The sequence below is a fragment of the Actinomyces oris genome (genome assembly GCF_006546825.1).
In the GTDB taxonomy this organism is placed as follows: domain Bacteria; phylum Actinomycetota; class Actinomycetes; order Actinomycetales; family Actinomycetaceae; genus Actinomyces; species Actinomyces oris.
This window is the reverse complement of sequence record NZ_VICC01000008.1, coordinates 1-114,849: the sequence shown is the minus strand read 5'-3', so window position 1 is coordinate 114,849 and position 114,849 is coordinate 1. Positions and strand designations below refer to the sequence as shown.

Annotated in this window: 103 protein-coding genes, 2 pseudogenes and 1 riboswitch (1 of these 106 only partly in view); of the genes and pseudogenes, 51 read left to right on the top strand and 54 right to left on the bottom strand. The window is 68.5% G+C overall.

Going from position 1 to position 114,849, the window contains the following annotated elements:
• A protein-coding gene (locus FK267_RS12315) for a YihY/virulence factor BrkB family protein (RefSeq protein ID WP_075377767.1) crosses the window boundary here: on the bottom strand, positions 1–464 show its 5' end (the start). The gene continues 559 nt to the left of window position 1, outside the view; the window shows 464 of its 1,023 coding nt (coding positions 1–464); its start codon is at positions 462–464; its stop codon lies beyond the left edge, outside the window.
• Positions 461–1,123 carry a 2'-5' RNA ligase family protein gene (locus FK267_RS12310; protein ID WP_141407368.1) on the bottom strand — a complete coding sequence of 221 codons (663 nt, stop codon included), beginning with the start codon at positions 1,121–1,123 and terminating at the stop codon, positions 461–463. The genes FK267_RS12315 and FK267_RS12310 overlap by 4 nt, the downstream gene beginning before the upstream one ends.
• Positions 1,124–1,440: 317 nt before the next feature.
• On the opposite strand from FK267_RS12310, the gene FK267_RS12305 reads away from it, so the two are divergent.
• The 5 genes from FK267_RS12305 (at position 1,441) to FK267_RS12285 (ending at position 7,040) form a co-directional block, all read left to right on the top strand.
• Complete coding sequence (locus FK267_RS12305) at positions 1,441–2,238, top strand: DeoR/GlpR family DNA-binding transcription regulator (protein WP_141407417.1); 798 nt, start codon at positions 1,441–1,443, stop codon at positions 2,236–2,238.
• Between the two features lie 71 nt (positions 2,239–2,309).
• The gene (galK, locus tag FK267_RS12300) at positions 2,310–3,587 is read left to right on the top strand and encodes a galactokinase (protein ID WP_141407367.1); all 1,278 of its coding nucleotides are present in this window, start codon (positions 2,310–2,312) and stop codon (positions 3,585–3,587) included.
• Between the two features lie 179 nt (positions 3,588–3,766).
• Positions 3,767–4,834: a permuted SH3 domain-containing protein gene (locus FK267_RS12295; RefSeq protein WP_141407366.1), complete on the top strand. Its 1,068-nt coding sequence runs from the start codon at positions 3,767–3,769 to the stop codon at positions 4,832–4,834.
• Complete coding sequence (locus FK267_RS12290) at positions 4,831–5,622, top strand: ABC transporter ATP-binding protein (RefSeq protein ID WP_141407365.1); 792 nt, start codon at positions 4,831–4,833, stop codon at positions 5,620–5,622. The genes FK267_RS12295 and FK267_RS12290 overlap by 4 nt, the downstream gene beginning before the upstream one ends.
• Positions 5,619–7,040 (top strand): ABC transporter permease, encoded by a 1,422-nt coding sequence (locus FK267_RS12285; protein ID WP_141407364.1) that lies wholly within the window; start codon positions 5,619–5,621, stop codon positions 7,038–7,040. Before FK267_RS12290 ends, FK267_RS12285 begins: the two co-directional genes overlap by 4 nt.
• A gap of 69 nt (positions 7,041–7,109) precedes the next feature.
• On the opposite strand, the gene FK267_RS12280 is transcribed toward FK267_RS12285, so the two are convergent.
• The gene (locus tag FK267_RS12280; RefSeq protein WP_075377773.1) at positions 7,110–7,943 is read right to left on the bottom strand and encodes an exodeoxyribonuclease III; all 834 of its coding nucleotides are present in this window, start codon (positions 7,941–7,943) and stop codon (positions 7,110–7,112) included.
• A 46-nt stretch (positions 7,944–7,989) separates the two neighbouring features.
• On the opposite strand from FK267_RS12280, the gene FK267_RS12275 reads away from it, so the two are divergent.
• The gene (locus FK267_RS12275) at positions 7,990–8,295 is read left to right on the top strand and encodes an acylphosphatase (protein WP_075377774.1); all 306 of its coding nucleotides are present in this window, start codon (positions 7,990–7,992) and stop codon (positions 8,293–8,295) included.
• 12 nt (positions 8,296–8,307) lie between these two features.
• Complete coding sequence (locus tag FK267_RS12270) at positions 8,308–8,532, top strand: hypothetical protein (RefSeq protein WP_075377775.1); 225 nt, start codon at positions 8,308–8,310, stop codon at positions 8,530–8,532.
• A gap of 94 nt (positions 8,533–8,626) precedes the next feature.
• Here the strand turns inward: FK267_RS12270 and FK267_RS12265 are convergent, their stop codons facing one another.
• A complete protein-coding gene (locus FK267_RS12265; RefSeq protein ID WP_075377776.1) occupies positions 8,627–9,835 on the bottom strand; it encodes a choice-of-anchor L domain-containing protein in 1,209 nt (402 codons plus the stop codon).
• Between the two features lie 335 nt (positions 9,836–10,170).
• On the opposite strand from FK267_RS12265, the gene FK267_RS12260 reads away from it, so the two are divergent.
• Positions 10,171–12,081 (top strand): glycoside hydrolase family 68 protein, encoded by a 1,911-nt coding sequence (locus FK267_RS12260; RefSeq protein ID WP_075377777.1) that lies wholly within the window; start codon positions 10,171–10,173, stop codon positions 12,079–12,081.
• A gap of 96 nt (positions 12,082–12,177) precedes the next feature.
• Here FK267_RS12260 and FK267_RS12255 read toward each other — a convergent pair whose 3' ends face one another.
• The 4 genes from FK267_RS12255 to FK267_RS12240 all read right to left on the bottom strand — a co-directional run bounded on the left by FK267_RS12255 (position 12,178) and on the right by FK267_RS12240 (position 17,627).
• Positions 12,178–13,920: a glycoside hydrolase family 32 protein gene (locus FK267_RS12255; RefSeq protein ID WP_141407363.1), complete on the bottom strand. Its 1,743-nt coding sequence runs from the start codon at positions 13,918–13,920 to the stop codon at positions 12,178–12,180.
• A 42-nt stretch (positions 13,921–13,962) separates the two neighbouring features.
• On the bottom strand, positions 13,963–14,859 hold the full coding sequence (locus FK267_RS12250; protein WP_003789598.1) for a bifunctional methylenetetrahydrofolate dehydrogenase/methenyltetrahydrofolate cyclohydrolase: 897 nt from the start codon (positions 14,857–14,859) through the stop codon (positions 13,963–13,965).
• Entirely contained in the window at positions 14,856–16,166 is a 1,311-nt protein-coding gene (gene glyA / locus FK267_RS12245) for a serine hydroxymethyltransferase (protein WP_141407362.1), read from the bottom strand. Before glyA ends, FK267_RS12250 begins: the two co-directional genes overlap by 4 nt.
• 64 nt (positions 16,167–16,230) lie before the next feature.
• Positions 16,231–16,316: riboswitch (ZMP/ZTP riboswitch) on the bottom strand.
• Positions 16,317–16,430: 114 nt separating this feature from the next.
• Positions 16,431–17,627 carry a CobW family GTP-binding protein gene (locus tag FK267_RS12240; RefSeq protein ID WP_141407361.1) on the bottom strand — a complete coding sequence of 399 codons (1,197 nt, stop codon included), beginning with the start codon at positions 17,625–17,627 and terminating at the stop codon, positions 16,431–16,433.
• Positions 17,628–17,682: 55 nt separating this feature from the next.
• Between FK267_RS12240 and rpmB the strand changes: the two genes are divergently transcribed.
• The 6 genes from rpmB (at position 17,683) to purU (ending at position 19,954) form a co-directional block, all read left to right on the top strand.
• Complete coding sequence (gene rpmB, locus FK267_RS12235) at positions 17,683–17,922, top strand: 50S ribosomal protein L28 (protein ID WP_003789593.1); 240 nt, start codon at positions 17,683–17,685, stop codon at positions 17,920–17,922.
• The gene (gene rpmG / locus FK267_RS12230; protein ID WP_003789591.1) at positions 17,919–18,092 is read left to right on the top strand and encodes a 50S ribosomal protein L33; all 174 of its coding nucleotides are present in this window, start codon (positions 17,919–17,921) and stop codon (positions 18,090–18,092) included. Before rpmB ends, rpmG begins: the two co-directional genes overlap by 4 nt.
• Positions 18,092–18,397: a 30S ribosomal protein S14 gene (gene rpsN, locus FK267_RS12225; protein WP_141407360.1), complete on the top strand. Its 306-nt coding sequence runs from the start codon at positions 18,092–18,094 to the stop codon at positions 18,395–18,397. Before rpmG ends, rpsN begins: the two co-directional genes overlap by 1 nt.
• A 147-nt stretch (positions 18,398–18,544) precedes the next feature.
• Positions 18,545–18,796, top strand: a complete 252-nt coding sequence (locus tag FK267_RS12220; RefSeq protein WP_141407359.1) for a type B 50S ribosomal protein L31 — start codon at positions 18,545–18,547, stop codon at positions 18,794–18,796.
• Positions 18,797–18,876: 80 nt separating this feature from the next.
• A complete protein-coding gene (gene ykgO / locus FK267_RS12215) occupies positions 18,877–18,999 on the top strand; it encodes a type B 50S ribosomal protein L36 (RefSeq protein WP_003782012.1) in 123 nt (40 codons plus the stop codon).
• Between the two features lie 82 nt (positions 19,000–19,081).
• Entirely contained in the window at positions 19,082–19,954 is an 873-nt protein-coding gene (gene purU, locus FK267_RS12210; RefSeq protein ID WP_141407358.1) for a formyltetrahydrofolate deformylase, read from the top strand.
• Positions 19,955–20,059: 105 nt separating this feature from the next.
• Here purU and FK267_RS12205 read toward each other — a convergent pair whose 3' ends face one another.
• Positions 20,060–21,253 (bottom strand): alcohol dehydrogenase catalytic domain-containing protein, encoded by a 1,194-nt coding sequence (locus FK267_RS12205; protein WP_075377785.1) that lies wholly within the window; start codon positions 21,251–21,253, stop codon positions 20,060–20,062.
• 773 nt (positions 21,254–22,026) lie between these two features.
• Between FK267_RS12205 and FK267_RS13865 the strand changes: the two are divergent.
• The 3 genes and pseudogenes from FK267_RS13865 (at position 22,027) to FK267_RS12190 (ending at position 24,641) form a co-directional block, all read left to right on the top strand.
• Positions 22,027–22,671, top strand: a pseudogene (locus FK267_RS13865) (DUF6318 family protein).
• A gap of 92 nt (positions 22,672–22,763) precedes the next feature.
• Positions 22,764–23,504, top strand: a complete 741-nt coding sequence (locus FK267_RS12195; RefSeq protein WP_232622408.1) for a zinc transporter — start codon at positions 22,764–22,766, stop codon at positions 23,502–23,504.
• Positions 23,505–24,116: 612 nt separating this feature from the next.
• Positions 24,117–24,641, top strand: coding sequence for a mycothiol transferase (locus FK267_RS12190; protein ID WP_141407357.1), 525 nt, complete (start codon positions 24,117–24,119; stop codon positions 24,639–24,641).
• Between the two features lie 119 nt (positions 24,642–24,760).
• On the opposite strand, the gene FK267_RS12185 is transcribed toward FK267_RS12190, so the two are convergent.
• From FK267_RS12185 to FK267_RS12105, 17 genes are all read right to left on the bottom strand, one after another.
• Positions 24,761–25,996, bottom strand: a complete 1,236-nt coding sequence (locus FK267_RS12185; protein WP_198498174.1) for an N-acetylglucosamine-6-phosphate deacetylase — start codon at positions 25,994–25,996, stop codon at positions 24,761–24,763.
• Between the two features lie 109 nt (positions 25,997–26,105).
• Entirely contained in the window at positions 26,106–27,362 is a 1,257-nt protein-coding gene (locus tag FK267_RS12180; protein WP_141407355.1) for a DNA glycosylase AlkZ-like family protein, read from the bottom strand.
• A gap of 10 nt (positions 27,363–27,372) precedes the next feature.
• A complete protein-coding gene (nucS, locus tag FK267_RS12175; protein ID WP_009405946.1) occupies positions 27,373–28,068 on the bottom strand; it encodes an endonuclease NucS in 696 nt (231 codons plus the stop codon).
• A 413-nt stretch (positions 28,069–28,481) separates the two neighbouring features.
• Positions 28,482–28,898 carry a DUF2550 family protein gene (locus FK267_RS12170; protein WP_141407354.1) on the bottom strand — a complete coding sequence of 139 codons (417 nt, stop codon included), beginning with the start codon at positions 28,896–28,898 and terminating at the stop codon, positions 28,482–28,484.
• 3 nt (positions 28,899–28,901) lie between these two features.
• Entirely contained in the window at positions 28,902–29,168 is a 267-nt protein-coding gene (locus FK267_RS12165; protein ID WP_141407353.1) for a F0F1 ATP synthase subunit epsilon, read from the bottom strand.
• A gap of 45 nt (positions 29,169–29,213) precedes the next feature.
• Positions 29,214–30,650 carry a F0F1 ATP synthase subunit beta gene (gene atpD, locus FK267_RS12160; RefSeq protein ID WP_141407352.1) on the bottom strand — a complete coding sequence of 479 codons (1,437 nt, stop codon included), beginning with the start codon at positions 30,648–30,650 and terminating at the stop codon, positions 29,214–29,216.
• 93 nt (positions 30,651–30,743) lie between these two features.
• Entirely contained in the window at positions 30,744–31,691 is a 948-nt protein-coding gene (locus tag FK267_RS12155; RefSeq protein ID WP_070661188.1) for a F0F1 ATP synthase subunit gamma, read from the bottom strand.
• Position 31,692: 1 nt separating this feature from the next.
• Positions 31,693–33,324, bottom strand: coding sequence for a F0F1 ATP synthase subunit alpha (gene atpA / locus FK267_RS12150; RefSeq protein WP_003789538.1), 1,632 nt, complete (start codon positions 33,322–33,324; stop codon positions 31,693–31,695).
• Positions 33,325–33,428: 104 nt separating this feature from the next.
• Positions 33,429–34,244, bottom strand: a complete 816-nt coding sequence (locus FK267_RS12145) for a F0F1 ATP synthase subunit delta (protein ID WP_003789535.1) — start codon at positions 34,242–34,244, stop codon at positions 33,429–33,431.
• Complete coding sequence (locus FK267_RS12140) at positions 34,241–34,822, bottom strand: F0F1 ATP synthase subunit B (RefSeq protein WP_020991854.1); 582 nt, start codon at positions 34,820–34,822, stop codon at positions 34,241–34,243. Before FK267_RS12140 ends, FK267_RS12145 begins: the two co-directional genes overlap by 4 nt.
• The gene (atpE, locus tag FK267_RS12135) at positions 34,822–35,031 is read right to left on the bottom strand and encodes an ATP synthase F0 subunit C (protein ID WP_003785325.1); all 210 of its coding nucleotides are present in this window, start codon (positions 35,029–35,031) and stop codon (positions 34,822–34,824) included. Before atpE ends, FK267_RS12140 begins: the two co-directional genes overlap by 1 nt.
• Positions 35,032–35,110: 79 nt before the next feature.
• Positions 35,111–35,980: a F0F1 ATP synthase subunit A gene (atpB, locus tag FK267_RS12130; RefSeq protein WP_003789532.1), complete on the bottom strand. Its 870-nt coding sequence runs from the start codon at positions 35,978–35,980 to the stop codon at positions 35,111–35,113.
• A 217-nt stretch (positions 35,981–36,197) separates the two neighbouring features.
• Entirely contained in the window at positions 36,198–36,719 is a 522-nt protein-coding gene (locus tag FK267_RS12125) for a hypothetical protein (protein ID WP_003789530.1), read from the bottom strand.
• Complete coding sequence (locus tag FK267_RS12120) at positions 36,716–37,981, bottom strand: MraY family glycosyltransferase (RefSeq protein ID WP_003789528.1); 1,266 nt, start codon at positions 37,979–37,981, stop codon at positions 36,716–36,718. The genes FK267_RS12125 and FK267_RS12120 overlap by 4 nt, the downstream gene beginning before the upstream one ends.
• The gene (locus tag FK267_RS12115; RefSeq protein ID WP_040321533.1) at positions 37,978–38,748 is read right to left on the bottom strand and encodes an L-threonylcarbamoyladenylate synthase; all 771 of its coding nucleotides are present in this window, start codon (positions 38,746–38,748) and stop codon (positions 37,978–37,980) included. Before FK267_RS12115 ends, FK267_RS12120 begins: the two co-directional genes overlap by 4 nt.
• A gap of 137 nt (positions 38,749–38,885) precedes the next feature.
• Positions 38,886–39,599: a response regulator gene (locus FK267_RS12110; protein WP_003789524.1), complete on the bottom strand. Its 714-nt coding sequence runs from the start codon at positions 39,597–39,599 to the stop codon at positions 38,886–38,888.
• 83 nt (positions 39,600–39,682) lie between these two features.
• The gene (locus FK267_RS12105) at positions 39,683–41,050 is read right to left on the bottom strand and encodes an ATP-binding protein (RefSeq protein ID WP_373693218.1); all 1,368 of its coding nucleotides are present in this window, start codon (positions 41,048–41,050) and stop codon (positions 39,683–39,685) included.
• Between the two features lie 125 nt (positions 41,051–41,175).
• On the opposite strand from FK267_RS12105, the gene FK267_RS12100 reads away from it, so the two are divergent.
• The 3 genes from FK267_RS12100 to FK267_RS12090 all read left to right on the top strand — a co-directional run bounded on the left by FK267_RS12100 (position 41,176) and on the right by FK267_RS12090 (position 44,353).
• Complete coding sequence (locus FK267_RS12100; RefSeq protein ID WP_141407351.1) at positions 41,176–43,248, top strand: PspC domain-containing protein; 2,073 nt, start codon at positions 41,176–41,178, stop codon at positions 43,246–43,248.
• A 74-nt stretch (positions 43,249–43,322) separates the two neighbouring features.
• Positions 43,323–43,805 (top strand): hypothetical protein, encoded by a 483-nt coding sequence (locus FK267_RS12095; RefSeq protein WP_075377803.1) that lies wholly within the window; start codon positions 43,323–43,325, stop codon positions 43,803–43,805.
• A gap of 176 nt (positions 43,806–43,981) precedes the next feature.
• Positions 43,982–44,353, top strand: a complete 372-nt coding sequence (locus FK267_RS12090) for an SdpI family protein (protein WP_075377804.1) — start codon at positions 43,982–43,984, stop codon at positions 44,351–44,353.
• 79 nt (positions 44,354–44,432) lie between these two features.
• Here FK267_RS12090 and FK267_RS12085 read toward each other — a convergent pair whose 3' ends face one another.
• Positions 44,433–45,026: a DJ-1 family glyoxalase III gene (locus tag FK267_RS12085; RefSeq protein ID WP_075377805.1), complete on the bottom strand. Its 594-nt coding sequence runs from the start codon at positions 45,024–45,026 to the stop codon at positions 44,433–44,435.
• A 324-nt stretch (positions 45,027–45,350) separates the two neighbouring features.
• On the opposite strand from FK267_RS12085, the gene FK267_RS12080 reads away from it, so the two are divergent.
• The 5 genes from FK267_RS12080 (at position 45,351) to FK267_RS12060 (ending at position 51,028) form a co-directional block, all read left to right on the top strand.
• On the top strand, positions 45,351–46,043 hold the full coding sequence (locus FK267_RS12080) for a sensor histidine kinase (protein ID WP_232622409.1): 693 nt from the start codon (positions 45,351–45,353) through the stop codon (positions 46,041–46,043).
• A complete protein-coding gene (locus FK267_RS12075; protein WP_075377807.1) occupies positions 46,036–46,803 on the top strand; it encodes a response regulator transcription factor in 768 nt (255 codons plus the stop codon). The genes FK267_RS12080 and FK267_RS12075 overlap by 8 nt, the downstream gene beginning before the upstream one ends.
• Before the next feature lie 135 nt (positions 46,804–46,938).
• The gene (locus FK267_RS12070; protein ID WP_141407350.1) at positions 46,939–47,973 is read left to right on the top strand and encodes an ABC transporter substrate-binding protein; all 1,035 of its coding nucleotides are present in this window, start codon (positions 46,939–46,941) and stop codon (positions 47,971–47,973) included.
• A 106-nt stretch (positions 47,974–48,079) separates the two neighbouring features.
• The gene (locus FK267_RS12065; protein WP_141407349.1) at positions 48,080–49,831 is read left to right on the top strand and encodes an ABC transporter permease; all 1,752 of its coding nucleotides are present in this window, start codon (positions 48,080–48,082) and stop codon (positions 49,829–49,831) included.
• Between the two features lie 24 nt (positions 49,832–49,855).
• The gene (locus tag FK267_RS12060) at positions 49,856–51,028 is read left to right on the top strand and encodes an ABC transporter ATP-binding protein (RefSeq protein ID WP_075377809.1); all 1,173 of its coding nucleotides are present in this window, start codon (positions 49,856–49,858) and stop codon (positions 51,026–51,028) included.
• Between the two features lie 61 nt (positions 51,029–51,089).
• On the opposite strand, the gene FK267_RS12055 is transcribed toward FK267_RS12060, so the two are convergent.
• From FK267_RS12055 to FK267_RS12045, 3 genes are all read right to left on the bottom strand, one after another.
• The gene (locus tag FK267_RS12055; protein WP_141407348.1) at positions 51,090–52,622 is read right to left on the bottom strand and encodes an alpha-amylase; all 1,533 of its coding nucleotides are present in this window, start codon (positions 52,620–52,622) and stop codon (positions 51,090–51,092) included.
• 825 nt (positions 52,623–53,447) lie between these two features.
• The gene (locus FK267_RS12050; RefSeq protein WP_141407347.1) at positions 53,448–54,563 is read right to left on the bottom strand and encodes a 5-methylcytosine restriction system specificity protein McrC; all 1,116 of its coding nucleotides are present in this window, start codon (positions 54,561–54,563) and stop codon (positions 53,448–53,450) included.
• Positions 54,560–56,539: an McrB family protein gene (locus FK267_RS12045; protein WP_141407346.1), complete on the bottom strand. Its 1,980-nt coding sequence runs from the start codon at positions 56,537–56,539 to the stop codon at positions 54,560–54,562. The genes FK267_RS12050 and FK267_RS12045 overlap by 4 nt, the downstream gene beginning before the upstream one ends.
• A 375-nt stretch (positions 56,540–56,914) precedes the next feature.
• Here FK267_RS12045 and FK267_RS12040 point away from each other — a divergent pair, with 375 nt between their 5' ends.
• Both FK267_RS12040 and FK267_RS12035 read left to right on the top strand, forming a co-directional pair.
• Positions 56,915–57,118 (top strand): CopG family transcriptional regulator, encoded by a 204-nt coding sequence (locus FK267_RS12040; RefSeq protein WP_075377812.1) that lies wholly within the window; start codon positions 56,915–56,917, stop codon positions 57,116–57,118.
• On the top strand, positions 57,087–57,506 hold the full coding sequence (locus tag FK267_RS12035) for a type II toxin-antitoxin system death-on-curing family toxin (RefSeq protein WP_141407345.1): 420 nt from the start codon (positions 57,087–57,089) through the stop codon (positions 57,504–57,506). The genes FK267_RS12040 and FK267_RS12035 overlap by 32 nt, the downstream gene beginning before the upstream one ends.
• Before the next feature lie 305 nt (positions 57,507–57,811).
• On the opposite strand, the gene FK267_RS12030 is transcribed toward FK267_RS12035, so the two are convergent.
• The 6 genes from FK267_RS12030 to FK267_RS12005 all read right to left on the bottom strand — a co-directional run bounded on the left by FK267_RS12030 (position 57,812) and on the right by FK267_RS12005 (position 63,603).
• Positions 57,812–58,621, bottom strand: a complete 810-nt coding sequence (locus tag FK267_RS12030) for a class I SAM-dependent methyltransferase (RefSeq protein ID WP_141407344.1) — start codon at positions 58,619–58,621, stop codon at positions 57,812–57,814.
• Between the two features lie 89 nt (positions 58,622–58,710).
• The gene (locus FK267_RS12025; protein WP_075379450.1) at positions 58,711–59,550 is read right to left on the bottom strand and encodes an alpha/beta hydrolase family protein; all 840 of its coding nucleotides are present in this window, start codon (positions 59,548–59,550) and stop codon (positions 58,711–58,713) included.
• 37 nt (positions 59,551–59,587) lie between these two features.
• On the bottom strand, positions 59,588–60,367 hold the full coding sequence (locus FK267_RS12020) for a carboxymuconolactone decarboxylase family protein (protein WP_141407343.1): 780 nt from the start codon (positions 60,365–60,367) through the stop codon (positions 59,588–59,590).
• Between the two features lie 97 nt (positions 60,368–60,464).
• Positions 60,465–60,782 carry a type II toxin-antitoxin system RelE/ParE family toxin gene (locus FK267_RS12015; RefSeq protein ID WP_075379452.1) on the bottom strand — a complete coding sequence of 106 codons (318 nt, stop codon included), beginning with the start codon at positions 60,780–60,782 and terminating at the stop codon, positions 60,465–60,467.
• On the bottom strand, positions 60,772–61,041 hold the full coding sequence (locus tag FK267_RS12010; RefSeq protein WP_075374854.1) for a type II toxin-antitoxin system prevent-host-death family antitoxin: 270 nt from the start codon (positions 61,039–61,041) through the stop codon (positions 60,772–60,774). Before FK267_RS12010 ends, FK267_RS12015 begins: the two co-directional genes overlap by 11 nt.
• A 48-nt stretch (positions 61,042–61,089) precedes the next feature.
• Positions 61,090–63,603, bottom strand: coding sequence for a glycoside hydrolase family 3 protein (locus FK267_RS12005; protein ID WP_198498097.1), 2,514 nt, complete (start codon positions 63,601–63,603; stop codon positions 61,090–61,092).
• 175 nt (positions 63,604–63,778) lie between these two features.
• Between FK267_RS12005 and FK267_RS12000 the strand changes: the two are divergent.
• Positions 63,779–64,782: pseudogene (locus FK267_RS12000) on the top strand (alpha/beta hydrolase).
• 66 nt (positions 64,783–64,848) lie between these two features.
• Here FK267_RS12000 and FK267_RS11995 read toward each other — a convergent pair.
• The 3 genes from FK267_RS11995 to FK267_RS11985 all read right to left on the bottom strand — a co-directional run bounded on the left by FK267_RS11995 (position 64,849) and on the right by FK267_RS11985 (position 68,142).
• Positions 64,849–66,165: an ATP-binding protein gene (locus FK267_RS11995; RefSeq protein ID WP_282958440.1), complete on the bottom strand. Its 1,317-nt coding sequence runs from the start codon at positions 66,163–66,165 to the stop codon at positions 64,849–64,851.
• Between the two features lie 163 nt (positions 66,166–66,328).
• Entirely contained in the window at positions 66,329–67,009 is a 681-nt protein-coding gene (locus FK267_RS11990) for a response regulator transcription factor (protein WP_075379455.1), read from the bottom strand.
• Positions 67,006–68,142, bottom strand: coding sequence for a sensor histidine kinase (locus FK267_RS11985; protein WP_141407341.1), 1,137 nt, complete (start codon positions 68,140–68,142; stop codon positions 67,006–67,008). The genes FK267_RS11990 and FK267_RS11985 overlap by 4 nt, the downstream gene beginning before the upstream one ends.
• A gap of 193 nt (positions 68,143–68,335) precedes the next feature.
• On the opposite strand from FK267_RS11985, the gene FK267_RS11980 reads away from it, so the two are divergent.
• Genes FK267_RS11980 through FK267_RS11970 form a run of 3 tightly spaced genes read left to right on the top strand, consistent with a single transcriptional unit; the run spans position 68,336 to position 71,634 of the window.
• Positions 68,336–69,319 (top strand): ABC transporter ATP-binding protein, encoded by a 984-nt coding sequence (locus FK267_RS11980; RefSeq protein ID WP_075379457.1) that lies wholly within the window; start codon positions 68,336–68,338, stop codon positions 69,317–69,319.
• 1 nt (position 69,320) lies between these two features.
• Positions 69,321–70,463, top strand: a complete 1,143-nt coding sequence (locus tag FK267_RS11975; protein ID WP_141407340.1) for an ABC transporter permease — start codon at positions 69,321–69,323, stop codon at positions 70,461–70,463.
• Entirely contained in the window at positions 70,450–71,634 is a 1,185-nt protein-coding gene (locus tag FK267_RS11970; protein ID WP_232622414.1) for an ABC transporter permease, read from the top strand. The genes FK267_RS11975 and FK267_RS11970 overlap by 14 nt, the downstream gene beginning before the upstream one ends.
• A gap of 100 nt (positions 71,635–71,734) precedes the next feature.
• On the opposite strand, the gene FK267_RS11965 is transcribed toward FK267_RS11970, so the two are convergent.
• The 3 genes from FK267_RS11965 to guaA form a co-directional block, all read right to left on the bottom strand.
• Positions 71,735–72,601, bottom strand: coding sequence for a hypothetical protein (locus FK267_RS11965; protein WP_075379460.1), 867 nt, complete (start codon positions 72,599–72,601; stop codon positions 71,735–71,737).
• A gap of 450 nt (positions 72,602–73,051) precedes the next feature.
• Positions 73,052–73,897 carry an SHOCT domain-containing protein gene (locus FK267_RS11960; RefSeq protein ID WP_232622415.1) on the bottom strand — a complete coding sequence of 282 codons (846 nt, stop codon included), beginning with the start codon at positions 73,895–73,897 and terminating at the stop codon, positions 73,052–73,054.
• A 691-nt stretch (positions 73,898–74,588) separates the two neighbouring features.
• Positions 74,589–76,175, bottom strand: a complete 1,587-nt coding sequence (gene guaA, locus FK267_RS11955) for a glutamine-hydrolyzing GMP synthase (protein ID WP_075379461.1) — start codon at positions 76,173–76,175, stop codon at positions 74,589–74,591.
• 449 nt (positions 76,176–76,624) lie between these two features.
• On the opposite strand from guaA, the gene FK267_RS11950 reads away from it, so the two are divergent.
• Positions 76,625–76,897 carry a hypothetical protein gene (locus FK267_RS11950; protein ID WP_075379462.1) on the top strand — a complete coding sequence of 91 codons (273 nt, stop codon included), beginning with the start codon at positions 76,625–76,627 and terminating at the stop codon, positions 76,895–76,897.
• 548 nt (positions 76,898–77,445) lie between these two features.
• Here FK267_RS11950 and FK267_RS11945 read toward each other — a convergent pair.
• The 8 genes from FK267_RS11945 to iolC form a co-directional block, all read right to left on the bottom strand.
• Positions 77,446–78,612, bottom strand: coding sequence for a zinc-binding dehydrogenase (locus tag FK267_RS11945; protein ID WP_075379463.1), 1,167 nt, complete (start codon positions 78,610–78,612; stop codon positions 77,446–77,448).
• Positions 78,613–78,768: 156 nt separating this feature from the next.
• Positions 78,769–80,049: an MFS transporter gene (locus tag FK267_RS11940; protein ID WP_141407339.1), complete on the bottom strand. Its 1,281-nt coding sequence runs from the start codon at positions 80,047–80,049 to the stop codon at positions 78,769–78,771.
• A 186-nt stretch (positions 80,050–80,235) separates the two neighbouring features.
• Entirely contained in the window at positions 80,236–81,852 is a 1,617-nt protein-coding gene (locus FK267_RS11935; protein WP_141407338.1) for an MFS transporter, read from the bottom strand.
• Positions 81,853–82,373: 521 nt separating this feature from the next.
• Positions 82,374–83,867: a CoA-acylating methylmalonate-semialdehyde dehydrogenase gene (locus FK267_RS11930; RefSeq protein ID WP_075379466.1), complete on the bottom strand. Its 1,494-nt coding sequence runs from the start codon at positions 83,865–83,867 to the stop codon at positions 82,374–82,376.
• A 369-nt stretch (positions 83,868–84,236) separates the two neighbouring features.
• Complete coding sequence (iolD, locus tag FK267_RS11925; RefSeq protein WP_141407337.1) at positions 84,237–86,144, bottom strand: 3D-(3,5/4)-trihydroxycyclohexane-1,2-dione acylhydrolase (decyclizing); 1,908 nt, start codon at positions 86,142–86,144, stop codon at positions 84,237–84,239.
• Between the two features lie 54 nt (positions 86,145–86,198).
• Entirely contained in the window at positions 86,199–87,113 is a 915-nt protein-coding gene (gene iolB / locus FK267_RS11920) for a 5-deoxy-glucuronate isomerase (protein ID WP_141407336.1), read from the bottom strand.
• Between the two features lie 144 nt (positions 87,114–87,257).
• Positions 87,258–88,172, bottom strand: coding sequence for a Cgl0159 family (beta/alpha)8-fold protein (locus FK267_RS11915; protein WP_141407335.1), 915 nt, complete (start codon positions 88,170–88,172; stop codon positions 87,258–87,260).
• 10 nt (positions 88,173–88,182) lie between these two features.
• Positions 88,183–89,235, bottom strand: coding sequence for a 5-dehydro-2-deoxygluconokinase (gene iolC, locus FK267_RS11910; protein WP_075379470.1), 1,053 nt, complete (start codon positions 89,233–89,235; stop codon positions 88,183–88,185).
• Positions 89,236–89,462: 227 nt separating this feature from the next.
• Between iolC and FK267_RS11905 the strand changes: the two genes are divergently transcribed.
• From FK267_RS11905 to iolG, 3 genes are all read left to right on the top strand, one after another.
• Positions 89,463–90,215: a GntR family transcriptional regulator gene (locus FK267_RS11905; RefSeq protein ID WP_075379471.1), complete on the top strand. Its 753-nt coding sequence runs from the start codon at positions 89,463–89,465 to the stop codon at positions 90,213–90,215.
• Positions 90,216–90,368: 153 nt separating this feature from the next.
• The gene (locus tag FK267_RS11900; RefSeq protein ID WP_070512168.1) at positions 90,369–91,445 is read left to right on the top strand and encodes a transaldolase family protein; all 1,077 of its coding nucleotides are present in this window, start codon (positions 90,369–90,371) and stop codon (positions 91,443–91,445) included.
• Positions 91,446–91,635: 190 nt separating this feature from the next.
• A complete protein-coding gene (iolG, locus tag FK267_RS11895; RefSeq protein WP_070512171.1) occupies positions 91,636–92,625 on the top strand; it encodes an inositol 2-dehydrogenase in 990 nt (329 codons plus the stop codon).
• Between the two features lie 114 nt (positions 92,626–92,739).
• Here iolG and FK267_RS11890 read toward each other — a convergent pair whose 3' ends face one another.
• A complete protein-coding gene (locus FK267_RS11890) occupies positions 92,740–93,702 on the bottom strand; it encodes an aldose-1-epimerase (protein WP_075379473.1) in 963 nt (320 codons plus the stop codon).
• A 79-nt stretch (positions 93,703–93,781) separates the two neighbouring features.
• A complete protein-coding gene (locus tag FK267_RS11885) occupies positions 93,782–94,861 on the bottom strand; it encodes a LacI family DNA-binding transcriptional regulator (RefSeq protein ID WP_141407334.1) in 1,080 nt (359 codons plus the stop codon).
• A gap of 280 nt (positions 94,862–95,141) precedes the next feature.
• Here FK267_RS11885 and FK267_RS11880 point away from each other — a divergent pair, with 280 nt between their 5' ends.
• The 14 genes from FK267_RS11880 to FK267_RS11815 all read left to right on the top strand — a co-directional run bounded on the left by FK267_RS11880 (position 95,142) and on the right by FK267_RS11815 (position 111,221).
• Positions 95,142–96,338: a Gfo/Idh/MocA family protein gene (locus FK267_RS11880; RefSeq protein ID WP_075379474.1), complete on the top strand. Its 1,197-nt coding sequence runs from the start codon at positions 95,142–95,144 to the stop codon at positions 96,336–96,338.
• 94 nt (positions 96,339–96,432) lie between these two features.
• Positions 96,433–98,088, top strand: coding sequence for an MFS transporter (locus tag FK267_RS11875; protein WP_070512177.1), 1,656 nt, complete (start codon positions 96,433–96,435; stop codon positions 98,086–98,088).
• Between the two features lie 233 nt (positions 98,089–98,321).
• Positions 98,322–99,248: a myo-inosose-2 dehydratase gene (gene iolE / locus FK267_RS11870; RefSeq protein WP_075379475.1), complete on the top strand. Its 927-nt coding sequence runs from the start codon at positions 98,322–98,324 to the stop codon at positions 99,246–99,248.
• Positions 99,249–99,488: 240 nt separating this feature from the next.
• Positions 99,489–99,962: a pre-mRNA-splicing factor gene (locus tag FK267_RS11865; protein WP_141407333.1), complete on the top strand. Its 474-nt coding sequence runs from the start codon at positions 99,489–99,491 to the stop codon at positions 99,960–99,962.
• 132 nt (positions 99,963–100,094) lie between these two features.
• Positions 100,095–100,868 (top strand): sulfite exporter TauE/SafE family protein, encoded by a 774-nt coding sequence (locus tag FK267_RS11860; RefSeq protein ID WP_075379477.1) that lies wholly within the window; start codon positions 100,095–100,097, stop codon positions 100,866–100,868.
• Between the two features lie 178 nt (positions 100,869–101,046).
• Positions 101,047–101,448, top strand: a complete 402-nt coding sequence (locus FK267_RS11855) for a hypothetical protein (RefSeq protein ID WP_075379478.1) — start codon at positions 101,047–101,049, stop codon at positions 101,446–101,448.
• A gap of 21 nt (positions 101,449–101,469) precedes the next feature.
• Complete coding sequence (locus tag FK267_RS11850) at positions 101,470–102,516, top strand: PepSY-associated TM helix domain-containing protein (protein WP_141407411.1); 1,047 nt, start codon at positions 101,470–101,472, stop codon at positions 102,514–102,516.
• Between the two features lie 173 nt (positions 102,517–102,689).
• Positions 102,690–104,744, top strand: a complete 2,055-nt coding sequence (pta, locus tag FK267_RS11845; protein ID WP_009405611.1) for a phosphate acetyltransferase — start codon at positions 102,690–102,692, stop codon at positions 104,742–104,744.
• Positions 104,745–104,861: 117 nt separating this feature from the next.
• On the top strand, positions 104,862–106,046 hold the full coding sequence (locus FK267_RS11840; RefSeq protein WP_141407332.1) for an acetate/propionate family kinase: 1,185 nt from the start codon (positions 104,862–104,864) through the stop codon (positions 106,044–106,046).
• Positions 106,047–106,452: 406 nt separating this feature from the next.
• On the top strand, positions 106,453–107,382 hold the full coding sequence (locus FK267_RS11835; RefSeq protein ID WP_141407410.1) for an ABC transporter ATP-binding protein: 930 nt from the start codon (positions 106,453–106,455) through the stop codon (positions 107,380–107,382).
• Entirely contained in the window at positions 107,379–108,290 is a 912-nt protein-coding gene (locus FK267_RS11830) for an ABC transporter permease (RefSeq protein WP_141407331.1), read from the top strand. Before FK267_RS11835 ends, FK267_RS11830 begins: the two co-directional genes overlap by 4 nt.
• Positions 108,287–109,180, top strand: a complete 894-nt coding sequence (locus tag FK267_RS11825) for an ABC transporter permease (protein WP_141407330.1) — start codon at positions 108,287–108,289, stop codon at positions 109,178–109,180. The genes FK267_RS11830 and FK267_RS11825 overlap by 4 nt, the downstream gene beginning before the upstream one ends.
• The gene (locus FK267_RS11820; RefSeq protein WP_141407329.1) at positions 109,177–110,499 is read left to right on the top strand and encodes a sensor histidine kinase; all 1,323 of its coding nucleotides are present in this window, start codon (positions 109,177–109,179) and stop codon (positions 110,497–110,499) included. The genes FK267_RS11825 and FK267_RS11820 overlap by 4 nt, the downstream gene beginning before the upstream one ends.
• On the top strand, positions 110,496–111,221 hold the full coding sequence (locus FK267_RS11815) for a response regulator transcription factor (protein WP_198498098.1): 726 nt from the start codon (positions 110,496–110,498) through the stop codon (positions 111,219–111,221). The genes FK267_RS11820 and FK267_RS11815 overlap by 4 nt, the downstream gene beginning before the upstream one ends.
• A gap of 17 nt (positions 111,222–111,238) precedes the next feature.
• Here FK267_RS11815 and FK267_RS11810 read toward each other — a convergent pair whose 3' ends face one another.
• A complete protein-coding gene (locus FK267_RS11810; protein ID WP_141407328.1) occupies positions 111,239–111,721 on the bottom strand; it encodes a GtrA family protein in 483 nt (160 codons plus the stop codon).
• A 110-nt stretch (positions 111,722–111,831) separates the two neighbouring features.
• A complete protein-coding gene (locus tag FK267_RS11805) occupies positions 111,832–112,398 on the bottom strand; it encodes a ribonuclease H family protein (protein WP_141407327.1) in 567 nt (188 codons plus the stop codon).
• A gap of 230 nt (positions 112,399–112,628) precedes the next feature.
• On the opposite strand from FK267_RS11805, the gene FK267_RS11800 reads away from it, so the two are divergent.
• Together FK267_RS11800 and FK267_RS11795 are read left to right on the top strand one after the other, a co-directional pair.
• Positions 112,629–114,371, top strand: a complete 1,743-nt coding sequence (locus tag FK267_RS11800; RefSeq protein ID WP_141407326.1) for a sodium:solute symporter family protein — start codon at positions 112,629–112,631, stop codon at positions 114,369–114,371.
• A gap of 30 nt (positions 114,372–114,401) precedes the next feature.
• Entirely contained in the window at positions 114,402–114,626 is a 225-nt protein-coding gene (locus tag FK267_RS11795; protein WP_141407325.1) for a hypothetical protein, read from the top strand.
• Positions 114,627–114,849: the final 223 nt, after the last annotated feature.

Genomic DNA, 114,849 nt, shown 5'->3' with positions numbered 1-114,849 from the left:
ACGATGACGAGGAAGCCCGCGAGATTCGCCAGCTGCCCGACCACCGGTCTCATGACGGGATTGACCAGTCCGAACATGGCTCTCAAGGCGATCTTGAGGGTACCCATGAGGCTGATGACCGAATAGAGGAAGGCCCCGGCCGCCAGCACCGATCCCAGGTTGAGCGCCGAGGAGAGCGTCAGCTGCTCGACCGAGACCAGCCCCTTGCCGTTGCCGGTGTCGATGACACCGGGCAGCAGGGAGTTGATGGAGTCCACGACGGCCCCCCGGATGGTGGGGTACCGACCGAGCATCGCCATGAGTATGCTCACGCCGATGACGAGCACGGCGAAGACCGAGAACATGCCCGTGTAGGCGATCCCTCCGGCCATGAGCGCGCCACGCGCCGTGCCGTAGCGGATCAGGGCCCGGCCGATCCGCGTGCGCCGCCCGGCCTCCAGCAGCTCCTTGACGCGCTCGATCACAGCGAGACCACCGGAGTCGTCGGGACCATCGGCGCCTCGGGCAGCTCAGTGCCGGCGGAGACGTCCGCGGCGAGGGAGCCTCCGAAGGCGAAGGCGGCCACCACGTCCCAGCCACCCTCCGAAGCCGGGCACCGGCCACCGCCGTGGCTGGCGGGCCGGCTGCGGTGGCGGTAGAGGTGAAGCTCGGTGACGGTGAAGTCCATGGTGAGGTCAGCTCCCTTTCTGGCTGCGGTGTCGAGGCCGTCCTCGGCGATCTCGTGGGCCAGGGTCACGTGCGGGTGGAAGGGGAAGCTGAGCGAACGAGCCAGGGGTCCCCGGCGGTCGCGCACCCGCACCTGAAGACGGTCACACTCCTCGGCGCCGCTGCGCAGACCGAGGTAGACCACGGGGCTGACGGGCCGGAAGGTGCCGACCTCGTCCAGCCGCACCTCGAAGGGGCTCGTCCCGGCAGCCACGTTGCGCAGGTGCCGCTTGACCTCGTCGAGGGAGTCGACGTCGACGGCCGTGGGCGGCAGCAGCGTGATGTGGGGCGGCACGACCTCGGCCAGAGGATCCCCCGCGGCCTCCCGCACCGCCCTCACCTGGGCGGCGTAGTGGGAGGGCAGGGCGATGGCCACACCGATGACGCACTGGTGCGCGTCTGGTGCGGGGATCTGCATGGCTCCTGGACTCCTACGGGATGACTGGTTGATCGGGCTGATGTGAGTTCCTGCGTCCGGAGAACGCATGACCACGAGGGTGACCCGGACACATTACCGTGTCACGCCCCTGTTATCCCAGCCGGGGGCGCGGCACGAGCGGGATAAGTGTGCCATGACCGACCGAACGGGTGGAACGGACGCCAGCACCGCCACCGTCTGTGCGACTCTGTGCGGGAACGTGCGGACATGGCGTTTTCGACGTCGAGGTCTGGCAGACTGTCCCCATGCAACCCGGCCCCTCAGCCTCCGCCGTCGGATCGCCCCGCCCGGCCCCGATGCTCGCCCGTCAGCGCCAGGAGCACATCCTGGAACGGGTCGCGGCCACCGGCGGGGTCCGGGTGGCCGACGTCGTCGAGGAGCTGGGCATCTCGGAGATGACCGTGCGCCGTGACATCACCGAGCTGGTCACCCAGGGGCTGGTCGAGCGCGTCCACGGCGGGGCGGTGGCCGCCGGCCCCACCACCCTCGAGCCGCGATTCACCGCCAAGTCGACCCTCAACCTGGAGGCCAAGCGCCGCATCGGTCAGGCCGCGGCCGCCATGGTCCGCCCGGGGGACTCCCTGGCGCTGTCGGCCGGGACCACCACGCTGGCGCTCGCCCAGGCCCTGACCGAGCTGGAGCACTTCCCCACCCTGACCGTCATCACGAACTCGCTGCCCGCCGCGCAGGTGCTCTTCGACGCCGCCGACGCCGCCCGCGCCGAGAACCGCGACGCCCCGACGGTGGTCATCACCGGCGGCGAGCGCACGCCGTCGAACGCCCTGGTGGGGCTGGTGGCCATCGACGCACTGAGCACGATGCGTGTGGAGTGGGTCTTCCTGGGCGCCCACGGCTTCACTCCCGAGGCCGGGCTCATGACCCCCAACCTGCAGGAGGCCTCCGCCAACCAGGCGCTGGTCGCCGCCGGGCGCACGGTGGTGGCCACGCTGGACTCCTCCAAGTGGGGGGTCCTGGGGCTGCGATCCTTCTGCGCCACCCGCGACATCGGGGTCCTGGTGACCGAGGCCGAGCCCGACACCGACGTCGTCGACGCGCTCAAGCAGGCCGGCACCCGCCTGACCATCGCCTCCTGACCCCGTCCCACCGGCCTTTCCCTTCCACAGCCTGTCCGCTCACCCACAACAACCCACCACAGGAGACCACGATGACCAACGATGCTCCCGTCTTCGCCCCTGCACTGAGCCCCCAAGAGGGCGCCGAGGCCGCCACCGCCCTGTTCCGGGAGGTCTTCGAGGCCGAGCCCGACGGCGTCTGGTACGCCCCCGGACGCGTCAACATCATTGGCGAGCACACCGACTACAACGGCGGCCTGGCCCTGCCCATCGCCCTGCCCCACCGGGCGCACCTGGCACTGCGGCGCCGCGAGGACCGCGTCGTGCGCCTGGTCTCCCCCCAGACCCGGGAGAAGGCCGACGTCATGGACCTCGACACGATCGGCCCGAAGGGAACCCCCGGGGAGGTGGAGCACTGGGCCTCCTACATCGCCGGCGTCGCCTGGTCCCTGGAGCGCGACGGCTTCGAGAACCTGCCCGGCTTCGACGCCGCCCTCGTCTCCTGCGTGCCCCTGGGAGGCGGACTGTCCTCCTCAGCGGCCCTGGAGTGCTCGGCCGCCGTCGCCATCGACGAGGTCGCGCACCTGGGCCTGGCCGGGACTGCACAGGAGCCCGACGACGCCGGGCGCGCCCGCCTGGTGACCAACTGCGTGCGCACGGAGAACGAGATGGCCGGGGCCCCCACCGGCGGCATGGACCAGTCGGCCTCCCTGCGCTGCCGCGAGGGCCACGCCCTGGAGCTGGACTGCCGCGACGGCTCGGTGACCCACGTGCCCTTCGACCTGGCCGCCGAGGGCCTGGCCCTCCTGGTCATCGACACCAAGGCCAAGCACTCCCTGGATGACGGCCAGTACGGGGCCAGGCGAGCCGCCTGTGAGCGCGCCGCCGAGCTCCTCGGGGTGGAACTCCTGGCGGACATCGCGATCGAGGACCTGCCCGGCGCCCTGGAGCGCCTCGCGGCCGCCGACGGCGACGACACCGACGAGCTGGTCAAGCGCACCCGCCACGTCGTCACCGAGATCGACCGCACCCGCCGGCTCGTGGCGCTCCTGCAGGACGGACGCCCCCTGCGCGGCGAGAAGCTCGCCGAGGCAGGCAGGCTCATGGATGCCTCGCACGAGTCACTGCGCGTGGACTACGAGTGCACCTGCCCCGAGCTGGACGTCGCCGTGGAGGCGGCCCGCGCCGCCGGCGCCCACGGGGCGCGTATGACTGGCGGCGGGTTCGGCGGCTCGGCGATCGCCCTGGTGGAGGCCGACGCCGTCCACGACGTGGCCCGCGCCGTGGCCGACGCCTACCAGCGCGAGGGCTTCAACCCGCCGGCCTTCCTCGACGCGGTTCCCGCCGCCCCGGCCGGGAGGCTCGCCTGAGCGGCCCGAAGCACCACTGAGCCCCGCACCTGACGCTGACGGTTCTCTCCAACCATGGTCGGAGAGAGCCATCAGCGTTCCTCCTTCAGGATGAGGTCAGACAACCGCTCTTGCCGTAGTCTCTGCGCGTATTAATCAGAAGCCCGGGCCCCTACCCGGTTCTGATCCCGTTGCCTTCCATGGAGGACGCCGTGAAGCGCTTCGTCTGGCCCGCCCTCAAGACTCTCATCGCGGTGATTGTCGCCGTCGCCCTGGTGAAGATCGCTTTCTTCCCCTCGCAGAGCGACGGTACGACCGCTGATATCTCCCCGGGTTACGCCGCCGACGTCAAGACCGTCCCCGTGACCAAAGGCAACATCTCCAACACGGTCTCGGTCAAGGGGCACATCGTTCAGGACGCCACGGTCGAGGTCCAGGCCGACCTGGCCGGCGTCGTGGACTCGGTCGCCGTGGAGAAGGACAGCCAGGTCAGCGCCGGCGACCCGCTGCTCTACATCAAGCACTCCGAGTCCCAGCCCCCGGTGACCAAGACCGACGAGAGTGGCAACGTCACCCAGACCCCGACCGAGGACAAGGTCACCTGGTCCACGATCTACGCCCCCGTCAGCGGCACCGTGACCCCCAAGGTCCTCAAGCAGCAGGAGACCGGCGTCGGCGTCGTCGTGGCCACCATCACCCCCGCGACCTACTCGGCCACTGGGACCGTCAGCGCCGCGCAGCAGTACCGGCTCACCAACGCTCCCACTGCCGCGACCCTGACCCTGGAGGGAGGCCCAGCGCCCTTCCAGTGCAACAACCTCAAGGTCGGTACCAAGGCCTCCACCTCCACGACCACCGGTGGGGACGGCTCGACGACGACCACCTCCGGTGACGGCACCAGCGTGGAGATGCGCTGCGCGGTTCCCGGCGACCAGAAGGTCTTCGCCGGTATGCCGGTGACCATCAGCGTTGACGCCGGCAGCGCCTCAGAGGCCCTGATGGTTCCGGTCACCGCCGTGGAGGGCAAGGTCGGCTCGGGCTTCGTGTGGCTGGTGCCCGAGTCCGGGGACGCCTCCAAGGCGGTCAAGACCGCTGTGAAGCTGGGGATCACGGACGGTACGAACATCCAGATCACCGCCGGCCTCAAGGCCGACCAGCAGGTCCTGCAGTTCGTCCCCAACAAGGACACGCGCCGCACCGGGACGCCGGACACCTGCGAGCCGGACAACTCCGCCTGCTACGACTCCGAAGGCAAGGAAATCCTGTGAGCGAGCTGCTGGAGCTGCGGGAGATCACCCGCACCTTCACCGTTCCCGACTCCGAGCCCCTGCAGATCCTCACGGGAGTCAACCTGAGCGTCTCCCCCGGTGAGCACGTGTCCATCGTGGGACGCTCAGGAACGGGAAAGTCCACCCTGCTCAACATCCTGGGACTCATCGACAAACCGACGTCGGGGCACTACACGCTCTCGGGCACCGACACCTCCCGGCTCGGGGAGAGTCGCCGCGCCCACCTGCGGGGGCAGACCTTCGGCTTCGTCTTCCAGTCCTTCAACCTCATCCCGGGACTGACCACCACCGAGAACGTGGCAGCGCCCCTCCTGTACGACACCGGCAGGGCCTTCTGGACCCGCAGCGCACGGGCCGCCGAACTGCTGGAGGCCGTGGGCCTGGGAGACAAGGTGGGCTCACCCATCTCACGTCTGTCGGGAGGCGAGCAGCAGCGGGTGGCCATCGCCAGGGCGCTGTCGCGCCGCCCCAGCGTCATCCTGGCTGACGAGCCCACCGGCGCCCTCGACGTCGACACCGGCAACTCGGTCATGACGCTCCTGGAGCGTCAGTGCGCCGAGAACGGTGCCGCCCTCATCATCATCACGCACGACCTGGCCGTGGCCGGCCGCGCCCACACCCAGTACCGGCTCGATCACGGCACCCTCACCCCGATCTCCGTCATGCGTCGCAAGGTCGGCAGCCTGGAGGAGTTCGGTGAGGTCGTCACCACCCCTCCGGCATCCCCCTACCCGTCGGCGCCCACCAGCCAAGAAGGAGCCTCATGAACGGCATTCTCACCGGATTCTTCGGCGCCATCGTCGAGGCCTGGGCCCAGCTGCGCATCGGCAAGCTGAGGGTCCTGCTGTCGCTGGTGGGCGTGGCGGCGGCGGTGGCGGCCATGACCTTCGTCATCGCCCTGGGGCAGGTCTCCGTCGACGCCATCAACAAGGTCAGCGAGAAGTACACCGGCCGCCCGGGCACGGTGACGATCAACGTCAGCCCCACCGGCAAGGGCCTGGACCAGGCCCTCCAGGCCGACGACGTCCCCGAGTCGAGCGCCGCAGACTCAGGTGCCAGCGGCGGCAGCAGCGACGGTGCGGGCGGTACCGGCGGCGCAGGTCGTGCGGGCGCTGCAGGGGGCGCTGGTAGCGGGGGTGGAGGCTCCACGACCAGCGCTGCGACAGCGGCGAAGATCTCGGGAGCGATGAACAGCTTCGTCGAGCGCTACGAGGTCAAGTCCTGGGCGACGACCTACACCTCCAACGTGCGCTTCTCCTTCCCCGACGGCGCTCGGAGCGTGCCCACCCAGACCGTGAGCCTGAGCTACGGGCTCCTGCACCACAAGACCGTCTCCCAGGGGCGCTGGTTCACCGCGCAGGACGAGGACGACCTCTCCCCGAGCATGGTCGTCACCCAGGGCTTCCTCGACGCGCTGGGGATCCAGCAGCTCACCGAGCCGGTCACCATCACCTCCTTCTCCCCGGTGCAGACCTCCTTCACGATCGTCGGCGTCCTGGAGGCGGAGGACCTCTCCCTCATGGGCTGCAGCGGCGACCCCGAGCGGGACGCGGGCCTGCCGTGCACCCAGCCCGTGACCGCCTTCGCCCTCAACACGCCCTATGAGCACTGGCTGCCCAAGGACGCCGCCCGCCCCGCCCCCACGCTGGAGATCTGGGCCGGTCAGGACGGTGCGAAGGAGGTCGCCAGCCTGGCCAAGAAGGACCTGGACGCGCGCTTCGGTCAGGGCTCGACCCAGGCCGAGGACAACCTCCAGGGCGGCGGCTTCAGCTCCAGCGCGAACACCTTCACCCAGGTGGTCACGGCCGCCGGCGTGTTCGTCATGCTGCTGGGGGCCCTGAGCCTGGTCAACATCTCACTGGTGACCGTGCGTCAACGCATCCACGAGATCGGGGTGCGACGCTCCTTCGGGGCGACGAGCCGACGCATCTTCTTCTCCATCATGCTGGAGTCGGTGGTGGCCACCGTGGTCGCCGGCGTCGTCGGCATCGGGATCGCGATTGTGGGGATGCGCTTCATGCCGCTGAGCGCCTTCCTGGGCATCCCGGTGACCACGACCCCGCCCTTCCCCATGGTGGCGGCTGTCATCGGCCTGGTCGCGGCCACCGCCGTGGGCGCGCTGGCGGGCATCATCCCGGCGATCGTGGCCACCCGCATCCGGCCGATCGACGCGATCCGCTACTGAGAGGCCGTCGGGGTCGGGCCGAACAGGCACCCGACCCCGACGTGCTCTCCGAAAAGGTCAGCCGCGTCTTCAGCGGTACTCGACGACGAGCGGGGCGTGGTCGGACCAGCGCGAGGCGTAGTCGGGCGCCCGGTCCACGGTGACGCTGTGGGCCCGCTCGGCCAGGGCGGGGGTGAGGACCTGGTAGTCGATCCGCCAGCCGGTGTTGTTGTCGAAGGCCTTACCGCGCTGGGACCACCACGTGTAGGGCCCCTGCTCCTCGTCCCCCACGAGGTGACGCGAGGCGTCCACCCAGCCGGAGGCGAACCAGCCCTCCAGGTGGGCGATCTCCTCGTCCATGACGCCGGCGATCTTGTTGTGGTTGGGCTTCCAGTTCTTGATGTCACGCTCGGAGCGCACCACGTTGAGGTCCCCGGCCATGACGACCTGGGGCCCACCATCACGGGCGGCGGCCAGGAGCGCGGCCATGCGGGCGTCGACGAGCTCGAGGTGGGCGTACTTCTGGTCCATCTTCTCGGTGCCCAGCTGGCCCGAGTGCAGGTAGGCGGAGATGACGGTGAGCCGCTCGAGACCGTCGAAGCCGGTGAGGCTCAGGTCGGCCTCGAGCCAGCGGCCGGAGTCGACGTCGGGCTCCTCGGTGCCGGGCGCGGCCACGCCGTAGCGCAGCTCGCCGAGGGTGGCGGAGCCGCCCTCGCGCACGGCGACGCCCACGCCCGCACGTCCCTTGATGCGGCAGGGCCAGATGGCGGCCTTGTAGCCGGGCAGGAGGTCGACGGCGATCTGCTCGTCGGCCCGGACCTCCTGGAGCAGGAGGATGTCGGGGGCGGAGGCTGAGAGCCACTCCCCCATGCCCTTGCGGGCGGCGGCCCGGATGCCGTTGACGTTGACGGTGGCGATACGCATGGCGGCAAGCCTACGCGCTCGGCCCTGAGCCTGAGACGATAGGGTCATGAGCGACGCCGGTATGAGTGCCAGCACCGTGAGAACCGTTCACGTCCTGGTCCAGGGCACGGTCCAGGGGGTGGGCTTCCGCTACCACTGCGCCTACACCGCCCAGGAGCTGGGGGTGGTGGGGCAGGTCCGCAACCTGCCCGACGGCGACGTCGAGGTCATGGCCCAGGGCGAGCCGGAGGCCGTGGGCCGGCTGATCGCGTGGCTGAGGCGCGGCCCGCGGTGGGCCTCGGTGCGCCGGCTCACCGTCACCGACCTGCGCGCCGGCTGCCTGGATGAGCGCAGGTTCGAGATCACCGGGTGAGAGGATCGGGCCATGGAACCCGACGACGCCCGAGCGCCGCGCAGCGCCCGACGAGTCGGCGCGTGGATGGCGGTTATCGTCATCGCCGCCGTCCTGCCCGTGCTGGCTCAGACCTCGCTGCTGTCCCGCGTCAGCACCCTGTTGTGGCTGGCCTCCATGCCGCTGTGCATCCTGGGCTGTGCGATGCTGGCCAAGGAGCTGGCGGCGCGTCGCGACTCCCGGCCGGAAGAGGACTAAGCGCCCAGCAGCGGTGAGCCGCAGACACAGACTGACGGGGCGGATGAGGCTCTCCTCATCCGCCCCGTCAGCCGTCTGCTGGTCGCAGTTCCTGTCAGCCGGCCTCAGAGCCGGTCAGGCGCCGACGGCGCAGCATGAGCGCGACACCGCCGCCGGCCAGGAGCAGCAGGGCGATGCCTCCCAGGAAGAGCGCCTGGGTTCCGGTCAGGGGCAGACCGGCCACAGTCTTCTTGGGGTTCGCGGTGGGCGAGGCGGCGCTGTAGTCGGTCACGCCCGGCTTGCCCTGCCCGGGCGGAGTGGCGGAGTCCTTGCCGTTGTTCGACCCGTTGGAGCCGTTCCCGTTGGAACCCTTGCCGTTGCTGGGGATGTCACAGGTGCCGGTCTTGGCGGTGCAGGGGTCGGTGATCGGCTTGTCGGTGAAGCCCAGTCCCTGGGTGCGCAGGAGAACCGTGGAGTCGAGCTGACCGTCCTGGGCGTCGGCGATGGCCACGCGCACGTGCACCTTCTGCCCCGGGGTGACGGAGGCCTGGCAGGGCAGGGCGGAGGTGTAGCCGTTGAACTCCACGGGGATCTGTCCCGGGGTGTGTCCCGAGACATTGGCCGTGTAGTAGGCGGCGTTGGAGGACTCGTTGATCGAGGCGGCGCTCACGGCCGTCTGCGTGCCGGGGACGTGGGCGCACTCGGTGCCGTTGACCTGGATGCTCAGCGGGTCCTTGTATCCGCGCGACTGCCAGGAGGCCGGGGTGCCCTCGGTGGCGCCGGCGTACTCCTCGGAGCCGAGGCTGTAGTAGAGGACGATGTTTGAGCTGGTGGCGGTGACGTCGAACTCCAGGACGGCCTCGTCGTAGACGTCGGTGCCGGCTACCTTGGCCAGTCCCGCCGGGTCCTCGACGACGCCGAAGTCACCGGTGGTGTCCAGGGCGTCGTTGGGTCCCAGGACGGCGGAGCGGGTGATGTCGGTGTCGGAGTCGGCGGTGGGATCGGGGTCGATAAGGGAGCCGGTGGATAGGGCGACCCCCTCGGTGATGGCGTTGCCGTCACCAGGCAGTCCCTTGACCGTGCCGATCTGGACGTCCTTGCCGGAGACGGATGCGTTGGAGACTGTCGCCTTCGGACCGGCGACCATCTGGGCGAGGCTCTGAGCGCTCACCGTGGAGGTGTTGCGCAGGGAGGTGGTGGACTGCCCGGCTGTGTTCGATGCCGGGGCGGCCACAGCCGGACCGGCTGCAGCCAGGGCGAGCGCAGCTAGGAGAGCGGATGTTGGTGCGGATAACCGTCGCAGACGGATGGGAATGATACTCACAGGATCTCCGTTAGACACGGGGCCGCCCAGCGTTGAGCGACCACCTGAACCGACAGGCATGGGAGACCGAACAGCTCACGGAGAACGCGTTCAAGACTAACCGGACGATAAGACCTTTGCTTGTGATCTATGTCACCAAAGTGCCGAAAACCTCAAGAAACCCTGAGAATGCAGGGGCTACGTCTTTGGTGGCAGTGTCCCGATATTGACAGAGCGGTCCAAAGACCTATTCCTCCGCCCCCAGGTTCTCCTAAGGTTGGGCCTGGGAGATCACATAACAAAGGCTCACGGCGCACTGACACCCTCATCCCTCATGAGTAAGGACAGTACGGACAATGACCGTGACACACACTTCGTTCCGCGCCCGTCGCAGACGACTGGCCGTGGCGCTGACGCTCGGACTCCTGGTGGCCGGGTCCGGCACCACTGCGCTCGCCGATGAGGCACCTTCCCCCAGCACCTCCCCCACCGCCACCGCTACTGCCGAGGCCTCGCCCGAGGCGGGAGCGGACCAGAAGAACGACCAGTCCCCTGCCAACCAGGCGCAGGCGAGCCAGAGCCCCACCGAGCAGGCACAGGCGGGCCAGAGCGACCAGCAGGCCGCCGGCGGAGCCGCGGCCCAGAACGCGAAGGGATTCAAGGCCGATAACCCCGGCTGGGCTAACGCCACCAAGCACACCGGTGCGGCACACGGGGTCGAGGAGGACTACACCGCCAAGTGGACCCGTGCCGACGCCATGCAGATCCAGCGCGTCTCCAACCCCAATGCGCCGTCGGGCACCAACTCGATGCCCGAGCAGCTCACGATGCCGGAGATCTCCAACGGTTTCCCGGCCACGAGCGAGGACGTGTGGGTGTGGGACACCTGGACGCTGACCGATGAAGCCGCCCACCAGATCTCCTACAACGGCTGGGAGATCGCCTTCTCCCTGGTGGCCGACCGGCACGCCGGCTATACCTTCGATGACCGCCACACCCACGCGCGACTGGGCTTCTTCTACCGCAAGGCCGGCACGCAGACCTCCTCGGCCGACGGCGCAGGCAGCTCCAACGGCGGCTGGATCTACGGCGGGCACGTCTTCCCCGACGGCGCCTCCGGCTCGATCTTCGAGGATCAGAGCTTCACGGCCCAGACCGAGTGGTCCGGTTCGGCCCGCCTCATGGAGGGCAACAAGATCCGCATGTTCTACACCTCGGTGGCCTTCTACAACACCTCCACCGGTGGCAGTGGCGACAAGGGCTACGGTCAGGACGGCAACAACGCGGCCTCCAAGCCCTACGACCCGCGGATCGTGCAGTCCGAGGGGCGCATCTACGCTGACGAGAACGGCGTGTGGCTCACCGGTTTCCGCACCCAGCACCAGCTGCTCGTCCCGGACGGCAAGTACTACCAGACCCGCGAGCAGAACCCGGGCGTGAACTTCCGCGACCCCTTCACCTTCCGTGACCAGAACAACCCCTCGGACCCCACCGAGTACATGGTCTTCGAGGGCAACTCGGCCTTCGTGCGTGAGCAGCAGTACGTCGACGCCGCGGCCAAGGCCGGGCAGAACACCACTCTGGCCACCTGCACCGCGGAGGACCTCGGCTACGAGCAGGGCGATCCCAAGGCCGAGACGGTCGAGGCGGTCAACCAGCGCGGCGGCCGCTACCAGCTGGCCAACGTGGGTCTGGCCCGGGCGAAGAACAAGGCGATGACCCAGTGGGAGTACCTGCCTCCGCTGCTGAGCGGCAACTGCGTCAACGATCAGACTGAGCGGCCCCAGATCTACTTCCAGGACGGCAAGTACTACCTGTTCACGATCTCGCACCGGGAGACCTATGCCGACGGGCTCCAGGGCCCTGAGGGCGTCTACGGCTTCGTGGGCGACGGGCTGCGAAGCGACTACAAGCCACTCAACCAGAACACGGGTATCGCGCTGGGCAACCCCATCAACCTCAACTTCAACCCGGGCAAGCCCTACTCGCCGGACTTCAACCAGAGCCCGTACACCTTCCAGTCCTACTCGCACTACGTCATGCCCGGCGGCCTGGTGGAGTCCTTCATCGACTCCATCGGCGGCAACAAGGACGGCAACCCGGTGCGTGGAGGCTCCCTGGCCCCGACGGTGAAGCTGAACATCTCCGGGGACACCACTTCGGTGGACCGCACCTACGGCACCAACGGCTTGGGGGGCTTCGCGGACATCCCCTCAGACCGGGCCCGCTCCAACGGCGGTGACACCCGCCCGCAGCGCCTGAAGTAGGCGCCGCCCCGAGCGTCACTGCTTGAGCAGGAGGTGGGGTCGTCGGAATCGTCCGGCGGCCCCACCTCCTCGTCGTCGAAGCGTCCTGCGGCGTCCTTACAGGGCTGCGGCCAGGGGGGTGAGGCTTCCCGACGTGATGGTGGCCGTGCCCTTGGCGCCCAGGACGATCTCCTGGCAGGAGGGGGCGGTGAAGACCAGGAGGCTGCCGACGGTGGCGCCGTCGTCGACGAAGACCTCGAGGCTGGAGCGGTCCAGGTAGAGGTGCAGACGCACTGTGGAGCCGGTGGGGCGGTACTGCGTCTGGCGGCGCAGGGCGAAGTCGGTGGTGGTCCCCTCGTCCTTGCCGTCGACCTGTGTGAGCCCGCCGTCGGTGCGGTCGAGGTAGAGGGTGCCGGCCGAGACGTTGACGCCGACGCGCACTTCCTGGGTCTTGCCGTCGACCGTGCCGCGGGCCAGTCCCAGCCAGGCCTCGGAGGCCTGGGAGATATCCAGCGTCAGGTCGATCTCGACCGTGCGGCCCGTGCCCAGAGCCGTCACCGTGTCGGTGGCCTGGCGGCCGGAGAGGTCGGTGGCCCGCCCGCGCAGGGCGTCGAGCTCGGGGACGGGTTTCTGCACGAGGGTGCGTTTGCCGCCGATGGTGGTCAGGGACAGCTCGCGCGGGATGCTCATCTCACCGCGCCAGTCGCCGGTGGGCAGGGAGTAGGGGTAGTTCCAGTTGCCCAGCCAGGCCATCCACACGCGGCGGCCCTCGACGTGCTCGAAGCTCTGGGCGGCGTAGAAGTCCTGGCCGACGTCGGTGAAGCGGGTGTCGCGGTCCTCGGGGAAGAAGACGGAGCCGTCGAAGTCGCCGATGAAGTACTGGGCGGTGGAGCCTGCCGTCTCCTCGTTGGCGCCGATCGAGAGGGTCATGACCCAGCGGGTGCGCCCGTCGCTGGAGTCGGTCAGGGGGAAGAGGTCGGGGCACTCCCACACGGCGGCGTGCGAGCCGATGCCCTGGCCGAAGTCACTGGCGTGGCTCCAGGCCTTGAGGTCGGTGGAGCGGAAGAGGGAGACGTGGTCCCCGGCGGAGACGATCATGATCCAGGCCTTGGAGTCCTCGTGCCAGAAGACCTTGGGGTCACGGAAGTCCTTGCGCCCGTCGTTGGGGATGACGGGGTTGCCGGAGAAGCGCTGCCAGCTCCTCCCCCGGTCGGTGGAGTAGGCCAGGGACTGGGCCTCTCCGCCCTCGGTGGAGGTGTAGACGGCGACCATGCCGCCGCCGGTGACCAGCCCGGAGGTGTCGGCCCCGTCCACGACGCAGCTGCCGGACATGGCCAGGCCCTGCGCGTCGTGATCCAGGGCCGTCCCCTGGCGCTTCCAACGCACCATGTCCGAGCTGATCGCGTGGCCCCAGGTGCCGTCCTGCTGGTGGAAGAGGTGGTACTCGCCCTGGTAGAGGACCAGGCCGTTGGGGTCGGCGAGATTCCCCGTGGCGGGGCTGTAGTGGTAGGCGGGGCGGTAGGCGGCTGAGGCCGCCGAGTCGGTGGCCGTGGGCGTCGGCGAGCTCCGGCGCCCCGTGGTGCAGCGCACCAGGATGGCTCCCCCCACGATGAGGGCGCCGGCACCGGCCGCGCCGAGGATGAGGGTCCGACGCCGCAGGCCGGTCCTGTGCGGCTGCGGGTCCTGGGAGCCGGTCGCCTCCGGCGAGGGCGACACAGGCGCCGTGTCCGCAGGGGCCGGCGGACACACCTCCGGCTGAGTCGGCTCAGGTCCCGAAGAGCTCGGGGAGCCTGCCGACTCAGCCGGACGGGTGGGGTGGTCAGGATGGGAGGGATGGGCGCCGTGGGACTCGTCCGTCATGGCCTCAAGGTTATCGGCCGGTCGGGCGAGCGGCGACGTCCCTCAGAGCGAGCGCTCCGCGGTCTCGACCACGTTGGCCAGCAGCAGGGCGCGGGTCATGGGGCCCACGCCGCCGGGGTTGGGCGAGAGCCAGGAGGCCACCTCGTCGACGCCGTCGGCGACATCACCGGCGATGCGGCCCTTGCCGGTGGCGGGGTCGACGACGCGCGAGACGCCCACGTCCAGGACGACGGCGCCGGGGGCGACCATCTCCGGGGTGATGATGCCGGGGCTGCCGGCCGCCGAGATGACGACGTCGGCCCGCCGCACGTGCTCGGCCAGGTCCGTGGTGCCGGTGTGGCAGATGTCCACGGTGGCGTTGACGTCCTTGCGGCCCAGGAGCAGGCCGATGGAGCGGCCCACCGTGACCCCGCGGCCGACGACGCACACGTTGCGGCCGGCCAGGTCGATGCCGTGGCGCTCCATGAGCTCGATGCAGCCGCGCGGCGTGCAGGGCAGGGGCGAGTCGATGGGCCCCGAGGCCCGCAGCACCAGGCGCCCCAGGTTGGTGGGGTGCAGGCCGTCGGCGTCCTTGGCCGGGTCGACGCGCTCCAGGATCGCGTTGGTGTCCACGCCCGCCGGCAGCGGGAGCTGGACGATGTAGCCGGTGCAGGCGTCATCCGCATTGAGGCGGTCGACGGCGGCGGCCACCTCGGCCTGGGTGGCGGTGGCCGGCAGGTCCTCGCGGATGGAGAGGATGCCGACCTCGGCGCAGTCGGCGTGCTTGCCGGCGACGTACTTGACGCTGCCGGGGTCCTCCCCCACCAGGACCGTGCCCAGGCCGGGGGTGACGCCGCGCTCGCGCAGTGCCGTCACGCGTTCCTTGAGCTCGGCCTTGAGGGCGGCGGCCGTGGCCTTGCCGTCCAGGACCCGGGCCGCCCCGTTCCAGGGAGCCCTCACTGGGCCAGCCCCGGGTAGAGGGGGAAGGCGTCGGTCAGGGCGCGCACGCGACCGCGCAGGGCGGCCAGGGTCTCGTCGTCGGCGGTGCCGGCGGCGCCGTGGACGAGGGTGGCGGCGATGATGTCGGCGACCTCGGTGAACTCGGCGTCACCGAAGCCGCGGGTGGCCAGGGCGGGGGTGCCGATGCGCAGGCCGGAGGTGACGCGCGGGGGACGCGGGTCGAAGGGGACGGCGTTGCGGTTGACCGTGATGCCGGCGGTGTGCAGGAGGTCCTCGGCCTGCTGGCCGTCCAGGGAGGAGTCGCGCAGGTCCACCAGCACCAGGTGGACGTCGGTGCCACCGGTGACCAGGCTGACGCCGGCGGCCTTGACATCGTCGGCCCCCAGGCGCTCGGCGATGATGGCGGCGCCGCGCACGGTGCGCTCCTGGCGCTCGCGGAACTCCTCGGTGCCGGCGATCTTCATGGCCACGGCCTTGGCGGCGATGACGTGCATGAGGGGGCCGCCCTGCTGGCCGGGGAAGACGGCGGAGTTGAGCTTCTTGCCCCACTGCTCGGCGCGGCTGGACAGGAGCATGCCGGAGCGGGGGCCGCCCAGGGTCTTGTGGACGGTGGTGGACACGACGTCGGCGTGCGGGACGGGGTTGGGATGCAGGCCGGCGGCGACGAGTCCGGCGAAGTGGGCCATGTCGACCCACAGGGCGGCGCCGACCTCGTCGGCGATGGAGCGGAAGGCGGCGAAGTCGAGGTGACGGGGGTAGGCCGACCAGCCGGCGATGATGACCGTGGGGCGCTCGCGCAGGGCGGCCTCGCGCACTTGGTCCATCTCGATGCGCATGGTGGTCTCGTCCACGCCGTAGGCGGTGGCGTGGTAGTTCTTGCCGGAGAAGTTGATCTTCATGCCGTGGGTGAGGTGGCCGCCGTGGGCCAGGGAAAGGCCCAGGAGGGTGTCGCCGGGGGTGGCCAGGGCGTGGAGGACGGCAGCGTTGGCCTGGGCGCCAGAGTGGGGCTGGACGTTGGCCCACTCGGCGTCGAAGACGGCCTTGGCGCGCTCGATGGCCAGGGACTCGGCGACGTCGACGACCTCGCAGCCGCCGTAGTAGCGGCGCCCCGGGTAGCCCTCCGCGTACTTGTTGGTCAGGACCGAGCCCTGACACTCCAGGACGGCACGGGGAACGAAGTTCTCCGAGGCGATCATCTCCAGGGTCTCGCGCTGGCGGGTGAGCTCACCGGTGAGGACCTCGGCGATGTCGGGGTCGAGCTCGGCCAGGGGCTGGTTCAGGGACGGGGTGACGGCTTGCGCTGTCATGTCTCTCCTCAGGTGTGAGGCGCACTCCGCGCTGAAGCAGGCGGCGTGCGCGCACTGGTGGGCGATCCGTGGCCCAGGCGGGCGACCCCGGAGTCGTGTTCGTGCCGCTCCCCGGTGGTGATCCACCCGGCGCCAGTCGCGACAGGAACACCCTACCGTGCCGGAGCACAGCCGCGCCGTCCCCTAGCGCACAGTGCAGCCCGGCGTCTCCCCGTGCCGCCTCATGCCTACTCGGGGTGGGGCTCGCACGGCGGCAGCGGGCGCTCAGCCCTCCTGCCCGAACCAGTCGCCCAGGCCGTCGTCGGCGCCGATCCAGGCCAGGGCCTGGGCCATCTCCTCGGGGCGCAGGAGGATCCGGGAGAAGGCGCGGCGCACCTGCTCGCGCATCTCCTCGTCCCCGACGCCGGTGACCACGAGGTGGCAGCGGGGCTCGCCGGCCGTGTCGTCGTCGGCACCGGAGGGGGCGGCCGGGACCTCCGCCCAGGTTCCGGCGTCGCCGACGCTCACGGCGCCTCCGGCGACCTCCCAGGTGCAGACCCGGCCGGGGCGGCTGGGCAGCCAGAAGCAGCCGCGAGCGCACAGGCCCTGACCGGCGAGCTCGACGACGAGGGAGCGCAGGCGCTCGGGGTGGAAGGGCAGGGAGGCGCTGAGGTCGAGGGTCCACACGCCGTGCTCGTCGGGGCCGCCCCAGGCGCTGGTGGTGGCGGGGTGGATGCGGCTCAAGGAGGCGGCGACGTCGTGGGTGAGGGCAGTGAGGGTCTCCAGGAGGGGTGCGTCGAGGCCCGGGAGCAGGAGGGCGTCGTGGGGGCGCAGGTGCTCGATGAGGTCGGCCCCGGCGGGGTCCTCATCGCGTCCCAGGGCCAGGACGAGGTCGGCGTATCCGAGGTTGGTCAGGTGGACGGCGCCCGTGCAGCGGGAGTCGCCGGGGAAGGCGCTCAGCTGGCGGTGCTCGAGGAGCTCGTCCAGGGCGGTGGTGGCGTCCAGGACGTGGGCGGCTCCGGCCAGTCTGACGCCGGTGCCGGCGAGCTCCTCGGCCAGGCCGGGCAGGAGGTGGGCGAGTTCGATGGCCGCCGGTAGGAGGATGACGGTGGTGCCGCCCGGGTCCTGGGCGGCGCGGTCCTGGGCGACGGCGGCCAGGACCTCCCGCAGGGAGCAGGTGGGGCAGGTGGAGGGCATGGGAACGTCGAGCCTGACCGGTTCGTCGTCGAAGCCCTCGGCCGAGCTGTGGCTGACGAGCCGGACCAGGTCGTCGTCGGCGTCGCTGCTCCCGGTCTCGTCGTCGGCGGCGAAGTGGAGCCCGGCGCGGATGACGACGGCGTCCTGGCCGGCCAGGGCGAGGTCGACCAGGTCCAGCAGGGCGGGGTCGACGGCGCCGATGACGGCCAGGGTGTGCCGGCCGTCGGCCGGGGAGCCGGGGATGTCAGCGAGGTTGCCGGCAAAGTCATCCGAGGGATCGGTCACGAGGTCCTCCAGCAGAGTTGACGAAACTGAGAATCATTCTTATATCATGCTCGTCATGACCACCTACTGCCAAGTCACGGGGGCCCGGCCTGTCTTCGGTCGGTCCGTCTCCCACTCCCACAAGCGCACGCCCCGGCGCTGGGATCCCAACCTGCAGCGCAAGCGCTACTGGGTGCCGTCCCTGGGGCGCACCGTGCGCCTGACGGTGTCCGCCAAGGGCATCCGCACCATTGACAAACTGGGCATCGACGTCGTCGTGGCTCAGATGCTCGCCCGAGGGGAGAAGCTGTCATGAGCGGAGCCAAGGGCAAGGACCTGCGACCGATCATCAAGATGGTCTCCACCGCGGGGACGGGCCACACCTACGTGACCCGCAAGAACCGCCGCAACACCCCCGACCGGCTGGTGCTGCGCAAGTTCGATCCGGTGGTGCGCCGGCACGTGGAGTACAAGGAGTCGCGCTGATGGCCAAGAAGTCCAAGATCGCCGCCGAGCTGCGGCGCCAGCAGGTGGTGGAGCGTTACGCCGAGCGTCGCGCCGAGCTCAAGCGGGCCTCGGTCAACCCTCACCTGAGCCAGGACGAGCGCGACGAGGCGATGGCGGCGCTGCACGCACTGCCGCGAGACGCCTCCCCCACTCGCCTGCGTCGGCGAGACGCGGTGGACGGTCGGCCGCGCGGGCACCTGCGCGTCACCGGGACCTCGCGGGTGCGCTTCCGCCAGATGGCGCTGCGCGGCGAGCTCCCGGGCATCGTCAAGTCCTCCTGGTAGGCGGGCGCGGGCTGCGAGTCCCCGCCCGCCGGGCCTCACAGCGCGCCGCAGTCACAGCCGGCCCCCTCGCAGCCCCGCCGCCGGCACCCGTTCACCACGTCAGTATTCACATCCACCCCCATCTCCACCCACATCCAAGGAGCTCGTATGCGCCCTGGGATCCACCCCAGCTACCAGCCCATCGTCTTTCGTGACAAGTCCGCTGACTTCGCTTTCCTGACCCGTTCGACCCTGACGTCGTCGGAGACCATCGAGTGGGAGGACGGCAACACCTACCCGGTCTACGACGTCGAGGTCTCCAGCGCCTCGCACCCGTTCTGGACCGGCCAGGGCCGCATCCTGGACACGGCCGGCCGGGTGGAGAAGTTCGAGCGCCGCTACGGCAAGCGCAAGCGGTAGGCGCACAGGCGGGGTACCCAAGCCTCTCCCCGTCGATCTCTCACCGCCCTCACTGGACACGAAGAAGGAAAGGAGCCGACATGAAGGTTCGTGCCTCGATTCGGTCCCTGGCCAAGCAGCCGGGGTCCAAGGTGGTCCGACGCCGCGGCCACACCTACGTCATCAACAAGAAGAACCCCCGCCTCAAGGCCCGGCAGGGCTGAGCCGGACCATGAGATGCAGCCGAGCCGGGACCAGCACCTGAGCCGTTTCTACGGCCGGGGCGGTCCCGGTTAGGCTGAGGCCATGGCTCATTCCACGGCGCAACCCGACTCCGCTGCCCACCTGGTCCTGTCCCTGTCCTGCCCCGACCGCCCGGGCATCGTCCACGCGGTCACCGGCACGCTGGCGCGCCGCGGTGGGAACATCACCGAGTCCAAGCAGTTCGGGGACTCCTCCACCGGCCTGTTCTTCATGCGGGTCCAGGTGCTGACCACCGTGTCACGCGTGGAGCTGGAGAAGGACCTGGCCGAGCTGGCCGGCGAGTACGAGATGGAGTGGAGCCTCGATGAGGTGGGGCGAGCCATGCGCACCCTCATCATGGTTTCCAAGGAGGGGCACTGCCTGACCGACCTGCTCTTCAGAGAGCGCAGCCAGGGGCTGCCGGTCGACGTCGTCGGCGTGGTGGGCAACCACGAGACGCTGCGGGACGTCGCCGAGTTCTACGAGGTGCCCTTCCACCACATCCCGGTCACCAAGGAGACCAAGGAGGCGGCTGAGGCCGAGCTGCTGGGGCTGGTGGACTCCCTCGACGTCGAGCTGGTGGTGCTGGCCCGCTACATGCAGATCCTCTCCCCCGCCCTGTGCGAGCGGCTGCACGGGGGCGTCATCAACATCCACCACTCGTTCCTGCCGTCCTTCAAGGGGGCGCGCCCCTACGCCCAGGCGCACGAGCGCGGGGTGAAGCTCATCGGGGCGACGGCGCACTACGTGACGGCGGACCTCGATGAGGGGCCGATCATCGAGCAGGACGTGACGCGGGCCGGGCACGAGGACTCAGTGTCCATGCTGCAGGCCAAGGGCCAGGACGTCGAGCGTCGGGTGCTGGCGCAGGCGGTGCGCTGGCACACCGAGCACCGGGTGCTGCTCAACGGTCACCGCACCGTCGTCTTCGCCTGAAGACCGGGGGCGCCCCGGACAGCGGTTCTCGCCCCCACCCGCAGCGAGGGCCACAGGCGGAGCCGTCTCCACCCGTGGCCCTCGGCATGGCGGCAGGAGAGTGGATCAAGCCGCGATCATGCCGTGAGGGTCGATGATGTACTTGACGTCCTCGCCCTTATCAAAGGCCTCGTAGGCCTTGGGCGCCTCATCAAGACTGATCACCCTCGGGTTGAGCATGTCACGCAGCCAGGGCATCCGGTCCCACAGGATCGCCATCATGAGCTGGCGGTTGTAGCGCATGATCGGCGCCTGCCCAGCCGTGATCCGGGGCGACTTGATCCAGGCCTTGCCGAAGTCGATCGGGAAGGTGCCCTCCTGCTCCGCCTTGGTCTCAGCAATCGGGTCGGGACCGTAGACGCCGATCACTCCAGTCGCGCCGCCGGCGCGAGTGGCGTCGATGACCTGGTTGATTGCGGCGGCAGGCTGCATCTGCTCGGCCTCTTTGCCCAGACCATGGGCCTCTGGCCCCACGTAGTCGACGGCGCAGTCAACCATCGGCTCGCCCAGGACGGCCTCGATCTGGTCGGTCAGAGGCACGTCCTCGGACAGATTGATCGTCTCGCAACCAGCTTTGCGAACCAGCTCGAGCCGCTTCGGGTCATGGTCGCCCACGATGATGCAGGAAGCGCCCAGGAGCCGGGCCGCGGCGGCGCCGCAGCGGCCCACCGGCCCCGCACCAGCGAGGTAGACCGTGGACCCCGGCTTCGCACCGGCCTCCATCAGGCCGTGGAAGGCGGTCGGGAGGATGTCGGAGAGGACGGCCAGCTCGAGAATCTTCTCCATCGCCTGGTCCTTGTCGGGGAACCGTAGGAGCTGGAAGTCCGCGTACGGCACGAAGAGGTAGTCGGCCTGGCCGCCCTGGAAGTCACCCAGGTTGAAGCCGTAGGCCGCGCAGGCGAGCTTCGGGTTGGCGGTCTCGCACACGTCCGTACGGCCGGCACGGCAGTTGCGGCAGCGGCCGCAGGCCACATTGAACGGCACTGAGACGAGGTCGCCTTCGTGGAGAAACTCCACATCCTCACCAACCTCGATGACCTCGCCAGTCATCTCGTGCCCCATCACCATTCCGTCCGGAACCGGGAAAGAACCGCGATAGATGTGCAGATCACTGCCGCAGATGTTGGTGGCGACGATCTTGAGAATGACACCGTGCGGGGCCTTGCGCCCGTCGGGCATCTCCAGCTTTGGGAAGTCGAGGGTGTCGACCTGCATGTTGTTGATTCCGTGGAACGCCACGGCGCGATTGCGATCCGACATGTTCTGCTCCTGTAAGAAGGGTGCGATTCTGCGAGCGACCCAAGGGCATCACCCCCCCCAGCGGGTCATCTCCATGCTCACACACTCCCGCATCCAACGCCTTTGAAGACTTTAAGAATTTTCTGACAGCAAAATGAGAATGAATATCATTCCATCACACATCCTTCTTTCAGCTTGACAGAATAACATCACAGCGCACACCAAGATTTATTCGCGGGACGCGCCTTGGTGACTAACATGGGTCAGTGTCCGCATGGGACGACTTCGACTGACTGTTTCAGGAAACATATTCGCATTGGCGCGGTTCAGAGCACTATCGATTCTGGAGTGGCCTCGAACTGAGACCTCAAAGTCGTCTCCAGCAGACATGACCCGCCTCATCGAGGTTGCCGCGGACCGACACCCTGCGGCTGACACACCTGCACCGCCGGACCAGGCGACGTAGGGCGCACCGGCATCCCTACGAGAAGGTTGAGGCTGCCGCATGACGGAAAGACCCTGTTCGGGGTTTTCCACAGGGCGGGGTCAAAGTCTGGCGGTGGAGGCGTCCGTGCAGGTAATGTCAATACACCGCCCGGACGGGCAGCGTTGCCCACTCCGGTGGTGTCAGGAGTTGTTTCGGTGGCGAGGAGGCTTCCGTGATGAGTGCGTCCCTACGACCCCCTGTGACCGTGCGCCCACGACAGTCGGCGGCCACCCGTACCCGGAGGTCAGTGGTTGGGCGCAACCGGTCCGGGGTGCGTCGCAGGCGTCGCCGTGCGGCGGCCGGCCTGGTGGCGGTGTGCATTCTGGCGCTGGGGGTGGCGGCCTGCTCGACCAAGGACGCCAAGGCCGAGGCCAGCGCGAGCGCCAGTGCCAGCGCGTCGGCGGCGATCGCTCGGGCTGAGAAAGGCATCGCCGACGCCAACGCACGTGCGACCGCCTCCCGCGAAGCGGCCCTGACCCCTGAGCTGCGCGCCAAGCGCGACGCCGCCCTGGCCGAACCCGCCCCCGCCAAGCCCCCGCAGCTGAACGAGGACAGCGCCGAAGGCGCAGCAGCCAGCGTCGGCTACTTCCTCGACCTCTACCGCTACGCCTTCATGACCGGCAACACCACCGAGTTCGCCGCCATGAGTGACGACCGCTGCAAGTTCTGCTAATCAACGATCAACAATGCCACCACGCTCCACAACAGTGGCGGTTGGGCCGACAGATGGGAACAAACCATAACCGATCTAACCTACTACGAAAAACTCGACGGCTACAATTACAACAGAATCAAAGTAATCGCCGATCACGGCGAACAGATAAGTCACCCTAAAGGAGGGACAGAAACTAACATAACCGAAGCGATGCAAGGTCAGACACTCAACTTCGCAGTTCATTACATGAATGGCCGCTGGCTAGTTGGTGGAGTGGAAGTAGAGAAAACACAATGAAACACACGCTCACGACGGCATCCATCTTCGCAATAGCGTTTTCCACATTCCTCACTTCCCCCTCATTAGCCGAGGAAACCGGAGAGGGTGAATTGAGTTGGGACACACAGGCGACAGACGATTACACCACTATTGCTGGACATGCCTCGAGATCAGTAACCTCCAACCCCGAATCCGAGGATACAGGTTCAGGCTCCTCTGGTGACGGCGTAACAACTCAGTACGAAGACAGCTCGACATGGGACGAGCAGCCCCACCAGGAATGCTCCACGGAGAAGGATGAGTACGGGCTGGACAAGTACAAGTGCAACCTGTCCACCCTCCACCGCCCCACCCAACCCGACCAACCCACCACCGGTGGTGGTCCTCGTACGGTCACCATCACCACCCGCCAGGCCGCGACATTGATTGCTCAGGGTTCTGGGATTACGCGTCAGCCCCCGGGACCCAAGGTCATCATCTCCAAGGCCTTCATCGTCTACACCAACCCCGCCGTGCGCAACCAGACCACCACCATCCTGAACACCCCCATCGAGGTCGAGTTCACCCCCACCACCTACACCTGGAACTGGGGAGACGGCACCACCACAACCACCACCGACCCCGGCGCCCCCTACCCCCACCAGACCGTCACCCACCACTACCAGCACACCGCCACCGGCGTCACCACCACCCTGACCACGACCTGGACCACCCGATACCGCCCCGCCGGAGAGAACCAGTGGCGACCCATCGAGGACACCATCACCACCACCGAGACCTCCACCCCCTACGACCTGGTCCGCATCGTCACCTACCTCACCGACGACGCCGAAGAAGCCCAAGGCCACTAATAACCCCCACACCCAGCACACGCCCACACCCCAGACCACCAGGCACACCCCACAACCGGTGTCACAAACGGCGACATTTAGACGCACCCCAGCCCGACAACCACCGCACTCCGACACATATACGCAGGCCAGAGCCCCACAGGCCCAGGCACACCAGCCGATGGACAGCCTAAAAGTCGCCAATCGTGACACCAACGGCTCACAACGCACCACTAAGCCTGACCAGATGCCAGCGCACGCGGTCGTAGGGTAGGTGGCCTGTTCGTACCCTTTACCCCTCGAACGCGAGGCATAAGGTACGAACGCGACGGCCAGGGACACCCGTCACAGACCCCAGACACCGCCCGGAGGCCAGTCAGACGCCGCGGGCCACCGGTAATGCACACGGCGCCCCACGCCAGACCCCACACGACCTCAGCGAGTTCTTGGAGTCCATCAGCGGGCACGAACAGCCGGCTCGTCCACCGAACCTCACAACCCGCCACCTCAACTCGCAAGATGCGAGCAAACATCACGACGCTTAAACACCATCCCCAAGGGTGGAGCCCCTCACGGCTCATCAGTTCCTCATCGACCCCACCGCCGCCCAGGCCCGGAACGTAACCTGACACCATGACGACTCTTGAGATGCTCATTGACGTCCTGTCCCGGTCCCGCGAGCGCTTCGACCGCGCCTTCGACGGTGTCACGCTCGAGCAGGCCAACACCCGCCCCACCCCAGACCTGGCGCCCCGCATCGACTCGCTGACCTGGCTGGCCTGGCACACGGCCCGCGAGCTCGACATCCAGGTCGCGCCCCTGGCGGGCGTCGAGCCCGTCTGGATCACCAGCGGCCACCGGGAGCGCTTCGCCCTGCCCCTGCCCGACGACACCGAGGACTGGCACCACACACCCGAACAGGCCGCCCAGGTCGTCGTCAGCGACCTCAGTCTCCTCTTCGCCTACCTGGATGACGCCTACGCCCTGGCCACCACCTACCTGCGATCCCTCACGCCGGAGACGCTCGACGACGTCATCGACGACTCCTGGGACCCGCCAGTCACCAGGGCCGTGCGCCTGGCCTCGGTCATTGACGACGCCGCTCAGCACTCCGGTCAGGCCATCTACACCCGACGCCTCCTGAGCCTGCCGGGCTAGGCACGCAGCCCCCACCCCGCACCACACGTTCGCCCCGACCTGGCGGTTCAGGTCGGGGCGAACGGCTCCCACATGACAAGAGACTGCTGGGGCCCGAGCGGGCCGGTGGTGCGGGAGGATCAGGCGGCGGGCTCCACCGCCTCGCCGCGGCGCAGCACGGTGACGGGCCGCAGCTCCGCGTCGGTGACCACGACGTCGGCCCACAGGCCCGCACGCAGCGCCCCCACCGACGAGTCACCGAGAATCTGCGCGCCCTGGACGCTGGCGGCGTAGACGGCGTCGACCAGGTCGACTCCCCCCTGCCAGGTGGTGCGCACGACGTCGATGAGGTGGGCGGTGCCCCCGGCGATCGCACCGCCCTCGGTGAGGCGGGCGACGCCGTCGGCCACGGTGACCGGCTGGGAGCCGAGCACGTAGTCGCCGTCGGCCATGCCGGCCGCCGCCATGGCGTCGGTGACCAGGACGACGTTGTCGCGCCCCAGGGTCTCGAACATGTCCAGGACGATGGCGGGGCTGAGGTGCACGCCGTCGCCGATCATCTCCAGGACGCACTCGCCGCGCTGGGCGGCCGCCAGGAACTCGGGCACGGGCCCGGGCGTGCGGTGGTGCATGGGGCGCATGCCGTTAAACAGGTGGGTGGCGGTCGAGCGCGGGGCGCGGACCGGCTTGCCTACCTCGAGGCGCTCGGCGATGCGGGCGGCGGCGTCGGCCAGGGCGGCGCGCACGGGGGCGGCCTCGGAGTCGGTGTGCCCGAAGGAGGGCAGCGCCCCTCCCTCGATGAGGGCTGCGTTGACACCGTCGTCGCCGGTGATGCCGGGCTTCTCCGGGGCGATCGTCATGGTGACGACATGCCCGCCGCCGAGCTCGATGAGCTCACGGGTCAGGGCGGCATCGGGGTCGATGATGTAGGTGGGGTCCTGGGCGCCGCAGCGCTCCACCGAGACGAAGGGCCCCTCGAAGTGGATGCCGGCGAGCTCGCCGTCCTCGCACAGCTCGGCCAGCACCCGGGTGCGCGCACGCAGGACGTCCGGGGCGGCCGTCACGCAGGAGGCCACGAGCGAGGTGGTGCCGAAGCGGCGGTGCTCGAGCACGGAGACCATGGCCTGCTCGGCGGTCTCGGCGTTGGGGAAGGACTCACCGCCCCCGCCGTGGCAGTGGACGTCCACCAGTCCCGGCAGAAGGTAGCCACCCTCGGGTGCGGACTGAGCCTGCTCGACGGCGTCTGCGAAGCCGGCCCGTGCGGCCTGGTCAGCGGGCCCGACCCACGCGATGTGGGATCCGGACAGGACAACCACCCCATCGTCGATGATGTGGTCGGGGGTGACGACGCGTCCCCGCAGTGCGCGGACCTGCATGGCTTCGTTGCTCATGAGTCGGATTCTGTCACCACTTCAGACATCAGACAACCTCCTTCGGGGCGTCTCCTCCCCCACACTGCGCGGGCAGGATCCGGCTCCACTCCATTCACTCGGTCAGGCGCTGCTCCATGCGGGAGACGGCCCGGTTGACGTCTCGCTCCACGCGGGCCGACGGCGCCGCCCCACCCTTCCACAGCAGGCCCTCCCCGACCGGCCGCACGGCGACGAGTCGGCCGCGGTCCACCAGGATCGGGCGGAACATGCCGTTGCTCGCCGGGCAGATGAGGCGCTCACCGTCCTCATCGGTGAGGCAGGAGCGGTCCTTGTAGCCCACGTGCAGCTCATCGAAGGAGCCCAGGAAGTGCGCGGCCTGCGCGGCGCTGCGGTGGGCGGACAGGAGGTCGGGCAAGTCGGCGCGCATGTAGAGCAGGCCGGTCTTCGGGGCCGACTCGCCGGGGCCAAGCGGGCGCAGGCCTCCCCGGGCCCCGCCCTCGGCGACCGCGCGCACGAGCGGGACACGCGGCCCGGCCGGCTCACCGGCAGCATCAACCGCGGCTGGGGCCTGCTCCTCCCCCAGCTCGACGGCGTCCTCCAGGGCGCGGGCGGCCTGCGTCTTGGGCAGTGTGGTCCAGCGGGCCAGGTCCTCGGCGCTGACCGGGCCGTGGCTGGTCGCGTAGCGGTAGGCGATGTGCGCGCAGGCGGCGCGGTGGCCAGTCCCGCCGTGGGCGACGCCTGCTCCGGCGGGCCCGGAGTCGGCGTCGGGCAGGTGGCGTGCGTCCATGACGAGGTGCTCGTTGCCGGACCGCGGCCCCTGGACGAGGATCCCCTCGCGCTGGAGGCGCACCAGGAGGTGGCGGCGCCGGTAGGCCGAGACATCCTCACCGCGGAAAGCCTCCATGAGGCCGGCCTCCTGCCAGGCCGCCAGCAGCACCGAGCGCCTCAGCGGGCCCTGGTCCTCAATGAGGCCCAGCGCCACCTCGGCGGCGCGCTCGCACAGGGCGGTATCGACGCCGTAAGCCTTCTCGCTGTTCCGCACCCAGGCGTCGGTGCGGTGCATGAGGGCGGCGCGCAGCCAGTGGTGGTCGACGGCGGTGGTGATGTGGACGGTGCCGCGCATGGGCCAGGAGCGCACCAGGTCGCCTCGTGCGAAGGCAGCCTCAACGTCGGCCGGGGCGGCGGCCGGGGCGCGCACGAGCAGGGCGTGCGGGACGGCGGAGACCTGCTGGCCCTGGATGGCGAGCTGGCGGCTGACTGCCGAGGCGACATCGGGCGCGGCGGTGGCCGGGACGAGGCCCTGGGAGATGATGCGGGCCAGGCTCACCTCGGTCGGCAGCGGCACGGAGGAGGCGCGGGCGGCGGGCACGACTGTCTCCTCAGAACAGACGGGAGCTCGGGTCGTCCATGCCGCGCATGGCGTCGTAGTCGAGGGTGACGCAGCGGATGCCGCGGTCCTCGGCCAGGACGCGGGCCTGGGGCTTGATGGTCTGGGCGGCGAAGACGCCCTGGACGGGGGTCAGCAGCGGGTCGCGGTCGAGGAGCTCGAGGTATCGGGTGAGCTGCTCGACGCCGTCGATCCCGCCGACGCGCTTGATCTCCACGGCCACGGAGCGGCCCTCGGCGTCCTTGGCCATGATGTCGACCGGGCCGATGGCGGTGGGGAACTCGCGGCGCACCAGGCGGTAGCCGGCCCCCAGGACCTCAATCTGCTCGGCCAGAAGCTCCTGGAGGTGAGCCTCAACGCCGTCCTTGGTGAGCCCGGGGTCCACGCCCAGCTCGTGGCTGACGTCGGAGATGGTCTCGAAGAGGCGGATGACGAGGCGGTCGTCGGTCTTGGTGGCGCTGACCTCCCAGACCTCGCGCACGCCGTCAGCGGCGGCCTCCTCGTCCGGCTCGGTGACGGCCAGTCGGGCCGGGGCGCTCATCCAGTTCAGGGGCTTGTAGGAGCCGCCGTCGGAGTGGATGAGGACCGAGCCGTCGGCCTTGAGCATGAGCACGCGGGTGGCCCGGGGCAGGTGGGCGTCCAGGCGGCCGGAGTAGTCGACGGAGCATGAGGCGATAACGAGGCGCACCCGCCCACCCTAGCGGGGCGGGCCCGGCCTCGGCGCAACACCGGAGCCGGCGGGCCTGAGCATCGTGTCACCCGGGGCGTTCCCCTCCACTGTCCATGCACGGCGTCCACACCGGATCGGACGTCGTGTCTCAGGCGTGATCCGCGGCCCGGGGACGCAGCGTCAGGCGATGGCGGCACCGTGCGCCGCCGTCGAGAACGTACTTCGTGATCGAGGACTGCGTTTTCCTCCAGATGACTGGGAGGGGACCCCAGTGGCCTGGAGGAGAACGCAGTCCTCGGACGAAAGGTACGTCGCCGATCCGGCCAGGAGGCTGCATCCCCGCCCCGGCGAATCCGGCCGCCAGGCTCACCGGCCAGCCACAGCCGCCGGGCTCATCGGCAGGGCGCGCCTGCGAGCCCCGACGTCGGGTCTCAGAAGAGCCTGGGCTGCTCGGGGGCGGCGGACTCCACCCAGGCGACCAGCGCCGAGTGGGACTCCTCCATCATGGCCAGGTCGAAGCCCTCGGGGCTGCGGGTGGCGTCCACGCAGTGCACCTCGACGACGCGCCCCTGCTCCCGGCGGCGCCGTGCCTCGGAGAGCTCCAGGTTCAAGCGGCTCCATGAGCGCGACGGCTTGGTGGAGAAGGACACGAGGCGGTACCACTCCAGGGAGTCGAGCTGGAAGGAGGCGACCCCGCTCAGCCAGCGCTGGGCCCCGCGGGGACGCAGGGCGCACTCGAAGGAGCCGACCTGCCCGGCCAGGTAGCGCAGACGCAGCAGGAACCCGCCTGCCAGCAGCACGAGGACGATGACGACGAGCGCCACGATCATCCACACGTGCTGCCCCATGACTCAGGCCTCCACGCCCTGTTTCACGTGGTCGGCGGCGATCGTGATGACGTCGTGGTCCACGGAGCAGAAGCCTCCGGACACCTCGATACTGCACATCTCGCCGTCGATGGGACTCAGTCGCACCGGACCGGCCCCCAGGACCGCCACGAGGGGCTGACGACCCGGCAGGATCCCCAGCTCCCCGTTAATCAGGGGCACGGAGACCTGCGTCGCCTCTCCGGTCCAGGCCTCGCCCGCCGGCGAGACCACCTCAACGTGTAAGGCCATGTCCCCCTCCTTTCCTGCGCCCGGTTCTACCCGGATCCTAACGACTCAGGCGTTGAGCTCGGCGGCGCGACGCTCGAGGTCCTCGATGCCACCGATGTTGAAGAAGGCCTGCTCCGGCAGGTGGTCGTAGTCACCGTCGCAGATGCGGCGGAAGGCCTCGATGGTCTCCGACAGCGGCACGGTGGAGCCGGCCACGCCGGTGAACTTCTCCGCCATGTAGGTGTTCTGGGACAGGAACTGCTCGATGCGGCGGGCGCGAGCCACCGTCACCTTGTCCTCCTCGCCGAGCTCGTCGACACCGAGGATCGCGATGATGTCCTGGAGCTCCTTGTTCTTCTGGAGGATGGACTTCACGCGGGTGGCGACGTCGTAGTGCTCCTGGCCCACGTAGCCGGGGGCCAGCAGGCGCGAGGTGGAGGTCAGCGGGTCCACGGCCGGGTAGATGCCTCGCGAGGCGATCTCACGGCTGAGCTCGGTGGTGGCGTCCAGGTGGGCGAAGGTCGTGGCCGGCGCCGGGTCGGTGTAGTCGTCGGCGGGCACGTAGATCGCCTGCAGGGAGGTGATGGAGTGGCCGCCGGCGGAGGTGATGCGCTCCTGGAGCTGGCCCATCTCGTCGGCCAGGTTGGGCTGGTAGCCCACGGCCGAGGGCATGCGGCCCAGCAGCGTGGAGACCTCGGAGCCGGCCTGGGTGAAGCGGAAGATGTTGTCGATGAACAGCAGCACGTCCTGGTGCTGGACGTCGCGGAAGTACTCGGCCATCGTCAGGGCGGACAGGGCCACGCGCAGACGCGTGCCCGGCGGCTCGTCCATCTGGCCGAAGACCAGGGCGGTCTTGTCGAACACGCCGGCCTCGTCCATCTCGACGATGAGGTCGTTGCCCTCACGGGTGCGCTCCCCCACGCCGGCGAACACGGAGACACCACCGTGGTTCTGGGCCACGCGCTGGATCATCTCCTGGATGAGGACGGTCTTGCCCACGCCGGCGCCGCCGAACAGGCCGATCTTGCCGCCCTGCACGTAGGGGGTGAGCAGGTCGATGACCTTGATGCCGGTCTCGAACATCTGTTCCTTGGACTCGAGCTGGTCGAAGGCCGGGGGCTGGCGGTGGATGGGCCAGCGCTCGGTGATCTCCAGCTGCTCGCCGGGGGCGAGGTTGAGGACGTCGCCGGTGACGTTGAAGACGTGACCCTTGGTCACGTCGCCCACGGGCACGGAGATCGGCGCTCCGGTGTCGCGCACCTGCGAGCCGCGCACGAGGCCGTCGGTGGGCTTGAGGGAGATCGTGCGCACGATGTTGTCACCCAGGTGCTGGGCGACCTCCAGGGTGATCTCGTGGGGCTCCTCGCCGGCGCTGGTGGCCTGGACGGTCACCTTGAGGGCGTTGTACATCGCCGGGATCGCATCAGGCGGGAACTCGACGTCGACGACGGCGCCGATGATGCGGGTGATGCGTCCCGTCCCGGGGGTGGTGGTGTCAGCCATGTGCGTTCTTCCGTATCTTCCAGAGCTGAGAGGGGTCCTGCTCGGTGAGGTGAGTCTGTGTGGGGTTCTCGACGACGTCGGGGGCTGCCCGGTCTATTCGGCCCCCAGGGCGTCGGCACCCGAGACGATCTCAGTGATCTCCTGGGTGATGTCGCCCTGGCGGGCCGCGTTGGCCAGGCGGGTGTAGGTGGTGATGAGGTCCTCGGCGTTGTCCGTGGCCGTGTGCATGGCCTGCTGGCGGCTGGCCAGCTCGGAGGCGGCCGACTGCAGCAGGGCGTTGCGGATGCGCGAGCCCATGTAGCGGGTCAGGAGGGCGTCAAGCACCTCGGAGGGCCCGGGCTCGAACTCGTAGAGCGGCATGGAGCTGCCGCGCTCGGCCTCCAGCTCCTTCTCCAGGGCCTCGTTGCCGGCCTCGTCGAGCTCACCGGCGCCTTCGACGTCGACCACCTTGAGCGGGAGCATACGACGCACCTCGGGGACCTGGGAGATCATCGAGACGTAGCGGGTGAAGACGATGTGGACCTCGGCGACGCCACCGGCCTCGGGCGGCTGGAGGAAGTAGTCCAGGAGGACGGTGGCGACCTCCTCGATGGACTCGTCGCTGGGACGGTCCGACTGTCCGGTCCAGGAGAACTCGATCGGCCTGTCCCGGAAGCTGAAGTAGTTATGGGCGCGTCGGCCGAAGGTGAAGATCACCGGCTCCTTGCCGTCCTTGACCAGCTCCTCGATGAGGCGGCCGGTCTCGCGCAGGATGGTGGCCGAGTAGGCGCCGGCCATGCCGCGGTCGGAGGTGACCACGAGGATCGCCACGCGCTTGGTGTCGGTGCGCTTCTGGGTGATGGGGTGCTCATCAAAGCGGGAGTACGTCCCCAGTGCGGCCACCGCCTGGCTCAGGGCGTGATCGTAGGGCGAGGCCTCCTGCGCGTTGCGGCGCGCCTGCCCGATCCGGGACGAGGCGATGAGCTCCATCGCCCGGAACACCTTCTGGAGGGTCTGGGTCGATCGAATACGCTGCTTGTAGACGCGCTGGTTTCCTGCCACGTCAGCCCCTCTTGACCACGAGCTGCTCGGTGGTCCTCTCGGCGGCGGGCTCCTCCTCGGGCTCGGCGACCTGGGCGCCCAGCATCTGCTCACCGGAGGCGAAGGTGCGCCGGAAGGCCTCGACGGCCTTGACCAGGGCCTCCTCGGTCTCGTCGGTGAACTGACCGGTGGACTCGATGGTGTCGAGGATGTCGGTGTTGCGCCGCAGGTGGTCCAGGAAGGCAGCCTCGAAGGGCAGGACGTCGGAGACGTCGATGTCGTCGAGGTAGCCCTTGGTGCCGGCCCAGACGCTGGCGACCTGCTCGGCCACCGGGTAGGGCGTGTACTGGGGCTGCTTGAGCAGCTCCATGAGGCGCTCACCGCGGGTGAGCTGGGCGCGGGTGGCGGCGTCCAGGTCGGAGGCGAACATGGCGAAGGCCTGCATGGAGCGGTACTGCGCCAGGGTGATCTTGAGGGTTCCGGCGACCTTCTTCATGGCCTTGACCTGGGCGGCACCGCCCACGCGGGACACGGAGATGCCGACGTCGACGGCGGGGCGCTGGTCGGCGTTGAACAGGTCGGACTGGAGGAAGATCTGCCCGTCGGTGATGGAGATGACGTTGGTGGGGATGTAGGCCGAGACGTCATTGGCCTTGGTCTCAATGATCGGCAGCCCGGTCATGGAGCCCGCCCCCAGCTCGTCGGAGAGCTTGGAGCAGCGCTCCAGCAGGCGCGAGTGGAGGTAGAAGACGTCACCGGGGTAGGCCTCGCGGCCCGGCGGACGGCGCAGCAGCAGGGAGACGGCGCGGTAGGCCTCGGCCTGCTTGGACAGGTCGTCGAAGACGATGAGGACGTGCTTGCCCTGGTACATCCAGTGCTGGCCGATGGCCGAGCCCGTGTAGGGCGACAGGTACTTGAAGCCGGCCGGGTCGGAGGCCGGGGAGGCCACGATGGTGGTGTACTCCAGGGCGCCGCGCTCCTCCAGGGTGGCGCGCACGGCGGCGATGGTGGAGCCCTTCTGGCCGGTGGCCACGTAGATGCAGCGCACCTGCTTGTTCGGGTCGCCGGACTCCCAGGCCTCCTTCTGGTTGAGGATCGTGTCCAGGGCGATGGCGGTCTTGCCGGTCTGGCGGTCGCCGATGATGAGCTGGCGCTGGCCGCGGCCGATCGGGATCATCGAGTCGATGGCCTTGAGCCCGGTCTGGAGGGGCTCGTGGACGGACTTGCGGGCCATGACGCCGGGGGCCTGGAGCTCCAGGGCGCGGCGCCCCTCGGCCTCGATCTCGCCCAGGCCGTCAATGGGCCGGCCCAGCGGGTCGACGACGCGGCCCAGGTAGGCGTCGCCCACGGGCACGGAGAGGACCTCGCCGGTGCGGCGCACGACCTGGCCCTCGTCGATGCCGTCGAAGGATCCCAGGACGACGACGCCGATCTGGCGCTCCTCGAGGTTCATGGCCAGGCCGGCGGTGCCGTCCTCGAAGGTGAGCAGCTCGTTGGCCATGGCGCCGGGCAGGCCCTCAACATGCGCGATGCCGTCAGCGGCGAAGACGACGTGCCCGACCTCCTCGGCCGCGACCTCGGCGGGCTTGTAGGACTCGGCGAACTCGTTCAGGGCCGAGCGGATCTCCTCGGGCCTGATGGTCAGCTCTGCCATCTCGTCTCCTTGCTGGTTGCGTTCTGGGGCCGGCGGCGCTGGGCGTGAGCGACGACGGCGCGGGGTGGGGTGGTGAAGTTGTGGGTCGGCGTGCGATGCGCGGGTTAGCCCGCCAGGCGGGTGCGCAACTCGGCGACGGCGCTGCGCACGGTGCGGTCCATGACGTAGTTCCTCGCCGAGATGCGGGCTCCGCCGATGACCTCGGAGTCGACCTCGCAGTTGAGGTCGATCCGGGTGCTCAGGCGGCGCTCCAGGATGGTGCGCAGGCGCTCCTCCTGGGCCGAGGTCATGGGGATGGCGGTGACGACGTCGACGATGGTGCGCTGGCGCATCTCGGCGGCCAGCTCGACGACGCGGCGCAGGTTGCGCAGCGGACCGCCCTCGGCGTGGTGGCGCACGCACCAGTCCACCAGGCTCATGGCGGGGGCACTGATGTGGGGGGCGAAGACGGCCTCGGCCAGGCGGACCCGGGCCTCGGTGCTGGTGCGGCGCGAGGGGGCCAGGGCCTCGCGCAGCTCGCGGTTGTCGGCGATCTGCTCGTGGACCTCGAAGAGCTGCTGCTCGATCTGCCCCACCGAGCCGTCCGCGTGGGCGCCGGCAAGGATCGCCTCGATGCCCAGGTCGTGGAGGGCGGAGACCAGGTCCACGGCCTTGGACCAGCGGCCGCGGACCATGGCGCTGAGCAGGTCGACGACGCGCTCGTCCACGGTTCCGGTGAAGAGCCGGCGGGCCAGGGCCACCTTGTCCTCGGCCTCGCGGCCCGGGTCGGTCAGCGGCCCGGGCAGCGAGTGGACGGCGACCTGGTGGGCCAGGGCGAGGATCTGGCGCCCCAGCTCCTGGCCCTCGACGCCCGCGGCCGTGAGCACCGGGCTCCAGGCCTGGCTCACGGTCTCACGGGTGGCGGCAGTTCCTGTTCTCACCGCGTCGCCTCCGCAGTGGAACTGGCGTCGAGTCCCTCGACCGGCTCCATGGTCTCGAGCTCGTCGAGGAAGCGGTCGATGACCCGCTCGGACAGGGCCGTGTCGCTCAGGTGCTCACCGACGATGCGCTCGGCCAGGGTGGAGGCGAGCATGCCGACGTCGGTGCGCAGCGAGATCTGCGCGGCCTGCTTCTCGGCCAGGATCTGACGCTGGGCGCCCTCGATGATGCCTGTGGCCTCCGCCTGGGCGTCGGTGCGGGCCTTGGCGATGATCTCCTTGGCCTCGCCCTGGGCGTTGTCGCGGATGCGGGCGGCCTCGCGACGGGCCTCGTCCACGAGCCGGGTGGCGCGCTTCTCGGCGTCGGCCTGGTCCTGCTTGGCCTTGTCGGCCAGGTCGAGGCCCTCCTGGATGCGCTGGGCACGCTCGTCCAGCACGGCGTAGAGCCGGGGCAGGGCGTAGCGGCCCACCACCAGGAGGATGAGCAGGAGGACGATCGCCGCCCAGAAGATCTCATAGAGCGGAGGCAGGATGAAGGCGGTCCCCCCTCCCTGCCCGCTCTCGGCAGCCAGAGGAAGCATCACTTGACGACGAGCGGCATGACGAAGCCGATAAGGGCCAGGGCCTCGACCATGCCCGCACCGATGATCATGTTGGTGAACAGGCGTCCGGCCACCTCGGGCTGACGGGCCGTGGCCTCCTGGGTCTTGCCGACCAGCAGACCAATGCCGACGCCCGGGCCGAGCGTGGCCAGGCCGTAGCCGACGTATGCGAGAGCAGCGGAGGTCATATGTGGTTCCTTCTTTCTGGCGCCGATGGCGCAGGTGGGGTCAGAGGGTCGTGAAGAGCCTCAGGGACAGGTCGGTGGTCTAGTGGGCCTCGATGGAGAGCTTGATATAGACGGCGCTGAGGATGGTGAAGATGTAGGCCTGCAGGACCGCGACGAAGACCTCGAACAGGGTCACCGCGATCATGGCTGCACCGGTGAGGAAACTTGCCGCCGAAGACGCCTGTAGGTGCAGGAGCAGACTGGTGGTCCCGAAGAAGGTCATGGCGAGCAGCAGGTGCCCGGAGACCATGTTGCACAGCAGACGCAGGGTGAGCGTCACCGGCCGAACAATGAAGTTCGAGAGGAACTCGATGGGGGTGATGAGCAGGTACATCACCTTGGGCAGCCCCGGAGGCAGGAGCTGGGAGGCGAGGAAGTGACCGATTCCCTGCTCCCTGATTCCGGCACCGATGAAGGTGATGTATGTCAGGGCCGCGAACACCAGGGGCACCGCCACCACCGAGGAGGCGGCGATGTTGAGGCCCGGGATGACACCGGAGAGGTTCATGGCGAGCACGCCCAGGAAGAGGGTGCCCAGCAACGGGGCGAAACGACGGCCGTTCTTGTTGCCCAGGAGCATGAAGGCCACGTTGCTGCGCACGAAGTCGGCGATGAGCTCGAGCACGGCCTGGCCGCGCCCGGGGACGGTCTTGAGCCGGCTGGCGGCCACCCCCACCGTCAGGCACAAGGCGACCCCTATGACGACGCGGACGAGGGTGAGCCGGTTGAACTCCAGGAACGTACCCTGGCCAAAGAGCGCTTCGGGGAAGAAGTCCTCGACGCCGGGTGAGTGAGGGTGCTGAGTGAAGGCGGGCACCGCGGTCAGCGCGATGACGGCGACCAGGACGATCAGGAGTACCCAGTACCACAGCGGTTTGGTGAACGGCTTGGCGTCAGCCGTCCGCGGCACAGCGTCGACTGCCGTGCCGTTCTCGGTGGCGGTGTTGGTGGACAGGAGATCCTCCCGATGTCTCTCACGCTTCGAGGCCTGTCCTGATGTCTGCCCCGAACAGGCCTGCTAACCACTGGCAATGCTAGCGCCTAGGAATGGTTCAACGAAGCAAAATCAGCAGGCGCATCCCGATTCATCGTCCTTGCCGCCTCCCGAGGTTGAACCTACGCCTCGGTCAGGACCGACCCGTCGACCCTCCCTTCATCGGCTCCACCGCAAGGATTCGTGCTCGCGTCAGGACGGTCACCTCGGCGAACAGGCTTACCAGCACAGCAACGATGAGTGAGACCCCAATCACTCGAGTGTCCAGCCCGATCACCCGACCGCCGAGGAGTACCAGGGCCAGCAGGGAGATTCTCGCGAGGTAACCGCCGCCCATCCAGGCAGCCATGAGTCCCATCCCGGAGCGCACCATGCGGGCCAGAACCCACCATGTGGAGGCCAGGAGCAGCGCCGTCGCCACCGCGGCCACCGGAAAGGTCCCGGTCGGGCGGGCCACGCCTCCGGTCATGCCGCCACCTACGCACCAGAGGAGCTCAAGCGCCACCAGGACCCCGGTGGCAATCGTCAGGATCCGACGCAGCCGGGCAACAGAGTCGATCAGGACGGCGGTGTTGTGACTGGTCCCCCCGGTCGGTCCCGGCTGCTCGTCGGCAGGTTGCTGCGACATCGGGCCGGAGCCGTGTGCTGTACTCATGCGTCCGTCTCCTCGGGATGGTGGGCGGGAGCCGTTGACACGGCAGCCGACACGACGGCTCCTTGCGGCGCCTGCCCTTCGGCCGGGCGCGTCACCTCACCGGTTCCCGAGACGTTGCGGGAGATGACGATCCGCTGCTCCTGGCGATCCTGGCGCCGGCGCAGCGCCGAGCGCAGGCCGTGGCGCACCCCGGGCATGAGGTCGACGGTGACGACGAAGGCGAACAGCACCGCGAGGGCGAGCCCCGCCAGCACCCAGGGCAGGGGGAAGAAGGCCATGGCAGCCACGGGGAAGGAGGCGACCGCCGCCCACAGGTACATGACCAGCACCGCGCGGCGGTGGGAGTGCCCGGCGGCCAGGAGCCGATGATGCATGTGCATGCGGTCGGGGTGGGTGGGGCTCAGGCCCTTCCGGGTGCGGCGCACGATCGCCATGATCATGTCGGTCAGTGGCAGCAGGAGCACCGCCAGCGGCAGGAGGATCGGCATGAAGGCCGGCAGGGCGCGCGATCCGTCGAAGCTGCCGGGGTCGATCTGCCCGGTGACGATGATGGTGGAGGCGGCCGAGACCAGCCCCAGCTGCATCGCCCCGGAGTCACCCATGAAGATGGTGGCGGGGTTGAAGTTGTGGGGCAGGAAGCCCACGCACACGCCGATGAGCGCGGCGACGATGGTGGCGGCCAGGGAGCTGTAGGAGCCCGGGCTCGTGGCGCGGGTCAGGACGTAGGTGTACAGGAAGAAGGCGGTCGAGCCGATCCCGATGATGCCGGCCGCCAGCCCGTCGAGCCCGTCGACGAAGTTGACGGCGTTGATGGCGGCCACCACGACGATGACGGTGGAGATGAGGGACAGGCGCGAGGAGCCGATCGTCAGCCCGGCCACGGGGAAGGTAAGGAGCTGGACGCCCTGCCAGGCCATAACACCGGCAGCCAGGATCTGGCCGGCGAGCTTAGTCATCCAGTCCAGCTCCCACAGGTCGTCGACGACGCCGAGCAGGCACACCAGCCCCGCGCCCAGAACCACCGCCCAGGCACTGGAGTCGATGACGTCGGAGAGGTAGGGGATCGTGGAGGCCACGGAGATCGCGGAGAACAGGCCGAAGAACATGGCCACGCCGCCCAGGCGCGGGATGGGCGTGGAGTGGACGTCGCGGGCCCGCACGGGGGTCAGCGCGTTACCCACCAGGGCGATGTGCCGGATGATCGGCACGGCCACGTAGGTGGTCGCCGCAGCAATGGCCATGACCAGGAGGTAGACCTTCACGCGCCCGCCTCCGTCCTGCCGCGCGCCGCGCCTGCCGTCCTTTCCGACAGGGCGACACCGGCCACCCGTTCCAGGTCCGCGAGCGCCAGGACCCCCTGGCGCAGGATCCGGGGGGCGCGAGCGTGCTCCCCCGCGAGGGTGACGATGGTGGAGGGAACCGGTCCGGGGGTGGCTCCGCCGTCGAGCAGCAGGATGTCCTCACGCCAGTCGGCGCCGGCGGCTTCACCATCCGCCGTGAGCTCATCGACGCTCCGGACCCGTCCGGGGAAGGCGGCCCGGGCGGAGGCGGCATCGGTGGCGGGCGGCGCGCCGGTGGGGTTGGCGGAGGTGACGGCCAGCGGGCCGCTGCGGCGCAGGAGGTTCAGGGTGAGCTCGTGGGCGGGCATGCGCACGGCGAGGGTGCCGCCGGTCTCCCCCAGGTCCCAGGTCAGGGTCTCGTCGGCCTCCAGGATGAGGGTGAGCGCCCCGGGCCAGAAGGCCTCCATGAGGGCGTGGGCGGCCTCGGGCACCTGGGCGACGAGCCCGATCAGGTCGGCGGGGTCGGCCACGAGGACCGGCGGGGGCATCTGGCGTCCGCGCCCCTTGGCGGCCAGCAGCCGCTCGACGGCCGCGGCGTCGGCGGCGTTGCAGCCGATGCCGTAGACGGTGTCCGTGGGCAGGATGACGAGCCCGCCTGCGCGCAGGTGATCGCAGGCCGGTTGGAGGGGGTCGGGGTGGGGATGAGCGGTGCTCGCGGAGGGCTGCGGGGGGTGGCTCACATCCCGCATCCTGCCACGGATCGGGTCGGTGGCGGGACAGTGCGGAGGTGTGGGCCCGGACGCGATGCCGGACCGTCATCTGACCGGGGCCCCATCGGCGTATCCCTCGGTCCGCTTCCGGGATGAGCCCGGGACGCCGTCGGCCCCTACACGATGCGGCGGGCCACGGCCCAGCGGGTGAGCTCGTTGCGGTTGGACAGCTGGAGCTTGCGCAGGACCGCGGAGACGTGGGTCTCGACGGTCTTGACCGAGATGAACAGCTCGGAGGCGCACTCCTTGTAGGTGTAGCCGCGGGCGATGAGTCGCATGACCTCCCGCTCGCGCGCCGAGAGGCGGTCGAGCTCGGTGTCGGCCACGGCCACCTCGCCCGCTCCGGCACCGAAGGCGTCCAGGACGAATCCGGCCAGGCGCGGGGAGAAGGCGGCGTCTCCGGCGGCCACGCGCCGCACGGCCTGGGCCAGGTCCTCAGTGGAGATCGCCTTGGTGACGTAGCCGCGGGCGCCGGCCCGGATGACTCCGACAACGTCGTCGCTGGCGTCCGAGACGCTCAGGGCCAGGAAGCGCGTCTCGGGGACGTCGTGGCAGGAGGCGACGACCTCGGCCCCTCCCCCGCCGTTGCCGCCGGGCAGGTGGACGTCGAGCAGGACGACGTCGGGCCGCAGGGCGTGGACGGCGGCGATGGCGCCCTCGACGTCGTCGGCCTCGGCGATGATGTCCAGGTCGGGAGCGTGTGCGGTCAGCTCGGAGCGCACCCCGGAGCGGACCAGGGCGTGGTCGTCGACGACCAGGACCCGCAGGGACGCGCTCGCATCGGCGGGCTGGTGGTGGTCTGTGGTGGTACCGGCGGGCGTGTCAGCCATGAGGGTCTTCCTGGTGGTGACGTGGGGTGATCGAGGAGCGGGGGCCGAGTGGGGCCTAGGGAGATGAGTCAACGATAGACGGCTCAGGGGGCGCGCACGGGGAGAGTCAGTGCCACCTCGGTGCCGGTAGACATGCGGCGCACCCGGGCGCTGCCGCCGTGGCGCTCCATGCGGGCGATGATGGACTGGCGCACGCCGTGGCGGTCCTCGGCGATGGCGTCGAGGTCGAAGCCGGGGCCGTGGTCGCGCACGAACACCTCCAGGCTCTCCTCGCCGGCCTCGACGTAGAGGGAGACCGGTGGGGCGCCGTGGCGCACCGCGTTGGACAGGGCCTCGCGGGCGGCGGCGACGATGACCTCGGTGTCGCGGTCGGGGGCCCGGTCGCCGACGCACACGGCGTCGACGGCCACGCCGTAGCGGTCCTCGATCTCACCGGCCAGGTCGGTGAAGGCGTCGGCCACGGAGGTACCCGGTGCGGGGCGGTCGGTGTAGAGCCAGGCTCGCAGCTCGCGCTCCTGGGAGCGGGCCAGGCGGGCCACCGTCTCAGGCTCGTCGGCGCGCTTGCGGATGAGGGTGAGGGTCTGGAGGACGGAGTCGTGCAGGTGGGCGGCGATGTCGGCGCGCTCGGCCTCACGGATCTCGGCGGCACGGGTGTCGGCCAGGGCCCGGTTGGTCCGCAGCCACAGGGGTGCCAGGACCACGCCGATGCCCACCACGAGCGCCCCTCCGGTAAGGAGCCCGGAGATGAGCTTGTAGGGGGTGCTGTCGGCGGCCACCCACACCAGGATGCCGACGACGGCCAGGCACACCCCGCCCGCCACCCGCAGGACAGCGCTCAGGTTGCGGTCGGGGCCGACCAGGTTGTCCATCTGCGACCAGGCCAGGGCCGCCCCGGCGATGACGACGATGATGACTCCCACCGCACCGATCCGGTCCAGCAGCCCAAAACGCCAGGAGGCCAGGAACAGGGCAGCCAGGAGGAGTGCGCCGCCGTCGAGGACCGTCTGCGACAGGCCCAGGGGGGCTCCGCCGTCGGCCCGAGACTCTGCGGTACCTCTCCCACTCCTGAGGCGAGCCGCCAGGCGAGCACGGGAGACCACCGAGGCGGGCACCTCTCCTGCCGGCCCGTTCTCCCCGGGGAGGGTCGCCCACAGCAGGGCGTAGAGCAGGGCTCCCGCGCCGCCGCCGAGGGCGAGGACGACCATGAGCGCGCGGATGTATCGCACGGGGATGCCCAGGTGGAGCCCCAGTCCCGCGCAGACGCCGGCGATGCGGGCGGGGCGGCGCATACGGGCGGCCTCGACGGACAGGTCGGCCGGCGCCGGCCCCAGCTGGTGGGGCAGGCGGCGCAGAGGGGGGCGTCGCCGCAGCTGGCGCGGGGGGCTCCAGGAGTACGCGGGCCCGCCGGCGGTCGGCGAGGGCTGCGTACCCCGCTGCTGAGCTGTCGTCATGGCACCATCGTGGCACGTCAGGGTCGCCGCCCCGAGGGTCCCCCGGCGGATTGGGGGGACAATCCGGGATCATTCAGGGGTTCCCCTGATCGTGCCGCAGGCCACGGACGCGAAGAATTATTGACATGAACGACAAGCCCACTTCCCCGTCTGACGGTGGTTCCCCCACCGGTTCCGATTCCTCTGACTCCTCCGCATCCTTCCCCTCTTCCAACACACAGGGTGCCGACGGCGCCCAGCGCGATTCCCGGCAGGGAGCGCAGCACGGACCGCAGCCGGGTCCCGCGCCCTCCTTCCAGCAGTACGGCGGCCCCCAGCCCGGGCCTCAGGGCGGATCGACTCACCGCTTCTTCGACTCCCTGCGCGGCTCAGGCCTCATGCGCACCAACGAGCGCTGGATCGCGGGCGTGGCCGGTGGCGTGGCCCACCGCTTCGACCTGGACCCCACCCTGGTGCGTTGCGTGTGGGTGGTGCTCTCGCTCTTCGCCGGTGTCGGTCTGGTCCTCTACGGCCTGGCCTGGGCACTCCTGCCCGAGGAGTCCGATGGGCGCATCCACCTGGAGGAGGCCCTCTCCGGCCGTTTCAACGCAGGGTTAGCGGGCGCCATCGGGATGACGATCATCGGTATGTCGACATTCGGTAGCGGTTTCATCCCCAGCTGGTACGTCCACGAGGCGGGCACCGCGGGTATCGCCGCCGCCCTGTGGCCCCTGTTCTGGTTGGGGCTGATCGTCCTGGCCATCGTCTTCCTCATCCGCAGCGCCCAGAACCGGAGCGCGAACCGGAAGGCCGCTCGAGGCCCTCGGGGACCCCAGCCCTGGCAGACCTACCCTGCCGGCACCGCGCAGGCACCGGGCAGCCGCCCCGGCGTCCAGGCCGGCGGCTTCGCATCGGCCTGGGACTCTTCAGCGCCTGGCTCCGGCACCCCGGCCTTCAACCAGTCGGCCGGCGGACAGAGCTGGCAGAGCCGCTCCTACCGGCAGCGCCCGCCGTACCAGCCAGTGCCTATGCCGGTCCGCCCGGCGCGCCCGCGCCGTCCCGGCCCCGGTTCCTCGCTGTCGCTGGCGGTCCTGGGCCTGGGACTCCTGACCGCGGCGGGCGTCTGGTACGCCACGGTGACCCACCACCTGGGTCTGCTCCAGGGTCAGTTCATCCTCATCGGCATCCTGGTCGCCCTCCTGGGAGCGGGGATCGTCGTCAGTGGCCTGCGTCGTCGGCACGGAGGCTGGATGACGGTGCTGGGCTGGCCGGTCCTGTTCGTCGTTGCGATCCCCGCGCTGGCCACCGCCTCGATCGTCCCCACGAGCCTGGCCCGTATGCCCTTCGAGACCCTTAAGAACTCGACCACTGCCGCCTCGAGCACGGTGACCTGGCAGGAGCTGACGGCGTCGGCCAGCGGTGGCAGCGTCACCCGCAGCAAGGACATTGGTGACCTCACCCTGGATCTGCGCGGCATGCCCGCCGAGGAGGCCGGCAAGCTCTCCACCATCACCGCCCACCTCGACGTCGGCACCCTGCGTATCAAGACCGACACCGACCAGCCGGTGGAGGTCAGGGCCGACGTCGACATGGGAGCGATCGACTCACAGGTCTCCCGGGCCTGGACCGTCGACGGTCGGCAGATGAATCAGGACGACGAGGGCCCACGCACCTATGACGCGATTGGCAAGACCATCCCCGCTTACAGCAGCTCCAGCGGCGGCCTGAACACCAAGCGCACTCTGGCCTCCCCCAACAGTGACGACCAGCGGCCGCAGATCACCATCAACGCCTCGGTGGACACCGGGACGATCAACATCGAGGAGCGCAGCAACACCGTCTCCTGGTACGGCAACGTCGAGGAGCCCGTGTGGATCGTCAGCATGTGGTTCGACGAGAAGGGCGAAGCCCACGGTGACGACATGCCGGTTCCGGGCATGAACCACCAGGCCATCACGGCCAAGGACGCTGAGACCTGCATCCGCACGGCCCACGAGAGCGTGGACGCGGACGACCGCAGCGAGGACGTCGGGTGGAGCAACCTGTCCGACCTGACCTCTGCCGAGCGCACCTCCTACGACTCCTGCGTGCAAAGGACCCTGTCCGGGCAGGGAGCCGCGCAGCCCAGTGCGAGCCCAAGCCCCTCCGGGGCGGCAACCCCGACACCGTCCCCGACTCCCACCAAGCAGTCCGCCACGGCCAGCCCGACAGCCGGCTGATCGCGCCCACAAGCCGGCCTCAGCCACCAGAACTCTTCCCCGGGCGCATCCCGGGCCCACCCAAGGAGACCCTCATGAGCAGCACCTCTTCCACGACGTCGCCCGACGACGCCGGCAGCACCAGCACCGAGGCGACCGGCGAGGACGCCACCAGGCCCTTCCCGGCCGCCGGAGACACCCAGCCCCTGACCCCACCGGTGACTCAGCCCGCGGCTGATCCGGAGACTCAGCCGGTCACCATGCCACTGCCCGCCTCTCAGGACGCCGGCGCGGAGACGGCCTCCGCGGGCTCGCCACCCACGTCGTCGTCGGGTCCGGTGTGGAGCGCCGGGACGGTCACTGAGCAGGACCGCCCGCAGGCGCCCCAGGACATCAAGGGCTCCACTCTCCTGTGGGGGGCCTTCCTGCTCCTGGTGGGCGGGCTGCTCATCGCGGCGGGCATGGGGCTGCGCTTCGACTTCACGACGACGGCCATCGCCTGCCTGGCGGGTCTGGGGGCCCTGCTCGTGGTCGCCGCCCTCATCCCCAAGGGGCGCCGCAGCGCCAAGAAGTCCTGATCCGCATTCACCACGCATTCGCCCGATCGAGCCGCGAGGACGCACCTCAGGGCCCGCCGACTGCACCTCCACGGTGCGGCCGCGAGACCCACCGTGTGTCCTCGCGGCGTACTATTTAAAGAGAACTCACCGGAACCGAGAACCTCCACCACTGCGACGGATGACGAGGGACATCGATGGTTGAGACAACATGCTCCGTACTCATGAGCCTGATCCTGAGCGTGACAGGCATCCTCCTCGTGGTGCTGGGACGCCGGATGGCGAAGCGCAGGCTCCCGCCGAACTCGTGGGCGGGAGTGCGTTACGAGATCGCGCTGCGCTCGGAGGAGAACTGGTACACGATGCAGGCCCGGTGCGCGGTGGCCACCATCGGAGTGGGTGTAGTCCTCCTCGACTCAGCTGTCCTCTTCGCCGTTCAGGCGGCCCTGCATGAGACGATCTCGATCCTGTTCCCCATAGCCATCATGCTGATTCAGACGGTTGCCGGTTTCGCATTCCTTCACGTTCAGGCCCGCAGGTGCGCCGCGGAACTGACACAGAGCGCATAGGTCGGCTCCCCCACTTACCGACTTTGGTGAGGGAGCCGGTCGGGGGTGGTCGGAGTCGGTCGGCGTCCGGGGCGAGCGCTCAGCCCTGGTAGACGATCTTGGCCTTGACGTCGTCGACGGCCTCCTCGCCCAGGTAGTGGCGCACGATCTCCAGGCCGAAGTCGATGGCGGTGCCCATGCCGCGGGAGGTGATGAAGGGGCCGTCCGTGACGACGGCGGCCTGGCTGACCTGCGCGCCGTGCTCGGCGAGCACGCCCACGAAGCCGGGGTTCGACGTCGCCTGGCGGCCCTCGAGCAGGCCCAGCTCGGCCAGGATCGAGGGGGCGGCGCAGATCGCGGCCACGGGCCGGCCGGTGCGCACCCGCTCAGTGACCGCAGCCATGAGAGGCTCGACGGCCTTGAGGTTGGGGGTGCCGGGGATGCCGCCGGGCAGGACGAGCATGTCGTAGTCGTCCAGGTTCGCCTCGGCCAGGGCGAGGTCACAGGTGACGACGATGTTGTGGGAGGAGACGACGGCCCGCTCGGGAGTCACGGAGATCATCGTCGTGGGGATACCGGCGCGGAAGAGGATATCCACGGTCGCCAGCGCCTCGACCTCCTCCAGCCCGGGGGCGATGAAGACGGCGACGGCCTTGTCGGTCCTCTGATCGGTGGGCGCGTGGAAAGCGGGCATGTCTCCTCCAGGAAGGTCGGCTCAGGTCAATGCGGCTGGCGCCATCACCCTACGCGCCGGCCACCGGCTGCAGGAACCGTTGGGCGCATCCGTACTGATCGGCAACTCGACGCCGGGAGTAGTCTAAGTCGATCCTTGTCGGCTGCGGCTCGCTCCGACAGCTCAAGCAGCATCGGGAGGCGAACGATGACGTGGTGCACGGCGGCCCTGTGTGCGGCCGTGCTCGCTGTCATCGTCTGCAGTGCGCTCCTGCTCCACTACCGACGCTCTCTGCAACGCACCCGGGGAGAGCTCGCCCGCCTTCGTACCTTCCATGAGGAAAGGATGCGGCGCCCCAACGTGCTGTCTCATGAGTTACGTACGCCCCTGACCGTCGTGCGCGGCGCTGCCGAGCTGCTCCTCGATGAGAGCGCCGGCCCACTCAACCCCGACCAGAAACGCTTCATTCAGACCATCGCAGAGAACTCCAACCAGGTGATCGATATGGCCTCCGACCTCCTGGCCGAAGCCAGCCTGGAGTCCGATCTGTTTAATCTGCGCCTGGAGTGGACTGAGATGCGCCAGCTGGTTCGCGAGTGTGTCGCCCAGTTGCGCCGGGTTCACAACGCGTCCATCCGATTGGACAACCACGGGGCGCCGCTGCGCCTCCAAGTGGATCCTCGCCTGATGGGGCAGGCCGTCACGAACGTTGTCAACAACGCCGCCCGACACGCAGGCGAAGGCGTCTCCATCCTGGTGCGCATCACTGAGTCAGAAGAAACCGTCACCATATCCGTTTCCGATAACGGTACAGGCATGACCCCGGAGGACCGGGCTGTATTGTTCACCCCCTTCGCGACTGGGGGTTCCCGACGACCGGGAACCGGATTGGGGATGATGATTACCCAACGCATCGTCGAGCTCCACGGCGGAAAAGTGCTCGTCGACACCATCTCCCGAAAAGGAACAACAGTGTTTCTCACCCTTCCACGCACGTGGCGGGAACCCGACCACAAGGAGGCGACGACCAGTGAATGACACGATCCGGCCACCAGGCGCACCCCAGGTTCTCGTCGTCGACGACGAACCACAGATCCTGATGATTATGCGCTTCGCCCTCGAAACAGCGGGTTTCACTGTTGTCACCGCGACTGATGGAGCACAGGCCTGGTCCACCTTCAAACAGCGTCGCTTCGATCTCGTGGTTCTTGACCTCATGATTCCGGTGGTCTCCGGGGTCGCCGTGGCTGAACGCATCCGAGGAATCTCGGACGTACCCATCATGATGATCACCGCGCTGTCTGACGAGCCGGACCGGATCCGTGGGCTGGAAGCAGGGGCCGACGACTACGTCACCAAGCCGTTCAGCCCCCGCGAGCTCACCTTGCGAGCCCAGGCACTCGTACGCAGATGGCACGGACGCCGCTCCCCTGCTCTCTCCAATGGAGACCTGATGATCGATACCGCCTCGCACCGGGTCTATCTGCATGGTTCGGCGCTGGACATGTCCGATACGGAGGTGAGGTTCTTGGAGGTCCTCGCCCGCAACATCGGGAACGTGGTGACATACGCAGACCTGCTCAGCCAGGTCTGGGGCACAGAGGACCATAGCGGCGGCAAGGACATGATCAAGACCACCGCCTACAGGGTGAGGCGCTCTCTGGGTGAGGGCGGCAGGAGATACATCCACTCGGTGCGGGGGGAGGGCTACACCATGCCCCACTTGGCGGAGAGTGCATCTGGCGACACGGCAGAACCGCACTCTGCAACCGCTTCGCCCACCGCACCACGACGGTGACGGCGGTGTTACCAACCGTTACTTCCCGACACCTCGTCGGTCTCCGACACCAGGGATGATGGGAGGCACCCGGTGGGATGTCATGCTTCTAAGACCTCCTGCCACCCAATCCCACTTGATTCAAAGGAGAATCCCATGAGGAAGCGGCTGTTCTCTACCTTGCTTGCCGCCACTACTGCGAGTGCCCTGGCCCTGACCGGCTGCGCGGTTGACGAATCGAAGAGCGATTCGATCACCATCGCCTGCGGAGCCATGGAGGATCTGTGCCAGAAGTGGACTCAGACCTTCACCGAGCAGACCGGGATCCAAGCCACCTACGTGCGGCTCTCCTCCGGTGAGACCGTCGCCCGCCTCGACTCGGCGAAGAACAACCCCGAGTTCGATGTCTGGCACGGAGGCCCTGTGGACGGCTACGGGACCGCGGCGACCAAGGGACTCATCGAGGCCTACGAATCCCCCAGCGCAGCCAAGATCCCTGACAAGTACAAGGACGCCGACCACAAGTGGACTGGAGTCTACGTGGGAGTCCTGGGGTTCTGCTCCAACAAGACGGTCCTGAAGAAGCTGGGCGCGGAGGCACCAAAATCCTGGGACGATCTACTCAACCCTGCATTCAAGGGGCAGGTCTCTACCGCTCACCCGTCAACCTCCGGAACGGCTTTCACCACCCTGTGGACGCAGAATGTCCGCCTGGGCGGACAGGACCAAGCCCTGGACTACATGAAGAAGCTGCACAGCAATGTTCTGCAGTACACCAAGTCCGGCACTGCGCCAGGGCAGATCGCGGGCCGCGGTGAAGTGGCCGTGGGTCTGGTCTTCTCCCACGACTGCGTGAAGTACCAGGAAGAGGGCATGTCTGACCTCCAGGTGTCCTTCCCCAAGGAGGGAACCGGTTACGAAGTCGGCGGGGTGGCCCTGGTGGCCAAGTCCAAGCACTCCGAGGCGGCCAAGAAGTACATCGACTGGGCGATCTCGGCCGACGCTCAGAACATCGGACAGACCGTGGGGTCTTACCAGATTCCAACCAACCCCGACGCCAAGACCAGCGACAAGATGGTCAAGCTCGATGACGTCACCTTGGTGGACTACAACTTCAAGGCCGCGGCGGAGGCCAAGCCCGCGCTGACCAAGCGCTTCGACGAGGAGATTGCCGCACAACCGAAGGAGTGACGAAGACCTCTCCATCCGTGTTCCGGGACCAGTCGGTCCCGGAACACTCTCTCCACCCTTCCCACGGCCGCCACCAGCCGAGCGGCCCCCTCGATCGGAGTCCTCCATGTCTTCCGCGGCCTCAACGCTGCCCAGCCCCCATACCCCTGCACCTTCCGCAGCAACGACACGACGCTCCACCAAGATCCGGCGAGACCCGGTGACGATCGGCATCGTTACTGCTATCACCCTTGTTCTCGTCGTCCTCATCGTCCTTCCGCTGGTGACGATCCTTTCTCAGGCGTTCTCCGCCAACGGCTCAGAGGTCCTCACCAGTCTGCTGCGCTCCACGACGAACCGAGCAACGGTTACCAATACCGTCGTTCTAGGCCTCGTCGTCGGAACCGTCGGAACACTCATCGGTTTCTTCTTCGCCTACGTGCAGGCTCGTGTGGACATACCCGGTAAGCGTCTCCTTCATCTCATCTGCCTCATCCCCATCGTCTCCCCACCCTTCGCCGTCGCCACGGCCTCCATCACGCTCTTCGGACGCAACGGGATCGTCTCCACTCAGCTGCTAGGCCAGCAGTGGAACATTTACGGGCTCCCCGGCCTGACCCTGGTGCTCTCCCTGTCCTTCTTCCCCGTCGCCTACATGAACATGCTCGGCATGCTGCGCAACCTGGATCCAGCCATGGAGGAAGCCGCGGCCTCGCTGGGCGCCTCACCCTGGACGGTGTTCCGCACAGTCACCCTCCCCATGCTTATCCCGGGCTTCGCCTCCTCCTTCCTTCTGCTCTTCGTCGAAGCGATTGCCGACCTGGCGAACCCACTGGTCATCGGAGGAGACTTCACCGTGCTGGCGTCTCGCGCCTACATCGCAGTCAACGGCGAGTACAACACCGCCGCTGGGAGCGCCTACTCGCTGGTGCTTCTGGTGCCGGCCCTGCTGGTGTTCGTCCTTCAGAGGTATTGGGCGTCGCGCAGCTCCGCTGTGACCGTCACCGGGAAGCCCACCGGCCGAGTCCGGCTGGTTCGCGCTCCACTTCCCCGCATCGCGCTGTCTGTGACGGCAGTGGCCCTGGGGCTGTTCGTGGTGTCGATCTATGCGACTGTCATCCTGGGAGCCTTCGTCAAGATCCTGGGCGTGGACAACACGTTCACGCTCAAGAACTTCCAGTACGTGCTGTCCGGAATCGGCAATGACGCCATGATCGACACGACGATCCTGGCGCTTATCGCCACTCCGATCGCCGGAGTTCTGGGAATGCTTGTAGCCTGGCTCGTCGTCGTGCGACTCAAGGCCAGCGCCGGCCTCATGGACTTCCTGGGAATGTTAGGACTATCGGTTCCCGGAACAGTCCTGGGCATTGGCTACCTCATCACCTTCAATAATCCGGTCATCTTCGGTCACCTCATGTTCATGCCAGCCCTTGCTGGAGGAAGCGCAGTCTTCGGCGGAGCCATTGCCATCATTATGGTGTACATTGCCCGCTCCATGCCATCAGGTCAGCGATCAGGTATCGCAAGCCTTCAACAGGTGGACAAGTCCATCGACGAGGCATCAACATCCCTGGGCGCCTCAGGGCTGCAGACCTTCGCCAAGGTGACGATGCCGCTCATTAGACCAGCCTTCATCGCCGGCCTCACGTACGCATTTGCTCGCTCTATGACAACCCTATCGCCGATCGTATTCATCACTACTCCGAAAACTAAGATTATGACCTCCCAGATCCTTTCCGAGGTTGACGCAGGAAGATTCGGGAACGCATTCGCATTCTGCACCATCCTCATCGTCATCGTCATGCTCGTCATCGGTGCGACCAACCTCCTGGTCCGCGACACCTCGGTGGCATCGTCAGCCCGTACGAGCCTGTAACCCCATTCAGAAAGGACTTTCACAATGAACACCACCGCCAAGACGAAGGTGCGCTCCAGCTCGGACCAGGAGGCTTCCGACACCAAGAGCGGCCGTCTCTCCCTCGTGGAACTCACCAAGACATTCGGTGACGGCAGCGGAGAGGTGACTGCCGTTGACCACATCAACCTCGACATCGATCCAGGGGAGTTCATCACGCTCCTCGGACCCTCAGGCTGCGGAAAAACCACCACATTGCGAATGATCGCCGGCTTCGAAGATGCATCATCCGGAAAGGTTATGCTCGACGGAGACAACATGGCGGTCATCCCTCCTAACCGCCGCCCAATGTCGATGGTCTTCCAGTCCTATGCCCTCTTCCCCCATTTGTCAGTGCGGGACAACGTCGCTTACGGCCTCAAGCTGCAGAAGATGCCGGCAGCACAGATGGATGAGGCCATTGAGGTGGCTTTGACTGCGATGAACCTGACAGCCATGGCCAAACGCGCCCCATCTCAGCTCTCTGGCGGCCAGCAGCAGCGTGTCGCCCTCGCCCGCGCCATGGTTGTGCGCCCCAAGGTGCTGCTCTTCGACGAGCCCCTCTCCAACCTCGATGCCAAGCTGCGTATCAAAATGCGCCTGGAAATCCGCCACATGCAGAAACGACTGGGGATCACGTCGGTCTACGTCACGCATGACCAGTCTGAGGCCATGGCAATGTCCGATCGCATTGTCGTCATGAATGCAGGCCGCATCGAACAAGTGGACACTCCTGAGGAGATCTACCTGCATCCCGCATCGGTGTTCGTGGCCGACTTCGTGGGACGCGCCAACTTCCTCAAAGCCACAGTCATCGAGGCACTCGATGCGCCCTCCCAGACGCAGAGGCGAGCGAAGGTGGAGGTGCTCGGTTCTGAGACGACCGTACCCAGTCATCCCACCGCAGTGGACCGGGACCAGGAGGTTGTGCTCATGGTGCGCCCCGAGTCGGTGAGACTGGCCGCGGTCCAGGAACCTACCCAGAGAATCTCGGGCTCGCTGGGACAGATCATCACCCGCGTCTTCTACGGGGAGACCGTCGAGTACGAGGTCGAGACCGAGTACGGTTCCATTGTCTGCGTCGTCTCCGATCCTCGTCAGGATGAGCTGTTCCAGGAGGGGCAGGCCGTACGCGTCTCCATCGAGTCCCACAAGGCATGGCTGCTCCCTGCGGAGTAGACGCGTCTTGGCTCGTTCCTCAGTGTCGCCGGCGCTGAGCCTCGCGAGTGGTTCGCCGAGCTCAGCGCTGACGCAGGAGGTGCTGCTCGGCACTGTCCAGGATCGGGCGGGCAGCCTCCGGCGCGTAGACGCTCAGGCCGCCGTCGGACACGGGCAGCTCGACGTTGCCATCGTCACCGATAGTGACCGGCTCGTGCCCGCCCAGGACGCAAATCCACTGCTCGCCGGCGTGCCGCGCCCCGACGTGGAGGCGTTTGGTGGCAGCCCTGCGGTCGGACAGGACGACGGCGAGCCCGGAGCCGGGGTGGGCGTCGTCGCCCTCGCGCGCGAAGCCGACGACGTCGGGGTCGTCGAGGGCGTCGTGCTGGGGGCCGTGGGCCAGGGCGCGTCGCATGGTCATGAGCAGCGGCAGCTCGGTGACGGCTGGCAGGTCGCCGGTCTCGGGCGTGCCGAACAGGTCGCCCCAGAAGACGCAGGGGGTTCCGGCCTCGCGTAGCAGGATGAGGGCGTAGGCCGAGGGCTTGAACCAGGACTCGATGGTGGAGGCCAGCGACTGGCCCGGCTGGGTGTCGTGGTTCTCCACGAAGGTGACGGCACGCTCGGGGTCGGAGGCCACGAGGGTGCCCTCGAAGAGGCGGGACAGGTCGACGTCGCCGTTGGAGGTGGAGGCGGCGTGCAGGTGGAAGTGGAGGGGGACGTCGAACAGGCTCATGAAAGGAACGGCCTCCAGGTAGCCCTCCAGCTCGGCGATGTCGCGGGTCCAGTACTCGCCCACGGCTGGCAGGGCGCGGCCGGTGGCGCGGCGCAGCTCGGGCAGCCAGCGGGCGAAGAAGTCGGCTCCGACGTGCTTGAGTGCGTCCAGGCGCAGGCCGTCGACGCCGGTGGTCTCTACGTACCAGCGCCCCCAGTGGTCCATCTCGGCACTGACGGCGGGGTCGGTGACGTGGACGTCGGAGCCCATGAGGTAGTCGTAGTTGCCGAGCTCGTCGTTGACGTTCTCGTTCCACTGCTTGCCCTCGAAGAGCCAGACGCCCTGCTGGTGGCGGGCCTCGTCCCAGTCAGTGCCGTGGAAGCAGGTCCAGTCCCAGGTGAAGTCCGAGTAGGCGCCGGCGCGCCCCGGGAAGGTGTAGCGGGTCCACGCGGTGATCTCCTCGGTCTCACCGATGGGGCGCGTGCGGTCGTGGGGGTCGACGGGGGTGGCGCGCACGACCTCGGTGCCGTCGCCGCCCATGCGGTGATTGAGGACGATGTCCGCCACGACGCTGATGCCGGCGGCGTGCAGGGCCTCGATGGCGGCGAGGTAGTCCTCCTTGGTGCCGTACTTGGTGGGGACGGTGCCCTTCTGGTCGAACTCGCCCAGGTCGTAGGTGTCGTAGACGCCGTAGCCGACGTCCTCCACTCCGGCCTGGCCCTTGTAGGCGGGCGGCAGCCACACCGAGCTCACCCCGCAGTCGGCCAGGAGGGCGGCGTTGTCCGCCAGGAGGCGCCAGTGGGTGGAGTCGGCGGGAAGGTCCCAGGCGAAGGCCTGGAGCAGGAGGGGGTTGACGACGTCGTCCGGGTTGGCGGGGCTGGGCTGGGCGTGGTTCTCGGTCACGGTTCCGATGCTGCCAGTCCTCCCCCGCGGCCGGGGACATTCCACGCGACCGGGTGCGTGTCATTCCGTCCGGGGGCGTTCGACGCCGTCGGGGACCGGAATCCTGTCCCCCTACGCGCGACATGTCCCCGGCCGGGAGAAAATGCACCCCCACGCGCAGGATGTCCCCGGCCGAAGGAAGAATGCGATGTGGACAGTGCGGATGGGCGGCCTCATAATGGTGGGGAGCCACCCGGGTGCTAGCCGGGCGGCTCCCCTCGCAAGGGAACGGCCTAGCCGATCCACGTGCTGAGGGCATCCACAAGGACACCGACGGCCCGGATCAGGCGAGCGACAGCGGTCAAGACTTCGCTCACCTTCCGGGCCGTTACCTTGCCCTTGCGGACTTCTGCGCGTCGTCCTCTCGGCTTGGACACGGCCCTCACCTCCTCCCGGCTTCTTCCTCCCCGGCAAGGACATGAGTGTTCCGGGTGAAGGTGCCATGGGGAGGCATCACCCATCATGCCAACGGGTGCCAACAGCCCTTCTCGGACTCCACAACACGGGGATTCCGCGGCGGGACAGTAGCCCTTGTGGACACCTGCGTCGTCAGCACTCGTCCCGTGCGTCTTGGTCTCCAACACGCAGCGACGGCCGGGGACATTTCTGTGCGGCCGGGGGCATTCGACGCCGTCGGGGACCGGAATCCTGTCCCCCAACGCGCGACATGTCCCCGCCCAGAAGAAAGTGCACCCGCACACGTAGGATGTCCCCGCTGGAGAACTCGGGCTTGAAGAGATCACCAAGGACCTGACTTGATGACACGCTCGCGGCTCGGAGTGGGTCTCAGGTTGGTGCGAGCAGAGCGGCGACGTCGTCGAGCTGAGCGGCGATCTCCGTGAAGTCCCGGTCCAGGTCGAGGGTGCGCACATGGAAGCGGTGCCCGGTCTCGATCCACGTCTCGCAGATCGGCGGTTCGACGGCGGTCTGGGCGTAGAGCAGCATGCCGGCGACATCGCGCCCGGCCTGCCGAGAGTCGCTGGCCTCGTGCATGACGTAGCTGTAGATCTGGTTGCGGTTGGCCGGGGACAGAATCGACCTGTCGTAGCGGGAGCCGAGGATGCGCCCGTAGCACTTGGTGTCGATGATGAGGGTCCGCTCCGGCCCGGTCAGGACGATGTCGGTGTGCAGTCCTGGGAGGAAGACCGGGGCGTCCTCGATGCCTCCGCTCACCCAGGGAGCGCCGGCGCGCAGGCGGGGGTGGTGGCGGCGGAAGTAGGCCAGGACGAAGCGCTCGTAGAGGGCGCTCAGCTCCTGGGGGTCGAGGAAGTCGGCGAGGCTGACCGCGCCGTCGGTGCCACTGAGCAGCCGCTCGTCCAGGATGAGTCGGCACACGCCCATGAGCAGTCGATAGGAGCGGTTGCCTCGGTGGAAGCGCAGGCTCTCCCAGTGCAGCCGCCGCAGGTCCCCAGCGCTCATCACCTCGACGTCACCCATGACGAGCAGTGTCGACTTCAGGCGCGTCCTGCGAGCCGGGGCGATGTCGCCGTGCAGGATCAGGCGCAGGGCGGCGGTCTTGAGGAGCCGGTTCATGAGGGTGTTCTCGGTGCGCTCGTCGTAGCCGCAGCGCACCAGGCTCCGGCGGCGGGCCCTGAGCCGCATCGTGGCGGCGGGGTCGATGCGCCCCCGCACAACCGTCAGGTCCTCGGTGAAAGGCTGGTAGTCCCGCTCAAAACCGCGTCGGCGCTGGTTGTCCAGCCCGCCGGCCAGGATCGCGGCGAGCATGTCGTGGACGTGATCGAAGTCCTCGGCCGCCAGGCGCCGGTGCTCTCCGGTCTCCAGTGCCTTGAAGGCGTAGGCGAGCATGTAGTAGACGTTCTTGAGCAGGACGGTGCTCGGACCACGCTGGTGCGGCCGGCCGGGAGCCCCGTTTCGCGCCGGGCCGGGCAGGGCTGCCGTCATGGCAGGATGCTCTCCAGGGCGTGAATGCTCTCGTCCATCGCAGCCGGGTTGTCGAACCAGTACTCGCGCACCAGCGGAGCCAGCTCGTAGCGCACCACCGAGGCCACATCCGCATCCGCCCCCGCAGGGTTCTCGGGGTCTGCCGCAGGCAGGCACAGGTAGGAGTGGCCGATCTGGAACCCGGGCCCGAGAGCCTCATCCTCGGCGATCCGCTGGTTGAGGCGGCGCACGACGTCGACCAGCGCCTCCAGCCTCGAGCTGCCCACGGCCTCGACGTGTCTGCGGAACCCGGGGTGGTCGAGGGCCGGTTTCATCTCGAAGAAGGCGAAGCGGCGCCGCAGCGCGTAGTCGATGAGGGCCAACCCCCGGTCGGCGGTGTTCATCATGCCGATGATGTGGAGCCGCTTCGGGACGGACAGCAGATCCCCGGACACGGGCAGGCGCAGCGCCTCCCCACGGTGCTCGGCCTCGATAAGCATGAGCAGCTCACCGAAGGCCTTGGAGATGTTGGCCCGGTTGATCTCGTCGATGATGAACACGTAGTCCCGCCCCGGGTCGGCGGCAGCGCGCCGGCAGAACCTGGCGAAGACGCCCTCGGCGGCCGCGAACCCGCCCTCGGCCGTGGGACGCAGCCCGACGACGACGTCCTCGTAGGCGGTCGACTGGTGGAACTGCACCACCTCCACCCGCGAGTCATCCGTCTGCCCCATGAGGGCGTAGGCCAGGCGCTTGGCCGCGAAGGTTTTCCCCGTGCCAGGAGCGCCCTGGAGGATGAGGTTCTTCTTGCGGCGCAGCAACCCGAGCATCTGCTCCAGGTCCTCAGGACTGAGAAAGACCTCGTCCAAGAAATCGGCACTGGTGTAGTGCTCGTCCGCCTCATCGAGATCGTTACTGCCGTGCCGCTCGTCCACGGACGAGGGAGTGCACGAGTCCTCGATTCCGATCAGCGCGTTGAGCTGATCCGGTGTGTACTTCGTGTTCTCTGTGAGGCGTTGCAGCATCAGTATGCCGATCCGCTGCTCGAGCGGCCAGGAGCCGACATGCGTCCACTCGACGTCACGCACAGCCCGGAAGGATGACCGGTCCTCGTCATAGCGATAGTCGGAGCGAACTACTCCGCGCCCCACGATCTCATTGAAGCTGCGGCGGACATAGACGATGTCGCCTGGTTTCATGGCATGGATGTAGTCCCACACCGAGTCCGCGGCCTTACGTGGGCGGCCGCCCCAGTCCCCGTAATGGGTGTAGAGCGCGTTCAGGAGCGACTCCTTGTCGGGGAAGGAGGCAAGATCGCCAACCCGGTCCCAGTTGAGCGCCATGATCCCGGCCGTTCGAAACTCATCCCATCTCGCCGCACCCTCACCCGGGGTGTAAAGCCAGTGCTGGAGCTCAGGTTTCTTGGCTTTCTCGGAGTCTCCGACACCCTGCGCCCGGGCGGAGGCAGTCGGCGCGCCCGAGACGTTCCGGTCCCGGAACAGCGACTCGAGCTGGGCCGGGTTGTAGCTCGTGTTCTCCGTGACCCGTTGCAGACTCACTGCGCCCACACGCCGGTCGAGCGGCCAAGAACCGACATGCGTCCACTCGATGTCGCGCACGCAGCGGTAGGCGGGGCGGGCGTCGTCGTAACGGAACTCCGAGCGGACGACACCGCGCCCGATGATCTCGGTGGGACCGCGCCGGGCGTAGACGACGTCGCCGGGACGCATCGTGCGGGTGAAGTCCCGGATCATTCCCGCCGCGCCTGTCGGCCTGCCGCCCCAGTCCCCGTAGCCGGCCTCCAGCGCCTCGATGACCGCCTCCTCGTTCGGGTAGCTGGTGGGGTCACCGATCCGGTCCCAGTTGAGCGCCATGATCCCGGCCCCTCGAAACTCCTCCCACTTCCCGGCGCCCTCACCCGGGACGTAGAGCCAGTAGCCGCGCTCCTGCTTCTCGGCCGTCTGAGCATCCTCGTCCGACGTCGTCATCGGCTCGCCCATGATTCCTCCTCATCGCCCGTGCCCGCAGCGCTGCGGGCACGCCCAGAGAGAATAGTAGTGCCAGCTCACCCCATCGCTACCAGCCGGGTACGCGCACCTCCGGGCCTGGACATCCGACGCCGTCGGGGACATTCCACGCGGCCGGGGGCGTGTCCTTCCGGCCGGGTGCATTCGACGCCGTCAGGGACCGGAATCCTGTCCCCCTACGCGCAGCCTGTCCCCGACCGGGAGGGAATGCACCCCCACGCGCAGGATGTCCCCGTCGAGATCGGCCGCCCAGGCCTCGTGCCGGGCCAGTGCCAAGCCAGCACCAGCCAGGCCCTTACCCAACGCCCTATCTGATACCAGTCTGGTACCACCTGCTACTGTGGAGGCATGGCGATGACATTGCGCTTGAGCAGAGAGGATGAGCGGCTGCTCGCGCTCCTTGCACAGGAGGACGGAGTCAGCCGCCAGGAGGCAACGATCCGGGCGATCCACGAGGTGGCCGCGCGCCGCGGACATGAGCAGCGAGTCGCAGACGCCTCCGCCCGCATCCGCAACCGGTATGCCGAAGTCCTGGAACGCCTCGGCCGCTGATCGGGTAGAGACGGTCGAGTACCTGACGCTCGAGGACGCACTGTCTCTCATTGAGGACCTTGCTGTGGGACCGGTCCGGGATCTCGGCCTGCTCGACTCGGCGCTGCACCGAACTGCGGCCATGCTCTGGGGACACGACGTTTACGCCACGATCGATGAGAAGGCGGCGGCGCTGCTCGATTCCCTGGTCCGCAATCATCCACTGGCGGATGGCAACAAGCGCCTGGGGTGGTTGGCCACGCTGGTCTTCCTGGACATCAACGGCCACTGGGTCGAGGCTCCCGACGACGACACCTACCGGCTGGTGATGGACGTCGCCGCTGGGAAGCTCTCACTCAAGGAGATCACTGCTGCCCTGTCTCCATGGCACGGCCGCGACTCGGAATAGAGCAGCACGGCGGGACACGGCGTCGGCCTCTCGGCCTGGAGACGCACGCCTCCAGGCCCGGGCGTCCGGCGCCATCGGGGACGTTCCACGCGGCCGGGGACATTTCCGTCCGGCCGGGGGCATTCGACGCCGTCGGGGACTGGATTCCTGTCCCCCAACGCGCAGGGTGTCCCCCACCGAGGGAATGCACCCCCACGCGCAGGATGTCCCCGTCGAGACCGGCCGCCCAGGCCTCGTGTCGGTCCAGTGCTGAGCAGTGCCAGACCGGGACCTTACCCAGTACCGGCCCAGCGTCCATCCAGCGCTCAGGCCGGCGCCCGGAGCACCACGATGCGCTCGGAGAGTCTGCCCACCAGCGGCAGCCGCGTCAGGGGCGCGAGCAGGGGGTGGTAGCGCGCGATGGTGCGGGTAAAGGGGACGTCGTGGAGCAGCGTGTAGCCGGGGGCCACCGTGCGGCGGAACTCGGCCGCGCTGGAGCAGCCGTAGGTGTAGCGCGCACCCGCGTCCTCCACTGAGCGCTCCCGGCCGTACTTCTGGAACAGGCGGGGCATGACCTCGATGAGGACGGTCGCACCGGGCAGGCGCGCAGCGATGATGTCCAGGAGCATGCGCACCTCCTCCTGCTCGAGGTACATGCTCAGTCCTTCGATGATGACGAGCACGTCGCGGCTCATGTCCTCCAGCTGGTCGGGCCAGTCGGGGTCGAGGGCGGAGGCGGCAATGGTGCGGTGACGCTCGCCGTCCTCGAGCAGCCGACGTCGCAGCGCGATGACGTCGGGCAGGTCGAGGTCGTACCAGGTGACGCGCCCGTCGTCGAGGCGCTGGAAACGGGTGTCGAGCCCGCAGGCGATGTTGACCACCGTGCAGCCGGGGTGGGTGTCCAGGTACCCGGCCACGAGCGGGTCGAGCGTGAGGGTGCGCAGCACGACGCCGTCGGCCATGAGCCGGTCCTGTCTGGCCATGGTGAAGTCGTAGTCGAGCCGGGAGACGAGTTCAACGGCGGCAGGGTCTGTGAAGCGCGGCCGTTCGGAGAGCGTGTGCTCCGCCCTGGCGTGGAGGGTCAGCAGCATCGTCTTGCTGACACTGGTCAGGTCCGCAGTCTCGTGTGCGCTCATGCGGTCAATTCTGCGACGCCTGCGGCTCAGGAACCACCGCTGTCAGATAAACGGGCTGCGCCGCCCGTTCCCGCTGTTCGCCGCGCGGCTCACTCCTCTCGGTCCTCCTCGAGGACCCCGTTCCAGGCCAGGAAGCCGATGGTGCGGCGCATGGCCTCCTCCCAGTTGGCGTCGCCGAAGCCGTGGGCGGCGCCGGGGATGGTGACGAGCTCGGCGTCAGGGGTGGCGCTCACGGCGGCCCGGGAGACCTCAATGGGCACGGCGCGGTCCTGGTCCCCGTGGACGATGAGGACGGGACGGCGGTAGGTGGCCAGCTCGGCCCCGACCTCCAGGTTCCAGCCGTCGACGGCGTAGGCGCGCCCCAGGCGGGTGCCCGCCCAGTCGAACTCCTCGGGAACGGCCGCCGGAGTGTGGAAGGCGGCGCGAAGGTTCTCCCCCAGCCGCAGGGCCGGGTACCACAGGGCCAGGGCGGTGATCCGCTGCGGGTGGCGGGCGGCCGCGAGCGCTGCGACCGCTCCGCCCAGGCTCAGCCCGAACAGGGCGACCCGGGAGGCGTCGACCTCCGGCCAGGCGCAGGCGGCAGTGAGGACGGCTTCGAGGTCGGCCAGCTCGGTCAGGGCCGACATCGCGGTGGTCTCACCCTGGCTGGCGCTGCCGCCGCCCCCGCGGAAGTCGAAGCAGATGGCCACGGCCCCGGCCCCGGCGAAGCGCCGGGCCATGGGGGCGACGCGGGTATGGGAGCCCTCCATGCCGTGGCAGCAGATGACCAGGGGTGCAGGGGCCGACGACGCCGTGCGCGGGACGTAGGCCAGTCCCCCGAGCCTCTGCCCCTGGACGGTGAGGGTGACCTGCCGTGAGAGGTAGGACTGCGTCGTCACGTGTTCTCCTTGCTGTGCGGGGCCGGCAACGAGAACCGGCCCGGCGGCCATCGTAGACGGGTCGCCGGGCCGGGCGCGGACCCGCCTCTCAGCGGTAGGCCTCCGAGGAGGAGTTCTCGTCGTAGCGGGCCACGAGGACCAGGCCGGACAGGGCGTAGGGGCCGCCGATGTAGGGCATGACCTGGACCAGGGCGGCGGCCACCTTCTGGCGGGAGGAACCAGCCCGGATCGCTCCGGCCACGTGCGGGCGCAGCTGGGTGGTGGCGCCGATGGCGGCGATGGCCACGAGGCTGATGAGCTCGCGCTGGGCGACGTCGAGGCCGCCGCGGGTGGCGAAGTCACCGAAGGCGGAGGAGGTCAGCAGGTGGGGCACGAACTCGTCGAAGGGCTCGGGCAGGGCGGAGAAGACCTCCTTGACCTCGTTGCCGTACAGCGGGGCCTGGATGGCGGCGCCGGCCTGCTCGCGGGCACTGGGGTCGGTGGCGTCGACGGTACCGGCGTTCTCCAGGGGCAGGGAGATGCCGTTGGCCTCGAAGACCCCGTTGGCGATGTCGATGGCATTGAGGGTCTTGGGGAAGCCGATGTAGGGGGCGCACTGGTAGATGGTCTCGCGCAGCTGGAGCGGGCTGGCTCCGATGTTGAGGGCGGCCCCCACGTGGGCCTGCAGCTGCGGGAGGGTCTGCATGGCGGTCAGGGCGGTGATGGTGAGCAGCTCGCGCTCGACGTCGGTGAGCACGCCCGTGGAGAAGGCCTCATCGAAGATCCCGTTCTGGAGGATGTCGAACAGCTCGGGGTCCGTGGGGTGAGGTTGGGGCTCCACCCCGAACAGCCTGGTGAAGGTCTCACGTGCTTGAGGTGTCAGCGCCATGAAGGGGCTCCTTACGATGTGTGGGTGGCTCCTGCTGAGCATGTCACGTTCAATGCCCCAGCGACAGGCCCCAGCAGTCCTCCCAGAGCACGGGATCTCAGCCACGCCGGACGAGCACAGAAACCCAGTCCTGCCGAGTATCGAAGATCCGATCCACCCGAATGAAGTGCTCTTCAATACTGTAAACAGCCAACAGACGACCAGCCACAACATAGCGACTGTCAGTTGGCGTGCCAACAACAACATCCAACCTACTCCCGGCCAACGGGTAGCTACGAGTCCCTTCGACCGCCTCAAGCAGGGCATCCACCTGCTGAAACGCTAAGTCCGGGTCGCCGGAGGTCTCAACCGTGAAATCCCAGGCCTCATCAAGATCAACGAGAGCATCAGTGGAGTAGACGATCTCAGCACTCATGGGCGGAATCCCGCCGTGCGACGAAGTGCGCACGCACGTCTGCAGCACTAACCCACCCTTGCTCCTCACCAGAAATCCGACCCGCCTCGACCTCTCGGAGGAGACGACGACCAGCCTTAATGCGGTCATAGTCCTTCATATCGAGAAGGACGTACCTCCCATGACCATTCTTGGTGAGGAAAACAGGCGAGCCCTCTGCAACATCCTTAAGAACGTCGGTGTAGCTCCTCAGATCTGATACTGGCTTGATCGTCGGCATCACACCCCCCCGCTGCTGAATCCTTCGATTAATTCTACAGCACGAGCATCAGGATGTCGAGATCGTGGCTATCCTCCAGGCCGCGCGGATGACCCGGGCAGCCTGCTTCTCGAGCTCGCCCCGCGTCAGGGCCACGCCTCCGCCTTCCGCCGCGCTCCGGTCTCCCGTGCCACGCCCTGCGCTCCCCCGTTCCAGGGCCGCCAGGAGGTCCTCCCGGTCCGTCTCGCCTCCGGGCATGAAGAGCTCGTTACCTGCCTTGATGGTGGCGGCCGCGGTGGCACGCGGGTGCTTCATGTCGCTGCGGGTCATGCCGTCGACGACCCAGTCGGTCATGACCAGTCCGTCGAAGCCCCACTCCCGGCGCAGGATCACCTCGAGCAGCTGGGCTGACTCGGAGGTGTGGACGCCGTTGATGAGGTTGTAGGAAGTCATGACGGCGGCGGGGCGGGCCTGGCGCACGCAGATCTCGAAGGCGCGCAGGTCGAGGTCGCGCAGGGCTCGGGGGCTGACCCGACTGTTGGAGTTGAGGCGATTGGTCTCCTGGTTGTTGCAGGCCAGATGTTTGATGGTCACGCCCCGCCCCGGGTGGGACTGGACCCCGTGGGTGATGGCGGCGGCGATGCGTCCGGCCAGCAGCGGGTCCTCGGAGAGGTACTCGAAGTTGCGTCCGCACAGGACGCTGCGGTGCAGGTTGAAGGCGGGGGCGAGCCAGAGGTGAATGCCGAAGCGCTCCATCTCGGCCCCGACGACGTCGCCGAGTTGTTCGGCCAGCGCAGGGTTCCAGGACTGGGCGAGCGCAGTGCCGATGGGGATGGCGGTGGCGTACTGCTCACGGATCTCGGCGGGTTCGCGGGGTTCTGGCTCGTCGGCGATGCCGAGGGCCTCACGTCCAGCGTCGTCCATGAGCTCGAGGAAGGTGGCGGGCAGGCTGGAGTCGCCCAGTGAGAAGGGGCCCTCGGCGTCGACGCCGTAGGTGGGAGCCAGGCGCAGGCCGGCGGGCCCGTCGGCCATGATGATGCTGGGCAGGCCGGGGATCCGGGTGGTGGTCTGGCCCGCCGCGCCGATGACGGTGGTGGAGGCGGCCCCGACGATGGAGCCGGACTCCTCCCCGCGGCGGTAGTCGCCCAGGACGGAGCGGATGAGCTCATTGTCGGAGAGCCCCCGGGCCAGGGTGTGAGCCTCGCTGAAGCCCTCCAGCGCGGACTGCTCGTCGGGCTCGGCGTGGTCCGGCAGGCGCAGGTCGGTTGGGTCGACGGTGAGCACCGGCAGGCCGGCCGGAATGTCGAGGGACGTCGGCCCCTCGGGCTTCCAGTCGGTGAAGCCGGGCTCCCCCAGGTCACCGGTCAGGTGTCGCACGGTTGCGTCCTGGGCGAGCTCGACGACGGTGACGGGACTCAGCTGCCGGCTGGAGGTTCCCGCCCGCAGCAGGTAGCGCCTGGCCTCCAGGACCGTGGCACGGGAAGCCTCGTCGTAGGAGGCCAGGTCGGTCAGATCGACGTCGACGGTGATCCGTGCCGTGGCGCCGGGGGTGATCTCGTCGGTCTTCGTGAAGCCGGCCAGCGCCTGGAGGGGCTGGTCGAGGCGTCCGGCCGGGACACTGGCGTAGACCTGGATGGTCTCCTTGCCCGAGTAGCCGCCGGTGTTGGTGACGTCAACGTCGATGCTCACGCGGGCGCCGTCGAGGCTCACCTGGCGGATCTGGACGTCGAAGGTCGTGTAGCCCAGGCCGAATCCGAAGGGGAAGAGCGGCTCCTTGCCGGTCGAGTCGTAGAAGCGGTAGCCGACGTAGATGCCCTCGCGGTAGTGAGTGTCGTCCGGGTCGCCGAAGTCGCCGATCTGGTCGTCCTCGTCCCAGGCGGCCCAGGTGGTGGCGAGTTTTCCGGAGGGGTAGGCCCTTCCCAGGAGGACGTCGGCGAAGGCGTCGCCGACGGTCGCGCCGAGCTGGGAGAGCAGGAGGATGTTGGCAACGTCGCCCAGCGGGCTGAGGTCGACGACGCCGCCCACGTTGAGTACGAGGAGGAACCGCTCGAAGCGCCCGTTGAGGTCGAGAATGTCGCGGATCTCGGTGTCGGTGAGTCTGAGGTCTCCGGCCTCGGGGATGCGGTCACTGCCTTCCCCGGAGGTCCGGGACAGGACGTAGACGGCTGCGTGCGGGTCGGTGCCGGCCTGGATATCGAGGGGGATCGTGTACTCCGGCTCGGGCATGACCGAGCCCATGCCGACCATGATGGCGGGGACGCCACGCTTGGCGGCCTCGGCCCTGATGCCGGCGATGAAGTCCTGATGGGCCCGCAGACGGATACGGTCGTAGGCCTCCAGCCAGGGCCGGGAGACGATCGTGAAGCCGGCTGCCTCCAAGCCCTCCTCGATGGTGGTGACGTGGCGGGAGTTGACGTCTCCGCTGCCGGTTCCGCCCTTGATGGTGTGCCGCGCACCGGAGCCGAACAGGGCGATCTCGCCCGGCTCAGCCAAGGGGAAGGCGCCATTGGAGCGCAGCAGCACCATGCACTCGGGGGCGAGAGCGCGGACGGCGGCGAGGTGGTCGATCTCGTAGGTTTCCATATCGCAGTCTCCTGTTGTCATGCCGACGGCTCAACCACGTGCCGGCCTCCGCACTGAGTGAACGAGCTGGATTCACCCCATCATCGCGGCGTTCTGATACCTACGATAACGGAGCAGACACCGGATCCGGAGATGTTGCCGGAGAGCACTCGGGGCTCTGCGGAGTGGAGGAATCATGAAGGCACCCAGGAGACTCAGCGGGAGCAGGATCGCCGTCGGCGCAGCCAGTGTGAGCCTGACGGTGGGGCCTTCAGCCTTTACTCCCGCAAGCGATATGGCCGCTCGGCCGCGGCGAGCCTGGCGGAGTACGGCATCCGGCCGGTCAAGACACTGGCGGCCCGCATTCCGATGACCGAGCGGATCGCGCGTCTGGCCGACCACCCCGAGCCGGCCCGCACCGTCACCTTCCCGGCCTGGGGTCGCTTCTTCTACGACCTGGAGCGGAGCGAGGACTCCGGCATGCCCGTCTATCACGTCCGCCAGCGGACGCCGTCGAGCGCGGTCATCGTCTACCTGCACGGCGGCGGCTACATCTCCACGGCGGTCTCGGCGCACGCCTGGCTGGTCGATCACCTGGCCCGCAGGACGGGGGCCGACGTCGTCATGCCGCTCTACCCGCTGACGCCCCACCACACCTGGTCCGAGGCGCACCGGCTGGTGCTGGACCTCTATCGGCGCACGGTCGCGGAGAACCCGGGGAAGCGGATCGTCCTCATGGGAGACAGCGCGGGTGGGGGCCTGGCGGCGGTCATCGCCCTGTCCCTGGCCGAGGCCGGTGACGCCCAGCCCGATGAGCTCGCACTCATCTCGCCCTGGGTCGACATCACCAACACCAACCCGGATATCGCCGACTACGTAGACGCCGACCCGCTCATGGCTCCCGAGCCCCTCGCCGAGATCGGCCGTTCCTGGGCGGGCGATACCCCATTGACCGATTGGCACCTCTCCCCCATCTACGGCGACCTGTCGGGCCTGAAGAAGGTGACGACCTTCGTGGGGACCCGGGAGATCTTCCTGCCGGACAACGCGCTCTTCCACGCCAAGCTCCTGGAGGCCGGCGTGGACTCGACGCTGCACGTCGGCGAGAGCCTCAACCACGTCTACCCGATGTTCCCCACCCCGGAGGGACGCCGGGCGCGCCGAGACCTCGTCCGCATCGTCACCGGTGAGCTCGCCTAACCACATTCGATGACCACCACTGGCCGTCAAGTGTGGCGGCAATCGTCGTGACATGACAGTGCGAAATCAGGGACTCAAAGCCTTCAGGGGGAAGGTCACAGCGCCATCGGGAAGCATCATCGTGGGACCGTCCGCAGTAACAACAGCCCTGAACTGTGGGAGAGGTGTCCGCGTCGTGTCGATATCTCCGACGAACGCCGCCAGCGAGGACTGAGCCGCAGGAATCTGCCTCTGTCCCAGCTTGACCTCGAAGGCGGCCCACCGCCCGTCATCGAGCTCGACAATGACGTCCGCTTCTCTGCCCGACTTATCCCGGAAATGATAGATGTGACCGCCCAGTACCTCAGCGAAGACCCTCAGGTGCTGCACGACCAGCGACTCGAACCAGAACCCGGCCGTCTCCAGGTCCTGCATCAAACGCCCCGGCGAGGTCGCGGTCACTGCCGCAGCCAGCGCGGGATCAACGAAGTGCAGTTTCGACGACGTCCGCACCGCATAGCGAGACCTCAAATGAGGAGCCCAGGCCGGCTGCTCCTCGACGACGAACAGGCGCTTGAGGGCGTTCACGTAAGCGATCGCCGTCTCTCCGGACAACGATTGTCCGGAGACATCCTTCGCGATGGTGGCGAAAGAGGCTTCCGTCGAAATATGCCGGGCGAGAGACCGTATGAGGGCACGCATCCTCAAGGGGTCCCGGCGCGGCTCACCATCGAGACGGCCGATATCGATACTGATGATGTCATCGATATATTCCCGCAGATGACGTTGTGCCTGAGAAGTCGTCAGATCACGATCCCCGGGCCACCCTCCGTGGACCAGCTCGTCAAGGACCTCGGCCACGCTCGTTCCCGAGACCAGCACAGGTTCGGGAGCCTGACCATCGAACAGTCCCGCAAGTGAGACGCTTCCATCGCCGAGACCACGCTCGAACAGAGTCATCAGACGCATACGGATTCGCGATACCCGATGTGCGCCTGAGTGGCGGGCAGCATCCTCAACCGGGACGGAGGATCCGGTCAGGAGGAACTGACCCGGACGCTGACGTGAGTCGATCTCTCGACGCACCAGATTCCACAGGGAGGGCTCGATCTGCCACTCGTCAATAAGACGCGGGGCCTCCCCGGCCAGAATCAGGGACGGGTCGACCTCCAGGGCCGCGCGCAGCTGCGGCAGCCCTGAGTCGAGGGCCACCTCGGAGGAGGCGTGCCGGCGGCCGGTCATGGTCTTGCCACAGGCCCGCACTCCCTCGAGGAGGACGCCTCCCGAGTAGCCGAGCGAGTCCTGGACGACGTGGTCGACAACCCGCGGCAGATAGCCGTTCTGACCCACCAGTTCTTCAGCCTCTCTTGCAGGATCCGGCCTCGATCCGGATGTTGGCGCCATTCTAATCCCCTATGTGGCGCCCATCCAGTCCGGCATGTGGCGTCGTTTCGATCCGGCATGTGGCGTTTACTGACCAGGTGAACACGAACTGGCTCACTCACCGGAGACACGTCATCGACGGTGAAGAACTCATCCAGGTCAAGACCGCGCGTCTTGGCCCGGCTCACCCAGTCTGGGCGGAGCGGTAGTACATGACCGCGACCTGGGTGCGGTTGCGCAGGCCGAGCTTGGCCAGGATCGCGCTGATGTGGTTGCGCACCGTGCCCTCACTCATGAACAGCCGCGCCGCGGCCTCGGCATTGTCCAGACCCTCGGCCACGGCCTCGACCACCTCGTACTCGCGGTCGGTCAGGGCTGCGAAGGCGGTGCTCCGCAGATCCTTGGTGGACGGCCCCGGACCCTCGCCGGCCTGCCCCCGCCCTCCGGTGGGCCCGCCGAGTCCCATGGTGGTGCTGCGCTCGAGCACCTCCCCCTCCAGAACGCAGACCCCGGCCATGACGGAGCGCAGCGCCGGGGCGACCTGGGCGACGTCCTGCTTGATGAGGTAGCCGCGCGCTCCCATCTTGAGGGCACGCACGATGTACTCGTCGTCGGAGAAGGTGGTGAGGAAGACGATGCGCGCCCCGGCGTCCTCGGCCAGAATCTGCTCGGCCGCGCTGAGCCCGTCCCCGCCGGGCATCTGGATATCCATGAGGAGGATGTCGGGGGTCAGCTCCCGGTAGCGCTCAGTGGCCTCGGGTCCCGAGCAGCCCAGGCCGACGACCTCGACGTCGTCCTCGACCGACAGGATCGTGGACAGGGACTGGGCGACGAGCGCGTCGTCGTCGACGATGAGGACCCTCATGATGCTCCTTCTTTCCCTTGTCCGTCCTTGGGGATCGTGGCGAAGACCGTGAACCGAGGTCGCGGGGTGATCCGCACCCGGCCGCCCAGGGCCTCGACCCGATCCGTCATGGAGCGCAGGCCCAGGCCAGAGCCGCCGCGACCGTCCACGGCCGGCTCCCCCTCGACGGGGACGATGCCGTCATTGTCAACGGTCACCTGCCAGAACGCAGGGTAGTCGGTGACGGCCACGCGGGCCGAGCGGGCCCCGCCGTGGCGGGCGGCGTTGGTCAGGGCCTCGCGCACCACGGCGACGACGCAGCGCGCCACCGCCGGCGGGGGCTCGACGTCGGTGGAGCAGTCGACGCTCACCGAGTCGATGCCGCAGCGCGAGCCCAGCAGGTTGAGGGAGGTGGCCAGCTCCTCGCCGTCGTCGGACAGGGCGTGGACGGAGCGGCGCATGGAGTCCAGGGCCTCGTCGAGACCGGCGTCAAGGGTCGCGAGGTCGGCGACGACGCCGGGCTCCTCACGGTGGACGACCTGGAGGGCCTTGACCTGCAGCAGGAGGCGGGTGAGGAGGTGGCCGACGCCGTCGTGGATCTCGCGGGCGATGCGGGTGCGCTCGGACAGGGCGGCGGCGCGCAGCTCGTAGTCCTGGGCCTGGAGCAGCTGGGCGTTCGTGTCCTGAAGGGTGAGGACCTTCTCACGCAGGTCGTCGCGCACCACGTGCAGGCTCCTTCGCGCCGCCTCCTCCTGGACGGTGCGCAGCGCCAGGAGGGCCGCGAGCGCACAGAACACCAGGGCCAGGGCCAGCACGGGAGTGTCCCGAACCCGGGCGGCAACGGCGGCCACGAAGGGAATGCAGGCGGCTACCGCCGTCATTCGCGCACGCCGGGTCGTGAGCGCACCGAGGCGGGCCAGGACGTAGACGACCAGCGGCGCCCCGGTCACGGAGTCCGTTGAGAGGGCTCCCACCAGGAGGTAGGCGGCCGGCGCGGCGATCCCCCACTGTCGCTGGTCGGTGCTCATGCTCAGGCCGGCGATGGTCACGGCCGCGATCAGCCAGATCACGGCGGCCGTCTTCACCTGCCCCACGAGCAGGACCAGCAGGAGGCAACCGCACAGCAGTGCGCCTTTGTCGGCCAGAACCTTCACCCCTCGATTATCGGTCGGTGGCCGGCGCTCGTGGGCCCGGCATGCCGTTAGGGAACTCGTTCCGGCATCTCATGACAGAAGTCATGGGGGCCGGCCGCAGTCATGACAACAGGCACTTCTGAGCGCCACCGCGCCCCGCGACCATGGATGCCATGAGCCGGGGACCACCGGCGGAACAAAGGAAGGAGCCGAGATGGACGGCGAGGATGAGAGCCACGAGGCGGGCCTGGCGGTGGAGGTCGACTCCCTGGTCAAGCGCTATGGGGAGCTGGTCGCGGTGGACGGACTGTCTCTGACGATCCCGCGCGGTCAGGTGCTGGGGCTGCTCGGCCCCAACGGCTCGGGCAAGACGACGACAATCAGCTGCATCCTTCAGCTGCTCACCTACGACAAGGGCTCGATCCGCGTCTTCGGTGAGCCGATGACGCCCACCTCCTACGGTCTCAAGCGTCGCATCGGCGTGGTGCCTCAGGATGTCGCCGTCTTCGATGAGCTCACGGTGGCGGAGAACGTCAACGCCTTCTGCGCCCTCTACGTGCGCGACCGCGCCGAGAGGCGCAGCCTGGTGGCCGAGGCGATCGCCTTCGTCGGCCTGGAGAAGTTCGTGAGGTTCAAGCCCAAGAAGCTCTCCGGCGGCCTGCTGCGCCGCCTCAACATTGCCTGCGGCATCGCCCACGGCCCCGACCTCATTGTCCTCGACGAGCCCACGGTCGCCGTCGACCCACAGAGCCGGGGTGCCATCCTCGAGGGCATCAAGCGTCTCAACGAACGCGGCGCCACCGTCATCTACACGAGCCACTACATGGAGGAGGTGGAGCAGCTGTGCGACCGGATCGTCATTATGGACCGCGGCCGGCAGGTGGCCTCCGGCACCTCCGACGAGCTCAAGGCCATGATCGGCACCGGTGAGCGCATCCGGGTGGAGGTCGTCGACCCCGCCCCGCTGGGCGAGGAGGCCCTGGAGGGCCTGCGCCGCCTGGAGCATGTGCGCACGGCCACCTACCAGGACGGTGAAGCACTCATCGAGTGCTCCCCCGGGGCTCACAACCTCACCGATGTCATGAGGGCACTGGACGCGGCGGGGGCAACCTGCGGCCGGGTGACCTCCGAGCCCCCGACCCTCAACGACGTCTTCCTGGAGATCACCGGGCGGGCCCTGCGAGACGAGGCGGCCTGAGATGTTGACCGTCTTCCTGTACCAAGTGCTCAGGCTCCTGCGAGACCGCGCCCTGCTCGTGTGGACGCTCGGCTTTCCCATCGTCCTGTCCCTCATCTTCATGGCGATGTTCTCCAACTTGGAGAAAGCCTTCGAGGCCACCCCCATGAGCTTCGGCGTCGTCCAGGACGAGGCCTACCGGGCCGCTCCGGGGCTGGACGCCGTCGTGGAGCGCATCTCCGCCGACGACGCCGATCCTCACCTCCTCACGAAGGTCACCCACTCCACGGTCGCGCAGGCCGAGACCGCCGCGAAGCGGGGAGAGACCAACGGGTACCTCGCCATCGAGGGTGACCAGCCCGTGCTGCACGTGACTCAGCAGGGCAACGAGGCCGACACGACTCGGGTGCTGCGAGTGGTCATGGACTCCTACACCCAGAGGCAGGCCGAGTACGCGGCCCTGGCCAAGGCGGGGGCGGCTCCTGAGAAGCTGGCCGCGCTGGAGACCGATCAGGCCTTCACCCGATCGATCTCGGTGACGCCCTCCCCGGTCAAGCCGCAGACCCCCTACTACTTCGCGCTGCTGGCCTTCGCCTGCGGCATGGGGACGACCGTGGCCATGGTGGCTGTGAAGGGGACTATGGCCGTCTCACCGGTGGGCGCCCGGCAGACGCTGGCGGGCCTGCCCCGGTGGAAGGTCCTGACGGCCACGCTTGTGGCCTCCTGGGTGTGCGTGCTGGCCTGCCTGCTCGTCGCCTTCGCCTTCATGGCCGCGGTCGTTCGTGTGGAGTTCGGGCGCCACATGCTCCTGTGCCTCGTGGCGATCGGGGTCTGCAGTCTCATGGCGAGCGCAGCGGGTGCCGCCCTGGGGACGCTGGCCCGCCTGGAGATCGGGATAATCTCCGGCTTCACGTCCCTGCTGTCACTGTTCACCGGCCTGTACGGGCCCGCATCACAGTCCCTGGCCAGCTCCATCGAGCAGCACGCCCCGCTGCTGGCGCAGGCCAATCCCCTGTGGCAGACGGCCCGCTGCTTCTACGGGCTCCTGTACTACGACTCCCTGGCGCCCTTCGCCCGCAGCTGCGCAGTCCTGCTGGGCATGACGTGCCTGTTCCTGACCATCGCCCTGATCCGCGCCAGGAGGATGACCCATGAGCACCTTTAAGACATGTGTGAGAGTTGTGGCCGCTCACCGGCTGTACATCCTCATCTACCTGGTGGTGCTGAGCCTGTTCGGTCTGTTCACCGGGATGGCCAAGTCCGAGGACAGCTCCGATGAGGTCACGGCCGCCACGGCGAGTGTGGCCGTCATCGACCGCGACGGCTCCACGATCTCCCGAGGGGTCAAGGACTACGTCGAGTCCGTCGGTGAGGCTCAGCCGCTTGAGGACTCCAGGCGGGCCCTCCAGGACGCCACCGCGCAAAACCGCATCAGCTACATCCTCATCATTCCCGCCGGTTACGGGCAGAGGCTGAAGCAGGCGGCTCGCGAGGGCACCGAGCCGCCCCGCATGGACACGGTCATCGGGTACGAGTCGGCGTCCGGCGCGCTCATGAATGTGCGCACCGACTCCTACGTGGGGCAGGTCAGCGACTACCTGTCGACCACCACGGACGACCCGGCCCGGGCCGTGGCACTTGCCAAGGAGACGATGAACCACTCCGCCCCCGCGAAACGGATCACCCCGGACGCCACGCCTCTGTCCCACAGCTTCGTCACCTACGCCAGGTTCTCCTTCTACCCGCTCATGGCTTTCGCGGTCGTCACGATCTCCACACTGATGGCGGCGCTGGGGCGCCGGGCGGTGCGCGCACGCCTCGAGGCCACCCCGGTCAGCGGCACTTCCCGCAGCCTTGGGCTGCTGGGCGCGTGCCTCGTGGTGGGGCTCGCCGGGTGGCTGTGGGTCTTCGGGCTGGGAGTGGCGGTCTTCGGCCTGGGCAGCGTGGCGACGTCAGCTCCGTTGCTGGGGGTGGTCGCTGCGGCTGTGGGCAGCTACACGCTCGTGGCGGTCTCGATCGGATTCCTCATGGGGCAGATCGGTCTGGGCCAGCACGCGGCCAACGCGGTCGCCAACATCGGCGGCATGGCCCTGTCCTTCCTGGGTGGGGCGTGGGTGCCCATCGAGTGGCTGCCCGACTCGCTCGCCCGGGCGGCGAGGCTCACGCCCGGCTACTGGGCGGACCGAGCGATCTCCGGGGCGTACGAGGCGACCTCCATGTCCGCCGCCGTCATTGGGCCCCTGCTGGTGGACTGCGGCATCTGCGCCTTGCTCGCCGTCGCGGTCTTCTCCGTCGCCGTGGCCGTGGGGCGCGCCCGGGCCCGGTCGGCGCTGTAGGACACAGGGGCGCGGAGCACCCGTCCCACACGACGTTGGGGCCGGTCACCACCTGGTGACCGGCCCCAAGGTCATGCTGTGCGGGTTCGCGCCACTGTCGTCACTTCACGGCGACGAAGACCTTGTCAGCCAGCAGACCAGGGGTCACCGCGAGAACACCGTCCTGGGCGTTGGCCGACGGCACCGCTCGCACAACATTGCCCGAGATACTCGCTCCCTTGTACAGCACTGTCAGAGAGTCAATGGCATCCGGGGCAGCAACGATGGAGTCGGCAGCGTCAATGGTGACACCGTCCGCTGTCACGAAGTCGACCAGCACAAAGGCAGGTGTTTCTCCGGCCGGGTCGTTGCCGATGTAGGTGGCGGTGTAGTTGATGAGAACGTATTCCTTCCCTTCAGCGGGAGGCTCGTTGAACTGATTGGCCGCGGCGACCTTATCGTCAGCCTTGAAAGTAACCGAGTTAATCACCACCTTCCAGTCCTTGCTGGAGATCTCGGTACGGAGCGGGTAGGGGTTCTCCCGAGTCTTTCCCTGCGCGGAGTCCGCAGCACCCGATCCCCCCGAGTTCGACGATGCCCCACCGGGAGCCGGTGCCGCAGAGACGGTGCTCGTGGAGGAGATGGCCTCATCGACAGCGTTGCCTACAACCACCAGGAAGACGAAGACACCGACGATGGTTCCGACAACCGAGACGATCACCGCGGTGACCGCAGGCCAAACGGCCTCCCCTTTCCGAAAGAGGCCCACCAATCCGACAATGAAGGAGATGGGCAGCAGGATCCAACCAACGATGAGTGCACCAGGGAGGCAGGCGAAGATGAACCCGATGACCGCCATCACCAGAGCGACGATGCCCACGGTGTTGCGCCCCTTCTTCACCGGCGCAGGCGCCTGCTGCATCGGCGCAGGAACCTGACCTTGAGTCGGGTACTGCTGAGGAGGGATGGACTGAGGAGGGTACGACATTGTGGCTCCTGATATTCGACAGTATGCCGAAATGAGATAAACGAACGCAGCGACACCCGCTGCACCACTCATCGTAGCTAGGACTACACCCGGACAGCACACCCAGAGGCGCAGAATTCAGAATTCTTACATTCCAAAATGAACACTAACCTTCCGAATGAAACTCAACCTCATCGCAACCACCGACAGTTTCACATCAGCCAGCAAGTCCGGACGCCCCCATCATCCCCGAGGCTCACTCAGTCACCACTCACGACCCTGCGCCCATCCGGATCGGGGACGTACTTCCTGCACGAAGACTGACTTCTCCTCCAGACCACTGCGGGCGAACCCCAGTGATCTGGAGGGTACGTACGTCCTCGACGACAATCGCAGTCCTCGACAGGCAGACCCGGCCTACTGCAAGGAGGTGGTTCTAAACGTTGGCCGACGACGGCGTGTGCGACAGCCCTAGAGCTTCCCCAGCAGCTGGCGCTTGGCCTCGAGAAACTCTTCATCGTCGAGGAAACCCTCACTGTGCAGCTGAGCCAGGTCGCGCAGACTCGCGGTCACATCCACAGTAGACACGGGTGAGGCACTCACCCTCTGAGCCGGCTCGATCTGACCGGAAGGGAGAGAAGGAGCGTTCGACATCGCGGGCCCACGCCCCAAGGCGGTCAGAACCGAGTTGCCCGCACGCTCCAGGGCTTCGCCCACACTTTCACACTCTCTTTTAACGATAGGGGCACCGACTGTTTTCACTTGATTTGTCAAAGTGTGTATTTTCTTGTCGGTTACAATCGTCAGAACAGACTTTCCTGTCATCATTTTGGCTAGTTGACCTGCGCCAGTGACAGCAAGACCTAGACCACCAGACATCTTCATAAGCCCCGACCCCCCTTTCGCAACAGTCGAAACCCACTTCACCGCAGTACCCGCCATCGCAGCAGCTTCCGCCCCAGACGCAGCACTCGACGACACGCCACCCGCGGAACGCTCCATCGAAATCGATATCATTCTCTCATATGGAGTTGAGCCCCTAACGGACTTGACGGTCACACCATCACCAGGACCAGCCACACGAACATACCCATTCTCGTATATCTCGATCGTCGAGGTCCCGAACACTCCCCCAGTGACTCTGCGCCCGACCTTTCTTTCAACCTCCTCTCGCCGACGACGTTCTTCCTGTATCCGCTCCTCATACCGCCGACGTTGCTCCCACTCACGTTCCGCACGCTGCTGACGCTCCCTCTGACCCGCAGTTATCCGCTCCACAGCAGCATTCTTGACCGCTTGACCCAGCGCATTGAACACCCCTGAACTCTTTGCAGGCTGCCCGACCGAACCAGCCACCTGCCCATAACCCGCCGCACCAGGGTCCCCCGGAACGGAGGAGACATCCTGCGCATAGACACCCCACGCGCGACCATCCCACCATCGTTGCTGGCCCGATCCGTCGTCATACCAACCTGCTGGGGCAGACACCGCCACACCTCCATTGACGTGCTTTATGGGCCTGATCGTAGCACTGTCAACACCCCTCGGGAGAGGCGGGATTGAATAATCCTCCACCCCTTCAATTAACCTCTACTTTTGTCTCTTCCCAAGCGCGAAAGTCGCATACCTTATTGACCTAACAGTGATTTCACAAAGTCTCTTCTGGCACCCGAGAGGAGCACTCCGCCACCCCCACAGGTCACGCAACCGCCACCCCGAATCCAGGCCCCACTGGATCGGGAACGTACTTCCTGCACGAGGACTGACTTCTCCTCCAGACCACTGCGAGCGAACCCCAGTCATCTGGGGGATACGTAAGTCCTCGATGAGAATCGCAGTCCTCGATGGGCAGGCCCGACCCACCGCCCCGCCCGGCAGCCACCCCCGACCCAACCAGGACCAGCAGACACGTCAGATCACGCTCATCGCGACGAGCACAACAAGGCCCCGCCGGCGCATTGCACCGGCGGGGCCTTGCAGGCAGCGGGCTATCGTGCCGACTCGCCCGTCACTCCCACTCGATGGTGCCCGGGGGCTTGCTCGTGCAGTCGAGCACCACCCGGTTGACCTCCGGCACGGAGTTGGTGATCCGGTTGGAGATGCGCGCCAGGACGTCGTAGGGCAGGCGGGTCCAGTCCGCCGTCATGGCATCCTCACTGCTGACCGGTCGCAGAACAATGGGGTGACCGTAGGTGCGCCCATCACCCTGCACTCCCACGGAGCGCACGTCCGCCAGCAGCACCACCGGGCACTGCCAGATCTCGTCGTCGAGCCCGGAGGCGGTGAGCTCCTCGCGGGCGATGGCATCGGCGGCCCGCAGCACACGCAGGTTCTCGGCCGTCACCTCACCGATGACGCGAATGCCCAGCCCCGGCCCCGGGAAGGGCTGGCGGGCGACGATCTTCTCCGGCACGCCCAGCTCGCGGCCGATGGCGCGCACCTCGTCCTTGAACAGCTCGCGCAGCGGCTCGATGAGCTCGAAGTCGAGGTCCTCGGGCAGGCCGCCCACGTTGTGGTGGCTCTTGATGTTGGCGGCGCCCTCTCCCCCGCCGGACTCGACGACGTCGGGATACAGGGTCCCCTGGACCAGGAAGCGGATCTCGCCGCCCTCGGCGCCCACGGCCTCGATGACCCGGCGCTGGGCGGCCTCGAAGGAGCGGATGAACTCCCGGCCGATGATCTTGCGCTTGGCCTCCGGCTCGGTGACGCCGGCCAGGGCGCTCAGGAAGCGCTCGGTCTCGTCGACCGTGATGACGCGGATACCCATACCCTCGGCGTAGTCGTGCTCGACCTGCTCGCGCTCGCCGTCGCGCAGCAGGCCGTGGTCGACGAAGATGCAGGTGAGCTGGTCGCCGATGGCGCGGTGGACGAGGGCGGCGGCCACGGAGGAGTCCACTCCACCGCTCAGGCCGCAGATGACGTGGGCGTCGCCCACCTGCTCGCGGATGCGGGCCACCTGCTCGTCGATGATGTTGTCCGGCGTCCAGGTGGCAGGCAGTCCCGCCTCCTTGTGCAGGAAGTTGACCAGGGCGGCCTGGCCGTGCTCGGAGTGGAGGACCTCGGGGTGCCACTGCAGCCCGTAGAGGCGCCGCCCCGGGTTCTCGAAGGCGGCCACCGGCGTCTGGGAGGTGGAGGCAGTGACGGCGAAGCCCTCGGGGGCGGCCTGGACCGCGTCACCGTGGCTCATCCACACCACCTGGTCGTCCGGGGTGCCGTCGAACAGGCAGGAGCCCGCCTCCACCCGGGCGGGGGTGTGCCCGTACTCGCGGGTGCCGGTGCGCCCCACGGTTCCGCCGAGGGCCTGGGCCATGGCCTGGAAGCCGTAGCAGATGCCCAGGACCGGCACTCCAGCGTCGAAGAGGGCCGGGTCAACGGATGGGGCGCCGTCGGCGTACACCGAGGAGGGGCCACCGGAGAGGATGATGGCCGACGGCTGCTTGTCCAGCATGGCGGCGGCGCCCATGGAGTGGGGCACGATCTCGGAGTAGACACCGGCCTCGCGCACGCGGCGGGCGATGAGCTGGGCGTACTGGGCGCCGAAGTCCACCACGAGGACGGGGCCGACGGCGCTGGAAGAAGTCTGGCTGGTCGTCACCGGAACAGAATAACCGGGGCGGCAACTGACCGCCTTCCGCCCTGCCGGCCGGCGACGACGCCACCCCTCGGCGTTGCCCACCACCGCAGGATGACTAGACCAGTGGTTGACGTCGTACTCCTGCCACACACGTCACGTCTCCGTATCAAAACCACCGAGACGCCAGTCCCCTCAATGTTCCTCTGAGACCAGGATTCCCCTCAATGACGCCACGTTCGGGCACCCGCTCCAGGAGCGATCACCCCATCTCCCTACGACGTCCTGTGATCCACGAACCACCGACGCAACACACGTCACGATCCTTTGTCTAGACAATCGGATGGAGCGTTCCTAGAGTTCTACGTGACGGAGAAACCTCCGTCCGGCCCACGGGCTGCACACAGTCGTGCAGGGACGCACGACTCATGGTCAGGCGGACCTGCTCGACACACACCGAGAGGAACACTCACATGACCGCCACCATCACCGAGCGCCCCACCCAGACCGTCGAGACCACCGCTGCTGCCACCACCACCCAGGCCAGCGCCGCCGGCACGCAGACCGACGCCAACCGTCTGACCTTCGCCGTCGCCATGATCGCTGTCATGTTCGCCGTCATGGTCATGTCGGTCGTCGGCGCCGTCACCGGCATCCCGACCCTCATGTTCGCCTCCTCCGTCCTGGCCGCGATCACCATGGGCGTGGGCATCTACACCGGCATCAACCTCCTCGAGGCACGCTGAGCGTAGACGACTCCAACGAGCTCACTGAAGCTCCACCGGATCCGGACCACGCACCACAAGCAACGCAGGCCCGGGATTCAGCCCGACAAGGGCGCAGAACAACGAGGCTGCGCGGCCAAGGAAGCCCGCGCAGCCATGGCATCCCGAGGGGCACCGCACACGCGGCGCCCCTCTTCACATGCCCACCCCCTCCCCGCAACGCAGACGGAACCAGCTCCCGTGCCGACTCCGCTCACTACTGGTGCATCCCTCCCCGCAAAGCGGACCCCCCTCCCCGAGCAACGCAGGAGCGGCCCCGATGTCCAAAACGGATACAAAGGCGGGATCCAGGTTCACACCACCGATAGGAAACCGCATGATTCCGCGGTTTCGTCAGTGGCCTGATGGAACCGCAGGCTCCTTTGCTGCAGATATGGACACCAAACACACTCCGCCTCGATGTCAGATCACGCATCGCGCCTCCCACTCAGACCAGCAGGGCCCGAGCAGGAGGCGCAAGGATGAGAGCACGCGGTCAGCCCCGGAAAACCGGGGCTGACCGCCGAGGATCACAGCGCCATGTCGACGACGGCGCGCCCCTGGATCTCGCGGTTGCGCAGCGCGGTGTAGCCGGCACCGGCCTCCTCCAGCGGCAGGCGACGCGAGACGACATCGCGGTAGTTAATGACACCCTTGTCGGCCAGGTCAACGACAGCCGGCAGGTCCTGGCGGGTGCGCGCCCCGTAGGAGCCGAGGATCGACTGCGAACGGCGCACGGTGCGGTTGATCTCCACCCCGGCGGTCTGCACGCCGGCCCCCAGGCCGATCGGCACCATGCGGCCGCCATCGGCCAGCACGTCCAGGGCGGTGGTCCAGGTGGCGGGGATGCCCAGGGCCTCGAAGGAGACGTCGACTCCCTTGCCGCCAGTGAGCCGGAAGACCTCCTCTCGGGCGTCCTGGGTAACGGAGTTGACCACGGCCGTGGCCCCGTAGTCGAGCATGGGGGCCAGCTTCTCGTCATCAACGTCGATGGCGATGACCTGGCTGGCGCCGAAGGCCCGGGCGATCTGGACGATGTTGGTGCCCACGCCGCCGGTGGCGACCACGGCGACGGTCTCCCCGTAGCGCAGGTCGGCGCCGCGGCGCACGGCCCCGTAGCCGGTCATGGCGGCGCAGCCCAGGATGGCCGCTGGCACCATATCGATGGTGTCCGGCACGGGGGCCACCGCGGTGGAGGGGACAACCGCGTACTCCGCCAGGCCGCCCATGGAGTACATGGCCACCGGCTCACCGTCGGGGGTCGCCAGGCGGGTGGTGCCGTCGTAGAGGACACCCTTGAGGCGGTTCAGGTCGAAGAAGGGGCCGCATAGCTCGTCGCGCCCCGAGGCGCAGGCGTCGCACTGGCCGCAGGGCATGAGGAAGCCGCCGGCCACCTTCTGCCCGATCGTCAGGCCGGTGTGCTCGTTGCCGGGGCCGAGCTCCACGATGGTGCCGGAGACCTCGTGGCCGAGCACCGCCGGCAGCGGGAAGGCGATGGCGCCGCCGATGACGTGGAGGTCGGAGTGGCACAGCCCGCAGGCGGCCACCTTGATGAGGACCTCGCCGGTCTTGGGTCGGGGCGTGCGCAGGGTCTCGATCTGCAGGCCGGCCTCATGGTCCCGCAGGACCGCGGCCTTCATGGTCTCAGGGATGGACACGGTTGTTTCTGAGGCCTGGACTGCCTCGTTGCTCGTCATGCTCAGGTGCCTCTCTGTCAGGTGTCGACGACATCGGGTCGCCGAGTGGCCTCTTGCGGCCACACCCCCACCATACGATATTTGTCCTGACAAATCATAGGTCTGAAGTCGGATGCGCGGGGTGCGGTACTCAGAATCGCCCTGTGCGCCACTCCCCTAGACCTTGAGCTCGCGCGGCAGTCGCAGGAGAACGACGGCGACACTGAGCACCGACAGCGTGAAGGCCACCCAGAACAGGGTGTGCGTCCCGAGGTAGCTCACGATGAGCAGTGAGGCCAGGAGGACACCGGCGCGCGCGAGGACTCCTCCGGTCGCCGAGGCGCGCCGCTGCGCCTCAACCAGCCAGGGCGGGATCCGCGGGTCGATCGCCCCTTGGCAGGCGGGCAGGACCAGGACCGACTGACTGGCGACCAGGATCGTCAGGGAGACGATGATCGTCCAGGCGCCGCCCACACCCCCCAGGGTCATGCCGGTCACCAGGAAGGTGGCCCCCAAGACGGCGACGACCGTTCCCAGCACCACCCGCAGGAAGCGCAGCTGCTCGACCCGGGTCACCAGCGCCAGGGCCAGGAGCGCAAACCCCATCCAGGTCGCGGCGCTCACGGCGATCGCGGCGGATGCGAGGCCGAGCTCGGTGGCGATCAGCGGGGCGAGGACCAGGGCCGCCGCCCCCAGGGGCGCCTCCTGGGCGATGAGGAGGACGGCGCCGGTCAGTACGGCGGCACGCACCTCGGGCACCCGCAGCTCAGCGGGAGACATGGCCTGCTGCTCGGCCATCATCTCCGCATCCAGCCGGGTCCAGTCGATGGCCACGGAGGCCTCCAGGGTCCCGTGCAGGCGGCGCAGCGCCTCGAAGGCCTCGATGTCGCGCCCCTGCCGCACCAGCCAGACCGGACTCTCAGGCAGGAAAAGGGCGCAGACCAGGTACGCCAGCGCGGCAACGGCGACCATCGCCCAGGCGATGAGGAGCCGCGGGGGACTCCACCAGGCCGCCAGGACCACGACGCCGGCCGCGGCCGGGCCAAGAGCCATGGCCTGCGGCATGAGCCGCTTGTGTCCGCGCAGGGAGAGCTCGTGGCACACCAGTGGCGCCACGACGAGCACCCCGCCCGTGGCAAGGCCCACCAGGCCCGCCCCGATCAGGCCGACGACGCCGCCGAGCCCGGCTGCCACCCCGGCGCCCAGCACCGCCAGAGCACCCATGAGCAGGCCCATTCTCCGTCGCCCCAGGTACCGGGCGAGGGGGCGGCCGGTGAAGGTTCCCAGCACCATCGCCGCAGCGACGACGCCGAGCAGGGGCAGAGCGGCGCCACGCGCGCCGGCGACCTCGATAGCCAGCGCCCCTTCCAGGGCGCCGAGGAACAGACCTGCCGCCCATGCGTACAGGCGGAGGCGATCCGGGGCGGGCGGCGCGCTGCGCGGCGGATGCGGGTTCATGGACCAGTCACCGTGTACGTCATGGGCGGCAGATATGTGTTGGGCTCAGCTGGGAAGGGAAGTTGTCTGAACGAGGAGAGGTCGGGAGGGGAACTGCGACAGTTTCTCAGAGCCTGACGGTCGATTCAATCGACTCGACTCGACTCAGCTCTACTGGTCACTGCCGCAGTCCCTCACCCCTTGACCTCAGCTGTACTCCTTCTCGAATCGCACCTCGAGCTCCTCCAAGGAGTGGTACTTCGTCTCAGGCACGAACTTCATGTAGAAGATGAGTGACAGGACGTTCAACAGGCAGAAGATGAGGTAGGTCCCCGCCCCTCCGAGCTTCTCCATCATGACGGGGAAGACCGCGGCGACGATCGCGTTGCCGATCCACAGAGTGCCCACAGCCAGGCCCATCGCTGTACCGCGCACCTTGGCGGGGTAGATCTCAGCGATGAGGACCCAGGTGACTGTCCCGGACTGCTTGGCGAACACGAACAGCGAGACGATGAGCAGCACCAGGTAGGGGGCGAAGGCGGGGGCTCCCGTAATGTTGCCGTCGGCATCCTGGTAGGGCTGGATGAGGAAGTAGAAGACCGCTGCCAACAGCCCGAGGGAGACCACGATGCTGGCCTCCTGGTAGATGCCCACGTGGCGGCGGGCGAACTTGGTGACCAGCCACAGACCGATGGCGGAGCCCACGAAGGAGACGAATCCGGAGACGACGTTGAGGGAGATCGCGTCACTCATGGGCAGGCCGGCCGCGGAGAGCACCTTGGGCGTGTAGTACATGGCTGTGTTGATGCCGGTGACCTGGTCGGCCAGGCCCAGGATGATGCCGATGAAGAGCAGGTGGCGGGTCCATTTGACGCCCATGATCTGCGCCAGCCCCCACTTCTCCTGGCTGGCCTCCTTGCGCTGGATCTCCAGCATCTCGTCGACCTCTTCGGCGATGGAGCCGTCCTTGGACTCGTCGCGCACCCGCTTGAGGGAGCCGATGGCCTCGGCGATGCGCAGGTTGGCGACGTACCAGCGCGAGGACTCCGGCATGAGGCGGATGCCGAACCACAGGGCGACGGTGGGCAGGGTGGCCAGGACGAGCATGTAGCGCCAGGTCATGCCGTTGCCGGACTCGATCACGACGTTGCTGAAGTGCTGCACGGTCTCCCAGGCGACCTTGTCGCCGGCCTTGGCGACGACCTCACCGGACTTATTGACGACGTCGTTGGCGAGGGTGACCTCCGGGCCGCCGTGCATGCGGGCCAGGACGGCGTTCATGGAGAAGGCGAGGAACTGGCCGAAGACGATCATCATCTGGTCCACGGCCACCAGGGTGCCGCGGATGCGCTTGGGGGCCGTCTCACCGAGGAAGACGGGAACGATCGCCGAGGCGCCACCGACGGCGAAGCCCAGCACGATCCGGAAGAAGTAGAGGACCCAGATGTTGGGCGAGATCGTGCAGCCCAGCGCCCCGATGAAGAAGACGATGGCCAGGAGCATGATGTTGTGCCGGCGCCCGTACTTGTCGGAGAGCTTGCCTCCCACCGAGGCGCCGAGCGCGGCGCCGATGCAGAGCAGGCCGCCGATCCAGCCCTCCTCCCAGGAGGTGATCTGCAGGCCGTCGGCGCCGCGCGGCAGGTACATGTAGGGCAGGGCGCCGGAGATGACACCGGTGTCGTATCCGAAGAGCAGCGAGCCGAGGGTGGCGACCAGGGCGATGAGTCCGAGCGAGCGCTTCGGCCCTGAGGCGGGGGTCTGGTCGACCAGCTCCCGGATCTTCTCCGGCGTGTAGTGCACCGCAGAACTGGGTGTTGTGGACATGAAGGAACTCCTTGGGTCGTCCGCCATCGTCGGCGGAGGCGAAAGAGAGCGCTGCTGGGTGGACCGGATGGCCCGGTCCGCCGGTCACCGCCCCGCAGCGCAGGGGGCGGCGCCGACATCCACGTCGACATACCCATAATGTCATGACAATAGCCTCTGGGGAAGTGGCGACGTCAGGCATTTTCAGACCCCTGGACGACACCCCGGGAATATGCTGTTCTGCCAACGAAAAGTCATCATCCACGAGGGTGAGGCGCAGGCCCACCAGGACGAATATGGCGGGCGGCTTCAGTCGCCGCTCCCCCGATGACACCACCTGAACGCCTGCGAGCACGCAGCAGCCTCAAGACCCCCGGCAGGCGTCCACGCTCCACCGGCGCCCGGTGACAGGGCTCTGGAAGTAGGGCGCCCCTTACCCCAACAAGACGCGGACGCACCATAGGGCTCGCGGACTCATCCTGAAGGATCGGTCCTCAAGGTCTATGGTGCGTCCGCGTTGCTAGGTGGCGGAGCCGCCGGGCTCACTCCTCGCGCTGGAAGGACATGGTCGCGGCGTAGGTCTTCTCCGAGGGCCAGCGGGTGGTCACTGCCTTGGCGCGGGTGTAGAACCGCACGCCCTCGGGGCCGTGGATGTGGGTGTCGCCCAGGAGCGACTCCTTCCATCCGCCGAAGGAGTAGTAGGCCACCGGCGTCGGGATCGGCACGTTGATGCCCACCATGCCGGCCTCGACGTCGAGCTCGAAGCGACGGGCCACGCCGCCGTCATTGGTGAAGATGGCCGCACCGTTGCCGAAGGGCGAGGAGTTGACCTGCTTGATGGCCTCCTCGTAGGTGTCGGCGTGGACGATCGCGAGCACCGGCCCGAAGACCTCCTCGGTGTAGAGCGAGGACTCCAGGGGGACGTTGTCCACGATGGTCGGGCCGAGGAAGTGGCCCTTCTCGTGTCCGGGGATGACCAGCGGACGGCCGTCGAGGACGACCTCGGCGCCCTTGGCCTCGGCGTCGTCGATAAGACCGGTGATGAACTCCTTGGACTTGGCGTCGATGACCGGCCCCATCTCAACGCCCTCGTCCATGCCGTAGCCGACCTTGATCTTCTCGGCGTGGGCCTTGACGCGGCGGGCCAGGTCCGGACCGCAGCCGCCCACGGCCACAACGACGGGCAGGGCCATGCAGCGCTCGCCGGCGGCGCCGAAGGCGGCAGCGGAGATGTGCTGGGCGGCGAAGTCCAGGTCGGAGTCGGGCATGACGATGGCGTGGTTGTTCGCCCCGCCCAGGGCCTGGACGCGCTTGCCGTGGGTGACGCCGGTGTTCTGGACGATGTGGGCCACCGGGGTGGAGCCCACGAAGGAGATCGCGTCAATGCCGGGGTGCTCGAGGACCTTGGAGACCATGGTGCGGTTGCCGGAGACGACGTTGAAGACGCCGTCGGGCAGGCCGGCCTCCTTGTAGAGCTCGGCCGTCAGCAGGGCCGCCGACGGCGTGGCCGAGGCCGGCTTGAGGATGAAGGCATTACCGGTGGCGATGGCGATGGGGTGCATCCACATGGGCACCATGGCCGGGAAGTTGAAGGGGCAGATGCCGGCGACGACGCCGACCGGCTGGCGCAGAGTGTGGATGTCCACGCCAGTGGAGATGTCGAAGGAGTGCTCGCCCTTGAGGGCCAGGTTGATGGCGGTGGCGAAGTCGAGGGTCTCGCGCCCGCGCTGGATCTCGCCGATGGCGTCGGAGTAGTTCTTGCCGTGCTCGGCCACGATCATCTTGGCCATCTCGTCCTGGTGGTCCAGGACCAGCTGGCGCATGCGGAACATGATGGCGGTGCGCTTGGCCAGCGAGACCTTCGCCCACTCCTTCTGGGCACGGCGGGCCACCTCGACGGCGTGGTCGAGGTCGGCGTCGGAGGCCTGGAGCAGCTCGGCCTCGACCTCACCGGTTCCCGGGTTCTCGACGGCGAAGCGCCCGATCGGGTTTCCCTCGTAGTACTTTCCGTCAACCCAGTGCGCAATGGTTCTCATCGTTATCGACTCCTGATTGTCGGTTTCGCGGACCCGCCCCGCCTATGGGGTGGGTAGGGCCAGACTCAGACCAAGGTCTCAGTGGCGGACCGGCCGGACGCCCAGCGCCTTGCATGTGCCCCCAGCCTAACGTCCCAGACGGCGAATGGCGCCGTTTTGTCAGAACATAATCGGGGCGTTGACCACATCGTGATCTTGGCATCCCTTCCGCAGCGCCACCGGCACAGCGACCGGCGACGCCCTCCCCGGACGGGAGCACGCGCACGGCGGGGGTCCACGGCACCATCAGCCGTGGACCCCCGCCGTCGCGGCCGGCGCAGAAGCGCGCCGTCATCCGCGTCCTACCTGCGATCCCTTCAGGTAGAGGCCTTACAGGTAGTGACGCTGAGGCTTGCGGTCACGCAAGTACTCCTCATAGGCGCGCTGCGTGGACTCCAGCTCGGAGACCCCCGAGACCGGCACGTCCCACCAGCTCGAGCCGGGCGGGTTGGGGCCGTAGAGGTCGGTCTCGATGTGGATCATCGTGGGACGGTCGGAGGCCTCGGCCTTGCGGTAGGCCTCCTTGAACTCCGCGATGGTGTGGACCTCGAGGACGTCCAGGCCCCAGGAACGGGCGTTGGCGGCGATGTCGACGCCGTCGATGACCTGCTCGTCGGCCAGGTGGCTGCCCTCGCCGCGCCGGCGGTACTTGGTGCCGAAGCGCTGGGAGCCGCGGGACTCCGAGAGGGCACCGATGGAGCAGAAGCCGTAGTTCTGCAGCAGGACGTAGATGACCTTGATGTTCTCCTGGACCACCGTGGCCAGCTCCATGGGGAGCATCTGGTAGGTGCCGTCGCCCACAATGGAGACCACCTCGGCCTCGGGGCGGGCGAGCTTGACGCCCATGGCGGCGGGCACCTCGTAGCCCATGCAGGAGAAGGCGTACTCCACGTGGTACTGCAGCGGGCTGCGGGCCTGCCACAGGGCCTGGAGGTCACCGGGCATGGAGCCGGCGGCATTGATGACCACGTCCTCCTCCCCCATGAGCTCGTTGAGGGCGCCGAAGACCTCGGTCTGGGCGGGCAGGGGCCCGTGATCCAGGTGGTAACAGCGCTCGGTGGCCTTGAGCCAGGCCTCCTTCTCCGCGGTGATCTCCTCGGAGTAGGCCGCCTCGACGCGGTAGTCCGCGAGCGCCTCTGTCAGAGCCGCCAGGGCCTCGCGGGCGTCGGCCACCACCATCTCAGCGCTCTCCTTGGCGGCGTCGAAGGGGGTGACGTTGATGTTCACGAACTTCACGTCGGGGTTCTTGAACTGGGTCTTGGAGGCCGTGGTGAAGTCGGAGTAGCGGGTGCCCACGCCGATGATGAGATCGGCCTTATCGGCGATGTGGTTGCCGGAGTCGCAGCCGGTGGAGCCCACGCCGCCCACGGCGCTGGGGTGGTCGAAGTTGATGGCGCCCTTGCCGGCCTGGGTGTCGCCCACCGGGATGCCGGTGGCGGTGGCCAGGGCGCGCAGCTCCTCGCTGGCTCCGGCGTAGATGGTGCCGCCACCGGCGATGATGAGGGGTCGCTTGGCGGCCTTGATGAGGGCGACGGCGCGCTCCAGGGCGGCGGGCTCGGGCACCGGGCGGCGCACGTGCCACACGCGCTTGCGGAACAGCTCCACGGGCCAGTCGAAGACCTCGGCCTGGACGTCCTGGGGCATGGCGATGGTGACCGCGCCGGTCTCGGCGGGGTCGGTGAGCACGCGCATGGCGCTCAGCAGTGAGGGGATGAGCTGCTCGGGCCGGTTGATGCGGTCGAAGAAGCGCGAGACGGGGCGGAAGGCGTCATTGACGCTGACGTCCAGGCTGGTGGGGTCCTCCAGCTGCTGGAGCACGGGGTCGGGGACGCGGGTGGCGAACTGGTCGGAGGGAAAGAGCAGCACCGGCAGGCGGTTGGTGGTGGCCAGGGCGGCCCCGGTGACCATGTTGAGGGAGCCCGGGCCGATGGAGGCCGTGCACATGTAGGTCTGGAGGCGGTTGGTGGTCTTGGCGAAGGCGGCGGCCGCGTGCACCTGCCCCTGCTCGTTGCGGGGCATGATGTAGGGCATCTCCTGCTCGCCGTCAGCGCGGGCGATCTCGTTCTGCAGGAGGGCCTGGCCGATGCCGGCCACGTTGCCGTGGCCGAAGATGCCGAAGGCCCCGGCGATGAGGCGCTGCTCGACGCCGTCGCGCTCGGAGTACTGGTTGGACAGGAAACGGATGGTGGCCTGGGCGACCGTCAGGCGGATCGTGCCGGCGTAGGCTTCGTTGCTCATCGTGGTTCTTCTCTGCTCTTCTCAGGTGGTGGGGGCGGTCGAAAGGCGGATCGGCTAGTCGTTCATAGGGGTCATGGGCAGGCGCGGGTCGACCTCCTGGTCCTCCCAGGTCTGGCGCACCCAGGTGTGGTGGGGGTCGTCGGTCATGAGCCACACGGAGTCCTCGGCGGGGCCGGCCATGACGTTGAGGTAGTAGAGGTCGTAGCCGGGGGCGGCCACGGAGGGGCCGTGGTAGCCGTAGGGCATGACGACGACGTCGCCGCCGCGCACCTCGGTGCACACGTCGATGTCGTGGCCGGGCGAGGGGTAGATGCGCTGGAGCGCGAAGCCCTCGGCGTCGCCCTCACCGGCGCGGACCTGGTAGTAGTAGATCTCCTCCAGGACCCGCTCGACCTCGGTGTGCTCGTCGTGCTTGTGGGGCGGGTAGGAGGACCAGTTGCCTCCGGGGGTCAGGACCTCGCAGGCCAGCAGGTGGGAGGTCTCGACGTCGTTGCCCAGGGCGTAGTTGTTGACCTGGCGCGAGGAGGGGCCGGCCCCCCGCAGGCCGGTGCCGACCTCGGAGCGCGGGCAGTAGCGCAGCGGCTTGTCGGTGGTGGCCTTGGAGCCGGGAAGGGCGATGCGGGCGCCGCCAGCGCTGGTGAGGGTCACCTCGGTGCGGCGGGGGACGTAGACGTAGTCGGTGATGTCGGTGAAGACCGACTCGCGCCCGGCCACCTCGAGGCGCTCTCCGCCGGCCTGGACGGTGCAGCCTCCCGACAGGGGCAGGACGAGGTACTCGTGCTCGCCGCCGGGCACGGTCAGGGACTTCCCGGGGGCGAGCGCCACCACGCGCAGGGAGGACCACTCCCAGCCGGCCCGCTCCGGGGTGAGGTCCAGCTCGTAGCTGTCGTGGGCGAGCTCGCCGGCGCGGATGACGTAGCGGGACTGGTCCGACGTCTCGGACTGGGCGGTGCGGTCGGTGTGGCCCATGGTGGTGCTCCTTCAGCTCCTGGGGGTACTCGTGGGGATTGTCTCGTATGGGGTGGCCCGGCCGGGGCCGTTTGACGGTGGTTGCGGCGGTTGCGGTACGTACGTGCCGGGGCGGTGGGTCCGGTGGCGGGACGTGTCAGGTGCTCATAGCAGGGCGACGGCGGCGTCGACGGCGGCCTCGACGTCGTCATTGCCCGGGTAGAGCAGGGAGCGGCCCACGACCAGTCCTCTGACGTTGGGAAGCTCCAGGGCCGCCGCCCAGGAGGCGCGGGTGGCCTCGGGGTCGGTGGAGACCTCGCCGCCCAGGATGAGGCTGGGCAGGGAGGTGGAGGCCATGACGCGCCGCATCGAGGCGGGATCGTTGACGCAGGGCAGCTTGAGCCAGGTGTGCGCCGAGCTGCGCCCCAGCGCCTGGGCGATGCAGATCGAGCGGATGACGGCCTCCTCGCTGAGGTCGTTGACGATCCGGCCGCCCTCCCACTGGGAGATGAAGGGCTCGATCATGGCGTTCAGGCCGCGCTCGGACAGGGAGTCGATGGCCTTGGCGCTGGCCTCGAGGGTGGTGGCGCTGGCGGGGTCGGCGTAGTTGATGCGGGTGAGCATCTTGCCGCCGTCGAGGTGGGAGGCCTCGATGCCGTCAGCGTCGTAGGCGCCGAAGCGGTCGTCTATCTCGAAGGAGGCCCCCTGGAGGCCGATCCGGTTCATCGAGCCCCACACGAGCTTGCCATCCAGGGCGCCCAGGAGAGTCAGGTCCTCGATGATCTCGGCGGTTCCCAGGAACCCGTTGACGCCGGGGCGGGACAGGGCCGTCATGCAGCGCCGCAGGAGGTCCTCGCGGTCGGCCATCGCCAGGGGCCGCTCACCGGCTCCCAGGGCCCCACGGGCCGGGTGGTCGCAGGCGATGACCATGAGGCGCTCGGCCCCGGCGAGGTCGGCGCGGGGGCGCTGGGCCAGGGCCCGGCCGATGCGGCCGGGGTCGGTGGCCCGGATCTCGGTGACGGCGTCGGTCAGCGGCCGCGGCCCCGAGGCGGAGGCGGCAGGGGTGGATGATGCGTTCATCGGGGGCTCCTCACAGGTCCGTCAGCCCCGGGGCGACCTCGTCGCGGCGGGCGCGCATGAGCTCGAGCAGCTCGGGCTCGGTGGGCATGGCGGTGGAGCACTCCAGTCGCGAGGAGACGATCGCTCCTGCGGTGGAGGCGGCGAAGATGGTCTTCTCCAGGGACCAGCCCGAGAGCAGGCCGTGGCAGATGGCCCCGCCGAAGGCGTCCCCGGCTCCCAGGCCGTTCTTCGTCTCCACCGAGGTCACGGGCATCTCCACCCGCTCGGTGCGGGTCTTGGCCAACGTCCCCTCCAGGCCCTGCTTGACGATCGCCAGCTCGACGCCGGCCTCCAGGAGGGCGTCGGCCGCCCGCTCGGGGTCGCGCTCGCCGACGGCGACCTCGCACTCCTCCCGGTTGCCGATGGCGACGGTGACTTTGGGAAGGATCCGGGAGACCTCCCGGTGGGCCGTCTCCTTGTCCTTCCAGAACATGGGGCGGTAGTCGAGGTCAGCGATCGTGAAGCGCCGCCGGTCTCGGGTGCCCAGGGCCGCGTGGTGGGCCGAGCGCGAGGGCTCCTTGCTCAGGCCGGTCACCGAGATCCAGAAGATCGAGGCGTCGCGAATGGCCTCCAGCGGCAGGTCCTCCCAGGTCAGCTCCAGGTCGGGGGCCGAGGGCTCACGGTAGAAGTAGAGGGGGAAGTCATCCGGCGGGAAGATCTCGCAGAAGGTGACCGGGGTGTTGTAGGCGGCCTTGGTGACGACGTGGCGGTCGTCGACCCCCAGGCGGCGCATCTCGGTGCGCACGAAGCGCCCGAAGGGGTCGTTTCCCACGCCAGTGACAACGGCGGAGCGGTGCCCGTAGCGGGCGGCGGCCACCGCCACGTTGGTGGGGCTCCCGCCCAGGAACTTGCCGAAGCTCTCCACGTCCTCCAGCCCGACGCCGACCTGAAGGGGGTAGATGTCGATGCCGCAGCGCCCGATGGTGAGCACGTCGAGCCGGTCGGCGTCTCCGGCGGCTGCGGGCGAGCTCTCGGGCGCGACCGCCTCGGTCACCTGGGTCGTTGCCGTCGTTGCTGTCGTCACGGTGATCGCGTCTCCACATCCTTGGGGGCTGCAGGCCTGCGGAACGGAGGTCTGCGTCGGGCGTCACTGCGAAGCCTGCCCCACTGGACCGCTCCAGGTCAAGCATTTGTCAGAACATTTAGGACCCGTCTTCCCGCACAGCAGCCACAGGATGGCGACAGTGCGTGACATCAGCACACAGCATCCGTATGCTCGAGGCATTATCACGTCTGACACAGGCTCACCTCATGCCCGATTCAACATCCCCTTTCGCCCTCGACATCACGATCGACCGCGAGTCCAAGACGCCGCTGCACACGCAAATTTCCGAGCCGCTGGCCGCACTCATCCTTGACGGCACACTGCCCGCCGGTAGCCGTCTGGAGGACGAGCTCTCGATGGCCAAGCGACTAAAGGTCTCCCGCCCCACGGCGCGCCAGGCCCTTCAGCACCTGGTGGACCGCGGCCTGGTCAAGCGCCGTCGGGGCGTGGGCACGATCGTCTCCCCCATGCACGTCCACCGCCCGATGCAGCTGACGAGCCTGCTGTCAGACCTGTCCGCGGCCGGCCACACGACCTCCACGAGCGTGTTGGACTACGTCGAGCACGAGGCCGACGCCGAGGCCGCCGAGCACCTCGAGGTCGAGGAGGGCACCGCCGTCGTGACCTGCACCCGCATCCGCTGCGCCGACGGCGAGCCGATCGCAGTGCTGTCCAACCTCATGCCGGCAGCCATCGCCCCCACCCGTGAGGAGCTGGAGGCCGGAGGCCTCTACGACCTGCTGCGCGCCCAGGACGTCATCCCCACCACAGCCAAGCAGATCATCGGGGCCCGCAATGCCACCGCCCGCGAGGCCGACCTCCTCCACGAGCGGCGCCGCGCCGCCCTCATGACCGCCACCCGCATCACCTACGATCAGTCGGGCCGCGTCATCGAGTACGGGCAGCACATCTATCGGGCCTCGCGCTACACCTTCGAGACCTCGCTGTTCTCCAGCTAGCTCTCACCCCAACACAGGAGTCACCCACACTCCCAGGAATCTTTGTCCTGACATTTTATTGACAGATGCCGTCGAGCACACTTCAATAGGGGCTACCGGACCGCGGCTGCAAGGACGCCTGCGCGGATGAACCCGAAAGAGAGCACAGAACCGATGAGCATCGACTACACCCCCGGACCCCTTCTCGACGCCGCCCGCAACACGCCCACCGCCCTGTGGAACGACTCAGCCGACCCCGACGAGCTGCGCCAGTCCATCTCCTTCGGCGGCGTCGGCGCCACCTGCAACCCCACCATCGCCTACACCTGCATCAACCAGCGCAAGGACGTGTGGCTCCCCCGCATCGCCGAGCTGGCCGAGGAGATGCCCGAGGCCACCGAGTCCGAGATCGGCTGGCAGGTCGTGCGCGAGATGAGCATCGAGGCCGCCACGCTGCTCGAGCCCATCTTCGAGGAGCACAAGGGCCGCAACGGTCGCCTGTCGATGCAGACCGACCCGCGCCTGGCCCGCAGCGCCAAGGCCCTTGCCGACCAGGCCGAGGAGTTCTCCAACCTGGCCAAGAACATCATCGTCAAGATCCCCGCCACCTCCGTGGGCGTCAAGGCCATCGAGGACGCCACCTACCGGGGTGTGTCGGTCAACGTCACCGTCTCCTTCTCCGTGCCCCAGGCCGTGGCCACCGGTGAGGCCATCGAGCGCGGCCTCAAGCGCCGCGAGGCCGAGGGCAAGGACGTCTCCACCATGGGTCCGGTCGTCACCCTCATGGGCGGTCGCCTGGACGACTGGCTCAAGATCGTGGCCAAGCGGGACAAGCTCTTCATCGACCCCGGTCACCTGGAGTGGGGCGGCGTGGCCGCCCTCAAGCGCGCCTACCAGGAGTTCCAGGCCCGGGGCCTGCGCGCCCGCGTGCTGTCGGCCGCCTTCCGCAACGTGCTGCAGTGGTCCGAGCTGGTCGGCGGCGACCTGGTTGTCTCCCCGCCCTTCGCCTGGCAGAAGCTCATCAACGACTCCGGCTACAAGGTCGTCGAGCGCATCAACGAGCCCGTGGCCCCCGAGATCATGGAGACGCTCCTGTCGATCCCCGAGTTCGTGCGCGCCTACGAGCCCGACGGCATGACGCCCGAGGAGTTCGACACCTTCGGCGCGACCCGCCGCACCCTGCGCGGCTTCCTCCAGGCCGACGCCGACCTGGACGCCCTGGTGCGCGACGTCATCATGCCCCAGCCCTGATCGACTCCAGTCGGGATCGTCCGGGTCCCGGTGGGGGCCCGGACGACCGCAGCGGCACCCGCCGCACCGGGCGGGTCCACGGCGTGTTCGGTCATGTCCACACGTTCCGCACCCTCGAACCGCCCACCCCACCACTTTCCACAGTTCAGACACCACCCCACACACCCACTCACACGCAGAAGGAGCAAGGATGCTCTCCATCGCCGTCATCGGTGCCGGCCGCATCGGCCACGTCCACGCCAAGACCATCGCCGCCCACCCCCAGGCCGAGCTCGCCCTGGTCTGCGACCCCTTCGAGGACGCGGCCGAGAAGCTCGCCGCCACCTACGGGGCCCGGTCCTGCAAGGACGCCGAGGAGGTCTTCGCCGACCCCGAGATCGACGCCGTCATCGTCGGCTCCCCCACGCCACTGCACATCCGCCACCTGCTGGCCGCCGCCAAGGCGGGCAAGGCGGTGCTGTGCGAGAAGCCGATCGCTCTGGACATGAAGGACGTCGAGGCCGCCCAGGCCGAGCTCGATGCCGTCACGGTCCCCGTCATGTTCGGCTTCAACCGCCGCTTCGATCCCAGCTTCGCCGCCGCCCGCGCCGCGGTCGAGGCCGGCAAGATCGGCGATATCGAGCAGCTGACCATCATCAGCCGCGACCCGGCCGCCCCGCCGGCGGAGTACATCAAGGTCTCCGGCGGCATCTTCCGCGACATGACCATCCACGACTTCGACACCGCCCGCTTCTTCCTGGGTGAGATCGAGGAGGTCTACGCCGCCGGACAGAACCTCGACCCGGCCCTGAAGGACACCGGCGACTTCGACGCCGCCGTCGTCACCCTCAAGGCCGCCTCGGGCGCCGTGGCCACGATCATCAACAACCGCCACTGCTCCTCCGGCTACGACCAGCGACTCGAGGCCTCGGGCCGCGAGGGCGCCCTGTTCGCCGAGAACATCCGCGCCACCACGGTGCGCCTGTCCAACGGCGAGGTCACCGACGCCCAGGAGCCCTACCTCGACTTCTTCCTGGAGCGCTACGCCGACGCCTACCGCATCGAGCTGAGCGCCTTCATCGAGGCCGTCGAGGCCGGCACCACGCCCCCCACCGGCATCGAGGACGCCATCGCCGCCCTGCGCCTGGCCGAGGCCGCCACGGAGTCGGCCCACTCCGGGCAGCCGGTGCGACTGAGCTGAGCACCGCCCCCTCTGACGCGGGTGGGCGTCGTCGAGCATTCCGTCTCGACGACGCCCACCCGCGTTCTCAGCGCCTGCAGGGCCGTTACGGCCTCAGCAAGGCCGCGTGCGCGCTCAGTCCTGCTCGTAGAGGCGGTAGGTGAAGGAGTGGGTCTGCCCCACCTTGAGGGCGATGAGGTCCTCCCCGCTGTTGAAGGCGTTGGGAGGGCAGGTCATGGGTTCAATGGCCACGCCAGGGCGGGAGAACTCGTCGGCGGTGTAGGCCTGCACCCAAGGGACGTCCGAGCTCATGATGACGGCGCGGTTCCCCTGCCCGCCGCGCAGGCTCACCTCCCAGGTACCCTCGGGCAGGGCGGTGTAGGCGTTGTCCGTCTGGGTGGCCCCGACGAGCCGGCCGCCCCGCCAGTCCCAGTCGGTGCCCTCCACGCTGCGCCGGTGCGTGGGGGCCATGTGCTCATCGACGTCGAGGACCTCGGCCGCCGGGATCGTCAGGACGCAGTCGTCCAGGGGTACCGAGCGCGTCAGGTAGGGGTGGCAGGACACGCCGTAGGGAGCGGGGGCGGGCTCACCCTCGACCTCCGGCGCGCCGGGGACCGACGGGGCGGGGCGGGCCGCGCCGACGTTGGTGGCGGTCACGGTCACGCTCAGTCCGCGCTCGGCGTCGAGCTCGAAGCAGGCGCTGGCCTCCAGGCTCCAGGGGTAGCCGTAGGAGGCCAGCAGGCTCAGCTCCAGGACGACCCGGCTGCGGGGGGCGCCGTCGTCGGGGCCGGAGGGGTCGTCGTCGGCGACCTGCCAGTCCATCCAGCCGGCCAGGCCGTGGAGGGCCGAGCCGCTGGCCGGCTCGTTGCAGCCCACGAGGAACTCGGTGCCCGCGTAGTCGTAGCAGGACCCGGCGATGCGGTTGGCCCACGGCAACAGGGTCTTTCCCTGCCAGCCTGCGGGCAGCGTAGCCTCGGCGTCGAAGGGCATGATGAGGTCGCGCCCCTGGCGGCGCAGGTGGACGAGCATGGCACCCGATGAGGCGATACGCGCCTCGTAGTCGCCGGCGACCAGGTCGATGAGTTCTCCGTTAATCATGGTTCCTGTCCCAGTGTTCGGGGCGTGCGCCCCTCGGTTGTGGCTTCCTTGATGAGGTTTACCGTAGCCGCGTGCCGCATCAGGCACAGGCCTCAGCCCGACGCTCGCGCGGCGGGGCCGTCGTGTCGCGGACAACGAGCTCGGGGACCACCCGGTAGAGGCGGCCCCCCAGAGGCCGGTCCTCACCGGCCACCTCCGCCGGAATCTTGCCATCCTGACCCGGGTGCATCCGGGCCAGCAGCGCCCGGACCGCCACCTCGGCGATGAGGCGGGCGTCCTGACGCACCGTGGTCAGGGAGAAGGCCGAGGCCGCTGTGACCGGGATGCCGTCGTAGCCGGTGACGGCCAGGTCCTGCGGCACCCTCACCCCTTGACGGCGCAGCTCCATGAGGGCCCCGACGGCGCAGTGGTCGTTGAAGCACAGGAGCGCCTCGGGCAGCTCGTCGGCCTCGATGAGGTGACGGACCGCCCTGGCGCCGCTGTCCTCATCGCCTCCCCCGGGCACCACCCGCGCGCCTCGTCCCAGCCCCCGGCTCTCCATGGCCTGGCCGAACCTCTGGATGCGTCGCCCCGCGGCGGTCTGACTCCCGCCGTCCACGTGGGTGATGCGGCGCCTCCCGGTGTCGACCAGGTGATCGACGAGCATCTGGATACCGACGTCGTCACGTGAGTGGACCTCATCGACGTCCTCCATCTCGATACTGGTCCCGATGAGGACCGCCGGTGGACGGTCCCCGATGCTGGCCAGGGCGTCCACGGAGAAGTCGGGGTCGACCAGGATGAGGCCCTCGCAGCGCTGGAGCAGCAGTGAGCGCAGCCCGTCGGCCACATCGCGGTGCGGGGTGGAGGTGGCCAGCACCAGCGCGTGCTCCAGGGCGGAGGCCGCCTGGAAGAGCCCGTCCACAATGAGGCCCTGGTAGGCCTGCCCAATGGCGAAGCTGGCACCGATGAGCCCGGTGTGGCTACGGCGCAGGAACTGGGCGCGCGGGTCGGCCTGGTAGCCGAGCTCGGAGGCGATGCGCAGGATCTCGCCACGGGTCTTCTCGGCGACGCCGTCGGAGCCGTTGAGAGCCGCCGAGACGGTGGAGATGGAGCGACCGGCACGTTCGGCGACGGTCCTGATCGTGACCCGCCCGCCTCGTCCTCGAGGTCCTTCCACGGCAGACGTCTCCCCTTCCACGCCGTTGTGCCTCACGGATCGGCACGATCCGCGGGATCCGGAGTCCATCCTTGGACACCGGTTGATCACATCCTATCCGACAACACCGGTGAGCACGAGGCCCTGCTCAGAGAGGTCATCAGACCTCATACTTCTCTCTTGTCAGGACAAAGGTGCTCTGATATCTTCCTGTGACGTCATTAACGACGGGTGTTTCCTGGGGCTTCCGGAGACACCTCCACACACGCAGCAGCCGACAATGTTGTCGGGAAGGACCGTTATGGCCAATAAGTCAATACTGGGCATCGGAGTCATCTCCCTGGGCTGGATGGGACGGCTTCACTCCCGCAGCTACCGCGCCATCGCCGAGCGCTTCCCCGAGCTGGGGGTGACCCCACGGCTGGTCGCCGCCGCGGACCCCGTGGACGAGGTGCGCCAGGAGGCAGTGGACAACCTGGGCTTCGAGCGCGCCTACGCCGACTACCGCGATCTGCTGGCCGACCCCGAGGTGGAGGCCGTCTCCATCTGCGCCCCCAACTTCCTCCACCACGAGATGGCCCTGGCCGCCGTCGAGGCCGGCAAGCCCTTCTGGATCGAGAAGCCCATGGGGGTCAGTGCCGAGCAGTCCCGGCAGATCGCCCAGGCCGCAGAGAAGGCGGGGCTGATGACCGCCGTCGGCTTCAACTACCGCCACACCCCGGCCATCGAGTACCTGCGCTCCCTGGTGCGCGGCGGCGAGCTGGGCCGGATCACGAACGTGCGCGTGTGGTTCATCGCCGACTACAACTCCTCCCCCATGGGCCCCCTGACCTGGCGGGCCTCGAAGGAGAAGGCCGGGGCCGGCGTCGTGCCCGACCTCATGAGCCACGGGGCGGACCTGGCCCAGTACATCGTGGGTCGCATCGCCTCAGTCACCGCGGTCACCGACACCTTCATCACCGAGCGCCCCATCCCCACCAAGATGGGCATCGGCCACTCGGGCTTCGAGATCGGCGACGAGGTGGGCCCGGTGGAGAACGAGGACTACGTCTCCATGCTCGTGCGCTTCGAGAACGGCACCGTGGGCACCATGGAGTCCTCCCGCGTCAGCGTGGGACCGCGCGCCGAGTACGTCGTCGAGGTCTACGGCACGAAGGGCTCGGCCCGCTGGAACTTCGAGCGCCTCAACGAGCTGGAGATCTGCCCCGTGCTCGACGGCGGGGCCTCCCACGGCTACACCCGCGCCATGGCCGGCCCCCAGTGGGGCCAGTGGCAGCGCTTCCAGCCCGCCATCGGCACCTCCATGGGCTTTGACGACATGAAGGCCATTGAGGCCGCGCAGTTCATCGAATCCATTCTCACCGGCAAGCAGGTGGCCCCCTCGGCCGCCGACGCCTGGTGCGCCGCGGAGGTCGACGAGGCCGTCGTCGCCTCGGCGGCCGACGGCCAGTGGCATGAGGTCCCCCGTGTCGAGGGACGCACCACCTTCGACGCCTGAGCCGCCCCACACTGCACCTTTCTCTTCACTCCACCACCACCCATCACAACAACCCCTGCGGCATCGTCGCCGCAGGACTGAGAGGAGACCCCCTATGTCTCAGGGAGTCACGACGTCCCTGCGTGGACTCACCAGGGAAGAGCTCAACAAGGCGGTGGCCGAGACGCCGCCTTCGGGCAAGCACCGCGGCGTCATCGCCATCGCCGCCGTGGCCACGCTCGGCTCACTGCTCTTCGGCTACGACACCGGTGTCATATCCGGCGCCCTGCCGTACATGTACATGCCCTTCGACGCCAAGGGCCTCCAGCTGACCTCCTTCGAGGAGGGCGCCATCGGCGGCACCCTGCTGGTCGGCGCGGCGCTGGGCGCGCTGCTGGGCGGCCTCATGTCGGACCGCTGGGGCCGGCGCCACAACATCACCTTCCTGGCCTTCCTGTTCTTCGCCGGCGCGATCGGCACCACCATCGCCCCCAACGTCTGGGTCATGTACCCCTTCCGCGTCGTCCTGGGCTTCGCCGTCGGAGCCGCCTCCGCGACGGTCCCCGTCTACCTGGCGGAGACGGCCCCCAAACGCATCCGCGGCTCCATCGTGGCCATCGACCAGCTCATGATCGTCACCGGCCAGCTGCTCGCCTTCTCGATGAACGCCATCATCAACTCCCTCCAGGGCGGCCCGAGGATCACCATCGCCGAGGACCCCAGCGGGCACTTCACCCCGGGCCAGTACGTCTTCGACGAGATCGCCAAGCTCCAGTCCTCCAAGGGCGGCCCGATGAACGCCGAGCAGTACCACGCCTTCCTCGACCAGCTCAGCATCAGCGCCGGTAACGGCGAGGCCTGGCGCTACATGCTGGTCCTGTGCTCCATCCCGGCCGTGGCCCTGTGGATCGGCATCCGCCTCATGCCCGAGTCCTCGCGCTGGTACCTGGCCAAGGAGCGCCTCTACGACGCCATCGGCGCCCTCAAGCGCGTGCGCGTCCCGGAGAAGGACGGCTCCATCGAGGACGAGATCATGGAGATGGTCGAGGCCCGCCGGCACGAGAAGGACGAGGAGACCCAGCGCAAGGGCTTCAGCCACGTCATGGCCACGCCCTGGCTGCGCAAGCTGCTGCTGGTCGGCATCTTCCTGGCCGTGGTCAACCAGACCACCGGCGTCAACACCGTCATGTACTACGCCCCCAAGGTGCTGGAGTACGCCGGCATGTCCACCTCGGCCTCCATCACCGCACAGGTGGCCAACGGCGTCATGTCGGTCATCGGCTCCGCCATCGGCATCTGGCTCATCCTGAAGTTCCGGCGCCGCCAGGTCCTCATCGGCGACGTCATCGGCGTGGGCATCACCCTGCTGGGCATCGCGGCGACCTTCCAGTTCTTCATCGCCCCGCACATGGCCAACCACACCACTCCGCCCACCTGGGCCGCCTACCTCATCCTGGGGCTCATGTCGGTCTTTATGCTCATCGTGCAGTCCTCCAACGGCACGATCGTGTGGACGATGATGGGTGAGATCTTCCCGGCCAACGTCCGCGGCATCATGAACGGCACGGCGATCTTCTGCATGTGGACCGCCAACGCCATCATCACCTGGACCTTCCCGCCCATGATGGAGACCCTGGGCGGTGGCATCACCTACACCATCTACGGCGTGCTCAACCTGGTCGTCGCCGTCGTCCTGTTCAAGATCATGCCGGAGACCAAGGACAAGTCCCTGGAGGAGATCGAGGTCGAGATGGAGAAGCTCTACTCCTGACCCCGCCCCCAGCACACGCGCTCCCGGGAGGACCCGAAAAGGGCTTGTCAGGACAAAGTCCTGTTGCTAGGTTCGAGGCACGGGCCCACCGCCCGGCACCGACACCGGCACCCTCCTCCCGGGAGCGCACTACTGGCGGCCCCGAGCCGACGGCGCAGCAGCCGCCCGCGCGTCACCGCCACCCACCTATTAACCACCGCCCATCACCACCCGAGCGAGAACACGGAGCAACGATGTCCTTCACCCTCGACCCTGCAACCGCCATCTCCGACCCCCACGGCATCTCCTGGGGCATGCACCCGATCACCTGGCGCAATGACGACATCCCCGAGGTCGGCGCCTTCAACACCCTGGAGGACATGCTCCTGGACCTGGCCGACACCGGCTACGCGGGCACCGAGTGCGCCGGCTTCTTCCCGCCCAAGGAGGAGGTCAAGGCCTCCGCCGAGGCCCGCGGCATCAAGATCGTCGCCCAGTGGTTCTCCTCCTTCATCCTGCGCGACGGCGTCGAGGCCGTCATCCCCGACTTCGAGGCCACCTGCGCCTACCTGGAGTACCTGGGCGCCACCCGCGTCGTCGCCTCCGAGCAGACCGGCTCGGTCCAGGGCATCCGCGACGTCTGCATCTTCACCAACAAGCCGGTGCTCACCGAGGAGCAGTGGCCGGTGCTGGCCGAGGGCCTCAACCGTCTGGGCGACGTCGCCCACGCCCACGGCCTGGAGCTCGTCTACCACCACCACCTGGGCACGGTCATCCAGACCAAGGAGGAGACCATCCGCCTCATGGAGCTGACCGACCCGGCCAAGGTCTCCCTCCTGTTCGACACCGGCCACGCCTACGTGGGCGACGGCGACGTCATGGGCCTGCTGGAGGCCACCATCGACCGCGTCAAGCACGTCCACTTCAAGGACGTGCGCCCCGAGAAGATGGCGGAGTCCAAGGCCGCCGAGCGCTCCTTCCTCGACTCCTTCCTGGCCGGCATGTTCACCGTCCCCGGTGACGGCACGATCGACTTCACCGTCCCCTACAAGTTCCTCGTGGACCACGGCTACTCCGAGTGGATCCTGGTAGAGGCCGAGCAGGACCCGGCCATCGCCAACCCCCTGGAGTACGCCCGCAAGGCGCGCGCCTACCTTGAGGGAACCCTCTTCAAGGCCTGAGACGTCGCGAGGTTCGTGCGGACTCCCCCTCCGTGCGGACCCCACCGGCTGACGCCTCACCTCGACGCTCCCGACCAGTGATGGTCGGGAGCGTCGTCGTTCCCGGGCCATTGAGGAGCACGCCGGGGCGAGCCGCCCGCCCCGCTGGGGCCCGACGACCATCACCCTTCGCTCATGCGCACCGGCGGGTTTATTCTGGAAAGGGCACTCTTGACCGCGATGACGCACAGGGGGAAGGTCATGTCCTCGATGCAGGTATCAGGCACAGTGAGTGGGTTCTTCTCCGATGTCCGCCGCTGGGAGCGCACGGATCACCGCCTCACCTGGAGCGACGCCCTGCTGGTCGCCTACTGCGCCCTCTTCTGGTTCGTCGCGGTCCAGGGGATGATTGACCACCTCCTCCATGACGTCTCACCCGCCTCGAGCGCACTTGTCTGCGGCATCACCGGGATCACGGCCTGGGCGGCCCTGCCCCCGCTGCAGCTCATCACCCCCTGGCCGGCTGCCAGACGAGCGCTGCGAGCCGCGGTCTCGATCCTCTCGATCGGCGCAGGAGCAGCCGCTCTCGGTCTGCTTCATGGGATCGGACTGACGACCCAGCGCACTACTCTTTGGGACCACCTGCTCAGTGCAACCCTGCCCGCAACGGCACTCATCTTCCTGGGTGTCTCCGGGATCGCCACGCTGCGGCGCACCGCTGCGGCACCCCATTAACGCAGCCCCGGCACCGCTCGCGCAGGCCACCGTCGACGGCGAGGACCCCACCGGCCCTCGCCGTCGATGGCTATGATTAGTCCGGACAAAGTTCAGACCAGACTCCGACTCTTCTCACCGCTGAGAGGTCCCGTGCTCCCCACCTTGACCACCACCGCCTGGATCCTGCTCGTGGTCGTGGCGGCCCTGTGCGGTATCGCCAAGACCGCCCTGCCCGGGGCTGCCACCATCGCCGTGGCCCTGTGCACCGCGGCGCTGCCCGCCAAGGAGTCCACCGGCGCGATCCTGCTCATGCTCATGACCGGCGACCTGCTGGCAGTATGGAGCTATCGCGGCGACGCGGACTTCCGTATGCTGCGCAGGCTCGTCCCGGCGGTCTTGGCCGGCGTCGGCGCCGGCGCCCTGTTCCTGCACCTGGCCTCCAACGACTCCACTCGCCGCCTCATCGGCGCCATCCTGCTGATCCTGGTCGCCGTCACGCTGTACCAGCGCCGCTCGGCCACCAGGAACAGGTCCGACGACGCACCTGAGGCCGTCCTCCCAACCCCGGCCGGCAGCCGCTTGGCCCGACTGGTCTACGGCAGCCTGGCCGGCTTCACCACGATGGTCGCCAACGCCGGCGGACCGGTGACTTCCATGTACTTCCTGGCCTGCCGCTATCCGGTCAAGGCCTTCCTGGGGACAACGGCCTGGTTCTTCTTCCTGGTCAACCTGGTCAAGCTGCCCTTCTCCGTCTCAGCCGGCCTGGTCAACCCCACGACCCTGTCGCTGGCGGCGATCGCCGCACCGGTCGTCATCGCCTCAGCCCTGGCCGGTCGACGCCTCGCCGAGCACATGGATCAGCGGGTCTTCGAGCCGATCATCGTCATCCTGACCGTCATCTCCGCACTACCCCTGCTGCGCTAGCCCGGTCCGGCTGCCGGGCCACGTCCAGCACACAGCCGAGCAGCCCCTATTTCTCCGGCCCACAAAACAGGCCCCCACCAGCGGTTATTTCCCTCAAACATGCCTGTCTGACATCACATCGCCACCCCATGGCGGAGCGTTGACGCGATTTATCCTGACCGTTACCGTATTCATCAGTATGAAGAGTACGGCCAGTATTGATTATGTTGACGTTTCGCCCGGCGAGGTGGCCGGCGACGACGTCGACGCTGTCGCGCCCCCGGCCGCCTCCCCCGACACCCAGGACGGGGCGATGGCCCCCCTCATGGTCAGCGCCGATGTCCACGCCGTCATGCTGGGACTGTGGGCCTCGGGCCTCAGATGCGTCATCGTCTACGCCCTGGCCCCCGTCATCGGCGCCGCCGGCCCCCTGGCCATCGGCGCCGCTCTGGTCATCCAGGTCGCCGGCGCCGCCGTCAGCGTCAGTGGCGCACGCTCGCTGTGGCGGCGCCGCGAGCGCGGCTACTGCGTCTACGCCCTCATTGCGGTCCTCGTCTGTCTGTGCGCAGTGGCCGCTCTACTGACCCCCGCGGGGTCCTAGCCCTCCCCGATGAAGACTGCCATGGAGCCCCCGGCCACTCCCCTCCCCTCCCCTCCCTCCCGCACCTGCCGGGCGATGGCCCTCGTGCGCCGCTGGCTGTCGGCGGCGGCCGGCCTCGGGATGCTCATCATCACTCTCAGCGGCATGCTCCTGCCCCACCAGGGGGAGATCCTGCGCTCATTGAACCCGACCGCCTCCACCCGCGACGCCAGCCCCAGTCAGGTCTCCTTGCCTCAGGCGGTCGAGACGATCAAGAACGCCCACCCCGACGAGCCCGTCCTGTCGGCGACGTGGAACACCGACGTCGTCGAGGTGCGGACCGAGCAGGCCACCTACGCCGTTGATCCCTCCACCGGGCACGAGACCAGCAGTGCCTCGACGACCCCGACCTGGGTCTCCGTCCTGGACAACCTGCACCGCTGCCTGCTGACCTGCCAAGGGCCCGGCCACGTGAGCTGGATGTCCCAGGAGATCCCCCACACCGGTTGGCGCGACGGCCACCGGGGCCTGACCGTCGGGGGGCTGGTCGTGGCCACCCTGGGCGTGGTGCTCGCGGTCCTGACCGTCAGTGGGCTGCGCACGTGGTGGCCGCTGCAGCGCTATCGACGCACCGCCCTGTCAGCCCGCTGGCGCACCCAGCGCCTGTCCCGGGACACCGATCTGCTCAAGGCGGCCGGGCTGGTCCTCCTTCCCCTGCTGTTCCTGTGGGGCTACTACGCCAGTGCGTTCAGCATCCGCCCCACCCAGCCGGCCGCACCGGTCTCCATGACCGGATACCAGTCCCCGGCGGGACCGACCAGCACGGGCCAGGCTCAGGACATCGGGCCGCATCGCGCCGTCGCCGCCGCGCAGGAGGCCGGCGGCGGACAGGCGGTCGCTCTGTTCCTTCCTCAGCCGGGCGACCCGTCGTCGACCTACACGGTCTGGGTCGCTCACGGAGAAGGACTCGCCCCGGGGCAGTCCCCCGACGACGTCGCGGTGAGCATCGCAGTGAACGTCGACCCCGGGACCGGGCGAACTGCGATCCCCTCCACACCCGGCCACCGGCCGACCACTCGGGCGGACTAGCACCTATGACACCTATGCCGGCACCTGAGTATGTGCCCGTTCCCACATCACAAGACGGGCGGAGATCGGGCCTTTGGTCGCAGACGACCCGCAGGTGGGGGCACAATCGGACCCGTACGGCACCGGAATGAGCCGGCGCCCCTGACTCCAAGACAACGCGAGAAGGACCTAACGTGGCGCGCAGTATCTACATCGCCTCACCCAACGCCGGAACCGGGAAGTCAACGGTGGCCCTCGGGCTGGTCTCCTGTCTGACCAAGGTGGTCGCCAAGGTCGGCGTCTTCCGCCCCTTTGTGGAGAGCCGTGAGGGCGATGCCTTCCTCAGCCTCCTGCTGAACCGTGCCGGCTCCACCACTCCCCCCGAGCAGTGCGTCGGCGCGACCTGGGACGAGTTCCACGCCGACCCCGAGGAGGCCCTGGCACGCATCGTCGACGCCTACCGGGCCATGGCGCGCGAGCACGACGTCGTCATCATCGACGGCTCGGACTTCACCGACGTCGCCGGCAACCCCGAGCTGGCCCTCAACGCCCGGGTGGCCGCCAACATCGGCGTCCCGGTGCTGCTGGTGGTCTCCGGGCAGAATGACGTGGAGGACGTCGTCGCCTCCGTGGAGGTCTCCATGGCCGAGATCGCCGACAACCACGCCCGCACCGTCGCGGTCGTGGCCAACAAGTGCCTGCCCGAGACCCGCCAGGCCGTCGGCGAGGCACTGACCGCCATCGAGGGCATCACCTCCACCACGCTGCCCGAGGTGCCACTGCTGGCGGCTCCGGTGGTGCGCGAGGTGCTCGACGCCGTCGAGGGCACCCTCATCGCCGGTGACGAGACACTCCTCGACCGCGAGGCCGAGTCCGTCCTCGTGTGCGCCATGGACGTCTCCCACGTCCTGGAGCGCCTGACCGCGGGACAGCTCGCCATCGTCCCGGCCGACCGCTCCGCCATGCTCATCTCCCTCATGGCGGCCCAGGCATCATCGAGCTTCCCGATCCTGTCGGGTCTCATCCTCAACGGCGGCTTCGAGGTGGCGCCCCACGCGCTGCGCCTCCTGGAGGGGCTTGACGTCAACATCCCGGTCATCACCTCCCCGCTGGACACCTTCGCCGCCGCCTCCGCAGCCGGCTCCCTGCAGGGCCTGCTCGCCCACGGCTCCGAGCGCAAGATCGACGTCGCCGTGACCACCTTCGAGCAGGAGGCCGACGTCGAGGCCCTCCTGTCGGCCCTGGAGGTCGAGCCCTCCGAAGTCGTCACCCCCATCATGTTCCAGGCCGAGCTGGTGGAGCGCTCGCGCACCAACCGCAAGACCATCGTCCTGCCCGAGCCCGACGACGACCGGGTCCTGCGCGCCGCCGACGCCATCCTGCGCCGCGGCATCGCCGACCTGGTGCTGCTGGGTGACGAGACCACGGTGCGGGCCCGCGCCACCGAGCTGGGCCTGGACATCGCCGCCGCCCGAGTCGTCGCCACCAACGACCCCGAGCTGCTGGAGAAGTACGCCGAGGAGTTCGCCCGCCTGCGCGCCAAGAAGGGCGTCACCCTCGAGCAGGCCCGCGAGAAGGTCCAGGACGTGTCCTACTTCGGCACGATGATGGTCCACATGGGAGACGCCGACGGCATGGTCTCGGGCGCCGCCCACACCACCGCCCACACGATCGTCCCCTCCTTCCAGATCATCAAGACCAAGCCGGGGACCTCCATCGTCTCCTCGGTCTTCCTCATGCTCCTGCAGGACCGGGTGCTCGTCTACGGCGACTGCGCCGTCAACCCCGAGCCCAACGCCGCCGAGCTGGCCGACATCGCCATCTCCTCGGCCGCCACCGCCCGCCAGTTCGGCGTCGAGCCGCGCGTGGCGATGCTGTCCTTCTCCACCGGGACCTCCGGCAAGGGCGCGGACGTGGACAAGGTTCGTGAGGCCACCGAGCTGGTGCGGGCCAAGGAGCCCGACCTCGCCGTCGAGGGCCCCATCCAGTACGACGCCGCCATCGACCCGACCGTGGCCGCCAAGAAGGCCCCGGACTCGCTCGTGGCCGGGCGGGCCAACGTCTTCATCTTCCCGGACCTGTCCAGCGGCAACATCGGCTACAAGGCGGTCCAGCGCTCCTCGGGCGCCATCGCCATCGGCCCAGTCCTACAGGGCCTCAACAAGCCGGTCAACGACCTCTCGCGCGGCGCCCTGGTGGAGGACATCATCAACACCGTCGCCATCACCGCCGTCCAGGCCCAGGGCTGAGCCCTTCAGCGGCGTGGGGCCGGGTCCCGGTTCCACGCCGCTGAGGCCCACCCGGGACCCGCATCAGTCATCCAGTCATCCCCGCGTTCATCCCCGACCGTTCTTGAAAGGCACCCCGTGACTCAGCGCACCGTCCTCGTTATCAACTCCGGCTCCTCCTCCATCAAGTACCAGCTGGTCGACCCCGACTCGGGCGCCTCGCTCGCCTCGGGCCTGGTGGAGCGCATCGGTGAGGAGACCGGCGCCATCACCCACAAGCACGGCGAGGAGCGCACCGAGATCACCGAGCCGGTCCCCGACCACGGCTTCGGCCTGTCCGAGGTGCTGCGCCTGTTCGAGGAGCAGGGCCCCTCGCTGGCCGACGCCCACATCGTGGCCGTGGGCCACCGGGTCGTCCAGGGCGGGCGCTACTTCTCCGGCCCGGCTCTCATCGACGACGACGTCGTGGCCCGGATCGAGCAGCTCGTGCCGCTGGGCCCGCTGCACAACCCCGCCCACCTCAAGGGCATCGAGGTGGGGCGCCGCCTCCTGTCCGACGTGCCGCACGTGGCCGTCTTCGACACCGCCTTCTTCCAGGACCTGCCCGAGGAGGCCGCCCGCTACGCCCTGGACCGCGAGGTCGCCGACACCTACTCCATCCGCCGCTACGGGGCTCACGGCACCAGCCACCAGTTCGTCTCCGGGGCGGTCTCCGAGTTCCTGGGGCGCGACGACCTCAAGCAGGTCGTCCTGCACCTGGGCAACGGGGCCTCGGCCTCGGCGGTCGTGGCCGGGCACGCCGTGGACACCTCCATGGGTCTGACCCCGCTGGAGGGCCTGGTCATGGGCGGGCGCACCGGAGACATCGACCCGGCCGCCGTCTTCCACCTGGCACGCGTGGCCGGCATGTCCATCGACGAGATCGACCACCTGTTCAACCGCGGCTCGGGCATGAAGGGCCTGGCCGGGGACAACGACATGCGCGAGGTGTGGAAGCGCATCGGCGCCGGTGAGCAGGAGGCCCGCGAGGCCATGGACATCTACCTGCACCGGCTCGTGAAGTACGTGGGCGCCTACACCGCCGTCATGGGCGGCCTGGACGCCCTGACCTTCACCGCCGGTATCGGCGAGAACGACGCGAACCTGCGCCGTGAGCTCGGCGAGCGCCTGGGCTTCATGGGTGTCAAGATCGACCAGGGGGTCAACGAGACCCGCTCCGACGAGCCGCGCGTCATCTCCACCCCGGACTCGAAGGTCACCGTGCTCGTGGTGCCCACCAACGAGGAGCTCGCCATCGCACGCCAGGCGCTCACCCTCATCTGAGCCGCTCCCGGAAGTGCGCACAGGAATCTGACGCCCAGCACTGCCGGGCCCGGACAATCACGCGGTGCCGCAGCCGCCCCACCAGGGGAGGCTGCGGCACCGTCGTCGTCCCCCAGGGGGGACAAACCGGCCGACGGCGGTGCGCGCGCGAGGCCCCGGGGGCTTGCATGGAGTCATGAGAAACGCACCTGTCACCAGCACACCAAGGCCCCCCGCCCCTCCCACAACACCCCTGCCCCAGACCGCAGCCATGAACGAGAGCGCACCGGTTCCCGCACCGGCTCGGCAACCGGCCGCGCCCTTCGTTCCGGCCACGGCCTCCCCAGCAGCACTCGGCGCCGTGCCCGCCCCAGCAGTGCCCGGCGCCGTGCCCGCCCCAGCCTCCTCCTCCCCCTCGGAGGGACTCGTGGTGGTCACGGAGGGACTCACCCGCACCTACAACGGTGTCAACGCCGTCGACGGCTTGAACCTGTCCGTGCCCGCCGGCGGCATCTACGGCTTCCTGGGCCCCAACGGCGCCGGCAAGTCCACCACGATGAAGCTCCTGCTGGGACTGACCCGCCCGACGTCGGGCAGCATGAGCGTCCTGGGACGCCCAGTCAGCCAGCGCCATCCCCTGCCGCCGGGAACCATCGGCTCCCTCATCGAGGGCCCCTCCTACTACCCGAGCCTGACCGGCGAGGAGAACCTGGCCATGGTGGCCTCCTACCTGGGGCTGGCCTCCAACCGCGTCCAGCACGCCCTGGCCACCGTCAACCTCGTCGGGCAGGAGAACAAGCAGGTCAAGCACTACTCCATGGGCATGAAGCAGCGCTTGGGACTGGCCATGGCGCTGCTGTCGAACCCGGCCCTCATGCTCCTGGACGAGCCGACCAACGGGCTTGACCCCGCCGGGGTGGCCGAGATCCGCCAGCTCATCGTCACCCTGGCCCGTCAGGAGGGCGTGACGATCATCGTCTCCTCCCACATCCTGTCCGAGATCGAGCAGATGGCCGACACCGTCGGCATCATCTGCGCCGGACGCCTGCGCTATCAGGGCACCCTGGCCGGACTGCGCGACGAGGGGGTCATCGAGCTGCTCGTCTCCTCGCCCACGGCCGTCGCCGCGCTCCTGACCTCCCTCGGGGTGACCCACGAGGTGCGGGACGGCGCCGTGTGCACCCCCATGATGCCCGACGACGTCGTCGGCGAACTCATCACCCGCATCGTCTCCTCCGGGACGACCGTCTACCGGGTCCAGACCGTACGCAAGACCCTCGAGCAGGCCTTCCTGGAGCTGACCGAGCCGGTCCTGGCCACCCAGCCGCCCCTCGCCTCTCAGGAGATGAACCGATGAGCACCCCAGTGAGTACCGCGGGCCCGGCGGCCACCACGGCTGCGCAGCCAACACCACCGACACAGCACCTGACACAGCCCCCGACGCGACCGGCGGCGCCGCGCGCACTCCCCATCTCTCCGCTGAGCAGGGCGTGGACCACCCTGGCCCTCGAGCTGGGCAAGCTGCGCCGCAAGCGCTACTGGCTCATCGCCGCCAGCGCCACCGCCGTGTGCCTGGCATGGTGCAGCATGCTCATCACCCATCGGGCGAGCGGCCCGGTTGCCGCACGCCACGCCACGCTCGCCCTGGATGAGTTCATCCAGATCATCGCCTTCCTCATGCCCCTCATCACCGCGGTCCTGGCCTCGCGCATCGTCACCGTGGACACCGAGGAGCGCATGGGGCAGCTGATGACCGCGCTGGGGCAGAGCGCCCTGACCCGCTACCGGGGCAAGCTGGTCATCGTGATCCTCACGGTCCTGTGCATGGAGACGGCCCTCTTCACACTTGTCACCGTGCTGGCCGGCCCGATCGGGCTGACCGTCACCGACTCTTACTGGCGCACGCTGCCTCCTGCCCTAGTGGTGGTGGCATGCTCAACGCTGGCCATCTCCGCGGTCCAGCTGACGCTGTCCACCTGCTTCGACAAGCAGGGCATCGGCCTGGGGGTGGCGGCCATCGGCGGTCTCATCGCCGAGAGCCTGCCCTACGCCTACCTCGGGAAGTTCTCATGGCTGCTGCCCTGGGGCATCGTTCCGGCCGCCACCCCCATTGACACGGTCGCCTCCTACAAGTCCATGCGGGAAATCGGCGACATGACACTCGCGTCCCAGCCGTGGACCCTGGCGGCGCTCGCCGCGCTGGTCGCGGTCGGGTGGACCGTCGCCGCCCACCTCGTTATCGTCCACCAGGAGAATCACCGATGAGCACCACCGCACCAGTCACACGTTCCACGGCAGGCCGGCCCCTCCGGCCCGCTCAGCACCCGTCAACGCTCCCCGGTCCCTCCGGCCCATCCACGACGCCGCAACCGACTATCCTGAGCCGGTCTGCTCCACCCGCTCCCCAGTCCCGCCCGTCGGTGCGAGCCGCCTGGTACTGGGAGAACCGCAAGGCCCCCAACCGGTGGTACTGGGTCGCCGTCACCATCCTGTGCTCCCTGGGCTCCCTGTCCGGCTACCTGCAGTACCGCAGCTACCGCAGCCAGTTCGAGGCTCAGGGCGCCACCTGGGAGATCACGTGGTCCCAGTCCACGCTCCTGCTCTCGATGCTGTTCCTGCCGCTGGCGCTGGGTGCCTTCGCCGCGCAGATCGCCAGCAGTGAGCACCAGGGAAGAAACTGGCAGAGAATGAGCGCCACCGGACTGGAGACCGCCATGGTTGCGGGCAAGCTGCTGCACGGGCTCCAGGTCGCGGTCCTCACCACCGCGGTCCTGGCCCTGACCACCGCGGTAACGGGCCTCGCCCTGGGCTTCAACCTGGTGGGTCTGGTCGCCTACCTGCCGCGCTTCGCCGTCGTCGCGCTGGGAATGTGGGTCATCCTCACCTTCGTCACCTGGCTGGGCGCGGTCATGACGTCCTTCGCCACCACGATGTCCACCGTGCTGCTGAGCACCATTGCGGGGATGGCGATGCTTCTCGCGGCCCGACCGCTGAGTGTCCTCAACCCCGCAGCCTCACTGACCCGAACCACGTCCGCTATGAGCCCGGGCAACGTGGCCTCACCGGGCGCCGCAGCATTCGAGGGCGTCATCTGCCTGGTGTGGGTGGCCCTGCTGGCCCTGGCTCTGCGCCGCGCAGTGAGGCGACAGTCATGAGCCACGTTCCCGCAGTGCCCGAGCCGGCACACGTCTCCCGGGTCCCACGGACCCTCCTGGACCGGGTGGCTCAGTGGTGGCGCACCAGCGCTCTGACCCTGTGGGCGGTGGCCGGGGCCGCGGGCCTCTTCCAGCTGATGGTGCTGAACGTGGCCTCGTACACCTACCCGCACCTGCCCCTGCGAGGCTGGGTGATCGTCGCCCTGCTGCTCGCCGCTTCACTGGTGGCCCGACGCCACTGGCCCCTCGCCGTCGTCATTGTCACGAGCCTGGCCTCGGGCGCCGTCGACCTGTGGGGGCCGCGCGGCGGACTCAACCTGCTGTCCATGCTGGCCCTCTACGCCCTGCTCGTCACCGCCTCCACCCGCGACCGAATCATCGGCTTCAGCATCAGCGCGCTGTGCACCCTCGTCCCCACGGCACTGGCCAAGTGGCCGCAGGTGAGCACATTGAGCCCGGGAATCCTCATCCTGGTCCTCGTGCTCGCGGTGGCCTCGATCTCCCGCTCACGCCGGGAGGCCCTGGAACACGGGGACGCCCAGCTGGCAGCACAGTCCGCCGAACATCGGCTGGTCGCCCAGCGCGACGCCGCCCGCCACCAGGCCCGGGTGGCGGCCGAGCTCCACGACTCCGTGGGCCACGCCCTGACCGCGATCATCGCCCTGTCCGAGGGGATGCAGGGGGCCGGCGGCAGCCCACAGACAGATGAGGCCATTGACATGATGAACGCCCTGGCCCGCGAGGGTCTGGCCGACACCCGACGCGCCGTCGCCTCACTCCAGACGGCACCGGGCCCCTCCCCCGACGACGCCGAGACCACCGATCCCCTCACCGGCCGAGTCTCGGAGGGCCCGCAGTCCCCCTCGGGCGCAGCCGGCTGGGACCGGCTCGACGACCTGCTGACCACGGTGAGAGCCACCGGTATCAGTGCAGCTCTCACCGAGACCGGCAGGCGCCCCCTCGACGCCGTGGACAGTCAGGCCCTCGGGGAGGTCGTCTACGTCGTCGTCCGGGAGGCCCTGACCAATGTCATGCGCCACGCAGAGGGCGCCACGCGCGTCGTCGTCTCCCTGGACCACGATCAGGCCGCCACCCGGATCACCGTGTCCGACGACGGTCGCGCCGCTCAGCCAGGCCACGTAAACGGCTTCCCGGACTCGTCTCAGGCACCGGCGGCGGCCGGCCACGGGCTGGCGAACCTGGCCGCCGCGGTCGGTGGGCACGGCGGCACGCTGTCCGCCGGCCCCACGACCTATGAGGGTGCATCCGGCTGGGTAGTGCGCGCCCTCGTCCCCTTCCCGGAAGGTGCATCACGGTGAGTCCATCCGCCCCCTCCAGGTCAGGCACCGCGAGCTCGTCGAGCGACCTCAGGCCGATCACGGTGATGATCGTCGACGACCAGCGAGCCACCCGCATGGGCCTGTCCCTCATCATCAACCGGGCCGACGACCTGCAGGTCACGGCCGAGGCCGTCCACGGTCAGGACGCCCTCGACCAGCTCGCCGCCCTGCTTGAGGAGCGCCGGCCGCTTCCCGACGTCGTCCTCATGGACGTGCGCATGCCGGTGCTCAACGGGATCGATGCCACGGCCCGCATCTGCCAGCTCTACCCCTCAATCCGGGTCCTGGTGCTGACCACCTACGACCAGGACGAGTTCGCCTTCGGGGCGCTGTCGGCCGGCGCCTCAGGGTTCCTGCTCAAAGACACCCGCACGGCCGACCTCCACCAGGCGCTGCGGGCGGTCAGCTCCGGGGACGCGATCCTCACTCCGCGCATCACCCGCGAGCTGCTCAACCGGCACATGCTCAGCCCCGTGGCCTCACCCCGTCAGCGCGCGGCACGCCAGCGCCTCGACGATCTCAGCCCCCGCGAGCGCGAGGTGGCGGACCTGGTGGCCCAGGGGCTGACGAACGCGGAGATCGCTCAGCGCCTCGTCCTGGCCCCGGACTCGGTCAAGAAGAACGTCACCCGGATCCTGACCAAGCTGGACCTGCGCGACCGGGTCCAGCTTGTCATCCTCATGCGCGACGCCCAGTCCTGAGCCTCCGCCCCGTCCCCTCAGGCCGCGGTGGCCAGGGCCGGGGCCGGGACCGGCTGCTGCGCCGGGACGCGATAGACGAGGCGGGACTGGGCCAGGTAGTTGACGATGAAGAGCGTGGAGTCCACCAGCACCTTGGCCAGCCACAGGGGCGCGCCGGCACCGGTGAGGACCGCGATGCCGGCGTAGGACGTCGCCGCCACCCCGCCCTGGACCGCCGCGTAGCCACCGGCCGAGCGCCAGAAGTTCTCCGGGCCGGCCCCGAACAGGCGCCGGTTGAGCAGGAAGCCCAGGGCGCAGGAGACGATCCGGGCTCCGACGACGGCGTAGAGGACCGAGTCGGTCAGCGAGTTGAGGATGAGGACCAGCGCGTAGTCGACGCTCCAGCCGGTGAAGGACACGGCGGCGAAGAGGACGACCGTAGGGATGCGGCGGCGCAGGCCGGCCAGGCGGTTCAGGATCGTCGGGCGGGAAGCGGGGAGGGCGGGGCTCGTCGTCGTCATGGCAGTAAGCCTCGCGGGAGGCCTTATGCCACGTGTTTGACAGACCTGTGCCGTTTCTGTGAGAGGCGGTCGCCGGGGTCCTGCGGACGCTGTGCCCCGTTCCTCCGCCCTCAGAACAGGGCGTCGGTCTGCGGCGCAGCGGGGGTGCTCGACGACGTCGCACTCGGCGCCTGCTGCGCCTCCCGATTCCCCGGTGCCCGACCGCCCCGGGTCCAGCCCGGCCCCTCAGGCACCGGGCGGCCCTGCTGGAAGGCGGTGGCAGCGCCCCGGGCCCGGGAGTCGGCGGCCTCGTTCATGGGATGGCCGACATGCCCGCGCACCCACTCGAAGCGCACGGTACGACCTGCAAGCGCGGCGTCGAGGTCCTTGACGAGATCGGCGTTGAGGACGGGCTTGCCGTCGGCCTTGCGCCAGCCGCACTTCTTCCAGCCGTGGCGCCACTTGGTCAGGGAGTTGATGACGTACTGGGAGTCGCACTGGATAAGGAGCTCCTCGCCGGCGAGCCCGGCGGCCTCGGTGGCCCGCAGGAGCTCCAGGACGGCGGTGAGCTCGCCGCGGTTGTTGGTCGAGCTCTCCCAGCCTCCAGCGGCCCAGCAGTCGTCGTCCACGTACCAGGCCCAGCCGGCCGGTCCCGGGTTGCCCAGGGAGGAGCCGTCGGCAGCAGCAGTCAGCGTCATGGAGGGCACTCTACCCACCGCGGGCCCACCAGCCGGTCACCCGTCCTCGTCCGCCGTGCTCACGTACCGGTGCGCCTGGCTGGACACGCACCCCACTCAGCGAACTCGCACGATCTTCCCTGGCGTGCAGCCAGCCGTGAAAGCCCTGCTCAGGACGGACTGTGTTAGCCTGCCGGGCGGGCATGAACGACCCTGCCCATGTGAACACTTATCCCTTGAGAGGTACACCGATGTCCTCCACGCTGAACGCTTTATCAGCCTCGTCAGCGTCACCCGGCACACTCATCGCCGCACGCTGGTACGACTACATCCCCATCGCGATCTACTTCGCCTTCGTCATCGGCGTCGGGCTCATCGCCCGCGCCAAGGCGGCCACAGCCGATGGCTTCCTCACCTCGGGCCGCTCCCTGCCGGCCTGGGTGACCGGTATCGCCTTCGTCTCGGCAAACCTCGGCGCCGTCGAGATCATGGGTATGTCCGCCAACGGTGCCCAGTACGGCATGCCGACCTTCCACTACTTCTGGATCGGCGCGGTCCCAGCCATGATCTTCCTGGGTCTGATCATGATGCCCTTCTACTACGGCTCCAAGGTGCGCTCGGTGCCCGAGTTCATGCTCAAGCGCTACGGCACCGCCGCGCACCTGGTCAACGCGCTCAGCTTCGCCCTGGCCCAGCTGCTCATCGCCGGCATCAACCTGTACCTGCTGGGCAAGATCATGAACTGGCTGCTGGGATGGCCCCTGTGGGTGGGGCTCATCGTGGCCGCCGTCATCGTCTTCTCCTACATCACCATGGGCGGGCTCTCCGCGGCGATCTACAACGAGGTCCTCCAGTTCTTCGTCATTGTGGCGGCCCTGCTGCCCCTGACCCTCATCGGCCTGCACCGCGTGGGCGGCTGGCACGGCCTGACCAGCAAGATCACTGCCGCTGCCACGGCCGCCCACCCCGACGACGCCGGCGAGGCAGCCAAGGTCGCGGCTCAGCAGCTGCACTCCTGGCCCGGCAACTCGATCTCCGGGTTCGACTCCAACCTGCTGTCCGTCGTCGGCCTGGTCTTCGGCCTGGGCTTCGTGCTGTCCTTCGGATACTGGACGACGAACTTCGTCGAGGTGCAGCGGGCCATGGCCTCGGACTCGATCTCCTCGGCCCAGTCGACCCCGATCATCGGCACCTTCGTCAAGATGTTCGTACCCTTCCTCGTCATCGTCCCGGGCATGGTCGCCGGCGTCATGGTCTCCGAGATACAACAGCTCAAGGCAGATTCCGGGGCTGGATACCAGTTCAACGACGCGGTCCTCTACCTCATGCGCGACCTGCTGCCCAACGGTCTGCTGGGGCTGGCGATCACGGGTCTACTGGCCTCCTTCATGGCGGGCATGGCGGCGAACATCTCAGCCTTCAACACCGTGTGGGGCGTGGACATCTACCAGCACTACATCAAGAAGAACGCCGACGACGCCCACTACCTCATGGTCGGCAAGCTCTCGACCCTGACGGCCTCCGTGGTCGCGATCCTCACCGCGATCATCGCGTCGAGCTACTCCAACCTCATGGACTACCTCCAGACGCTGTTCTCGATGTTCAACGCGCCTCTGTTCGCTACCTTCATCATCGGAATGTTCTGGAAGCGGGCCACCCCGCACGCCGGTTGGATCGGCCTCATCAGCGGAACCCTGGGCGCCCTGGTGGTCAACATCCTCATCTGGACCGAGCGCCTGGTCATGCCAGGGCAGGGCGGCGCCTTCCTGGCGGCGGGCGTGGCCTTCACCGTCGACGTCGTCGCCACGGTGCTGGTCTCCATGGCCACGAGGCCGAAGCCCGACTCCGAGCTCAAGGGCTTCGTCTACGCCCTGACCCCCAAGAGCGAGCGCACCGACCCGCACCTGCACGAGCTGCCCTGGTACCGCCGTCCGATCCCGCTGGGGATCATCGCCGGGGTCATGGTCATCGTACTCAACAGCATCTTCCACTAGTCCGGCCCGGACACACGAAGGAGAACACTCATGAGCAATCGTTCACTCACGGACATCCGGGCGGTCATCACCGGGGCTCTGGGGCTCATCGGCCTCTACCTGGTGGTGTGCTCGGTCCTGTTCAACAGCGCCGAGGAGATGGACAAGACCGGCGGCATCAACGCCAACCTGTGGTCGGGCCTGGGCCTGCTGGCCATCGCCGCGGGCATGGGACTGTGGTGGTGGATCAAGCCGAATCCCTCCGGGGGCGAGTAGGGCGGAGACTGGCCGGGCCGCACTGGTCCTGTACCAGTGAGGCCTCCCGCCCATCACATCCCATTCGATCGACGGCGTCGCCGCAGCCTTGCGCTGCGGCGGCGCCGTCGGCGTGGCCGCGCACGGGCTTCAGACCTGAGTTGCACGGGTTGGGGTGGTTTGTGTTTCAGGGTGGGGTTTTTCGTTGGGATTGTGGGGGTGGGGTGGTCGTTCCCGGCTCACC

Coding starts and splice junctions, on each gene's coding strand:
- FK267_RS12095 (WP_075377803.1), top strand. CDS start 43,323: ATGAGCAGCACCTCTTCCACGACGTCGCCCGACGACGCCGGCAGCACC.
- FK267_RS12170 (WP_141407354.1), bottom strand. CDS start 28,898: ATGGGGCAGCACGTGTGGATGATCGTGGCGCTCGTCGTCATCGTCCTC.
- FK267_RS12255 (WP_141407363.1), bottom strand. CDS start 13,920: ATGACGGACGAGTCCCACGGCGCCCATCCCTCCCATCCTGACCACCCC.
- FK267_RS11850 (WP_141407411.1), top strand. CDS start 101,470: ATGGAGCCCCCGGCCACTCCCCTCCCCTCCCCTCCCTCCCGCACCTGC.
- FK267_RS12270 (WP_075377775.1), top strand. CDS start 8,308: ATGGAACCCGACGACGCCCGAGCGCCGCGCAGCGCCCGACGAGTCGGC.
- galK (WP_141407367.1), top strand. CDS start 2,310: ATGACCAACGATGCTCCCGTCTTCGCCCCTGCACTGAGCCCCCAAGAG.
- FK267_RS12275 (WP_075377774.1), top strand. CDS start 7,990: ATGAGCGACGCCGGTATGAGTGCCAGCACCGTGAGAACCGTTCACGTC.
- FK267_RS12085 (WP_075377805.1), bottom strand. CDS start 45,026: ATGCCCGCTTTCCACGCGCCCACCGATCAGAGGACCGACAAGGCCGTC.
- atpA (WP_003789538.1), bottom strand. CDS start 33,324: ATGGCAGAGCTGACCATCAGGCCCGAGGAGATCCGCTCGGCCCTGAAC.
- FK267_RS11940 (WP_141407339.1), bottom strand. CDS start 80,049: ATGAACCCGCATCCGCCGCGCAGCGCGCCGCCCGCCCCGGATCGCCTC.
- FK267_RS12080 (WP_232622409.1), top strand. CDS start 45,351: ATGCGGCGCCCCAACGTGCTGTCTCATGAGTTACGTACGCCCCTGACC.
- purU (WP_141407358.1), top strand. CDS start 19,082: ATGGCTCATTCCACGGCGCAACCCGACTCCGCTGCCCACCTGGTCCTG.
- FK267_RS12280 (WP_075377773.1), bottom strand. CDS start 7,943: ATGCGTATCGCCACCGTCAACGTCAACGGCATCCGGGCCGCCGCCCGC.
- FK267_RS11825 (WP_141407330.1), top strand. CDS start 108,287: ATGAGCACCACCGCACCAGTCACACGTTCCACGGCAGGCCGGCCCCTC.
- FK267_RS12115 (WP_040321533.1), bottom strand. CDS start 38,748: ATGCGGGATGTGAGCCACCCCCCGCAGCCCTCCGCGAGCACCGCTCAT.
- rpsN (WP_141407360.1), top strand. CDS start 18,092: ATGGCCAAGAAGTCCAAGATCGCCGCCGAGCTGCGGCGCCAGCAGGTG.
- FK267_RS11855 (WP_075379478.1), top strand. CDS start 101,047: ATGAAGAGTACGGCCAGTATTGATTATGTTGACGTTTCGCCCGGCGAG.
- FK267_RS12030 (WP_141407344.1), bottom strand. CDS start 58,621: ATGAGCGCACACGAGACTGCGGACCTGACCAGTGTCAGCAAGACGATG.
- FK267_RS11965 (WP_075379460.1), bottom strand. CDS start 72,601: ATGTCGTACCCTCCTCAGTCCATCCCTCCTCAGCAGTACCCGACTCAA.
- FK267_RS12190 (WP_141407357.1), top strand. CDS start 24,117: ATGACGACTCTTGAGATGCTCATTGACGTCCTGTCCCGGTCCCGCGAG.
- FK267_RS12065 (WP_141407349.1), top strand. CDS start 48,080: ATGTCTTCCGCGGCCTCAACGCTGCCCAGCCCCCATACCCCTGCACCT.
- FK267_RS11865 (WP_141407333.1), top strand. CDS start 99,489: ATGTCCTCGATGCAGGTATCAGGCACAGTGAGTGGGTTCTTCTCCGAT.
- FK267_RS11915 (WP_141407335.1), bottom strand. CDS start 88,172: ATGAACGCATCATCCACCCCTGCCGCCTCCGCCTCGGGGCCGCGGCCG.
- FK267_RS12140 (WP_020991854.1), bottom strand. CDS start 34,822: ATGCTTCCTCTGGCTGCCGAGAGCGGGCAGGGAGGGGGGACCGCCTTC.
- FK267_RS11810 (WP_141407328.1), bottom strand. CDS start 111,721: ATGACGACGACGAGCCCCGCCCTCCCCGCTTCCCGCCCGACGATCCTG.
- FK267_RS12025 (WP_075379450.1), bottom strand. CDS start 59,550: ATGGCCGCCGGGCCGGTTCTCGTTGCCGGCCCCGCACAGCAAGGAGAA.
- FK267_RS11990 (WP_075379455.1), bottom strand. CDS start 67,009: ATGAGGGTCCTCATCGTCGACGACGACGCGCTCGTCGCCCAGTCCCTG.
- iolB (WP_141407336.1), bottom strand. CDS start 87,113: ATGGGCCACACCGACCGCACCGCCCAGTCCGAGACGTCGGACCAGTCC.
- rpmB (WP_003789593.1), top strand. CDS start 17,683: ATGACCACCTACTGCCAAGTCACGGGGGCCCGGCCTGTCTTCGGTCGG.
- atpE (WP_003785325.1), bottom strand. CDS start 35,031: ATGACCTCCGCTGCTCTCGCATACGTCGGCTACGGCCTGGCCACGCTC.
- FK267_RS11905 (WP_075379471.1), top strand. CDS start 89,463: ATGCCCGATTCAACATCCCCTTTCGCCCTCGACATCACGATCGACCGC.
- FK267_RS12010 (WP_075374854.1), bottom strand. CDS start 61,041: ATGCCGACGATCAAGCCAGTATCAGATCTGAGGAGCTACACCGACGTT.
- FK267_RS11880 (WP_075379474.1), top strand. CDS start 95,142: ATGGCCAATAAGTCAATACTGGGCATCGGAGTCATCTCCCTGGGCTGG.
- FK267_RS12045 (WP_141407346.1), bottom strand. CDS start 56,539: ATGGGCGAGCCGATGACGACGTCGGACGAGGATGCTCAGACGGCCGAG.
- FK267_RS12220 (WP_141407359.1), top strand. CDS start 18,545: ATGCGCCCTGGGATCCACCCCAGCTACCAGCCCATCGTCTTTCGTGAC.
- FK267_RS11995 (WP_282958440.1), bottom strand. CDS start 66,165: ATGGCGCCAACATCCGGATCGAGGCCGGATCCTGCAAGAGAGGCTGAA.
- FK267_RS11805 (WP_141407327.1), bottom strand. CDS start 112,398: ATGACGCTGACTGCTGCTGCCGACGGCTCCTCCCTGGGCAACCCGGGA.
- FK267_RS12090 (WP_075377804.1), top strand. CDS start 43,982: ATGGTTGAGACAACATGCTCCGTACTCATGAGCCTGATCCTGAGCGTG.
- FK267_RS11930 (WP_075379466.1), bottom strand. CDS start 83,867: ATGAGAACCATTGCGCACTGGGTTGACGGAAAGTACTACGAGGGAAAC.
- FK267_RS11975 (WP_141407340.1), top strand. CDS start 69,321: ATGTTGACCGTCTTCCTGTACCAAGTGCTCAGGCTCCTGCGAGACCGC.
- iolE (WP_075379475.1), top strand. CDS start 98,322: ATGTCCTTCACCCTCGACCCTGCAACCGCCATCTCCGACCCCCACGGC.
- FK267_RS12295 (WP_141407366.1), top strand. CDS start 3,767: ATGGAGGACGCCGTGAAGCGCTTCGTCTGGCCCGCCCTCAAGACTCTC.
- FK267_RS11900 (WP_070512168.1), top strand. CDS start 90,369: ATGAGCATCGACTACACCCCCGGACCCCTTCTCGACGCCGCCCGCAAC.
- FK267_RS12185 (WP_198498174.1), bottom strand. CDS start 25,996: ATGCAGGTCCGCGCACTGCGGGGACGCGTCGTCACCCCCGACCACATC.
- FK267_RS12110 (WP_003789524.1), bottom strand. CDS start 39,599: ATGGCTGACACGCCCGCCGGTACCACCACAGACCACCACCAGCCCGCC.
- FK267_RS11970 (WP_232622414.1), top strand. CDS start 70,450: ATGAGCACCTTTAAGACATGTGTGAGAGTTGTGGCCGCTCACCGGCTG.
- FK267_RS12285 (WP_141407364.1), top strand. CDS start 5,619: ATGAACGGCATTCTCACCGGATTCTTCGGCGCCATCGTCGAGGCCTGG.
- FK267_RS12050 (WP_141407347.1), bottom strand. CDS start 54,563: ATGACGGCAGCCCTGCCCGGCCCGGCGCGAAACGGGGCTCCCGGCCGG.
- FK267_RS11830 (WP_141407331.1), top strand. CDS start 107,379: ATGAGCACCCCAGTGAGTACCGCGGGCCCGGCGGCCACCACGGCTGCG.
- FK267_RS12070 (WP_141407350.1), top strand. CDS start 46,939: ATGAGGAAGCGGCTGTTCTCTACCTTGCTTGCCGCCACTACTGCGAGT.
- FK267_RS11980 (WP_075379457.1), top strand. CDS start 68,336: ATGGACGGCGAGGATGAGAGCCACGAGGCGGGCCTGGCGGTGGAGGTC.
- ykgO (WP_003782012.1), top strand. CDS start 18,877: ATGAAGGTTCGTGCCTCGATTCGGTCCCTGGCCAAGCAGCCGGGGTCC.
- FK267_RS11875 (WP_070512177.1), top strand. CDS start 96,433: ATGTCTCAGGGAGTCACGACGTCCCTGCGTGGACTCACCAGGGAAGAG.
- iolD (WP_141407337.1), bottom strand. CDS start 86,144: ATGAGCAACGAAGCCTACGCCGGCACGATCCGCCTGACGGTCGCCCAG.
- FK267_RS11795 (WP_141407325.1), top strand. CDS start 114,402: ATGAGCAATCGTTCACTCACGGACATCCGGGCGGTCATCACCGGGGCT.
- glyA (WP_141407362.1), bottom strand. CDS start 16,166: ATGACAGCGCAAGCCGTCACCCCGTCCCTGAACCAGCCCCTGGCCGAG.
- FK267_RS12205 (WP_075377785.1), bottom strand. CDS start 21,253: ATGTCGGATCGCAATCGCGCCGTGGCGTTCCACGGAATCAACAACATG.
- FK267_RS12105 (WP_373693218.1), bottom strand. CDS start 41,050: ATGACGACAGCTCAGCAGCGGGGTACGCAGCCCTCGCCGACCGCCGGC.
- FK267_RS11950 (WP_075379462.1), top strand. CDS start 76,625: ATGACCGCCACCATCACCGAGCGCCCCACCCAGACCGTCGAGACCACC.
- FK267_RS12060 (WP_075377809.1), top strand. CDS start 49,856: ATGAACACCACCGCCAAGACGAAGGTGCGCTCCAGCTCGGACCAGGAG.
- rpmG (WP_003789591.1), top strand. CDS start 17,919: ATGAGCGGAGCCAAGGGCAAGGACCTGCGACCGATCATCAAGATGGTC.
- FK267_RS12125 (WP_003789530.1), bottom strand. CDS start 36,719: ATGAGTACAGCACACGGCTCCGGCCCGATGTCGCAGCAACCTGCCGAC.
- FK267_RS12020 (WP_141407343.1), bottom strand. CDS start 60,367: ATGGCGCTGACACCTCAAGCACGTGAGACCTTCACCAGGCTGTTCGGG.
- FK267_RS11935 (WP_141407338.1), bottom strand. CDS start 81,852: ATGTCCACAACACCCAGTTCTGCGGTGCACTACACGCCGGAGAAGATC.
- FK267_RS12305 (WP_141407417.1), top strand. CDS start 1,441: ATGCTCGCCCGTCAGCGCCAGGAGCACATCCTGGAACGGGTCGCGGCC.
- FK267_RS11945 (WP_075379463.1), bottom strand. CDS start 78,612: ATGACGAGCAACGAGGCAGTCCAGGCCTCAGAAACAACCGTGTCCATC.
- FK267_RS12165 (WP_141407353.1), bottom strand. CDS start 29,168: ATGGCCTTACACGTTGAGGTGGTCTCGCCGGCGGGCGAGGCCTGGACC.
- FK267_RS12015 (WP_075379452.1), bottom strand. CDS start 60,782: ATGAGTGCTGAGATCGTCTACTCCACTGATGCTCTCGTTGATCTTGAT.
- FK267_RS11800 (WP_141407326.1), top strand. CDS start 112,629: ATGTCCTCCACGCTGAACGCTTTATCAGCCTCGTCAGCGTCACCCGGC.
- FK267_RS12260 (WP_075377777.1), top strand. CDS start 10,171: ATGACCGTGACACACACTTCGTTCCGCGCCCGTCGCAGACGACTGGCC.
- FK267_RS12310 (WP_141407368.1), bottom strand. CDS start 1,123: ATGCAGATCCCCGCACCAGACGCGCACCAGTGCGTCATCGGTGTGGCC.
- iolG (WP_070512171.1), top strand. CDS start 91,636: ATGCTCTCCATCGCCGTCATCGGTGCCGGCCGCATCGGCCACGTCCAC.
- FK267_RS12005 (WP_198498097.1), bottom strand. CDS start 63,603: ATGGAAACCTACGAGATCGACCACCTCGCCGCCGTCCGCGCTCTCGCC.
- FK267_RS12100 (WP_141407351.1), top strand. CDS start 41,176: ATGAACGACAAGCCCACTTCCCCGTCTGACGGTGGTTCCCCCACCGGT.
- FK267_RS12040 (WP_075377812.1), top strand. CDS start 56,915: ATGGCGATGACATTGCGCTTGAGCAGAGAGGATGAGCGGCTGCTCGCG.
- atpD (WP_141407352.1), bottom strand. CDS start 30,650: ATGGCTGACACCACCACCCCCGGGACGGGACGCATCACCCGCATCATC.
- FK267_RS11820 (WP_141407329.1), top strand. CDS start 109,177: ATGAGCCACGTTCCCGCAGTGCCCGAGCCGGCACACGTCTCCCGGGTC.
- FK267_RS12035 (WP_141407345.1), top strand. CDS start 57,087: ATGCCGAAGTCCTGGAACGCCTCGGCCGCTGATCGGGTAGAGACGGTC.
- FK267_RS11890 (WP_075379473.1), bottom strand. CDS start 93,702: ATGATTAACGGAGAACTCATCGACCTGGTCGCCGGCGACTACGAGGCG.